Genomic DNA, 112,561 nt, shown 5'->3' with positions numbered 1-112,561 from the left:
TGAGCCAGGCTCAAGGTAGCCTGCCGCCACCGTCTGGCTGCCACCGCAATTCGACCCGCAAAAGTCGGTAGGATAGGAGCAGAATTATGTTCTTCCCGATAAAACCTATGGATTTGATTGCGCTCCAGGGCTGGCTCGACAACGCATCTTTTGCGGTGCTGTTTGTGGCGATGCTGCTCTACTGGTGTGGCGTGGCCTTTCCCCGAGCGACGCTGCTGCCGGCGCTGGGCACCGGGGCGATCGCCGTAGGCAATCTCACTATCGCCGCCCTGCTGGTCGCCCGCTGGATTGAGGGCGGCTACTTTCCCATGAGCAATCTCTACGAGTCGCTGTTTGCGCTGGCCTGGGGCATTACCGCCATGCACCTGGTAGCCGAGCGCATGAGCCGCAGCCCGCTGGTGGGGGCCGTTACTGCGCCCATTGCCATGGCAATTTCGGCCTTTGCCACCCTGTCGCTGCCGGGCACCATGCAGGGCTCAGAGCCGCTAGTGCCTGCCCTAAAGTCCAACTGGCTGATGATGCACGTCAGCGTCATGCTGCTCAGCTATGCGGCGCTGCTGGTGGGGGCGCTGCTGGCGATCGCCTTTCTGCTGGTCACTCGGGGCCAGGCCGTCGAGCTGAAGGGTAGCTCCGTCGGCACGGGCGGCTTTCGCAACGTCAAACTTCACCGGGCCGAAGCCGAAGCCGCAGCGACAGCCGACCGACCCCAGGCTATGTCTATCTCCGCTGGCGGTGCCGCCGTGCTCGAAAAATCTCCGGCGACTGCCGTTAAGCTCTCGCCCCAGCGGCTCACCCTGGCCGATACCCTCGACAACATCAGCTACCGCATGATTGGCCTGGGCTTTCCGCTGCTGACCATCGGCATCATCGCCGGAGCGGTGTGGGCCAACGAAGCCTGGGGCTCTTACTGGAGCTGGGACCCCAAAGAAACCTGGGCGCTGATTACTTGGCTGGTGTTTGCGGCCTACCTGCACGCTCGCATCACCAAGGGCTGGCAGGGACGTCGCCCGGCGATTCTGGCGGCGACCGGGTTTGTGGTGGTGTGGGTGTGCTATCTGGGCGTCAACATTCTCGGCAAGGGTTTGCACAGCTACGGCTGGTTTTTCTAAACAGATGCTTATGTCGTGTCGCTGTCCGGCTCACTGTTGCGATCGCGCCTAAGCCATGGTCACACAACAACCCGCATCGATCACCAAGAACCGTCGTCTGGGGGCCTGGGCGCGATCGCTCCTGGGGGTAGGGCTGGGGCTTTTGCTCGCCCTCGGCTGGAGCACCCTGGCAATGGCTCAGTTTTCTAATCCCTTCGGGCCGGGCAACAACAACTTACCCCCCGCTGGCGTCGAGCGAATTGGCCTCATCGAGGTCACCTCGGTTTCCCTCGACGGCGGTACTTTATTCGATATCGCCTCTCCAGTGGTGTTTAACCGCAACGAAGCGGGCGCTGAGGTGCCGGTTGAGGTGCGCGCCCGCCAAATCGAGACCAACCTCATTCAGGTCGTCGACCGGGCCTTAAATCTGATCGATACCGACGACACCCTCAGTAGCGCCTCCCTTGAGGTCACCATTGAGACCATCCGGGGCCAGCCAGTCCTGTTTGCGGTGGGAGCGGGTCTGGCCGAACCCAGGGTGTTGCTCACCGTCACCGACACCGACGCCCAGTACAACGGTGTGTCGCAAGCAGACCTGGCCGAGCGCTGGCAGGGGGTGCTGCGCGAGGCACTGCGCCAGGCGGTCAGCGGCCGTTTGCCAGCAGCTCGGCAGCGCCAGATTCGCAAAGCGCTCTGGATTCTGCTGGCCGTTATCTTGCTTACCCTGCTGCTAACAGCCACTTGGCAGGTGCTGGGCTGGCGCAAAAGCTCCCTAGAGCGCAAGCAAACCGCCCAGGCGGGCATGGCTGTGCCCCCCGACGACGAGTTTCCGGCCCAGCAGCTACAGTACCTATTTCGCTACCAGATCACCCTCGAACAGCGGCTTCAGGTGGTCGCCTTTCTGCGCTGGCTGATGTTTTGGGGCATTGCCTTTGTGTGGATTGCAGGCATTGCCAGCGGGCTCTATATTTTTCCTCAAACCCGGAGCTACGCCTTCGGGCTGTTCTCAATTCCGGTGCTGCTGCTGCTGACCTGGTTTTTTACCGGCCTGCTCAACCGACTCGCCAACCTGGCCATTGAGCGCGTGGCCCAGGCCTGGAGCAAAAATGAGCTGGGCGATCTCGACGAAATGCAGCGCAAGTCGATGCGCCTTTCTACCATTACTGGAGCACTCAAGGGCCTCAAAACCGCTGTCATCTACGCTCTGGCGACCCTGCTGGTGCTGCAAACGCTGCGGATTGCCCCGGCCTCTCTGCTGGCCTTTGGGGCAATCACCGCCCTGGCCATTTCCTTTGCGGCCCAAAGTCTGGTCAAAGACGTGGTCAACGGCTTCTTAATTTTGCTGGAGGACCAGTACGCGATTGGCGATCTGGTCACCACGGGCACCACCACGGGCATTGTCGAAAACCTGAACCTGCGGATTACCCAAATTCGCGGCGAAGACGGTCGCCTGGTTACCCTGCCCAACAGCCTGATCGCCCAGGTCGAAAACCTCAGCCGCAGCTGGTCACGGGCCAATATTCTCATTGACGTGGCCTACGGCACCAATGTCGATCAGGCCCTGTGGGTGGTGCACGAGACGGCCAACGCGATGGCAGAAGACCCCGAGTGGGGCTACGCCATTCTCAACCCGGTCGAAATGCTGGGGGTAGATGCCATGACCCACGCGGGCCTTACCATTCTGCTGTGGATTCGGACCCGACCCCTGAAGCAGTTTTTAGTAGCGCGTGAGTTTCGCCGTCGCCTGCGCATTGCCTTTGATCAAGCGGGCATTGCCATTGGGGTGCCGCAGCAGGCTTTCACCGGGCTGGCCAATGGTTCAGGCCAGCGAGAGGGGAGCGACGACGATGGCGCGAGCGATCGCGCTGCCCACTCCTCAACAAAAAGCGGGGCTGTTTAACCCCGCTAGTGATTCTATCGTGAGTACAATACGGTCCTTCGACCTATTTGAGCTTCTGCTTGATGAAAGCCAGCATCTTGCCGAGCTGTCCCTTGAGCAGGGCGACTTCGCCCTGAAGCTGCTTCACCTGGGCCTGAAGCGCCTGGAATTCGGCGGCGCTGACGTCGCCCCCCCCGGTGGCGGCGGGTGCTGCCGCTGTTGCTGCCGCAGCGGGCGCGGTGACAGGGGTACGGCGAGGCTTACGAGCCTTGACCATAGCGGCCTTGATCGCTTCGATCAGTTCTTTTTGCTCGAAGGGCTTTTGAATGAACTCGAAGTACTCAAAGGGTTCAGTAATTTTTTCGGTGACTTCTTCCTTGCGGCCCGACATCAGCACCAGCGGAATGTGCTGCAGGTCAGGATTGGCCTGAATTTCCTGAAACACTTCCCAGCCGCTCATCCGAGGCAGCAAAAAGTCGAGCATGATCAGGTTGGGGCGCTGGCTGCGAATAGCATCCATGCCTTCAACACCATCTTGGGCCTCAACGACTTCAAAGTTGCCCTGGGGCAGCATGTCGCGCACCCGCATGCGGATGACCCGGCTATCGTCGATGACCAAAATCTTATGATTTGTCACGGTTGACTCCTCTTGCGGTGTCGAAGGGCTTGGTAGACGTGAAATTAGTATAGTTCAGGTTTTTAGAAAGTCCGTGTCAGAAACGAGAATCTATCTCGACCTGGATTTTCTAGACGAATTAACTCGCCTAACCTGCCCTAAAGCTGGTTTAAGAGTTCCCCTAAACTGTCTATGAACTGACAGTAAACTCCAGATTCCTGCGGTCAAGGCCAAAGATATCTGGCGCTCAGAACATAGCGCTGGCCAGTTCACGTAGGCCAATGCTGACTACCTGTAGCCAGGTCTGGGACAGCGAGCTGGCGTATAGCTATCGCCCATAGGCTACCGACGAAAACGGCCTAACCGCTGTGGCGACGGCAATACTCAGTTGTCTAACGCTGAGGTCATTTAAAGCGGAGGCTGGGGTGGCGTTAGCAGCAGGTGGGCAGCCTGCTTGACCTGGTCAGAGGGCAGGGGGGCAGGGGGCAGGTCTGCCAGGCGCACTACGCACTGGTGCGGAAACAGCTCGGCGGGCAGGTCAAGCCCTGACTGGTAGCGGTTGTGAACGATGTAGCGCTGGGCAATGCCGCGATCGCTCAAGGTCTGATTCAGCCGTTTGGCCTCCGCCAGAATGGCCGACTGGTTTTGCACCACGCCAATGAATTCGGTGTGCTGGGGGTCTTTGAGCTTTTCCTGAGCGGCCAGCACCCGCTGGCGCAGGCTGCGCAGGCGACCCATAAACTCAACCCGGCCCACCACATCTCTGTACTTAATCCACAGCTTGAAAATCCAGCCCAGCCAGTCGCCCAGGGCGGTGGGCATCTCTAAAAACCGTAGCAGGTGGCCGGTGGGGGCGGTGTCGAGCACGATTAGCTGGTGCTCGCTGCGCTCCAGCAGATCCATTACTGTAATCAGCGAGAGCATTTCATCGATGCCGGGCAGGGCCTGAGCCACCACCTGCCGCCAGGCGTCGGGGCCGTAGGCGAGCTGAATGCCGCCGCCAATATCGCCGTCGCCCGCCATCATATCGGCTAGTTCCCACAGGTAGTCGGTGCGAAACTGATCGAGCACCACCTCGGCGCTGACCTCCTGAGCCTGCAGGTTGGGCCGTAGCCGGGTGGGTTCGTGGCCGAGGGGCTGGCCAAAGGCGTCGCCCAGGGAGTGGGCCGGGTCGATCGACATTACCCGCAGGCTCGCTTCAGGGTGGCGCTCGGCCAGGCCCCAGCCCAGGGCTGCCGAGACGGTGGTTTTGCCCACGCCGCCCTTGCCGCCCACGACAATCAGCCGCCGTCCCGCCGTCACCAAGTCTTCGATGCCGGGCGCAATGGGGGTAAGCCACTGATACACAGAGGATGCATCGCTCGCAGGTTCCCCTTCGGGTACGGCCAGGTTGACCAGCGGTTTGACCTGGGGCATGAGGGCATCGAGGGCGATCGCGCCGACCGGCTCGCTAGGTTGGGCAGGCACCCACAGCACCGGCTGCCCCTGGGCTATGGCCTCAAACTGGTTCAACACCTTACGGTGGGCGACCTGCGCCGGTACGACGCGGTTGATTACCAGGCCGCCGAGGGGAACACCCAATCGCCCTAAGGCGGTGATAAAGCGATCGCTCTCGGCTAAGCTCATCGGCTCCGGGATGCCCACGACCCAGCAGGCGGCGCGATGGTGGTCTTGAATCAGCGATCGCCCCTGCTCCAGATCGCGGCGCATATTGGTGATGAAGGCATCAGCCTCATCGGGGGTGTAGCGACCGGCCAGGGTTTCAGTCAGGGTGCGGTGCTTTTGCTGAAACTGCCCCAGGGCCGCCAGCAGCGTATCGAGAAAATCCATCAGGGCAAACAGGCTGAGGGTGTGGCCGCTGGGGGCCATATCGACCACCACGCGATCGGCCTCGCGATCGCGCAGTATCCGCTGAATCTCCAGGAGCGCCATCAGCTCATCGAGGCCGGGCCAGCCCATATCCCACACCGGGCTGAGGTCGTCGCCCTCGACAAAGCTGCCTCGCTCCACCAGTAGCTCAAGCACAGTGCCGTAGTCGGCCCGAAACTGCTCTAGCAACGCCGCAGCATCGAGCGCGCGCACCCGCAGGTTGGGCAGCTCGGGCAGAGAGACAGGCGTGTTATCAACAGTGACAAGCAGCACATCCCCCAGGGAGTGGGCCGGGTCGGTCGAGAGCAGCAGCACGGTTTCGTCGGGGTGCTGCCGGGCCAGCTGCCGGGCAAACCCACAGGAAAGCGTCGTTTTACCCACGCCGCCCTTGCCGCTAACCATGATTAGTTGATGGGGCGATGATGTCAGCACAGTTAAACCTTGCGCGATGCTGACCCTAGAGTGCCCGTCGCTTCGCCGAACGTCAGCCCTGGGACGAAACTTAATCGCCCAAGGCATATTTCTGGATATGGGCCTGGTGAAACCGCTTGATTAAAGACCTTTTGCCCAAGGTGATGGTGGGCAGTGCCCACCCGACGCTACTTCTTCCGGTTACGGTATAGAGTAAGCACCTGCGACACATCGCCCCATCCACCCACCTACCCATCCACTTTTTACCGCACCGGATTCTCAGGCCCGCGCCCCCGATAGGTATCGATAAAGGTGGCGGCGGCTTCGGGCTCAAACTGGGGCAAAATCAGTTTTTTCGTCCAGGCGGTCAGCACTACTTCCTCGCCCAGCCCCGGCTTAGGCACCACCACAAGGCCATCCCAAAGCCCCGGAAACTCTTCAGCCCAGGCGGTGAGGGTGTCCATGGCTGTCTGACCAGGCTGGTCAACGTAGATCACAATGTTGCCGTGCTCGATGGAGTGCACCAGCTGTTCTAGCCGCTGTTCTTGGGTGTAAACCCCCGGTAGCACTGGGTTGGGGTCGTGGGGACCAGAGGTGGGAAAGTCGCTGTCGTAGTTAACGGGCTGGCCGGGGGCAACGTGAGCTTGGCCCTGGTCGGGAAAGGTCTGAATAGCCGCCATAGCAGACTCACCCACGGTGGTATTGGGTTCAAAGGCGATCGACTGCGGACGATTGCGGTACCACAGTCCGCCCAGCAGAGCGACCATCAGGGCCGCAATCCCCAGGGGGCCAAAAATAACCGAAAGCGCCGTGGCTTTGGTAGACGTGCGGCGTTTAGAGCGTTTGGAGGATTCAGTTGGTGTCATGGCCCTATGGCAAAAACATTACGAGCGTTCCGTTGATCAGTCTAGCGGTGGTGTGAATGCCTAGGGGTAGTCTTTTCCACACCCTGGAAAAGGAGAACGACCGCAAAAGCCTTGACCCTTTAGCTTGCTAGAGAGTTTAGACTATACCTATCTCTGCCTGAGGATGTGGATATGGCTATTGCAACCCGGCTCAAAATCGGCGATGTGGCCAAGCAAACTGGCGTTGCTGTAGGGGCGCTGCGCTACTATGAAAGCCTTGGCCTGCTCAGCTCTGAGCGCGGTGATAACGGCTATCGCTACTACTCGCCTGAGGCTGTGCATCAGGTGCAGTTTATTAAGAAGGCTCAGGCCCTAGGCTTTTCGCTCGGAGATGTGGGGGATGTGCTCAACGTGCACCAGCGGGGCGATGTGCCCTGTGAGTTTGTGCAATCGCTGCTGCAAGCCAAAATTCAGCAGCTCGAAGCCCAAATTCAGCAGATGATGGCGTTTAAGGCTGATTTGGAAGATTATCGCGATCGCTGGGCCGAGTCTCACCCTCGACCGCAGCCGGGGGATATTTGCCCGCTGATCGAAACGGTGCCGCTGGGGGCCGCAGAGAGCAGCCTTTCAGTAGGGCTGGAACCCGTGAGCTAGAATGGGAAACTGGGTCAACGTTCACCTTTTATAGGGTGAGATTTCACCCGTGCACACTCATTAGCGGTTTGGGCGCAGCATTTCAGCCATGGAAAGAATTGTAGTCGGGCTCTCCGGCGGCGTAGACAGTTCGGTAGCGGCAGCCACCCTGCACCAACAGGGCTACGATGTGGTGGGCCTCACCCTGTGGTTGATGAAGGGCAAGGGCCAGTGCTGCTCCGAGGGCATGGTCGATGCCGCCAAACTCTGTGAAGACCTGGGCATCGACTACCACGTGGTCGATAGCCGCGAGGTATTTGAGCGCGAAATCATCAATTACTTAGTCGAAGGCTACGGCAGCGGCATTACGCCCCTGCCCTGCTCTCAGTGCAATCGGGCGGTCAAGTTTGGGCCTATGCTGCAGTACGCCCGCGAGGAACTGGACGCAGATCGCATCGCCACGGGCCACTACGCCCGCATTACCCAAAATCTAGAAACAGGCCGCTACGAGCTGCGCCGCGCCGTGGACCCGGCCAAAGATCAGTCCTACTTTCTCTACGACCTGACTCAAGATCTGCTGGCCGCCTGCGAGTTTCCGCTGGGCCACCAGACCAAAACCGAAACCCGCCGCATCGCCGCTGAGCTGGGCCTGCACACCGCCGCCAAGCCCGACAGCCAGGATCTGTGCTTGATCGAGCACCACGGCTCGATGCAGACTTTTTTAGATAAATACCTGGCCCCCAAACCCGGCGATATTGTCGATACTGAAGGCCGCATTCTGGGGCAGCACACCGGCATTCACCACTACACCATTGGCCAGCGCAAGGGCCTGGGCATTGCCGCGCCCAACCCGCTCTACGTGGTGGGCTTTGACATGGGCAAAAACCACGTAATTGTGGCCGATCGCAGCGATGCCCACTGGCCCGACTGCACGGTGCAGCGGGTGAACTGGGTGTCGATCGCCGCGCCCCAGGAGCCCATGCCGGTATCGGTGCAGATTCGCTACCGCAGCGAGGCGGTGGGGGCAACGCTGGTACCCCTACCCTCTGGAGAGGGTACAGGCGATCGCGTGCGAATTGTGTTTGACGAGCCGCAGTTTGGCGTTACTCCCGGCCAGGCCGCTGTCTGGTACGACGGCGACCGGGTGCTAGGCGGCGGGCTAATTGAAGCAGCGGCTGTGCCTGAGAAGGCGGCAACGACCTCTGATGCCCATGTTCTAAGTCATTAAAGCGATCGCTATGGCAGACATCACCAAAGACCAGCAGCACCCGCAGTACAAGACCGATCGCCAGGTGGTGAGCCAGCTTTTGGCGGGCGACGCCACCGACTTGAACCTGGTCGAACTGGCCCGACTGATGATTCGCTACGACGGGTTTCCTGGTGCCCGCGACATTCAGACCGATCTCAAAAAGGCTCTGAGTCGCTGGCAGCTCACTGAGGCCGAGCTGTTTGAAAAAACCCGCGCCATTCATCAGCAGGGCGAGGTCTACAAGGGCTTGGGCCGAGGCCGCGAAGACTGGAGCTAAGGCTATACTAGCCTGCTATGAGTAGTCTTAAAGCCAATCGGGGTGCGGTCGCAGCGGGCCACGCCCTCACCGCCGAAGCTGGGGCCGAGATGCTGCGCCAGGGGGGCAATGCCTTTGATGCCGCGATCGCCGCTGCCTTTGCCGCCTGCGTAGTAGAGTCGTCACTGACCTCGCTGGCGGGGGGCGGGTTTTTGCTGGCCCACCAGGCCACGGGCGAGAACCAGCTGTTCGACTTCTTTTGCCAAACGCCCAGGTCGAAGGACAGCGGGCGATTCCGGGACGGAGACTCGTTCCGAGTCGGTTCCCGAACGCTTCGCGAATCGCTCGACTTTTACCCCATCCACGCCAACTTTGGCGACACCGTGCAGGAGTTTCACATTGGCCTGGGGTCGATGGCGGTGCCGGGGGCGATCGCCGGGCTGCTGCACGTTCACCAAAAGCTGGGGCGGTTGCCCCTAGAACAGGTGGTGGCCCCGGCTCAGCACTGGGCCGTGCAGGGGGCCGAAGTCGATGCCTTTCGGGCCTACAGCTTTGAGATTCTAGCGCCGATTCTCACCGCTACCGCCGCCGCCAGGGCGATCTATGCGCCCCAGGGCGACTTGCTGAAGGCGGGCGATCGCCTCTATCTGCCAGACTTCGCGGCCTTTCTGCACGACCTGGTGCGCCACGGAGCCGACTGGTTTTACCAGGGCGATCTAGCCCATGCGATCGCCCAAGACTGCCAGGCCCACGGCGGCTACCTGAGCCTGGAAGATCTGCAAACCTACCGGGCGATCGAGCGCGAACCCCTGAGTGTGGCCTACGGCGACGACACCATTCTGACCAACCCACCCCCCAGTTCGGGCGGCACGCTAATTGCCTTTGCGCTGCACCTGCTGGCGCAGGCTTCGCCCGCCAGTACCGACCACAGCAGCCCCCGCCATGTGGCGGTTTTGCGAGAGGTGATGGGGTTGACCAACCTGGCCCGCCAGCGGGGCTACGACGACCACCTCTACCGCCCCGATATTGCTGAAGAATTCCTCGGTTCCACTCACCTGGCTCCCTACCTGAAGCAGCTCCGGGCCACCCTCAGCCAGGGCGGCAGCAAATGGGGCAGTACCACCCATATCAGCGTAGTTGATGGTGAGGGCAACGCCGCCAGCCTTACCACCTCCAACGGCGAAGGCTCGGCCTACATCATCCCCGGTACCGGCATCATGATGAACAACATGCTGGGCGAAGAAGACCTCAGCCCTCAAGGCTTTCACCAATGGCCGCCCAACCAGCGCATGTCGTCGATGATGGCCCCCACCATCGTGCTCAAAGACGGCAAGCCCCATGTGGTGCTGGGCTCGGGCGGCTCTAACCGCATTCGCACCGCCATTTTGCAGGTGATCTCCAACGTGCTCGACTTTGGCATGGATATCGAAACCGCCGTGAATGCCCCTCGCCTGCACTGGGAGCGCGGGGCGCTGCACCTGGAACCGGGCTACAACCGAGAAAAGATCCAAACCCTGGGCATTCCCTGCGACGACAACTGCACCTGGTGGCAGGCGCACAACATGTTCTTTGGCGGCGTCCATGCGGTAGCGGTTGGCCCCGATGGCGATTTGTCGGGAGTGGGCGACGCGCGGCGGGGTGGGGCCTGTGTGGTGGTGGATGGGTAGATGGGCGGGTGAGTGCAAAATTGAAAATTCAAAATTTTGCACTTTGCCCCCGGTTCTCTCAACTGGTTCACAATGAAGGGAGTATTGATTTGCTCCTAACCTATGGCCCCTTCGGCACCACCTAAAGCGCAACCCGCAGCAACACCTACGGCCCTGTGGGCTGCCGCGATCGCCCAACCCGCTACAGAATTTGCCGCCACTCCTTTGGCTGTCTTAGAAGGCGAATTGCCCACCGACCTGCGCGGCACCCTCTACCGCAACGGCCCGGCTCGCCTGGAGCGGGGGGGTGTTCAATTCGGCCACTGGTTTGATGGCGATGGGGCGGTGCTGCGGGTGCAGTTTGATGGGGCTACCGCCGTGGCTAACTATCGCTACGTGCGCTCTGCCGGGTTTGTGGATGAGGAAGAAGCTGAAGAGTGTCTGTATCGAGGCTACGGCACCCTGCCGCCGGTTTCGATCTGGCAGCGCTGGCAGACCCAAATGAAAAATGCTGCTAATACCTCAGTGCTGGCTCTGCCCGACCGACTGCTGGCGCTATGGGAAGGCGGCCTGCCCCACCGACTGGATCTCGAAACCCTCGAAACCCTGGGCCTAGATATTCTGGACGGGCTGAAGCCCAGCGACACGTTTACGGCTCACCCTAAGCGCCACCCCCGCACGGGCAAAATCTTCAGCTTTGGCCTGGTGCCGGGGGGCAACGCCACCCTCCAGCTTTACCGCCTCAGCGCGGCCGGAGTCGTGGAGAAAACTGGCACCATTCCCCTCAGCGGCATTCCGCTGATTCACGACTGTGTGCTGGCCGATCGCTACCTGGTGTTTTGCGTGTCGCCCGTGCGCCTTAGCCCGCTGCCAGCGCTGTTTGGCCTGTCGAGCTTTAGCGATGCGCTGCAGTGGCAGCCCCAGCAGGGCACCCAAATTATTGTGGTGGATGCGGATAGTCTGGAGGCGATCGCCCTGGAGGCCACCGACCCCTGGTATCAGTGGCACTTTGGCCACAGCTACCTCGATTTTGACGGCAGCGTTGTGTTCGACGTGGTGCGCTACCCCGACTTTGCCACCAACCAGTACCTCAAAGAAGTCGCTTCGGGCCACATGACCACGCCCGCCGATGCCCAGCTCTGGCAGTACCGCATCGACCCCAAAACCGCGAGAATTCTCGACCAGCACTGTTTGATCGATCGCCACTGCGAGTTTCCGATCGCGATCGGTCGGGATGAAGCGGCAGTCACCTACCTGAATGTGCACCGTGACGACTCGGTGCCGGTGAACGAGCTATTTGGCGCGATCGCCCGCTTTGACCCCAAAACTGGCCTTACCGTCGCCGATGCTGGCCCCGGCTGCTACCCCTCCGAACCAATCCCGGTAGAGAATGCCGCCAACCCTCAGCAGCCCTGGGTGCTAAGCGTGGTCTATAACGGGCAGCAGCACCGCAGCGAGGTGTGGGTTTACGAAGGCCACGACCTGGAGAAAGGGCCAGTCTGTCGCCTGGAGCTGCCTAGCGTTGTGCCGCCCAGTTTCCACGGCACCTGGGTGAATGGGTGAGTGTAATGTTGGCCAGGTTGCTTAGGTATCAGTAGCAGCCCTGGGGCAGCTAACGACCAAGTTCAGCGGCGACACATAGCTTTCCAAGCAACCATATTTATTCCGTCGCTGCAACGACTGGTTGGCTGGCGATCAACAATTTCAGCGTCTCTCGATATATTTATGAATGTTCACTTAGAGCTGATAGACGGGTTGACCGTTCATCCAGGTTGCTAATACTTTGATTTCACTAATTTGAGCGGGAGTCACGCGACGGGGATCGTTTTCGAGGATGACGAAATCGGCGAACTTTCCGGGTTCGAGACTGCCAACTTCATGATCCGAGTTCAGTTGCCAAGCCGCGTCCGAAGTGACCGCCCGAATCGCCGACTCAACGGTGACGGCTTCCCAGGGAGCAAGGGCGTAATCCGGTTCTTTTTGAGTGCGGCGGGTCACGGCAATCTCGATCATCTGCAGGGGGTTGGGATCGGTCACCATAAAGTCAGAATGGAGCGAGAAGCCCACGCCAGCGGTTTCGCAACTGCGAGCGCGATCGAGCAGTTCGGCTTTTTCTTCGCCAAAAATCTCATCCCGGAAGGCAACGCCCCAGTAATAGACATGGCCAATTAAGAAACTGGCCGAAACGCCCAACTTCTTCATACGGGCAATTTGTTCATCGTGAAGGATGGAACAATGCTCAATTCTGGGACGCAGCGATCGCAGATCAGTGCCTGTGGATTGCACGACTTCCAGGGTATCCAACACATTATCAATGGCGCGATCGCCGTTGGCATGAATTGCCAGTTGCCACCCCTGTTGCGATCGCTTGGTGGCTAACCGGGTGAGTTCTTCAGGCTCGGTGTAGGCCAGGCCATAGTTGTCGGTGTTGAGATAGGGTTCTCGTTGCAGCCCGGTGTAGCCCTGGTTGGAGCCATCTGAAACCAGCTTGTAGCCAGAGATTCGGGCGATCGCGTCCCCGGTGTGGGGCTGTAATTCGAGTTCGTCCCAGGTGGCATCATAGGTATAGAACGGATAGGCGCGAATGCGGGTTGTTAACTTGCCAGTGGCAGCGGTGGCGTTCATCATCTCCATGTCTGCTGGCCCCAGGCTAAATTCGCTGATCGTTGTTAGCCCCACCTGGTTAAACTGAGCAGCGAGGTTGAGTAACGCCGCCACCGGATCCGCCGTGGCGATCGCGGGATAGCGCAGCAACACCTGACCAAACGCCACGTTATTTTTCATCACCCCGTTCAAATTTCCGTTGGCATCGCGCACGAATTCTGCCCCTGGTGGATTTTCGATATCAGGGGGAATTTTCGCCGCCGCAAACGCCGCCGAGTTGGCATAGGCCAAATGTCCCGACGCATTGAGCACAAAAATCGGATGTTCTGTAGATACTGCATCCAGTTCCGCAAAGGTTAAAGCTTCGGGGCCAGCCTGCACCGACGGATCAAAATTACGCGCCGCAATCCACTCACCCGGTGGCGTGGCGGCGGCCCGCTCTCGGAGAAAATTCAACACGTCCTCAGTTGTGGTGAACCGAGCAATCCCCACATATTCCATCAAATTGGCAATTAAGGCTCCAGTCACGGCATGCACATGGGGATCGATAAAGCCCGGTAACACCGTTTTTCCGGCCAAATCAATCTGCGTGACACCATCACCAGCTAGTTGGACCACCTCCGCCTTTGACCCCACCACCAGGATTTGATTGCCCTGAATGGCCATCGCTTCGGCGACCGAGAATTCCGCGTCCACCGTGAGAATATTGCCATTCACAAAGACCGTGATGGCCGAGCTGTTGCTTGGAGCAACCAGGCCACTTGTGGGGGTTTCGTCGAGAGGGGATTGTGCCTGAGCCAGGGATTTTGAACCCAAGGTAGCCGCTGCACCGACCAAAAATGCTCCAGTACGGATGAAATTACGACGGCTGACGCAATCGCTCAGGGATGAGACATGGCCCAAAACCTCATTGGCAAGATCCGTCTCCCTGACATATTTCACTCAAGCATTCAGCGACAAACTGCAACATCCACAGTTCAATCCGGGACGGGGCTTGGGGTTAGATGAAGCGCTTGATCGATAACTAGATGGTCGATAACTAGACATACGTACAGGTACTTCTACTTTCGTGGCATAGCATTTGAACCAGGGGATACCGCCGAGGTTTTATGGCCTGTGAAGAAAACAGTGACACATCTGCCCTCAAAAATGACACCATATTTACGAATCTACCGATACAGGGAGGACTGAGGGGGCGCATCACAGTCTTGTAAGTCTAGAGGCGAGACGCTATTCAAAGCCCTTGATTCTCGTAGATTTGCCGACTACGCATTTGTACTTGTTGCAGAACTGGGATGTACCCGAACTGAGGTCCCTTCCCCTAGCTCTTTAGCAATCACTGAAGGTGCGATCGCCCGCCCAAATTTCAGATCAAACATGACCAGCGATCTCCATCCACCGATCACCCTCTAACCTCTTAACCTCTCGCTTTTACTAATCCGATAACATTGTGTCAACAGCAGGCTAACGTTGCCCATCACCCGCCGCAGATGACCTTTGACTCTCACAGATAACCTTGTGGCGGTCGGGTGCATGGGCGTTGTTGTACTGCGCCAAGATTGATCGCTCTTCTCGTCAACTAACTTTCGTTGACTATGTTCAAAATTTGATTGTACAGAGCTGAAGATACTCGAAACTCTGAGGTGGCGATCAAAGCATCCATCAAAGGTTTCACAGCCACAATGAGATTCTTCCGTTTTGCCTCAACCAAAATACCCAGTAATCCAGTAATTTTGATTCCCAAGCGATCAGCTTCCGCTCTGCCACGACGCTCATCAATTAGCAGTAGATCTGCTCCGATTTCCAAAGCTAACGCAATTGCTTCCGACTCTCCAGGATCTAATCTCACCTCGCTCTGAAGGCGTTCAACAACCTCACGTTTCGCAATTGATTTGACCTCTAACCAAGTAGCTGTTTGGACTTCGACACCGCCTGGAACGGGAGGCTCGATGTCTACAAGTTCACGATATACTGCCTCTGGAATTTTGACTTGCCGATACAGGAGGGGCAGGAGCTTTAACTGGTCTATTGCTGCCAAATTCGTGATTGCTGATGTGTCGCTAATGACAATCACAATCGCCCCAACTCCTGTAGGTTCTTCAAATCCAGCTCAAAATCTTCAACATCGTAGGAATACAGTGCGATTTTCCGCTGCTTTAAGAGTTGGCGAAAAGTACTAAGTGGCATATCTGCTAAACGACTAGCATAACCAAGCGTTAAACGACCAGTTTGAAACAGATATATGGCAATTTCCTGGCGAAACTCGCCTGGTGTAAGTTGAGAGGCTTGCAGAATTTCATCTGAGATGACAACACTCATAAGAGAGCAACCTTACCGACCACACCTTTAGAGTACCTAAAAAATCTTGATGCCGACAGACAACTCTGAGGTACTACCCCACCCAGGAACCAGCCGTACAACAACCTTATTAGAGAGAAGGTTTCGGCCTATCATCCCTGTTCGGGTAGATAGGCCGAAACCTTCTGCATATTTACTCAAAATCAACAGATCAGAGGAAACTTTCCGTATATTATGCCGATTCAGGGCGATCGCAAGAAACTTTCCCTATATCTTCAAACTGCCCACCAGCGGCGTCATTAATTCGCCCCGGCCCTGGCGAGGTGCTGCGCTACCTGCAGCGCGATGGTCGAAGACCGACCCCTTAGGGCCATCGCCCGTTTGGGTAGCATGAATTTGGGTAGGGGCAAACGGCCGTTTGCCCCTACGAGAAGCGTTGATCCCTCATAGGGGTTGATTAACGCAGCGGTACCCAGGTGCGCAAGACCCGACCGGGGATCTCTTTCCCCAGCCAGGGGGTATTTGCCGATAAAGAGCGCAGGGTTAAGTGCTCAACTGTCCAGGTCGTGCTGGTGTCAAACAGCACCATCTCGGCTGGCTGTTGGGGCTGAATAGTCGGCGGCGTCTGCCCCCAGCACCCCGCAGGGTTTGTGCTCATCGCCTGAATCAGCATCAGCGGCGACCAGTCGCCCTGGGCCACAAAGGTATCCCACAAGATCCCCAGGGCCAGTTCCAGGCCGATCGCACCAGAAGGTGCCGAGGGAAAGCCTACGGTTTTGTCTTCGTAGGTTTGGGGGGTATGGTCGATCGCGATCGCATCCACCACCCCATTCTTTACCCCCTCAATCAGCGCCGCCTGGTCTTCGGGGTTTCCCAGCGGCGGCGACAGGCGCAGGTTGGGGTCGTAGCCGCCCAGATCCTTGGCGCTAAACAGCAGGTGCATCCAGGTGGTGCTGGCGGTAATGGGCAAACCGCGATCTTTGGCCTGACGCACCAGCTCTACCCCCCGCGCTGTGGAAAGCCGCATCAGATGAACGGGGGTACCGACCTCGGCCACGCATTCTAGCAATGCTGCCAGGGCAGCAGTCTCAGAACTGGCCGGGTCGCCCACCAGGCCATAGATGAGTGAAAAGGGGCCTTCGCGGGCCACGCCGCTGTCGCGCAGGGTGCGATCGCAGCTGTACAGCGCCACGGGCTTACCCAGGGGTTTGAGGTACTGCAACAGCCGCTGCACTAGTAGTGGATTCTGAATCGCTCGACCGTCGGCAAAGCCTGCGATTTGGGCCTCCGCCAGCTCGGCCAGCTCAGTCATCTGCTGGCCCTGAGCACCCTGGGTTAGGGCACCCCAAGGGTATAGATGCGGCAGGCTGGAGTTTTCGCGCGCGATAGTCCGAGACTGTCCTGCAGCCAACGCATCTCGCCGGGCCAGCAGCTTCTCCACCATCGCTGGATGGTCAACCGCAGGTTCGGTATCGGGCAAAATGCCCAGCCGGGTAAAGCCCCCCGCCTGCCCCGCCGCCAGCAGCGACGCCAGGGTTTCGCGCGGCTCGTGGCCCGGCTCCCCTGAGTGGCTGTAGAGATCGACCAGGCCCGGCAGCAGAACTTTTCCCTGGCCGTCGAGCATTTCGGCCCTGGCCGGAATGACGGTGATTGACGGGGCGATCTCTATCACCACGCCGTCCTGCACCAGCACATCGGCGGTGCGATCGCTCTGCGTGACTGCATCCAGCACTCGCACCTGCTGAATCAGCTGCGTCCCGGTTGCCTGAACCTCCGTCACAGTGCCCCCGCAGCGGTCTTGTCGAGCACACTGCCCGACAGGTGAATGGTGATATTGGCCGTGGTCAGCACCGGGGCGCTATCGATGCCGTTGGGGTAGTCGATCACGCTGACGGCTCCGTTGCCCTGCTTAAATCGCCAGAACGACTCTGGCCCCAGCCCCAGCACATGGCAGAGCAGCGCTTTGTTCACCGCATCGTGAGCGACAACGAGAACGGTCTGCACCTCATCGCTGCCGCTGTGGGCGGCCACAATGTCTTTCCAGGCTGCGATCGATCGCAGCCACACCTGCTCCAGGTTTTCGCCCCCCGGCATCTGCACGGTTTCGGGCTGGCTCTGCCACTGCTCCAGCATGCCGGGGTAGTTGGTTTCAATCTCTGACTCGTACAGCCCCTCCCATTCGCCGTGGCTGATTTCTTGCAGCTCGTTGATCGAGTGCAGCGTCAGACCACCGTGGTGCTGAAGAATGATTTCCGCTGTTTCTTTGGGCCGGGCCATAAAGCTGGTGTAGGCCGCATCGATGGTTACGGGTTTGAGGAATTCTGCCGCCTTTTCGCCCTGGGCGCGGCCATTGTCGTTGAGCGGCACATCGATCTGGCCCTGAAATCGGCCCTGGCGGTTCCATTCGGTTTCGCCGTGGCGCACCAGCAGCAGGCGGGGGCCTCGGTGACCGCGCCGCATGTCGGGCAGCGGTGCGCCCATGTGGCTGGTCAGGTTCATGGCTTCGACCTGCACCGGGCTGCCCCAGCCCCCGGCAAAATTGAGCACGCTGATGTTGCAGTTGGCCTGGTTGAGGCTGTTAAAGCGCTCTGGCCCCAGCCCAATGGCGGTGCTAATTAGCGCCCGGTTGATAGCGCTGTGGGCCACGATCAGCACAGTCTGGCCCTGGTGCGCCGCCAACAGCTCCGGCCAGAACCGGGCGGCCTGCTGGTACAGCTCGCGAATGGGGAAAAACTCTACAGTCGTGCCATCGGGCTGAGGTACGGCCATAACAAAATTGGCCGGGTCGGTGCGCCACTGCTCAAAGGTCTCAGGGTACTGCGTCTCGGCCTCGACAAAGGGCATTCCCTCCCACAGGGGCAGGCTGATCTCTTTGAGGTTGTCGCTAAAGCTAGGGGTAGCCAGGGCTGGGGTGCCCTTTTGCAGCTCGGCGGTGATGATTTCGGCGGTTTTGCGGGCGCGCTTGAGAGGGCTGGCCCACACCGCATCAAAGGGAATGCCAACCAGCGCTTGCCCTACCTGCAGCGCCTGGGCCTCGCCTGCGGGGGTGAGTTCTGACTCGTCGCAGTGGCCTTGAATGCGCTTTTGCTGGTTGTAGGTGCTCTGCCCGTGGCGAACGATAATTACGCGGGTTTTCAGGGGTCTGTCCTCTCAGTTGCTCAACCAAGGTCAGATTTTACCCTGTTGGGGAGACGCACCGCAGCCTTGCCGGTCACCGGTTGGGCAAAGGAACCAGACTTTTAACCCAGCCTGCGGCGATTGGTCGAGCCTGGTATTGCGCTGACCACTCTGCTTAAAACAGCACTGGGTGTTTGTGTTTGTGACCCAGATCCGGATAGCGAAATGGCGTAGGTCCACTGCCTGCTGCCCGGAAAGACGTTTTAACCTTCGTGACGGTGCTGAAGCCTGGATCTCCGATTCCTCACCGTGGTTCAATAGAGAGTCGTAGCTGTTGTGGAGAGAGCGTTATGGGCGGTGTAGTTGCCTATGTGGTGTTTTTGTCGGTCATGGTGGGCACGGCCCTGGGGCTGTACTTTGGCCTGCGCGTCACTAAGCTGATTTAGACCCGGCTGAGTTGGCCACTAACTCTGGGATTAGGTAGGTAACAGCCTGCAGGCTGCCCAACAACAGCCAGCCCAGAATGTTGATGCGGCCATCGTAAAAGGCTAAATCAAAGAAGGCGAAGGCTGTAGTGCCGCCAAAGCCAGCCAGGTAGCCGCCGAGCAGAGCCAGGGTATCGGCTGGGAGTGGGGTGCGGGTCATCATGTAGGTGCTGCGCCCCACGACCCACCCTACTAAGCCGGTAAAGCCAAGGGCAACCGGCAGTCCGGCTTCGGCGGCGAGCATGAGCCAGAGATTGTGGGCGTGGGGTAAAAAATCGCCTGCCACTGGAAAATCGGCCGGGTCGTAGAGCAGCTTAAAGGTGCCCAGGCCGCTGCCAAACCAGGGATGGTGAGGAATCATTTCAAGGGCTAAACGCCAGACGCTAACCCGTAGCGTAGCGGTGGCAAAGGCCTCGGGTAGCGAGCGCCCGCCCACGCCCCACATTAGGGCGCTGACGAGCATGAGCGCGATCGCCCCCAGCCCGGCCCAGAGAATGTAGCGGTAAGGCTTCAGCAGCCCGCCAAACAGCAGCAGCTGCAGCCCGGCGATCAAAAGCCCATTGCGGGAGCCGGAGCAAAAAATGCCCACCAGCACCAGGGCGGTCGCGCCACAGACCCAGGGGCTCTTGGCCCTGAGTTCGCGGCGGCTGAGATAGTAGGCGCAAAGACCCAGCCCCAGACCAAACACAATCACCATATAGTTGGCGAAGGCATTGGGGTGGCCAAATACGGTGCTGGCCCGACCGCCGTAGTCGGTCTTGAGATATAGCCACTGCAGCCAGGGAGCGCTGCCCCAGCGGCTGAGGCCAGTGGGCGATCGCAGGTAGACCTCGATCACCGCCGCCAAATTGATCGGAATGGTGGCCACCAGCAGCGTTATACCCCAGCGGTGCAGGGTTTTGAGGGGCTGCCTGAAGGTGGGTAGGGCGATCGCGATCGCCGCGTAAAGCACAAAAAATGGAATAAAGTTTAGCGCCTGGAGGGCCGACTCGGCGGGGGCCTGCGATAGCGCAACGCTAACGCTGAGCCCAAGGGCCAGCCACACCCAGCCCTGGGTATACAGCAGCCGCCAAATCTGTCGGTGCCAGCGGCCCAGGCTGACAATCAAAAAGCTGCCCAGCGTGGCGATCGCCCCATAGACAACGTAGGGCAGCACCACCAAACTGGCCAGCACCAGCCGCTCTAGAGCTAGACTGCTAACCCCAAATCCCTCAACCTTAGTAGGCTCCATCGCCAATCAGAACCACCCAAATTGTTTTCAGTAAAATATAAATGTCTAGCCACACCGACCAGTTTCTGACGTAGTAGGCGTCGAGGTTAACCCGCTCCTCGTAGGAGACATCGTTGCGACCCGACACCTGCCACAGCCCCGTCAGGCCGGGCAGAACCTTAGTGTAGAGGCGATATTTGTCGGCGTAGCGAAAGATTTCTTCTTTAACGATGGGTCGAGGCCCCACCAGGCTCATGTCTCCCCGCAGCACATTCCACAGCTGGGGCAGTTCGTCTAGGCTGGTGCGCCGCAAAAAGCGCCCTACGCGGGTAATGCGAGGGTCGTAGCGGAGCTTGTGATCGCGCTGCCACTGCGATCGCAGGGCCGGATTGGCCTCAAAGTAGCGCTCCAGCACCTGGTCGGCATTAGACACCATCGAGCGAAACTTCCAGGCCATAAACGGCACGTTATTTTGGCCCAGACGCGGGTGGCCGTAGAAAATTGGCCCCGGTGAATCGAGCTTAACCAACACCGCAATTAAAATCAGCAGCGGCAAGACCGCAACGCCAATAACCAGCGTCAGGCTCACATCGAGCAGTGCTTTAATCAGACGCGGCCCCGGCAGCAGCAGCTGCTGGCGAATTTCTAAACCCAAAACTCCCCCCAGGTCCTTTGAGCTGACCCACAGGCTGGCCACCCCAAACAGATCGGGAATCATCATCAGGTGCGGAAAGGTGCGGCCATAGCGCTCTAAAATTCTCAGCAGTTTTTCCCGCTGCACCCCCGGCATGGCCACAATGGCGTAGTGGATGTCGTGCTTGCGGGCCAGGCGAGGCGCGATCGACAGCGGCCCCACCACCGGCACGCCGCAGATGGTATCGCTGCGATCGCGATCGTCGTCGAGCACCGCCACGGGCTTAAGGCCAAAGCTGGGCTGATTTTTTAGCGTTTGAATCACCAGCTCCCCCGTGCGCCCGCCGCCCAAAATGAGCACCTGATAGCCCCACCAGGGGTAGGGGGCAAACACCTGCCGCACCAGCAGCCGCCCCAGCAGCACCAGCAGCAGCGACAGCGCCCAGGCGAGCAAAAACACGCCCCGCGAGTAGGTTTCGCTCTCGCCGGTCAAAAATAGCCCCGCCCCCAGCACCAGATAGGTAAAGCTGGTCGACAGGCAAATGCGCCGCAGCTCATCGACCGGGCTGAGCCCCACCGCCGGGTAGAGCCCCGCTGCCGCATAGGCCAGCAAAAACACGCCTAAAATGGGCCACAGCTGCCCGTATAAAATAGGCAAGTACTCCCCTCCCAGCGCCAACCGCAGATAAACACCAGCGGCCCCGGCCAAAAATAAGGCCAGCAGATCAGACGCACCCAGCAGGCCAACCATCGGCAGCGATCGGGTTGACATCCTCAGCGACACCATGACGGGCTGAACCGTACGCTCCAGAGGAAACATAAATTTCCCCAATACTCCTGCAACACCGACACTACTCTAATTCATCGCCCTGCTCAAATTTCAGCCACTTCTGTAGCAAATAGGCGGCTATTTCCTGCTGAAACCGAGCTTCTGAGAATGTTTCGGCCTGATTACGAATGGTTTCGGCCTCAAACTGGCGACGGTGCCCGTCAAAGTACTGCACCGCCTGCACCAGATGATCAACGGTTTGCTGCTTAAACAGCACCCCGGTTTTACCATCGATCACCGTTTCGGCGCAGCCCCCTTTGCCATAGGCAATCACAGGTGCCCCCGCCGCCTGGGCCTCGACCACGGTAATGCCAAAATCCTCCTCGGCTGGAAACACAAACCCCCGACAGCGTTCCATATGATCAGACACCACAGCGTCGGGCGGGTTCCGCAAAAAGGTAATGTTTTGCTGAGCTGTTTTTTGCAGCGAGGCCAGGGCGGGGCCGTCGCCGATTACGACCAGGGGCAGCCCCAAACGGTTAAAGGCTTCGACGGTCAGGTCTACTCGCTTGTAGGGCACGCAGCGCGACACCGTCAGGTAAAAGTCTTCGCGGGGCTGCTGCCAGCGAAAGCGATCGATCGCCACTGGCGGATAGATCACCGTGGCCGGGCGACGGTAGGTTTTCCAAATTCGGCGGGCGACGTAGCGAGAATTGGCCACAAAACAGTCAACCCGGTGGGCGGCGGCTAAATCCCACAGCCGCAGGTAGTGCAAGATCATTCGGGTCAGGGCGCTTTTGGCCCCGCTGGTCAGGCCCGCCTGCTGAAGATACTGCTGCTGCAAGTCCCAGGCGTAGCGAATGGGGGTGTGCACATAGCTGACATGCAGCTGGTGGGGCCGGGTCAGCACCCCCTTGGCCACGGCGTGGTTGCTGGAGATCACCAGGTCGTAGGGGGAGAGGTCAAACTGCTCGATCGCCAGGGGCATCAGCGGCAGGTATTGGCGAAAATGCCGCCGCGCCCAGGGCAGGTTTTGCACAAAAGAAGTCTGCACCCTTGTGCCGGGAGGAATCAGCGAAACCGCCTCGGGTTGTAGAAACTCGACCAGGCTAAACACGTCGGCCTGGGGGCACACCCGCAGCAGCTGCTCAACCACCTTTTCTGACCCGGCGCGGCTGACCAGCCACTCGTGCACCACCGCTGTAGAGGTCGGCAACTGATACCTATTCACAGGTGGCGCTACCCTCAATACCGGCGTAGCTCAGGTTCACTTGCGAGCCGCTGCGCGGGGTGCCCCCAGACAGATCGACCAGCGTTACCGGATAGCTGCGATCGCTGGTGGGCGGGCTGGTGCTGCCCTGGTAGAGCGGCTGCCCCTGGTTGCTGCTGCCCTGGCGACTGAGCGCAGCGTCGAAGGTGTTGTTGGTTTCCATATTTACAAACCGCACCAGGTGAAAGCCGTTGCCGTCGTAGAAGGCGGTGACGGTCATGCCTTCCATCAGGCCTTCGCAGGTGCTGCTGGTGTCAGCCCGCTGCGACAGCGGCGTGGCTCGCCCTTCGGTGTTGATAAAGTCGCCGCGAATCCAGCCTTCGGCTCCCGATTTTTCAAACTTGACGAAGTACCAGGTGCCGTCGCTGGCCTGGGCCGATCGCAGCAGCTGCACCGGGTCGCCCACCAGACCATAGCCCCTGGCGTCGGAGTTGGTGGTGGGCTGCGATCGCAAATTGATCTGGGCCTCGGGCTGGGCCGCAATCAGCTGCGCCGCCTGGGGCGGGTTTACGGCTTCCCCGGTGCCACCAACCCCCGGCTCGGGCGGGTTTGGCGCTGGGGCAGGGGTCGATGCTGTATCAGATGGCGACTCAGGAGTCGGTTCAGTCGCATCGCCCGCTGGCTGCTCATCAGTGACGGGGGGAACCTCCACCACCGAATCGTTGCGGTCTCTACAGCCGATCGCAGTCAGACTCAGCACGCCGCACAGCGCCAGTGCCATCCATCCGTTGCCCCGTACCATGACGATCTCCCCAAAATTCAGAGATCTAGCATAACGCTCGGTATCGGGGGACTCTGCATTTTGAAGTGGAGATTTTAGATTGTCACACCGACCCCCCTCACCCCCATCCTCCCACGCTACCCCCCTTCGACTCCGCTCAGGGACCGTCACCCCCATCCACCCGCCTACTCACCTACTTCCCAAACCCCACCACAGCCCCCTCTGCAACCACGTAGGCGACCTCTCCCCGCGCCAGGGCAATTTCATAGCCGCCCGTAAACTCGCCAAACGCAGGTAGCGTCAGACGATGCTGCGGAGACTGCCAGTGAAAACAGGGCAATCGCAGGCGATCGCAGCCCATGTTTAGCCGCAGACAGGGGTGAATGTGGCCGCAAATATTCAGGCTATTTTCCCTTACCTCAGGCTCGTGGCTGAGTAAAATGCCCTCCACATCCACGGCTTCAACGAAGCACTCCACCGACAGCTGGCTGAGGATGTCTTGCAGACGGCGATCGTGGTTGCCGAGAATGAGGTGGGCAACCACCTGGGTCCGGTGCAAAAACTTCAGCCAGGCATCGATCACCTCATCGGCCATACCGTCACGCCCGTGGAACAGATCGCCCAAGATCCAGAGATGCTCGGGCTGGTATTGAGTACACAGCCCCTCTAGCCGCTGCAGCGTAGCCTGGTTAATCTGACTCGACACCGGCAGCCCGTAGTGCTGAAATGTCTCCGCCTTGCCCAGGTGTACGTCTGACACCAGCAGCGCCCTGAGCGCGTCGATGTAGACCGCCCGCTCAGGCAGCAGCTGTAGCTGAATCGAACCAGCGGTAAGGGTCTCTGTGGCCGTCGTTGAAGGCACCATTCACAGCATTTCTCGGAGGACTGTTTGCCACTGTAAGGGATTTAGCGAGCCGCTGCCCTAAAGTGCAACGCCGTTTTTTGTTTGCGGCTGGGATTGGGCGATCGCCTGACACAAAATCCGACTCACATAACCCGGATTACCGAAAGGCCAAACCGTAGGGGCGCATGGCGTGCGCCCAGAGGTACCGGAGGTTTCTCTAGCGGCATTAACCAGTCCAGATGCCTAAAGCAGGTTCATAATCTTGGCGACCATGGCCAGGCTCTCTTCGTAGAGAATGTCTTCGCCCCAGCGCTGCAGCTGCTGCCCGAGCATAAAGTCGGCCTTTTGGTCAGACAAAGCCGTCACCTGCTCCACCTGGCAGGCCTGGGCTCCGCCTCCGGCTTCCATGCGCATGCATCCAGTCGTTTCAGAACAGAGAATAGTGCAGCAGTTGGCATTCTTGTCGGTGGAGAGCACCCGTAGCCCGGTCAGGTCGCCAACCACCTCACCCAGGTCAGCCACCGGAATACCGGCTATCTCCGATTCAATGGCCAAGCCATTGGGGCCCTTAAAGTGGATTTTCTTGATGTTATAAATACCCCCTTCTTCTACGTAATCGACAGGTTCCCATCCCAGACGGCTGGCAAACCAGCCCAAATACAGCAGGGCCTGGGCGGCATTGCCCTGCTCGTAGTCAATGCTAATGCGGTCTACGTCCAGCAGCGATTCGCGCCGCTCCGGGGGGTCAAAGGCAGCGGCGGTCAGCTCTTGCCAGGGGGCTAGACGGTGCCAGTTGAGGTCGGCAATGTAGGTGCCTGACTCAATTAAATCCTGCATTTTTTGCAGCTCGGCCTCAGCATCGCTAAAGTAGCTGGAATCTACAATGATGCAGTTGCTCGATTTAGCCAAATTTTGGAAAATGAGCTGTTCAGGGCTTGGGGTTGCCTTCCACCAGACAAACTTAGGCAGCTCAGGCAGAGTCAACGAGGCAATCAAATCGCTAACCCGCCCCAGGGCAGCCTTGGTCCCCCGCAAATTGATGTATTCACAGCACACCAGGTTACCCGACCCTTTTTTCTGCACCGGGCAGTACACCGAAACCTGGGCCTTTACGCCAGTGTCTTCGCCAAAGGTGGGGCAAAGGCTGATAATGCGGCACGGGTTGTGGGCCGAAATCGACTCACTGAGGCTAAACCCGCGCTGGTCTAGGTTGGGGTAAAGCTTTTGGTCTTCAGAAAGCTGAGCGTATTCCTGGCGTAGACGAGCCAGAGTAGGCGGGTCTACGCGGCCCGTGACGCGCAGATCGTAGGCAATTTGAGCCTGACGAATGGCCTCGCGGGTCTGGGCTCCATGGTTGCTGTCAATAAAGCCGCTGTAGAAGCCCAGGGCAGCCAAAATCTGCTGCACTTCCTCTGGCTCGTAAATCACCATGGTGAAGGTGGTGGCGCGAGTGGCCGTGGGGGCCGTCGACCCCGAATCTTGCTGACGCCAGATGCTGTGTAGCTCTGACTCAATCTCATCGAGGGAGATATCCTTGGGCTTTTGTAGGGCAACGATAGGCGTAGTAATCATGGTGAGGTGAAATTAGGGGATTAAGACTTGAGACATGAGGCTCGGCTGGGGCGATCGCAATCTGAAAAATCTACAGCCGTCGCCAGCGCCGCCCGTCTTTATTCAGCAAAAACTCGGCCTCGACCGGCCCCCAGGTACCCGCCTCGTACATCGGAATCGCCTTAGGATCGGCTGGGGCATCCCAGGCTTCAAGCAGAGGCGTTAGCAGCCGCCACGAGGCCTCAACCTCGTCCCCGCGGGTAAACAGGGTTTGGTCAGCCAGCATGCAGTCAACGATTAAACGGGCGTAGGCATCGGTGTTGGCCTGGCCAAAGGCCGCATCGTAGCGAAAGTCCATATCGACCGATCGCGTCCTGAGCGAGTTACCCGGCGTTTTCACCTCAAAGCGCATCGAAATGCCCTCGTCAGGCTGAATCCGCAGGGCCAGCACGTTGTGGTTCATCTGCTGCGCCGCCGACTGAAACATCAGGTGGGGCACCTCTTTAAAGTGAATCGAAATCTCGCTCACCTTCTTGGGCATGCGCTTGCCGGTGCGCATGTAGAAGGGCACCCCCTTCCAGCGCCAGTTGTCGATCTCAAGCTTGATGGCGCTAAAGGTCTGCACCGTCGATTCGGGGTTGGCTCCTTCCTCTTCGCGGTAGCCCGGTACCGACTGGCCCTTCATCCAGCCGCCCGAATACTGCCCGCGCACCGCCGCCTGGCTAATGTCGTCAATGTCGCTGAGGCGAGTGGCCTGGAGTACCTTGGTCTTTTCGTTGCGAATGCTGTCGGCATCGAGGGAGTTGGGGGCCTCCATTGCCGTGAGGCAAAACAGCTGCATCAGATGGTTTTGCACCATGTCGCGCAGCGCCCCAGCAGTCTCGTAATAGCCCGCGCGGCCCTCCAGGCCCACGGTTTCGGCTACGGTAATCTGCACGTGGTCGACAAACTGCCGATTCCACAGGGGCTCAAAGATGGCGTTGGCAAACCGAAACACCATCAGGTTCTGAACCGTTTCTTTACCCAGATAATGGTCGATGCGGTAGATCTGCCGCTCCTTGCAGACATCCTGCACCACTCGGTTCAGCACTCGCGCCGAGGAAAGATCTTTGCCAAAGGGCTTTTCAATAATCAGCCGCTGCTTGTCGGGGTCTGCGAGCATGCCCGCTGCCCCTAGCTGCTGGGTGGCTTCGCCAAAAAAGCGCGGCGCGACCGACAGGTAAAACACCCGGTTGCCCTGGGTGCCCCGCGTTTGGTCAAGCTCGGCCAAAAAGGCCTTCAGCGACTGATAAAAGTCAGGGTTATCAATGTCGCCAGGGCAGTAGAACAGGCCACGGGCAAAGTCTTGCCAGATGGCCTCGAAGCCCAGCCCATTGCCAAACTCTTCTACCCCCTCCCGCAGATGCTCGCGAAAGAACTCGTGGCTCCACTCGCGCCGGGCCACACCCACAATAGTCAGCTCGGGGGGCAGCCGTCGCTCGCGCCGCATCTGATAAATGGCAGGCACAATTTTGCGCTGGGTAAGGTCGCCTGAGGCCCCAAAAATAACTAGAATCTGCGGCTCAGGAATGCGGTCTTGTTGAAGACCGACGCGCAGGGGATTTTCGAGCAGGGAAACCATAAGCGTGCGGGGTAAAAGGCAGGGGGTTAAGAGCTAAAACCAAACGCTGAGCTTGAGTTACGGAGCACCGCTAGGGCACCTTAAGCCGCGCCATGACTCTTTACAGGGAATAGAAAACAGGTAACAGAAACCGCCATCCATATTGACAGCAGATTTTACAAATCTAGTCAGACTACAGACCGTCTTAACTAACCAATCCTAAAAGGGTATTGAAAGTAACGAGTCAGGCGATCGACAGTAAATTTGATTACGTTTCAAGCTTGGAGCAAAAAGCTTAAGCCAGGTTTAACAGATCACCACTGGATCTAAGTGCTCAGCAGCGTGCTTTGGCGGCGGCTGTGGTCTTGAATGAACGACTCGACCAGGGCGACATCGTCGGTGCTGCCGACAATAAAGGGAGTGCGCTGGTGAATCTCGCCGGGCATCACATCCATGATGTCTTCGTGGCCGGTGCTGGCCCGTCCGCCCGCCTGCTCAATTAAAAAGGCTAGAGGTGCCGTTTCGTAGAGCAGCCGCAGTTTGCCCTCGGGCTTTTTAGTTGTGCCAGGGTAGAGAAACACGCCGCCCTGGGTCAAAATGCGGTGAAAGTCGGCCACCAGCGCTCCGGTGTAGCGGGCCGAGTAGCCGTCGTGGCGATGGACGTAGCGGGTAAAATCGCGAATGGCATCTTCCCACTGCCAGAAGTTGCCCTCGTTAACGCTGTAGGTAGGGCCGTGGGCTGGCACCCGAATGTCTTCGGTAGCCAGAATAAACTCGCCCAGGCTGGGGTCGAGCACAAAGGCGTGAACGCCGCGACCAATGGAGTATACAAGCACCGTGCTGGGGCCGTAGAGAATGTAGCCTGCCGCTAGCTGCTGATGGCCGTCCTGAAGCAGGTCTGCGCCGGTATGGTCGAGGTCATCGCCCTGCTGTCGCCGAATAGAGAAGATCGAGCCCACGTTGAGGTTGATGTCAACGTTGGAGGAGCCGTCAATGGGGTCGTAAAGCAGGGTATAGCGCCCAATGGGGCAGTTTTCAGGGATATAGTAGGGTTTGTCCATCTCTTCTGAAGCCAGGCGGCAGACCAGACCGCTCTGCTTGAATACGGAGATGAAAACATCGTTGGCGTAGATGTCCATTTTCTTGACGGCTTCACCCTGGACGTTGGTTTCGCCGGTAAAGCCCAGGGCCGACTCCATCAGCCCGGCGCGGCTGAGGTGGCGGGCAATTAGCTTGCCGGCCAGGGCAATGCGGTTCATCAGGGCGCTGAGGTCCTGGGCCTCGGGGCCAAAGCTGTGCAGCTGTTCGAGGACGTGGCGAGAAAGGGTTTTGCAGTCGCGATCGAGGGCAAAGCCAGAATCGGCGGGTTGGTAGTCGGCCATCGTAGGGGTCCTTTGTTGGGGTCAGGGTAGCGGCGGCCAGAGGGCGACAGTTCTTAGGTTGCGTCTGTGGGTTGCGTTTGTAATCTGTCTTTATGGTAAGAAGGTCGGCAGAGTTTGATGGCAACCTTTAGAGACACTTTAGAAATGAGGGACGGCTGAGAGCGCTGAGAGCGAGCTGAGGCGAGGGGTTAGGTGGGGCGCTAGAAGCGATCGCCCGATCTCTGATACCGAATCCGCCTTGGCACACTCCAGTGGCTGGGCAAACACCGTTTGCTCCTGCGTGAACCCCCTGTTGTGGGGTTGAGGCCTGCGGCAGCAGAAAGCGCGATCGCCACGCCACCGGCAAATCAGCGACCCTGCTGGTCAATGGTGAAGACAACTGGCGCAGAGCCAGCAGCTTTAATTGCGCGATCGCAGCAGCTCAAGCAGCCTCAGCCTCAGCCAACCACCCCAGCACTAGCGGATTGACCAGCTCTGGGGCTTCATCTTGAGGGCAGTGGCCCACGCCCGCCAGTTCTTCCATCGCTTTCACCGCCGGAAAGTCAGCCAGGGTGCGACCCAGAGCCACCGGTTCCCAGGGGTCATCCTGCCCCCAGATAATCCACACTGGGCAATGGACCTGGGGCAACAAATCTTCGGGTAGCGGCCCCTGGGAGTAGCGCACAAAGGCCAGAAATACGTCGGCGGCCCCGGTGGTGAGCGCGGGGGCTAGGATAGCTTCGACCAGCTCGTCGGTAATGGCTTCGGGGCGACAGTAGGCCTGGCCCAGCAGGTTGCGAATCACCTGGCGCTGGGCAATGCGGGAGAAGAAAAAGCGGCCCACTGGCGCGTAGCCCAGCAGATTTTGCACGATCGGGGTGCTGAGGCGCTGGTGCCAGGGAATCTCGCGGCGGCGACGCTCGTGCAGCAGCCGAATGGAGCAGTTGAGCATGACCACACCCTTGACCCACTCAGAGCCGTCTACGGCGGCCTGTAGGGCAACAATGCAGCCAATGGAGTTGGCCACCAGGTAGGCAGGCTGACCAACGACCTCGCGGCAGAAGTCGAGAATTTGCTGGCCCCAGGTCTCGAAGGTGTAGGGCAGGGGCCGGTTGGGGGCGGGCTTGTCGGAGAGGCCAAAGCCCAGCAGGTCGATCGCATAGGCCTGATACTGCTCGCCGTAGACCGGCAAATTTTTGCGCCAGTGATCGCTGGACGCGCCAAAACCGTGAATACAGAGCACCGGAGTACCCGTGGTACCGACTTGCTGGTAGCGAATGGACAGCCCCTGCCACGACCAGGTTTTGACAGCGGGGGCGGCTAGAACGGTAGACACGGGCGTTGCCTCTCAGACGACTCTGGCTTACTTTACACTCCTTAACCCTAGCGAAAAGGGTGGGTTTCAGCCAGCGCCATGTTGAGAGATAGCTACGAGCGGGCAGACTCGTTGATAACCGCGATCGCCCACAGGCAGCCCAGCAGCGCTAGCGATCGCGCCAAAACCTGCTCTAGAAAAAACGCGATCGCCCCAGCGACCACGGGTACATCAAGCACCAGGGCGGCCAGGTAAGCAATGGTGCAGCCCGCTAGCCCCAGCAAGAAGTACTTGATAAGAGTAAAGGTGATGCCGAGCAAGTGATTATGGCGGTGAGGGCGTCGCATAGTGAGTTCTCCAGGCTGACAGCATGACCATCGACAAAAACGCAGTTTCCACTCCCCATAGTTTCTAAAGATTAGGTGTGTTTTGCGGCCGCAGTGTGACGGGAAAGTGAACTGGATACGCGGGTCAGGGCTAGATAACAGGCGCTGGCGATCGCAGTTCTAAAGACATCCCAGACGCAGAAAGGTATTCAAAATTGCCCAGCCAAACTTTAGAATGGGCCTGGGTTAGCTCAACTCAGTGACAGCTCGCCAGGTGGATAACTCGCCATGCCTCCGTTAACCGACGATAACCTCTGGGCCATTCTCAACGACGAACTGGGGGATGATGCGGTGAATCGGCTAGTGTGGGATGGCCTGGGCTACCGGGAAACCCCGACTGGATGGGATATTTCAGCGGTAGATGCTGCCTGGGCTGAGAAGTACCCCGAACCGCCCAACTTCATCGAAAGTCGCCCGGCCACGGTGCAGCTGACGCGATCGATTCCGCCGGAATACAAGCAGTTGTTGAAGGAAGAACTGGGCTTTAAAGGCTATACCGTCGATCAGCTCATTCCCCGGCTAACGCGGCGAGCCACGATGGTGAGCTGGCTGCTCAGCTACCGCAAGCAACGAGCTACCGAGGGCTTTTCCGCGTAGGTGAGGTGATGCCGATTTTCGTGCAGCCTTCGGGGATTCAACCCTTGGCTTCGACTCCGCTCGGCTTCGACTCCGCTCAGCCTCCGGTTCCGCTCGGCCTCCGGTTGCTCACCCCAGGACCTGTTAAGAACTGAATCGTTGAAAAATTAGAAAAGGATGCGGAAAAATCCGCATCCCCGCTCTCAACCCACGGCGCTCTCTCCGTGGATACTTGCTCTGCTGCTGTCTTCGGCACCGGGCAGCCTGTGAAGAGGAGGCCCAACCCCGTGCCGGGACTCAGCAGAATAGTTGAAATTGCTAGAACTCCTGCACAGCCTTCGGTTCTTCGACCCTGGGCGATGTGTCCAGGAAGATATCGGTGGCTTTGAGCTGTAGCCCGGCCCGCGCCTGGGAGTCAGCCTTGCTGATGTAGGGAGAGGCGTCGATCGCGCCGCTGGCAATAATCAGCGAGCCTTTCTTGATGTGGGTAAGCTTGCGCCAGGCGGGGGAGCCTTCCCAAACGCTGATGTTGACGGTAAAGCTGTCGTTGTCTTTGCGGCTGGGAATGCGATCGACGTAGATGGTCAGCTCAGCAACCTGGGTATTGCCCCCGGCCTTGCGCTCGACATGGCGAACTTCAGGGTCGGCGGCCACGTTGCCGGACAGGGTACACAAATTTAATCCGCGGCTAGACATAGCGAGAGTTTCCTTAGGGTAGATGCACTAGACCCTGCTCAGCGCGGCAGATGTCCGTGGCTTTAATATGCACAAGCTTTATTAATAATTCGCTATGGAAAATCACGTAACTTTTTAGACTTGTGTCTACGTATTTGTAGCGATGCGACCAAATTTAGGCGTAAAAATTGGTCGCAATCATCGTCCGGCTAGGCGATATGCTAGGCCTGGAGTAATTGCAGTGCCATGACCACTCAATCGATAGACCCCGCTGCCCGTAAGCTCTGGCTGGCAGCTATAAAGCCCCCTATGTATAGCGTTGCCATTATGCCAATGGTGGTGGGTAGCGCGATCGCTTACGCCGAAACAGGCCAGTTCAACAGCGGTATTTTTGCGCTGTTTATGCTGGCGGCGGTGCTTATTTTGGCCTGGGAAAACCTCAGTAATGATGTGTTTGACTCAGACACCGGCATTGATGTTAACAAAGCGCATTCTGTTGTCAATCTGACCCGCAATCGGCGGCTGGTGTTTACGCTGGCTAATCTTTGTTTGGGGCTGGGCATTGCGGGAATTTTGGCGATCGCCCTGATTCAGCAAGACCCCACCGTGCTGGTGCTGATTCTGCTCTGCTGCGGTCTGGGCTACCTCTACCAGGGGCCACCCTTTCGCCTGGGCTACCAGGGGTTGGGTGAGGTGCTGTGCTTTTTTAGCTTTGGCCCGCTGGCGATGGGGGCGGCCTACTACAGTCAAACCCAGGGTTGGTCGTGGGCCAGTCAGCTGGCGGGGATCATCGTGGGGCTGACCACAACGCTGGTGCTGTTTTGCTCCCACTTTCACCAGGTAGAAGATGACCTGGCGGCGGGCAAGCGATCGCCCATCGTGCGCCTGGGCACCAAGCGGGGGGCAGCGCTGATTCCCTGGACCTGCGGGGTGGTGTTTGCAATCGCCATGCTGGCCTTAATTACCGGGGTCTTTCCCCTCTGGACGGCACTGGTCTTTGCCAGTCTGTCTTCGGCCTGGCGACTGAGCCGCCACGTCACCCGCTTTCACGATCAGCCTGCGAGGGTTTTTAACGCCAAGTTTTTTGCCATTGGCTTTCACTTTTGGAGCGGGGTGCTGTTGAGCCTGGGCTTTTGGCTGAGCACATGGGTGGGTGTTTGATGTGGGCCTGGAGGTAGCCAATTTTGGATTTTGGACTTGTAGTGAGCTGGTCGAACTATTGGCGATTTTGGCTAGGGCTCTTGGACTGCTGATGAAATCCTTGATCTTTAGCGCAGGGTGATGGGGATTGAGCTAGGGGTTCGGCCCTACCAGCGGCGGTTTGTGTCGCCTTTGCAGACCGCTCATGGGCTGTGGAGTTGGCGAGAGGGGCTGCTGGTGCGGCTGCGGGACAGTCTTGGCCGGGTAAGCTACGGCGAGATTGCCCCTATTCCCTGGTTTGGTAGCGAGTCGCTGGAGGAGGCGCTGCAGTTTTGCATAGCTCAGAACGGGGAGTGGCGGGGCGAGACTATACCTGAGCGGCTGTCGGCGACTCAGTTTGGGCTGGGGTGCGCGCTGGCTGAGCTAGCTGAGGCGGGGTGTCTAACGGGAAAAGAACCGGCGATTGTAGATGTCTGCGGCCTGCTGCCCGCTGGTGAAGCAGCGTTGGATTTGGCCTCTCAGCGGTTAGCCCAGGGGCACCGCACATTAAAGTGGAAGATCGCTGTGCAGGCGATCGCTGACGAAATTCGCTGGTTAGATCAGTTGGTGAAAGCCCTTCCCCCCGACGCTCACCTGCGGCTGGATGCCAATGGGGGGCTGAGTCTAGCCCAGGCCGAGCAATGGCTAATGGCCTGCGATCGCATCAATACAGACCCTCAAACAGCTGCGATCGAACACCTGGAGCAGCCGCTGCCGTCTGATCAACTACTGGCGATGCAGGATTTGGGCAGGCGTTATCAAACCGCGATCGCCCTGGATGAGTCGGTCGCTACCTTGGCTCAGCTAGAAAAATGCCGGGCTCAGGGCTGGCGGGGGGTAGTTGTGGTCAAGCCTGCGATCGCGGGTTCGCCCCAGCGGCTGCAAGCCTTCTGCCAGACCTATCGGCCCCGGCTGGTGTTTTCCTCTGCCTTTGAAACCGGGGTGGGGCGACGGGCGGCCCTAGCCGTCGCATCGCGCTGTTCCTCGGCATGCTCTGCGGCGCTGGGCTTTGGCACCCAGGGCTGGTTTACCGACGATTGGGACACCCTTACCCCCGCTGAGCTATGGGACAGACTCCAATAAAACCGACACTGAAGGAGGTGTTGCGCGATCGCTGGGGCGACGACTGGCTGATTGGTCCTAGTAGCAAGGGCTTCTGGCATCGGTTAGAACACCTAACGCCCGTTTTTGCGGCCTATCACGAGTCCTTTTCTGGCGCTGGCGTTTTGATTGCCGAGGCTGACCCGCTGCAATTCTTAGCCGCCTGCCTTGCCGCCTGGTCAGAAAGCTGCGTTGTCGTTTTGGCAAATCCTCGCTGGGGTCAGCAGGAGCGGCAGCAGGTCACAGAGTTGGTAGCTCCTGACTGGAATGCACCGCTTGCGCCGGGGCTAAGAGCCTATCCCTGCCAGACGTTCGGCACAGCACCAGGGCAAATTCTAATTCCGACAGGTGGCTCATCGGGGCAAATTAAGTTTGCGGTACACACCTGGAAGACCCTGTTGACCTCAGTAGAAGGCTTTTGCGCTCATTTTGAGGTTGATCAGGTCAATGCTTACTGCGTGCTGCCGCTGTTTCATGTCAGCGGGCTCATGCAGGTGCTGCGGGTACTGGCGTCGGGGGGATCCCTGGTGCTGCAACCCTACAGGGATCTTAAGGCGGGGGTACGGTTGCCCCTGCCAGGCGGCGGGTTTCTCTCGCTGGTGCCGACGCAGCTTCAGGATTTGCTGGGCCTGGGAGATGAATTTATTCTCTGGTTGCGGAGTTTTCGGGCGGTGCTGCTGGGGGGTGCGCCTGCGGGGCGATCGCTGCTCGACGGTGCCCAGACGGCCCAAATTCCGGTTGCCCTCACCTACGGCATGACCGAGACCGCTGCCCAGGTCGCCACCCTGCTGCCAGAGGAATTTTTGGCTGGGCACCGCAGCAGCGGCAGATCGCTGCCCCATGCCAGCATCACAATTCTTAGCGACCAGGGACAGCCTCAGTCACCGGAGCAGCCGGGGCAGGTGGTGATTCGAGCCAGTTCTCTAGCTCAGGGGTATTTGGGCGGCGGCAGCGAAATGGTGGTGGGCAGTGCCCACCCTACGGGGGTGAAGCCATTTGCTACCGATGACATTGGCTATTTCGACAATTTGGGATATCTGCACATCGTCGGGCGCAGCAGCACCAAGATCATCACGGGTGGCGAGAATATCTTTCCTGAAGACGTTGAGGCGGCGCTGCTGACCGTTGATGGCGTGAGGGATGTTTGCGTAGTGGGGCTGCCCTGCGATCGCTGGGGTCAGCAGCTTTGCGCCCTGGTGGTGATGGCCTCTCCGGCGCGACTGCAAGATCTGCCAGAGTTGCTGAATCCGCTGGTGGCGGCCTACAAACGGCCCAAGCGATGGATTCTCGTTGGCACTCTGCCCAGAACGCCCCAGGGTAAGCTGAGCCGTCCCCAGGCTCTAGTGCTGGCCCAGCAGATTCTGGGGACAGAGCCTTGAAACTGCAACTACTTGACGGATTTGACCCAGCCCTGGCGCTGAGCGGTCTCCAGCACGACGGCGGCAGCGGTGAAGATGAGCAGACTTTCGGCGATCGCCACCGTAAAGGGCCAGCCCCGCAGGCTGATCGCCGCCGCCACATTCACCAGGGCCAGCCCCCGCACCAGGCTAAAGGCCAGCACCACCCCCGCCTTGAGCTGAGAATTCTCGTCCTGGCGCACGGCGTAGCGATAGGTGATGCCAAACAGGCCGCCAGAGAGGCCCGCGATCGCCGCGCTGACCCAAAACGTGCTGCCGCTCAGGCCTGAAGCGACTGACGCTAAAGCGGCTCCCCACCCCAGGGATGGCACGCGATGGGCCAACAGCAGTGAAGCCGCTACTACCCCAGCGGCAGTTCCGGCGAGAATTGCCCCCTTTAGCGATTCAACGCGGTCTTCATCAGTAAACGGACGTTCAATGGCCACGATAGTCTCTAGCTCGATATCGATAGGGCTTCCATTCGCTCTAGCCAGCCGCGCATTTTGCCGGGGTTGAGCAGCCCGTGGGGGTCTACCTCCGCTTTGAATGCCACCTGCACCGCGTCCACCTTTTTCATGCCGCCGTCTTCGAGCAGGTGGGTGTGGGGGTTGGCGATCAGTGCGCCATTGGCTTCGTGGTAACGAATGATTTCGCCCAGCCGCTCGGGGGTCGAGTAGCGCACAATTTGCAGCGCCGCCGGAATCGTGTTGCCGCCCATGCGCAGGTACTCCAGGTGCATGATTACCTCGTCGCCAAAGTGCTCGTAGAAGTGCTGCACCCGCTCCAGCTTGGGGTCGTAGGGGAACAGGGTTTGCAGGTAGGTGAGCGATGGATCTACGCTGCGGGCATGGAGAGTAGTGTGGTTCCAGGTAAACTCGGCCAGGGGCGCACCTTTGCTGGCCTCCTGGGCTGATTTGTTGTAAGTGATGGTGCCGCCAAACTCCTTCACCAGCTCACCAAACAATTCTAAAGAAGGCTCAGCCACCATCAGCAGGGCGGCGGCCTGGCCCTCGGGCAGGTAGGGTTTCAGCGACGCAAAATAGCTGGGGATCGGCCAGGCATGAATGCTGATCAGCTTTTTGATCAGCCCGTCGGCGTCGCCCAGGGCCTGCCCAAAGCGGGCGGCGGTCATAAAGTCAGCAAAGGTCACAATCAGCTCCGCCCAGGGGTAGGCGGGGCCGAGGGGAATTTCTAGCTCGGTGATAATGCCGTTGGTGCCGTAGGCGTGGTTGACTTTCTGAACCTCATCGCCCCGCAGCTCAATCACGCGGGGATTGTCTTCAAAGGTAACGACCCGCACGGCATTGAGGTTGCCGCGATCGCGCAGCTGCCCGTAGGTAATCGAGCCAATGCCACCGCTGCCGCCGCCGATGAACCCACCAATGGTCGCCGTGCGATAGGTCGATGGGTACATCCGCAGTTCCCAACCAGTTTCGCGGGTGACTTTGTCAATCGCCGCCAGCTTGGCCCCCGGTTCCACCCAGGCCACCCCCGGCGCGACTCGCTTCACGGCGTTCATCTTGCTCAAATCGAGCACCACGCCGCCCTCTAGCGGAATACACTGGCCGTAGTTGCCGGTGCCCGCCCCCCGCACAGTGACGGGCACGCGGGCCTCCACACACACCTTCGCCACCGCCAGCACCTCTTCCTCGCTGGTGGGGCGCACGACTACATCGGCAACCAGGTGCCCCAGCTGCCCTTGCAGAATGGGGCTGAAGTAGTAGTAATCCTTGGAAAGCTTTTCGCGCTGGTTGGGGTCGCGGATGGTTTCGATAGGGCCAAAGGCTTGGGCCAGGGCATCCCAGTCAGTGGTGGAAGAGGCCAGGGTCATCGGTCGCCGGGGAGAGATTACCCCTGCTAGTGTAAAACGCTCTACGGCAAAGCGCTCTAGTGGCGATCGCGCTCATCCCCCATTAACTTATCCCGAACCGCCAGCGCCGTCGCCGGGGCCAGCAAAACCCCGTTGCGGTAGTGGCCGGTGGCCAGCCAAATATTGCGGTAGCCCGTCAGGGGCTGAATCACCGGAGCCGCCTGACCTTGGGGCCGAGGCCGCAGGCCAAACCAACGATCGGTAACCTTGCCTGCGGCCAGGGCCGGACAGTAGGCGATCGCGCCCGCCCGCACCTCCTCCAACCGCTCGGCCTCAGGCCGCATCGCCAGCGCCTCTTCCACAGAGGTTTCGGGCGGAAACTCAACTGTGGCCCCCACCCAGTAGTCGCCGTTGCCCAAAGGCACCAGATGAATGTCGTGGCCGTTGACCACGGGCTGAAAGTCGGGCTTGCCCAGCGGGGAATTCAGGTGAATTCGCAGGGCCTGACCCAGCACGGGACCAACGGCGGTCGGTTGAGCGAGGGTTTGAGTCAGCGGCAGGGTGCCCAGGCCCGCCGAGATCACGATCGCATCGGCGGCAATGGTTTGAGAAGCCGTGTGAACGGCGGTACAAACAGCGCCTTCCTCACCGGATTCATTAGTCTCAAACCCGACCACGGGCTGGTCGAAGTGAAACTCAACCCCGTTTGCTACGGCTCCAGCCACCAGCGCTCGGGTTAAATCCTTAGGGTTAATCTGAAAATCTTCAGGCGAGAAGATACCGGCGGCGACTCCATCGGTGCTGAGGTGGGGGCTGCGATCGCGCACCTGCTCCGGCTCCCACAGCTCTAGCCGGTATCCCTGGCCGTGGCGAATCTGCTGGAGCGATCGCCACCGGGGCAGTTCCTCCGCCTCAAAGCACAGGCTGAGAATGCCCTGGGTATTGCGCTGAATCGGTTGACCCGTCAGCGCTTCTAGCTCGGGAATTAACGTCTGATAGCGGTGCAGGCTCTGCTCTCGCAGTCGCCAGTTGCGGCCTTTCACCTTGTGGCTAATCACCGCCATCGCCACGCCAAGGGCGGCAGCCGTCGAACCCTGGCCCGAAGCCGCGCGATCGAGAACCGTCAGCTGAACCTCTGGGCAGAGGCTCAGCTCGTAGGCGATCGCGGCCCCCACCACGCCGCAGCCAATGATAGCGATTCGTTTCAAAGGTGGATGCTAGGAAAAGGTGTGCAGATCGCGCCCGGAACACGCATTCGAGAGCGTTGCGTCTCAAACATGACTCGACACGCTCGGGTTGAACCCTTTAGACCGTCGGCACCAGATTCAAGAACGAGTCGAAGTCATCTAGAGCGTTGCGATACTCCTGGCCAGCCGTTACCTGTTGCCCATTGGCAGCCGCTTCATCCAGCCGCTCCAGGTGAACGTATAGCTCTTTGGCTAGCGACTGGGCCTGGGGCTGATCCTTTTGTAGCAGCGTGGCTGCCAGACGATTCATCCGCGCCCGCAGTTCGCCCATCGGGCCGTGGATAAAGCTCTGCACGTTGACCCAGTCCTGGTTTTGAATGTAGCCCTCTAGCTCGGGGAAGCGATCGCGCAGGGAGACTACACCAGGGGTATATAGTTCTACCTGCTGCAAAATCTCGGGGGTGTAGGTGGTGGGTATTTTCGCTGACGGGCCACCACAGGCCACCAGGCAGGTCGCCACGATCGCCAGCAAAATTCCCAAAAGAGGTCTAAAGCGTCCCATAGTTAACCTTCTGCGCTCTCAACATTCGTCTGTATTCTACGCCTCTGCGGGGACGTATGAAGTGTCGGATACCGCCATCGGTGCATCTATGGCATGGTTCATGGTAGCTACACCGTGACCTTTGCATCCACATACAAGCTAAGACTCATAAAATTCAGTTTGGGAAAGCCTCTTTAAAATTACGCTATGCCCAGTAATGCTTTCATTGATAAGCCTCACGACGGTGCCTGATTCGGATTACCGTAACGGACTGTATATCATCGTCAATTTCGTAAATCACTCGATAGTCACCTACACGAATACGGTGAAGGTCGTCTTCACCGACCAGCTTTTTCATACCTGTAGGTCTTGGTTCGACCTTGAGCGCATTTATGGCCTTTTGTAGTCGAGTCTTGATCTCCAGGGGGAGCTTGCGAAACTCTTTGGCGGCAGATGCCTTGAACTGAATCTCATACTGCGCCATTGGTTGCGTTTTCCTGATCGAGTTCAGCTTCCAAGTCGCTCCAACTTACAGTGTCTTCTTCTGACCGGGAGCGAGCAACCAAAATATCGTAAAAGTCTTCCCACAGATCGCCCCATTCTTGCAGATCAAGGAGAACCGCTGTTTTTTCGCCGTCTTCATTGACTAAAAATTGAATTCCACGCATAACTTTTCTCTTTTGGTTATGATAGATGGTTTTTCAAATCCCAGGGCCTTGAAGAACCCTGGTTTTTTGTCGTTATAGGTTTGCTATCGCATCGGGGACTGGGTATTTTTCAATTTCGCTGAGGGGCAGCAACAGGGTATCTTCGATGTATTGCCGGGTAGCTTTAGCAACATAACAATCACTGTTGAGGCAATCGACCAGGACTTGGTTGGCATCGTAGTACTGGCGCAGCTTCCCTTTTTGAGTTTTAGTAAGTTGCCAGTTGTAGCCAATATTGCGGTACTCAATCATGATTTTTCTAAGCTTATCAGATGAGATAAAAGATTCATTCCTTAGTTTTTCGATTTCAAGATTTAGCTTGAAGTTACTTTCGTTCATTGATAAACTCACTGATTCATTGTTAAGATTATAAATTCGCTTAAGAATGCTATAAAGATCATGATCAAGCACACTAATATTTGGATTGGAGTTGAGAGCGCTAACCAGAGTATAGTCAAGAGCGAGGGCGTAGTCGAGAGTTCGAACACGGGAAAGATCAATATTAAGAGTGCGGTCGATAGAGCGAGCGAGTGTAAGATCAAATTTTTGATCGAAATTAAGGCCAAAATAAAAGGCTCGAATAGCAGTAGCTTTATAAGAAGCCTGTACAGCGGAGGTTTTTTGCTGTACCCAAGCTAAAACAGCTTGCAGTTTAGGTTCTTCTATAGAACTATCCACAATAAGCTGGTCAATTTGTCGCTTCAGCAGCAGCAGCAGTGTGTTGGCTTCAGGCAGCATACCCGCCGTGAGCAAAAAGATCTCGCGGTAGCGTTTTTGGGTAATGTGGGTTGTCAGATTTTGCAGTGCCTGGTTTAGCGACGCCGTAGGACTGATAATGTATTGGGCAGTAAAATATTCCTGAAACGTCAAATGGGAAAAGGAGTAAATGCCCTTAGCCCGTTCAACTAGTATCCCATGCTGAGCTTGGATGGATTTTAGCACCGCTTCGCTATCTAATTGCAGAACTTCATCATCGTCGCTAGCTCCAGGCAGGTTGCGAATGTAGCAAATGATGTGCTGCTCAGCGGTAGCTTGTCTGAAAAAATAATCGCCCCGCTCAAAGGTTTCAAAGGCAAGCTGGCTCAGCAAGTCTTCCTTGCGCTTGAGGGAGAGTTTTTTGTAGACCTGATCGCGCTCAATATTGCGCTTGCCGTCCCACTTCTTCAGCAGTACATCCAGTCCTTCTTTATAGAGTTCGGCGCGGTTCGCTGGAAAGTCTGCCGCTTCACCAAATATCAGACACAACAGCGTCAGCAGCAACGGGTTAGTTGCCAGTTCTTGAATAGGTTCGTTATCTTTCAACCGCTGGATAAAGATTGTAGCTTTTTGGGGATCGTGCTTGGCCGAGAACCACTTGGTTGCGAAATCTGCGATCTGCTTTTGGTCAAAGTCGGCCACCTCTACCTCAGTAAACTGCTCGAAAGTGTATTCTTGTGCAGCAATTCGGCAGGTGATTACGCACTGGCAGTCTCTAAACTGGTTGACAAATGTCTTAATGTCTTGTAGTACTCGGTCATGGTCAGTCGATTGAACTTCATCCAAGCCATCTAACAGCACCAACGCTTTTCCAGAGGTCAGGATAGTAGCAAGGGCATCAGCTTCTTTCACACCGCAGGATTGCCACTGGGTTTGCATATAAATCTGTAGCGTGGGCTTAACCGGAGCTTCAGCGTAGTCCTTTAGCGTTACAAATATAGGTACCCAATGGGGCTGAAATTTTCCCCGGTTACAAAGAATGGCCAGCCGTTTCATAAAAGTGGTTTTGCCTGCCCCTGGTTTACCCAAAATCATCAGTTGGCCATGTTCTTCAACCGCTTGCAAACCAGGAATTTTTGGATGGCGCACCCGACCTAGCAAAAAGCGATTAAAGTTATCTGGTTCAAAATTGTCAGTTTTAAAGTCCTTAAGAAATCGATCTGGATCTAGCCGCTGGTTGCCGGTGAGTTTTTCGAGAATATTGACATTGGTATAGATGTTGTCCAGGCCAATGGGCTGCTCCATATCTAGTACGCGCATGGTGCCGCAGCGGGCCTGGATGTCATCATGCACTTGGGCACGAACGGTTTTCACTAGGGCATCAATGTCTGTTTCGGGTTCTTTGACTTTGTCAGGAAGAGAGGCAGATTTTTGCCCAGCGATGTCTTCCCAATCTAAGTCTAAAGTTTTGCAAAAGGTGACAAAAAGCTTGTTGCTGACAGCTTTGCCAGAGCAAAACTTGATTGCTGGCTGGCGACTACAGCTACATTCCTTCATCAGGTCGTCTCGGCTCCAACCCCGTTCGGTCAGCGCCCGATTGATCTGCTGAATGCCGTTTGGAGTTGCAGTGAGCGATCGCCTTGCCATGCCGTTTTATCTCGCTTGACCACGATTTACCCAAGGGTAACGCAACTCATCCTCAACTCATCCTCAACTCAGCGTGACCGAATACCGTGCAGGGACTGAACTTTAGCGGTTTTTTGAAGACTATGGATTCATTAAACAAAAGCACGGAGTTCACCATGAAACCCGCTAAAACCCCGCCCACCTTCAACCTAATTTTCGCCACCGTTCTATCGCTTACCCTCGGCTCTGGCGGCGCGGCCCTACACCTGGCTAGCCAGCCCACCCTCAACGAGGCTCAAACCAAAGTGCTCAATAGCGCGATCGTCCTCTGGACCACCGGCACCACCACCCTCCTCGGCCTCCTCAGTACCAACAAACCCAATGATTAAACCTTATCCATCCACTGTTCCTCGGGGTCGTGGGTCTGGCAATCGGTGGGGGGCCGGATCTGGGGCTGCGGGGCTGACCCACGCTACGGCTTCACCCATCCACTCATCACCCATCCACCCGTCTACCCCCGCCAGATCGCATCCGCTACCCGGCACACATCATGCATCTCGGCCCCATCGTGGACGCGCAGAATATCCGCTCCGCCTGCGATCGCCGCGCAGCAGGTCGCAGCCGTACCCCACACCCGCTTTTGAGGGTCGGGCTGGTCGAGAATGTGACCGATAAAGCTCTTGCGGGAGGGGCCAACCAGCAGCGGGCGCTCCAGACCGCGAAAGCGGCTGAGCTGGCGCAGCAGCTCTAGGTTTTGGGCATAGGTTTTGGCAAAGCCCAGGCCGGGGTCAACGGCAATTTTGCTGGGTTTGACACCGACCGCGATCGCATCTTCGATCTGGTGGTGCAAAAAGTCGTAGATCTCGCCAATCAAATCGTGATAGTCGGTGTAGTTTTGCATGGTGGCGGGGGTGCCGCGCAGGTGCATGATCACGATGGGCACGCCCAGGTCGGCCACCGTCGAGAGCATGCCCTTGTCGTAGGTGCCAGCCGAGATGTCGTTCACAATGTCGGCCCCGGCTCGCACGGCCGCCCGCGCCACCGACGACCGGGTCGTATCCACCGAGATAATGGCCTGGGCCAAAATGTCGTCCTCGTCGGCCCGAATGGCGTTGATCACCGGAATCACCCGGCTGAGTTCTTCTTCGCGGGAGATCGACCCCGCCCCTGGCCGGGTTGACTGACCGCCAATATCGAGAATGTCGGTGCCGTGGTGCACCAGGTGGCGAGCCTGGGCCACCGCCCGCTCTAGCGTGTCAAACTGGCCGCCGTCGCTAAAGCTGTCGGGCGTCACATTCAGCACCCCCATCAGGTAGGTGCGGCTGCCCCAGTTCAAGGTGCGATCGCGAATTTTCCACGCAGGCGGCGCTGTCAGCACAGACATAGGGGTTGCCTCAGCTATAGTCTCTGCCTAGCTTAGACGAATTGCTTCAACCTCGCGCTAAAGCTGGTCAGACTTACAAAACCTTTTCCAAAAACTGCTGAGCGCGATCGCTCTTGGGGCTGCTAAAGAAGATGTCGGGCGGCGCGTCTTCCACTAGGTAGCCGCCGTCGAGAAACAGCACGCGATCGGCCACCTCGCGGGCAAAGCCCATTTCGTGGGTGACAATGCACATGGTAATGCCCGTTTCAACCAGCGCCTTCATCACCTCCAGCACCTCCTTCACCATTTCAGGGTCGAGGGCGCTAGTCGGTTCGTCAAACAGCATCACGGCGGGCTGCATGGCCAGAGCGCGGGCGATCGCCACCCGCTGCTTTTGACCGCCCGACAGCCGCGAGGGGTACTGGTTAGCCTTCTCAGAGAGGCCAATCTTTTCCAGCAAATCGAAGGCAATTTTGCTGGCGTCGGCCTTAGAGAGCCCCTTCACCTTCATGGGCGCGTAGGTCAGGTTGCCCATCACCGTTTTGTGCGGAAACAGGTTGAAGTGCTGAAACACCATGCCCACGTTCTGGCGCACTTTGAGAATGTCGCACTTGGGCGAGGTAATGTCGATATCGTCTACAAAGATGTGCCCGGCGGTGGGCACCTCCAGCAGGTTAATGCAGCGCAGCAGGGTCGATTTGCCCGACCCCGAGGGGCCGATAATGGCCACCACTTCGCCGGTATTGACCTGAGTCGAGATGTCCTTTAGCACCTCTAGCGGCCCAAACGATTTGACTAAATGCTCGATTCTAATCACTGCGGCGCATCCTCCGCTCAAGAACCTGGGCCGCCTGGGTCAGCCCCATCACCATGACGTAGTAAACCACCCCCACCACGATCAGCGGCTCAAAGTAGAGAAAGGTTTGCCCCGCCACTACCTGAGCCCGTCGCATCAGGTCTAGCACTCCGATGGTAGACACCAGCGCCGAGTCTTTGAGTAGCGCAATGGTTTCATTCACCAAAGCGGGCAGAATGTTTTTAAACGCCTGAGGCAGAATAATGTCGAGCATCATGGGTCGGTAGGCCACCCCCAGCGACATCGAGGCCTCCCGCTGCCCCTTATCCACCGCCATAATGCCCGCCCGAATCGTCTCCGAGCTGTAGGCCGCCGAGTTGAGCGAGAAGGTAAACACCCCCGCCTCGATCGGCGAAATTTTGTAGCCGATCAGCTGAGGGGTGGCAAAGTACACCAGCGCCAGCTGCAAAATCAGCGGCGTACCCCGAAAAATCGAGGTGTAGAACTCCGCAAACCACCGCAGCGGCTTGATGTTAGAGATCTTCAGCAGCGACAGCAGCGTGCCCAGGGTAAACCCCAGCAGCGCCGACAGAATCGTAAATCGGAGGGTAACTCCAATGCCCTCCAAGATGAAGCGCATGGAGGGGAGAATCTGGCCAAAGTCTAGGTTCATAGGGCTAGGTTCATCGATGCTGACTACTCGGCCGCATCGCCAAACCACTTGACGATCAGCTCTTCCATGAGGCCGCTCGACTCCATCTCGGCTAGCACCTGGTTAAAGTCGTCAACCAGCTCAGAGTCTTTTGGGAATGCGATCGCCGAACCCGCTGGCCCCTCCTCAGCAATCTCGACCGCCTCTAAGTCGGGGTTATTGGCTAAAAAGCCTTCCGCCACCGTGTCTTCAATAATGGCCGCATCGATGCGGCCCGACTTCAGCTCCTGCACAATCTCGTTAATGCGGTTGAGGGGTGCCAGTTCAATACTGGGGGTCGCTTCGGCCAACTCCTGGCCCAGTTTCTCTTGAATGGAGCCCAACTGCACGCCCACAGTTTTGTCGGCCAGGTCGTCGGGCGAGGTGATATTGCTCCCCGATGGAAACACGATCGTCTGCTTGGCGTCGTAGTAAATCTCAGAAAAATCGACGTTTTGCTTGCGCTCTTCGGTGGGGGTCATGCCCGCCATCACAAAATCGGCCCGACCCGCCTGTAGGGCTGGAATCAGGCCGTTAAAGTCAATGTTGGTAATCTCTAGCTCGTAGCCCAGCTCTTCGGCAATGTGGCGGGCAATATCGACATCAAACCCGACGATTTCTTCAGTGCCGCCAGCGGTTTCGACAAACTCGTAGGGGGGGTAGTCGGCGGAGGTCGCCATGGTCAAAACACCGCCCCCCGCCTCATCGCCCCCGGCGGCTGCGTCGTCTCCGGTGGGCTGGCCGCCTCCGCAAGCGGCGGTCAAGCCTACGGTAGCCAGAGCCACAGCGGTAGTGGATGCTAAAAACCAGCGTCGTTTCATGGGCTTTCCTCACAACGTATCGGGGAGGTGGGGCGATCGCGGCCCTACCGGAAGCCATAACCTTAGAGCAAGGTCGTTCCCTCTGGCTAGTACCTCAGTAGAGATGTACTGGCCCATCCTAAGGCTTAACCTATAGCCACTGCCGCTGGGTTAGCAGCACAACAGGAGCGGTAGGTGCAGAGTGGCGATCGCAGGCGGCCAGTGCCCCAGCCTCAGCTGAAATACCAGACTCTGGCCTGACCAGGCTGGCCAGCGCTACATATACAGCTTGCAGAGAAAAAAAGGCCCTGGAAGTAGCCAGGGCTACCGTTCGACTAAATTTCGGCTCTAGGGGCGACATCCTCAGGCAGAAAGCGATCGCCCAGCTGATTGGTCGACCACTGGTATTCGATATCGATTTTGACCTGTTTGCAGGTTTCTTCGAGCTGGCGCTGCTGCGACAGGGCCTTGCGCAGGGCAATGATCAGTTCCTGCACCTGCATGCGAATCTGGGGATTTTGGTAGGCCACCGACATCGTCTGCTGCTCAAGCAGGCGCAGCAGCAGCTCGTAGTGAATGTGGGAGGGTAGCGGGAGCGGTTTGCCTAAATTTGCCATTGCGGTGCCCCAGGGTGCGATCTATTGATTAAACAGGAAGTGCTTGAAGACTTCAGTATCTATACGGTGTTTTTTTGATAAAGCTGGTCAATGGCTAACCCCGGATCGGGCTGCCGAATCAGCGATTCGCCGATCAGCACCGCCGTTGCCCCTGCCGCCGTCACCGCCTGCAAATCGGCCGGGACGTGAATGCCTGACTCACTGACCACAACAGCGCCGCTGGCGGTTAGCTCATTTCGCCGAGCCGCAATCAGTTCGGCGGTGGTCTCTAAACGGGTCGTAAAGGTTTCGAGATCGCGATTGTTGATGCCGATCAGCGCCAGCCCCGGCACTGCCAGCACTCGGTCTAGCTCTTCAAGGGTGTGCACCTCCACCAGCACGGCCATACCCAGCGCCTTAGCAATCTGCACAAAATAGGTCAGATCCTGGTCGGTCAAGATGGCGGCAATCAGCAGCACTGCGTCGGCCCCCTTAGCGCGGGCCAGGTACATCTGGTAGGGGTAGATAATGAACTCTTTGCACAGCAGGGGCAAATCTACCGCCTGGCGAATTTGGGCCAGGTACTCAAAGTCGCCCTGAAAAAAGGCTTTGTCGGTCAGTACCGAGAGGCAGCTGGCTCCGTGGGCGGCATAGGTTTGGGCGATCGCCACCGGGTCAAAGTCGGCTCGCATCACCCCCTGGCTGGGCGAGGCTTTTTTAACCTCGGCAATCAGGGCTGGGGCGGTACGCCCGTCGCGCAGGGCGGCCACAAAATCGCGCGGCGGCGGCGCATCGAGCACCTGCCGCTGCAGGTCGGCCAGGGGCAGACGTTCTCGCAGGGCGGCCACCTCAGTTTCTTTGTGCCAGACAATCTTTTCGAGAATGTGCCTGGGCTCGGCGTCGTCGACTTTGATTTGGTACTGCAAGTTTTTGACCGCAACGGCGGGGTTGGGAGGGCGGCGACGAATCTTCATTGTTTTTGGATTTGGACTTGTAGTGAGCCTGTCGAACTATTGGCGATTTTGGATTGGGGCCGAGGGTAGGGTGGGCAGTGCCCACCATCAACCCTGGGTAAAGAGCAAAGTATCAGGACCGGGCATAACGCGATCGCAGCAGCGGGATTGGCCGGATCAGGACAGGGCGAGAAGGTGGCAATGCTCACCCCACAGGAATTACGCCGGGACGACCACCGCTCGCTTAAAGGCCTCGTCAAGCACCTCCGAGAGGGTGGGGTGGGTGTGCACGCAGAACGACAGGTCGGTAACGGTTTGGCCGTTGGCGATCGCATTGGCCGCCTCCTGAATCAAATCCGCCGCGTGCATACCGATGATGTGGGCTCCCAGAATTTCGCCCGTGTCTTTGCGGTAAATTACCTTAGCCAACCCGTCCGACTCGCCCTCGGCCAGGGCCTTAGAGTTGCCCTTAAAATAGGTGCGCACGGTGTCGATCATAAAGCCCTCGGCCTCGGCCATGAGTTTGGCGGCGGGCTCGGTCAGCCCCACAAAGCTGACTTCGGGGTGGGTGAAGGCCGCCGCCGGAATGCTCATGTAGTTGACGGTGCGAGGCTCACCGCAGATGGTCTCGACGGTGAGAATGCCCTGGGCTGAGGCCGCGTGGGCCAGCATCATTTTGCCGGTGGCGTCGCCGATCGCCCACAGGTGGGGCACCGGCTCGCCATTGCGCAGCACCTGCAAGTGGTCGTCCACCGGAATGAACCCGCGCCGATCGGCCTCCACGCCGACCCGCTCCAGGCCCAGATCTTTCGTCGCCGGAATGCGGCCCGTGGCCACCAGACAGGCGTCAACCTCCAGGGTTTCGACCACCTCGCGGGTCTCGCGATCGGCCAGCTCGATCACCACGGGCGATCCCGGCGTCACCTTCTGGGCAATCACCCCGGCACGGGTTTCGATATCGCGGGGGGCAATCAGCACCCGCTGGGCGATCTTGGCAATATCGGGGTCGAAGGTGGGCATCAGCTGATCCAGCGCTTCGATGATGGTGACTTCACAGCCCAGCGCGGTGTACACGTCTGAAAACTCCAGACCGATGTAGCCGCTGCCGATGATGGCGATCCAGTCGGGTAGCCAGTCGAGCTTGAGCGCCTCGTCACTGGTAAACACCGTTTTGCCGTCGGTTTCAATGCCGGGGGGCACAAAGGGGATCGAACCCGGCGACAGAATAATGTCTCGGGCGGTCACGACTTGCTCGCCATCGGGGGTGGCGATCGCCACTTTCTGCTCCCCCGCCAGCCTGGCCCAGCCCTTGATGATGTCTACGCCCAACCGGGTGAGGCTGTTAGTCATATCGCCCTGGATCTTGCCGACCAGATTTTTGGCGTGGTCGGCGATCGCCTCGCGATCGTAGGTAACGTTGCCGACCGAAATGCCCAGGGACTTGAGGTGGTGCTCATTGCGCAGTTCCCTCACCCGGCCTGAGGCCGCCAGCAGCGCCTTAGAGGGAATGCAGCCCCGATTCACGCAGGTGCCCCCCATCACATCGGCCTCAACAATGGCCGTCTTTAGCCCCCGCTTGACGGCGTGCAGGGCGGCTCCGTGGCCCCCCACCCCAGCACCAATAATCAGCAGGTCATAATCAAATGCGTCGCTCACAGCAGGCTCCTGAACAGGTAATCCAAAAGGGTGAATCAATTTGAGGTGGCGAAGGGCCGACAAACCCAGCTCACACGTACCTACCTTAACCAGTCGGCTAAAGAATTTGGGTCTGATATTTAGACGCCATCCAAGCACCAAGGCAGCTAGAGTTTCCTCTCATTCTTGACCACCGAGAGCAATCAGACAACTCCCAGGCCCGAAACCATACCTCAAAAGCAAGCCCCAAACGCCCCAAAATCAACCCTTTTTCGTCCAATTAGCTCCTCCACGCCTACATCCTCACCTAGCGGCAAGTGCAAAATTCAAAATTTTAATTTTGCACTCATCCCCTTCGAGTCCGCTCAGGGACCATCATCCACTCACCCACCCACCTACCCCTCACCCCACCGCTGCCGTCGCGCCTCATACAGCAGCAGGGCCGCCGCAACTCCCACATTCAGCGATTCCACCTCCCCCACCATAGGAATGCTCACCTGCACCGCAGCCCGGCGCTGCAGCTCTGCCGATAGCCCTGCTCCCTCGTTACCCAGCACAATCACGGTCGGCTGAGTAAAATCCACTGACCAGTAATCCGCTGTGGCGTAGGAACTGGTGGCCACCAGCTGCACGCCGCTCCGATCCCAAGCCGTCAGCAGAGCATCGAGATCATCGACCACCGCCAGAGGCAGCCGAAACCACTGACCCGCCGAGGCCCGCAGCACCTTGGGGTGGTCAGGGGCTACGCTGTCGGCGCTGAGCCACAGGCCCTCGGCTCCGGCAGCTACCGCCGTGCGAATAATCGTGCCCAGGTTGCCCGGGTCTTGCAGGGTTTCGACCACCAGCCCAATGCCCTCAATTTGGGGGTTGGGAGGGCGAAGATTGTGGGGGGCGATCGCCACCACCCCGTCGGGATGCTCGGTAGTCGCCATTGCCTCCAGCACCGCGTCAGACACCAGCTCGACCCGCTCGACCGACCGTTCTAGCGCCAGAGCTAAATCGGCCTGGGCCTCTGCCCAGGCAGGGGTATAGCAGGCGATCGCCAGGGGATAGCGGGTAGCGAGGGCTTCCTGAATGAGGTGGGTGCCTTCGAGCAAAAACTGGGCCTGCGATCGCCGCACTTTGGCCTGGTGCAGCTTACGAATAGATTTAACCAGGGGGTTTTGCAGGCTCGTAAGCATCGGCAGTACCCCCTGGTTATTTTCTCTGCTGCTTGTCTCTTAAAGATGCGGAACCCGGGACTTGAACCCGGATGTTATTGCTAACACTAGGACCTGAACCTAGCGCGTCTACCAATTCCGCCAGTTCCGCTGGCCGGGCGTTATGAGCGCCGCGATTTGTAATCATGCACTGAGTTTGCGCCGGAGTCAAGCATTTGAAAAAAGATTTCGTGATTTTAAGCGAATCGGCTATCCTGATGTGGCCAAGTTTGGCAAAAAAATCTGGATTGCTATGGCGAAATTGATGGTTTCGGGTAGAATCTAGACGAAAATTTGGGAAAAAGTGGAGTTATCAGTTGTGGAGGACACCGCCATCGTTACATCCATTGGTTTGCCCAACCCCTTGACCGCTGCCGAGGCGGATGGTGCTGTGCTTGAGATCACTGGCGGTACTTCCCTAACGGGCCAGGTTGCCATTAGCGGAGCCAAAAATTCTGCCCTCGTTGTGATGGCGGGCACCCTGCTCTGCTCTCAGCCCTGCCGCATTCGCAATATCCCCAACCTGATGGACATTGCTCGCATGGGCGAGGTGCTCACAGCCCTAGGCGTCAAGCTCAAGCGCGAGGGCGATGCCCTCACCGTCGATGCCAGCACCATTGCCCATACCAAAGCCCCCTACGACGTCGTCAGTCGGCTACGGGCCAGCTTTTTTGTCATTGGTCCACTGCTCGCCCGCATGGGGGTAGCGCGCATTCCCCTGCCCGGCGGCTGTGCGATTGGGGCGCGCCCGGTTGAGCTACACGTGCGCGGCTTGCAGGCCATGGGGGCCGACGTGCACATTGAGCACGGCACCGTTCACGCCTACGTACCGGGCAGCGGTGGTCGCCTCAAGGGAGCCAAAATTTACCTCGACTACCCCAGCGTTGGGGCCACCGAAACCCTGATGATGGCCGCGACGCTGGCGGATGGCGAAACCATTATTGAAAATGCGGCCCAGGAGCCTGAGGTGACCGACCTGGCCAACTTCTGTCGGGCAATGGGGGCGCGTATTCGTGGGGCGGGCACCAACACCATCACGATCGCGGGTGTGCCCAGTCTGCACAGCACCGACTACGGCATTATTCCAGACCGCATCGAGGCGGGCACATTTCTGGTAGCAGGGGCCATCACCCGCTCTGAAATCAGCCTGTCGCCCATTATTCCTGAGCATTTGACCGCTGTGATTGCCAAGCTCCACGAAATTGGCGGCCAGGTGGTCATAGACGGGCCAAATCGAGTGCGCTACGTGCCCTCTCACGCGATCGCGTCAACCGATATTCAAACCGGGCCGTTTCCCGGCTTTCCCACCGATATGCAGGCCCAGTTTATGGCCCTGATGGCGGTTTGCGAAGGCAGCAGCCTGATCACCGAAACCGTATTTGAAAATCGCCTGCGCCACGTGGCCGAACTCAACCGCATGGGGGCCGATATTCGCCTGAACGGCAACTGCGCCATCATTAAGGGGGTGCATCAGCTCTCTGGCGCGCCGGTGCTGGCCACCGACCTGCGGGCCTCGGCGGCGCTGGTGCTGGCGGGTTTGGCCGCCAAAGGCACAACTACCATTCAAGGGCTGCACCACCTCGATCGCGGCTACGACGATCTAGAGGGCAAGCTGCGCCTGCTGGGGGCCAACCTGCGCCGCTACACCGATGGAGCGACGGTGCCGGTCTAGGTGAGATCGCCTTCGGCTGGCCTCGGTCTACGGCCTAGCCGAAAGGGGATGTTACAGAGGCGATCGCCCGTCCAGACTGCCAAAATCAGCGTTCCATACGAATTGACCCTGCTGTTGCAACGGCGGGGTCAATTCGTATTGGTTAAGAAAAACATCAAAATTATCGAGCAGAATTCGCCGCTGGGAAGTCTGAGCATAAGCCACAGGATGGTTGATAGTTTCTCTTGCAGGAAGGTTTGCCATGACGTCTACAGACGAGTTTTCGGTTAAAGAAATTACGGTGAGTCGGCAGTCTCCGGGGGAAGAACGCCAGGCGGCTCTGCACCAGATCTATGCTCAGGTATTAGAGCGGCAGCCCTACGGGTTTGAGCGCAAACAGCTGGCTAAAATTGAGGCAGAATTTTTAAAGAATAAAATCGGCGTCAAGCGATTCTTGCGCGAGCTGGGTCATTCTGAGGTATATCTCAACGAGTTTTACTACAACTCCTCAAATCCTAAATTTATTGAGCTGTGCTTTAAGCACTTTATTGGCCGTGCCCCTGGTGATTCTACAGAAATGCACATTTACTGCGATATTCTGATGCGCCAGGGAGTCAAGGCTATGATTACTGCCCTACTCGATTCTGAAGACTACCTGCGCCATTTTGGCTGCTTTACTGTGCCCCACGCCTGGACTTGGGCCAACTATCCCTCACCCAAAACATTTTGGGAAACCGATGTGCTGCTCCATGAGCTACACGGGCGGCGGGGCTGGATTGTACCGACCATGACCTGGCACAACCTGCGCCTTGACTGCGATGGCGGTAGCTGCAGCCTGCCCGAACCCAATGCTCCCCAAAGGGCTGCGGCGACAACCTCAGGAAGCGATGCTTTGCACCAGGTGCTCAGCACAATGGGCCCCCAAGATTTAGAAAAGTTTGCCTCTACTCTCTCGGTCACCGAGCGCGACAAGCTGCGCCACCTGCTGATGCAGCCTGTCCGCTAGTACTTGAGCAATCTAATGATCTCAGGCTCTAACGGCTCAGGGTTCAAGGCTTGAGGTATTTAGTCCCAGCAAGCCTTGAACCGCATACCTTAAACCCTGAACCCCGCTAACCTGTCACCCCCGGCGGGGCCGACGACCAGGGTTTAAGGAACCAGGCGGGCAAACTTTTTCTTGCCTACCTGAACCACCTTGCCCACTAGCTCGTCGGCGCTGGCAAATTCCCGGTTGGGGTCGGTCAGCTTTTCGCCGTCGAGCTTGACGGCCCCCCCTTGAATTTGGCGACGGGCTTCGCTGCTGCTGGCGCACAGGTTGGTAGCCCCCACCAGGTAAAACAGCTTGGCCGGAAAGTTAACCCCGGCCAGCGAAAACTCGGGCACGCCTGCGGCTGGCTCGCCGGTACCCTGCACCAGGCTGATGGCGGCCTGCTGGGCCTGCTGCGCCGCTGCCTCGCCGTGGAACTGCCGAGTGACCTCTAGGGCCAGCAGCTTCTGGCGATCGCGCGGATTTTCGGGCAGTGTGCCCAGGGCCAAGGGCGTCAGCAGTTCAAAATAGTCGCCAATCAGGGCGTCGGGCACCTTTTCGAGCTTGGAGTACATGCTGAGCGGGTCTTCCTGTAGCCCTACGTAGTTGCCCAGCGACTTTGACATTTTTTGGCTGCCGTCGGTGCCCAGCAGCAGGGGCAGCAGGAGGCCAAACTGAGGTCTGAGGCCAAAGTGCCGCTGCAGGTCGCGCCCAACGGCAATGTTGAATTTTTGGTCGGTGCCGCCCAGCTCGACGTCAGACTCCACCGCCACCGAGTCGTAGCCCTGCATCAGAGGGTAGAGAAACTCGTGCAGAAAAACGGGATCGCCTTTGCCGTAGCGCTCAGAAAAGCCCTCTTTGGCCAACATTTGCCCCACGGTCATGGTGCTGAGCAGCGCCAAAATTTTGCCCAGATCGAGGCCAGACAGCCACTCCGAGTTGTAGCGCACCTCCAGCCGCCCCGGTGTATCAAAATCGAGAATGGGGCGCACCTGCTCCAGATAGGTTTTGGCATTGGCCTTGACGTCGGCCTCGGTAAGCTGGCGGCGCACCTCTGACTTGCCGGTGGGGTCGCCAATGCGGGCGGTAAAGTCGCCAATGATCAGTACAGCGGTATGGCCAGCGTCTTGAAAGGCGCGCAGCTTGCGTACCGGAATGCTGTGGCCCAGGTGAATTTCAGCCCCGGTAGGGTCGATCCCCAGCTTGACCCGCAGCGGGCGATCGCACTGAAGCAGCCGCTGCACCAGATTTTGCTCAGGGTCGCTGGAGTCGGGCTGGTCGGGAAAGACCTCGCTAATGCCCCGGTAAATGGTCTCAAACTGAGCTGGGGGAGCGCTGGAGTTGGCCTGGGGCATGGTGAATTAAAAACGGAGTTATGTAGGCAGATAGTGGGGAACCCAACCGGGACAGCAGCGGCACAGCCTGGGCGATCGCGGCCAAAAATTATAAATTTTGGCAAAACTGGCCCTTAGCTTCTCCTTATAACCGTCTGCGAGGCTAGGATAAGCGTGCTTGCGATCGCGCTTGAGCCGGTCTCTCAGCATCACTGCCGCGCAACGGTCTGAATCATCCCCTGAAGCTGGTTTTCGATCGGTTCGATTAACCTGTAACTAGCTGGGGTCGGTTCACTTATCTAGAGGGTCATTATAATGGCCTAACCGTCACCTACTGACGCGCAGCCCCATCAAAAGCAGCCCTGTTAAAAGCAGTCCTTAGCGTCTATCGTTATCTACCGCCAACATCTTTAGCAGCCTTTAATAGCCAACGTGTCATCCAACACCCTTCGCCACAAAAGTCGATCTCAGCCTCAGCCCCTGCGCCGAGCGCCCAACGTACTCAAGTATGTGCAAGACGTGGGCCAGGTAGCCGCAGCGGCGCTGCTGGGGACTACCATGATCGCCAGTTCTGTCATGGCTGGCGGGCTAGTGGGGTTAGCCATTAGCTTTCGCAACCTGCCCGACGTGCGGGTGCTGCGCAACTACGTGCCTAGCGAAACTAGCTACATCTACGACATCAATGGCACCCTGCTCTACAGCCTCCACGACGAGGCCAACCGCGAGGTTGTCGACCTCGATGACATGTCGCCCCACCTGAAGCGGGCCGTGTTGGCGATCGAAGACAGCTATTTTTACTCTCACAACGGCATCAACCCCAGCAGCGTAGGCCGAGCTATGGTGGCCAACCTAACGGCTGGATCTACCGTAGAGGGCGGTTCTACCGTCACCATGCAGCTGGTGAAGAACCTATTTTTGACCCCCGAGCGGGCCATTAGTCGCAAAGTGGCAGAGGCAGTGCTAGCCCTGCGCCTAGAGCAAATCTTCAGCAAAGACGAAATTCTGGAGATGTACCTCAACCAGGTGTACTGGGGGCACAACAACTACGGCGCTGAAACGGCATCGCAGAGCTACTTCAACAAATCGGCTAGAGACCTAACCCTGCCCGAAGCGGCGATGATAGCGGGGCTAATTCAGGCTCCAGAAAGCTATAGCCCCTTCCACGACTACCAGGCCACCAAGCAGCGCCAGGCAATTGTGCTCAACCGCATGCGCCAGCTGGGCTGGATTACACCCGAGGAAGAGGTGGCGGCCCGCGATACGCCCCTGCTTCTGGGTGAGGTGAAATCGTTTCGCAGCAGCATCTCCCCCTACGTGACCGAGGCAACGGTGCAGGAGCTGAAGCAGCGCTTTGGCAACGAGGCGGTGGTCAAGGGCGGCATGCGGGTGCAGACTACCGTCGATTTGGGCATGCAGCAAATGGCCGAGGCCACCGTGCAGCGGCACAACGCCCGCATTCGCCACATCGCTGACCAGATGGCATTGGTAGCCATTGACCCCCGCACTCACTTTGTTAAGGCCATGGTCGGCGGGGTTGACTATCAGCAGAGCCAGTTTAACCGAGCTACTCAGGCCTACCGGCAGCCGGGGTCGGCCTTTAAGCCGTTTGTTTACTACACAGCCTTTGCCACCGGCCGCTACACGCCAGACAGCTCCATTGCCGATACTCCTGTGAGCTATCCTGACGGCTATCGCTACTACAGCCCCAAAAACTACGACGGCAGTTTTATGGGCAATATCCCCATTCGTACCGCCCTGGAGATGTCGCGTAACGTGCCAGCCGTGAAGCTGGGTCAGGCGGTCGGAGTGAACCAAATTATCGAGCTGTGCCGCACTCTGGGCATCAATAGCCCAATGCAGCCAGTCACCTCGCTACCCTTAGGAGCGGTAGACCTGACCCCAATGGAAATGGCCGGAGCCTACGCCACCTTTGCCAGCAATGGCTGGTACTCTGAGCCGACCTTTATCTTGCAGGTAAGCGACAGCAGCGGTAACGTGCTGCTCGACAACACCCCTCAGCCCCAGCTGGTGCTCGACCCCTGGGCCGCCGCTGCCCTCACTGATGTATTGCAGGGGGTCATTGCCCGCGGCACGGGTACAGCGGCCCAAATTGGGCGACCCGCCGCCGGTAAAACCGGCACTACTGACTCCCAGCGCGACGTGTGGTTTGTGGGCTATGTGCCCCAACTCTCGGCGGCGGTGTGGATTGGTAACGACAACTACTCACCGATGCGATCGGGCACAACTGGGGGTACCTACGCCGCCCCGGTATGGAAAGACTTTATGCAGCAGGCTTTAGTCAATGTGCCGGTTGAAAACTTTAGGCGACCTTCAGAGTTTGTGCAGCCCTAGTACTGCCGTGCGGAGTGCAAAATTCAAAGTTCAAAATGAAAGATTGCCGTGCCTAAATGCCGTGCCTAAATGTTTTAAGCTGCCTGAACGGCAGGCTTATGACTAACTTGCTGTACCACAGCCTGTTATCAAGTCTCGGTTCAGTCCTGATCTCTGCTGCCACGCCTGGCCTAAAAACAGCTCTGGGTTAGGGCTCGGCTTCGTCGATCTGGGCCAGGACGCGATCGCGAAACTCCGGGTCGCTGTTGGCCAGCCCCAGCAGTTCCCAGTAGGCCGACAGGGTGAGCCCGTTGGCCTGAATTAAATCTAGAGCCGCCGCCTGAATCTCCTGCTGCATCTGGCGCGACTCGGTATCGGTTTCGGCCCGCTGCAGGCTCAGCTCGCGCGACTCGATCAGCTTCACCACGGCCATATAGGCCCTGACAAAGCGGCTGACGGTTTCGGAAGGAATGTCGCTGGCATCGGGGGCGGCGGGGGCGGCCAGAGGCGCAGCATCGGCGGGCGCGGGTGAGGCTGCGATCGCAGGCAGACCCCACCCCAGCAGCAGAATTGCAATCAGGCTCAGACTCACTAGGCTATTTATGCATCGCACCAGCAGGCAGCTGCCCCTTTTGACCTTGCGCCCAGGTCCATCGATAGCGGTCATTCTATACCAGTCATCCATCACAGCAATGCCGGAAACGCGTTCTAGAAGCCTACCCGAAACCAGATCGCCTATAGTGGTAGTGGACCTAAGCATAAATACATAATGACAAAGGGAACAGACCGCCATGGCAAGCGATGAGATGTCTCCGGTGCCCGGCCAGGGAAGCCTTTCTGACCGGGAGCTACAGATCGTAGAGCTAGTGGCATCGGGGCTAACCAATCAGGAAATTTCTGAGAAGCTTGAGATTAGCAAGCGCACCGTGGACAACCACATCAGCAATATTTTGACGAAAACGGCAACCGGCAACCGGGTGGCGCTGTTTCGCTGGGCACTGCAGTCGGGTAAGGTCTGTATCGACGAAGTCAACTGCTGCGTGCTGCCCGAGGTCAAACCCGAAAGCCAGGAGGCCTGAGCCGCTGGCTCCGAGTCCAACACGGGCTATGATGGGGATTCTGTATTGCCCTTCTGTATTGCCCCTGAGAGCGCCTGTTCAGCTATGGAGCCCATTCAATCCCTGCCCGGAACTGAAGATATTTTGCCGAAGGCGCAGTTTGTTGGCCAAGACCTCAAGGTAGCCGATATTCAAACCTGGCAGCGGGTGGAGGCGACGGCGCGCGATATTTTGGGTCGGGCCGTTTACCGCGAAATTCGCACCCCTACCTTTGAGGCCACGGCCCTGTTTGAGCGAGGCATCGGCGAAGCCACCGACGTGGTGGGCAAGGAGATGTACAGCTTTACAGATAAGGGCGATCGCAGCTGTACCCTACGCCCGGAAGGCACCGCCGGAGTAGTGCGAGCTTACGTGCAGCACAGCCTCTATGCCCAGGGGGGCGTGCAGCGACTCTGGTACAGCGGCCCCATGTTTCGCTACGAACGGCCCCAAAAAGGTCGCCAGCGGCAGTTTCACCAGGTTGGCGTCGAGGTGTTGGGCAGCGCCGACCCCCGCGCCGATGTCGAGGTGATTGCCCTGGCCACCGATATTTTGCAGGCCCTGGGCCTCAAGAATTTGACCTTTTACCTGAACTCGGTGGGCGATAAAAGCGATCGCGCCCGCTACCGCGAGGCCCTGGTTAACTACCTCAGCCCCTACACTGCCGATTTGGATGCCGATTCGCGCGATCGGCTCACCCGCAACCCCCTCCGCATTCTCGACAGCAAAGACGAAAAGACCCAGGCCATCACCGCCGATGCACCCAGCATTTTGGACTATCTCGGGCCTGACTCTAAACGCCACTTTGACCAGGTGCTGGCTCAGCTCACCGGCCTTGGCATCGCCTTTGAGCTCAACCCGCGCCTGGTGCGAGGGCTCGACTACTACACCCACACCGCCTTTGAGATTCAGTCTCAAGATTTGGGAGCCCAGGCAACCGTGTGCGGCGGCGGTCGCTACGACGGTTTGGTAGAAGAACTGGGCGGCCCGGCCACCCCTGCTGTCGGCTGGGCGATCGGCCTGGAGCGCCTCACCCTGCTGCTCGAAACCCTCCAGCAGGCCACCACCACCGCCCCTGACCTCTACCTGGTGTCGCGGGGCGAGCAGGCCGAGGCCAGCGCCCTGCAGCTAGCCCAAAAATTGCGGCATCGGGGTTTGGCCGTAGAGCTTGACCTCAGCGGCTCGGCCTTTGGCAAGCAGTTTAAGCGGGCCGATCGCAGCGGTGCAGCCGCCTGTCTGATCGTGGGCGACGACGAAGCCGCCCAGGGCACCGTGCAGATCAAGTGGCTGGGCTCCGGCGACCAAACCAGCCTCTCTCAGGCCGCGCTGCTCAGCGATATCGATGGGTTTTTACAGCAGATTCAGAGCGCTCGCGCTTAGCCCAGCGCCATCGAGCCGGTAGACATCGAGCAGACCAAAAACTCAGGTTCAGCCCTCGGCTCAATTCTGCTGGGCAGCTGACGGCGCGAATACGGTTCGTCTATCCCATCTCCGACCAGTGAGGTTGGGAGATGGGTATGCGATCGCAATCGGCATCACGCCTGAGACTCGGGATCCCACTCAGGGGGAGGAGCACATGCCTCCAAGATTTCGTTACAATCTTTTACACTGACAGAATATCCCTTGTTCAATAAATAATTTACCGCTGGTCGTATGCCTGACACCATCACAAAACTGGCTTACCAAGCCTTTCAACAGGGTAAGAGTTACTTTGGGCTGGCCCACAAAACCGTCACTACGCAGGTCATGCAGGCGGTCAACCCGCCCAAACACATTCAAACCAGGCCCCTGGATGTCAAAGACCTCCAACTGCTTCAGCAGCGTATGAATGCCCTGCTGGAGCGTGACTGGCAAGATGCCGAGGCCGGGGTTTACCCCAAAGAGCTGTTGTTCGACAACCCCTGGGACGATTTCTTCCGGTTCTACCCACTGGTATGCCTAGATCTGCCCAACATTTGGGAGCGGCTCAACAAGCGCGATTACCACACCTTTACCGACGACGTTGACACGCAAGGGTATCCCAAGTACTACCTGCAAAACTTCCACCACCAGACCAACGGCTACCTGAGCGACATGTCGGCAAACCTGTATGACCTGCAGGTGGAAATTCTCTTCAATGGCACCGCCGACCCCATGCGGCGACGCATTCTGGCCCCCCTCAAGCAGGGCCTAGCGGCGGCTGGTATCACCGAGGGGGCTAAGGTGCTGGATGTGGCCTGCGGCACCGGGCGCACGCTCAGCATGATTCGTGAGGCCCTGCCCAAGGCCTCGCTGTACGGGGTTGACCTATCGCCGACCTACCTGCGCAAGGCGAATGAAAACCTGACCGCCAAGCCCGGCGTGCTGCCGCAGCTCATTCAGGCTAACGGCGAGAGCCTGCCCTTTATCGACAACTATTTTGACGGCGTGGTGAGCGTTTTCTTGTTCCACGAGCTACCGGCTGTGGCTCGACAGAACGTGATTAACGAGATGTATCGGGTTGTGAAGCCCGGTGGCACCGTGGTGCTGTGCGACTCCATTCAGCGGCTCGATTCGCCTGAATTTGAGGCGGCGATGGAGAACTTCCCGGCGATGTTCCACGAGCCCTACTACCGCCACTACACCACCGACGACCTCAACCTGCGCCTGAGCGATGCGGGCTTTGAGGAGATTGGCAATCAGGTCCACTTCATGAGCAAATACTGGGTGGGCCGCAAACCAGCCGTCTAAGCGGCTAATGGCCTGTCCTCGTTCCAAGGCTCTGCGTTGGAATGCCTGCTGGAGGCTCCGCCTCCTCAACTGGGCGATAGAACCATACAACCAGGGTGCTCTAGCTACACGGCACCCAGAGTTAACCGCCCCTAGTCGTTGACTAGAGGCGGTTGTTTTGCACAAGCTCAGGGAATCTGCCATAGATAAAGCACCGAATCTTCCTCTGATGGTTCAAGGCGCAGGGTGAGGTTTGGTGGCCAGTCGCCCATATCGAACATGTGCGAGACAATGCGGCTACCCGATCGCAGCTGGGTTTGCAGGCGCGATCGCAGCCGCAGATTCAGGTGGGGTAGCAGGTAGATTAGCACCACCGTAGCGTTGTGCAGGTCGGTCTCAAACAGGTTGTCCTGGATGAATTCCAGACGATCGTCAACCTCGGCCAAGCGAGCGCTGACGCGGGCATGCTCTAAGAGAACTGGGTCAACGTCAATGCCTATCCCCCGCACGCCGTAGTCGAGGACTGCCTGAATCAGCAGCCGACCGTCGCCGCAGCCCAGGTCGTACACTACATCGTCAGCGGCTAGATCGGCCAGCTTGAGCATGGCGGCGGCGGCATCGGCGGGGGTGGGCACAAAGCCGATATCGGGGCGGGGCGGGGCTGACATTAGGCGGGGTTGAGCGCGGCCCAGTGAGCCTGGATATCTTGAATGGTAAACAGAGCCTTGAAGGGGAGGCTGTGGCTCTGGTAAAGCTCGGCCCCGCCCTGCTGGCGATCGACTAGGGCCAGAATTTGATTGACCTGGTACCCAGCGGACTGGAGGCGATCGACCGCCTTGAGGGCCGACTGGCCGGTGGTGACCACGTCTTCGAGCACCGTTACGGCACTGCCGGGCGGCAGCGTGAGGCCTTCGATGTAGGCTCGGGTACCGTGCCCTTTGGCCTCTTTGCGAATAATTAGCGGAAACAGATAGCGTTTACCGTAGAGGCCCACCAGGCTGACGGCGGTGACCAGCGGGTCGGCACCCAGCGTTAGCCCCGCCACGGCGGTCGTCTCGGCAGGCACTAAATCGAGCAGCAGGCGACCCACCAGCAGCGCCCCCTGGGGGTGGAGGGTAACCAGCTTACCGTTGATGTAGTAGGTGCTGCGCTGGCCCGAGGTGAGCACAAAGTCGCCTTCCTGGTAGGCTCCCCGGCAAAATAAATCGAGCAGGGGCGATCGCAGAGCGGCGGTTTCTAGACCCAGTAGATCAGAAGCTGAGATATTCAGCAGTAGCTCGTCCATGGAGGGGGAATTCCTTAAAAATGCTCCAGTTTTCTGCGATCGCGTTATAAAGGACATGCACGGGCGATCGGTTCGGCATGGTTTTGTGTAAACTAGGGGATTTTTACCCTAGGGCCAGCTTCAAAGCATGGGCCAAGAGGCCAGAATCGTAACCCCCAAAATCGCGACCTATTCCGGCACTACGTTATTGAGTTGAGGAGGCTTGGCCATGGGCATTCAATTAAATCATATTTCTGGTCTAACACTGGCGCTGCTGGCGGCGGCGGTGGTTGCGCCCGCTGCGATCGCTCAAGATCCAGCACCCGTCACCATTCCTGATGCCTTAGAAGACCTGGGCACCACCTACTCCGGCGACTACTTCAGAAACCGGGGCATTATTCGTCAGGGCAAGCGCATCATCGGCCTCGACTTCCCTGAGCGCGCTCTGGAGTGGGATGCCAACGCCACCTCCGCCGCCGTAAGAGATATCTTGCTGCTGCAGACGACCAGCGACCCCACCATTCGGGTGCCCGATCTGGCCAACCCCTACAGCAGCAGCCTGCTGACAAGCCCCAGCAGCAGCGTGCCCTACGTTGGCTCAGAGTTCATCTTTGAACAGTTCTAACCATCTACCGCCCGGGCGGGTTCGGCTCTAACCCTTTGGCCTGCTTACCCCATATAGGGCAAGCAGCGATCAAAAATCCAGGGTGCAGGAGTTGAACCTGCCTGGGGCGAATTATGAGTTCGCTGCCTAATCCGCTCGGCCAACCCTGGGATGCTACCTCAACGGTAAAGCACTTCCTATTGTACGCGCAGGTCTAAACCTTAATCTTAAATTTTGTTTGAGGCTTAAACTTTATAATTGGGGTAACGTTGAAGCCTGGGCGGTCAAAAGCTATTTTCAGACCCAGGCTGCCTCAGGTTATTTTATTGCTCAGGCCATTTCCGGTTATCCATTTTTGCCCCTGCCATGAACCCTGCCGTCGCGTTTACGTTAATTTTGCTCTCGCTGATGATTGGTTCAGGGGTAGTCAGCGCGTCGTGGGGGTTTACCCTGGGGCGACAGGCGCTGACCGGTGTGCGTCAGCCCGAAACTCGACCCACAAGCGGTTCTCCCGTGGCTCGTGAGGCGGGCGCAGCAGGCCATGGCGACGTGGTTTTAGTCAACGAAGCTGAAGTTTTGCAGCAGGTAAAAACTCGCACTAGCGGCGGCCAGTAGCTTTTAGGCACTGGATCATGGGCGTTCTCCCCTATGTATTATTAGCCGTCGTTATTCCCGAACAGCTGTCAGCAACCGCGATCGCATCCCGGTTGCTGGCGGTACTGCTGCTCATTGGCATCAACGCCTTTTTTGTAGCGGCTGAGTTTTCAATGGTGTCGGTGCGGCGATCGCGCATCAGCCAGCTGGTCTCCGAGGGCGATGTGCAGGCCAAAACGGTGCAGCAGCTCCAGCGCAGCCTCGATCGCCTGCTGTCTACCACCCAGCTGGGCATTACCCTATCCAGCCTGGCGCTGGGGTGGGTGGGCGAGGGCACAATGGCCGTCACCCTGGCCTTTTGGATTAGCCAAACGCCCCTCAGCCCCGCCCGCAGCGAAGCTCTGGCTCACGCCCTGGCGATTCCGGTCGCCTTTTTTCTCGTTGCATACTTGCAGATTGTGCTGGGGGAACTGTGTCCTAAATCGGTGGCGATGCTGTACCCCGAGCAGGTGGCCCGCTTTTTAGGCCCCCCCAGCCTGACCATTGCCCGTCTGTTTAACCCCTTTATCTGGATTTTGAATCAGTCGACCCGGCTGCTGCTGCGGCTGGTCAACATTCGCTACAGCGATCAGGTCAGCTACAGCCGCCTCACCCCCGAAGAACTGCAGCTGATCATTCGCACCACGACCGAAACTCCGGGTCTGGAGGCCGAAGAGCGCGAGCTGCTCAACAACGTGTTTGAGTTTCGCGACGTCACCGCCGGAGAGATCATGGTGCCCCGCACCCAGATCAACGCCATTCCCCTGATGGCCACCTTTGGAGAACTGATCGAGGTGGTGGCCACCACCGAGCACTCCCGCTACCCGGTGATGGGAGACTCCCTCGACGACATCCAGGGCATGGTCGAGCTGAAGCAGTTTTTGCAGCCCCTGGCCCGCCAGCAGATCAATGCCGATACTCCGCTTCGGGCCTGGGTGAAACCAGCTCGGTTTGTGCCCGAGCACACCCCTTTGCACGAGCTGCTGGCCACCATGCAGCGCACCGGCCAGGAACTCGTCATTGTCGTCGATGAGTTTGGCGGCACCGCCGGACTGCTCACCCTCCACGATTTAACGACCGAAATTATTGGCGATATTCACGAGCCCGATGACCAGGAACGGCTGGTGCAGCTGCTGGCCGATCAGTCATACCGAATCAAGGCTCATACCGATATCGAAGAGGTCAACGAACTGCTTAACCTGGCTCTGCCCTATGCCGATGACTACCAAACCCTGGGGGGTTTTTTGATCTACCAGATGCAGAAAATTCCGCGATCGGGCGATCGCCTGGTGTTTGCCGATCACGAGTGGGTGGTGCTCTCGACCGATGGCCCCCGGCTCAAAGACATTCTGGTGCGATCGCTAGATTCCCTGCCGCCGGAGCATGAGCCAGACGGACGCAGTACCGCCCCATCCCCCACCGACTCCGATCAAACCTTCACGCCCTAAAGCGCTCAGACGCTATCCCTTAGCCATCGGAGGCAGACGATCGCGATCGCTGAGAGATTCAGCTACCTGGCCACCTGTGCAACTGCCATAGGTGGCTCGACGGCACCCCTAAGCATCGGTAGCATAAAAAAGCAGGCAAATATTCGGAAAACGAGTACAGATCTGTGCCAGATTGCGAATCTGGTCGTAAATCTATGCTTCTCTGCCGAGGAATGTCGCTATTCTTTACAGAGTGAAGCATTGTGATACTATCTGAGTAATTTTACCTGGCCGTCCCAGTTCTTCATTGCTCTGACGTTCGCAACGGATTGCTGCCTAACTGTCGGCGTATCTTTGTCTCCCTAGGAAGGACAGGCGTGCAAAACCCCATGTTGTCATCTGCCTTAGACATGCACCTAACTCGCAACCTACCAGATCCTATTCGTGTCGGCGTTATTGGCGTGGGCAACATGGGCCAGCACCATACCCGCGTTCTCAGCCGGTTCAAAGACGTAGAGCTGGTCGGAGTATCAGATGTCAACGTAGAGCGGGGGCTAGACACCGCTGGCAAATACAGAATTCGGTTTTTTGAGGACTACCAAGAGCTGCTCAACCACGTCGACGCCGTGTGCGTAGCGGTGCCTACCCGACTCCACCACACCGTAGGCATGGCCTGCTTGCAGGCCGGCGTGCACATTTTGATTGAAAAGCCCATTGCCGCCAGCATTGCCGAGGCAGAGTCGCTGGTCAATGCAGCGGCGGCCGCCAACTGCATACTGCAGGTGGGTCATATTGAGCGGTTCAACCCCGCCTTCCAGGAGCTCCACAAGGTGCTTAAGACCGAAGAACTGCTGGCCCTCGAAGCTCGCCGCATGAGCCCCTATTCCCAGCGGGCTAACGACGTATCGGTGGTGCTCGACCTGATGATCCACGACATTGATCTCCTGCTGGAGCTAGCGGGGTCAACGGTTGCCACCCTCACCGCCAGCGGCAGCCGCGCCTCTAACTCTGGATACCTAGACTACGTCACCGCTACCCTGGGTTTTAGCAATGGCATTGTGGCTACCCTCACTTCCAGCAAAGTCACCCACCGCAAAATTCGCAGCATTACGGCCCACTGCAAAAACTCCCTCACCGACGCCGATTTTCTCAACAACGAGATTTTGATTCATCGGCAGACCACCGCCGACTGCTCCTCTGACTACGGCCAGGTGCTCTACCGCCAGGACGGCCTGATCGAAAAAGTCTACACCAGCAACATCGAGCCGCTCCACGCTGAGCTAGAGCACTTTATCAACTGCGTGCGCGGCGGCGAAAAGCCCTCTGTCGGCGGCGAGCAGGCGCTCAAAGCCCTCAGACTGGCCAGCCTGATTGAGCAAATGGCCCTAGACGGCAAGCCCTGGCACCACTTTGACCTGACCGCTGTGGGCGGCGAGCTACCTGTAGCCGTGCAGGTTTAGGGCACCACCTTAACAGGGGTGCCTATTTTGAGGTGGCTGTAGAGCGTGTGAATGTCTGCTTCCAGCATGCGTACGCAGCCGTGGGAAACGGCCTCGCCAATCAGGGTTTCCTGGTTGGTGCCGTGGATGCCAATGTGATACTGGCCCTGCAGCGCAAAGCCAATCCAGCGAGAGCCGAGGGGATTGCTGGGGCCAGGGCCGATCGCTTCCTTAGTAATGGGATGCTGCCACACCGGATCGGTACGCATGTCGCGGACGGCAAATTCCCCTGTGGGAGTTTCCCAGTCATCCTGACCAATGGCCACAGGAAACTCGTCGCGCACGACATCGTTTTGGTAGAGGGTGAGCCGTCGTCGACTCAGGCTGATTACCACGCGGGTGTTGGCGGTAATTAAGGTTTCGGGGGCCTGGGTAATGAGCGGCACCAGACGGGTCAGACGGGTGCGCTCAAAGGGAGCCTCAAACCGCCAGCGCGAGTTTACCTGGTCTTGCCAGGTGGCGGCAGCCAGCAGCCCGGCAGCGCCGTAGCACAGCACCATCAGACAGCGTTTTAGGGGAGCTGGCGCATCCATAGGCCGTTCTAATCGATCCCACCCAACTCCAGCATACTGCTATCCCCGGGTTCTAGCCCCTCTGCTGAGCAGCGCTCCAGGGCAAGTGCTGCAGGGGGTTGATATGATTGAGTCACAGACATAGTGTCGGGGTTGAAAACGGTGGCGGTAAAACCAGAGTGGTTACGGGTAAAAGCCCCTCAGTGGGAGCGGGTAGGCGAAGTCAAATCGATTCTGCAAGATCTGGGCCTCAACACCGTTTGTGAAGAGGCTTCGTGCCCTAACATTGGCGAGTGCTTTAAGGCAGGTACAGCCACGTTTTTAATCATGGGGCCAGCCTGTACTCGCGCCTGCCCCTACTGCGACATTGATTTTGAGAAGAAGCCCCAGGCGCTCGACCCTACCGAACCCCTGCGCCTGGCCGAGTCGGTACGGCGTATGCGCCTCAACCACGTGGTGATTACCTCGGTTAACCGCGACGACCTGACCGATGGTGGGGCTAGCCAGTTTGTGGCCTGCATTGAGGCGGTTAAAAAAACGACCCCCGACACCACCATTGAGGTGCTAATTCCTGACCTGTGCGGCAACTGGTCAGCGCTGGAGACCATTCTGGCGTCGCATCCCCACGTGCTCAACCACAACACTGAGACCGTGCCTCGCCTTTACCGCCGGGTACGGCCCCAGGGCGACTATGGCCGCTCCCTCGAACTCCTGCGGCGCAGCCGGGAGCTGGCTCCCTGGGTTTATACCAAGACAGGACTGATGATGGGACTGGGTGAAACCGATGCCGAAGTGCAGCAGGTGATGGATGACCTGCGGGCCGTAGACTGTGACATTTTGACCCTGGGTCAGTACCTCTCGCCGGGGCCAAAGCATTTGCCCGTGGCGGAGTTTGTTACCCCAGCTCAGTTTGACGCTTGGCGAGTAGCCGGGGAGGCCAAGGGATTTTTACAAGTCGTGTCGTCGCCGCTGACCCGCAGTTCGTACCACGCTGAGGCGGTGCGCCAGCTCATGACGCTGCATCCCCGCTAGAGTCTGATAGCGGTTAAAAGCATCCTGGCAATACGGCTGGGGCAATAGTCGGTGGGCTGTGGAACCGCCCCCTTTGAGCTGCGTCAAAGGGGAGGGCAGGGGCGTCTACAGCACCACCATCTTTAGGAGATAGTTATGCAGCCGTGGAAACACATGCTACGCCCTCGACCCAAGAGCGCTGTACTGCTGGCAGCACTTTTGGCGGGGCTGCTGCCGGGATTAGGGATGATATCCGCAGCGGTTCGCGCCGCGAGCCCCGCAGGGCTCGCCCCGGCATCTAGGGCAACACCTGGTGTAACGGTAGCCCAGGTCGAGGTCGCGATCGCCCAGGAACTGCTGCGACTGGTCAATGCTGAACGCCAGCGCGTCAATGCACCGCCCCTGGTGCTCAACGAAAAACTCACCGCTGCCGCCCAGCGCCACTCCCAGGATATGGCGACCAGCCGCCGCATGAGCCACACCGGCTCAGACGGTTCGACGATGCGATCGCGCATTGACGCCACCCAATACCGCTGGTCAACCATTGGCGAAAACGTCGCTATGGGCCAGCCCACCGCCGCCGCCGTCATAAGCGCCTGGATGAGCAGCCCCGGCCACCGCCAGAATATTCTCAACCCGGCCTTTACCGAGCTGGGAGTTGGCCAGGCCACCGGAGGCGGGCGGCTCTACTGGACCCAGGTATTTGCCAGACCCCTCTAGCCTGTTTTTGGGGAGCCTATTTTTGGAGAGTCTGGTTTTAGGGGCAAACGTTGCAACGCTGGTGGACTAAGGCTATGACCAGAATTGAGGACATGCCCTCCGTCGGCCCGGCAAAGCTTTAATCTCAAACCCTAGCGGGATCGCTATAGAAAGTGAGGGGCAAACGGTCGTTTGCCCCTCACTGTTGTTAAGGCATGCCCAAAACGGTGTAACAGACTACAATATTGCGCTTGGTAAACAAAGGTAAGGATACGCATCAACTGCTTTGATCGCCAAAGTTAGAGTCGCACTATGTATATGGGTAGTAAGTAAATGTCCCCATTGCCATCCCGTACAGGAGGGCTACAGCTATGACCACAACAACCACACGATCGCGGCTTGGTCGACACTACACCATCGATGTGATTCGCGACGAGGCCAAGCAGCTGGTAGACTGCGGCACCCTAGATCGCTGCCAGCCGATTTGTGCCCTCTGCGGCTACATTGCCGCCCGAGAGTGGCCCTTTATTGAGGCTGAGCTAGAGGAAAATGACTACGATCTGCGCGATCGCATTGGCGACTTGATCCCCCACGAAACCTGGAGCAACGACTAGCTACGGCGGCGAGGACCGTAGAGCGTAGTCGGGCGTTTTCCGGGGGCATCGCCGCGCGAATCGCTGGGGCTGTGCCTCAGCCAGTGCTGCCCCACCTGGTTGAGGGCAGCCATAATGGGCTGCACCTCCCGCCCCTTCGCCGTAAGCGAATACTCAACCCGCGGGGGCACCTCTGGAAAAACGGTGCGCTTTACCAGGCCGTAGCTTTCTAGCTCCCGCAGGCGAGCGGTCAGCGTCTTGGTACTAATACCAGGCAGCGCCGACAAAAACTCGTTTGTGCGGCGACTGCCCTGAAATAGCTCTTGCAAAATGAGGATGGCCCATTTGCTGCCAATGTACGACAACACCAGATGAACCGGACAATCGAGCTTCGTACCGTTGAATGGGTGAGGCATTGGCATCACTCCGGTATGGGCATGTTATTTTCCATTGTGAAGGATTATTTTGGGGATGTGGTTGATGTGTCAGCAGATGCTGAAGATTTAAGCTTTTTTTCAGTTGAGCCCAAATGCCCACAGCTCTACGGCCACGAGTTGCCCTAGGCCATGTCTAGCGGGTGGGGCTAGTTGTAGGCAGTAGACAGATAGGCAGCTGGCGTTTAGGTTACTAAAAACCCTACCCGCGACGGTTTAAAGGAAAGGATTTTGCCTGGCTCCTTAACATCAGGGCGATCGCGCCCCTGCTGCCGCCCTGCAACCCCGTAGCGCATCCCGATGCTGCTTTTGCAGAACCGGGCAGAGGCCGTAAAAACAGATTGCTAGGGTAAGGGGATAAGGCGTGCTAGCCTAGATTTTCTGCTTAATTTTGGTTTCCAACCCCGTATCAGGTGTGGCCATGTCGACCCCAAAGCCCTCTCGCAACCCCAACCGTCCCTCTGGGGCCAAGCCTCGCCAGCAGTCTGAAGGCTATCGGGGGGGGAAGCCCCGTCAGGGAGAAGGCAAACCCCGCTACGGCGACGACCGGCCCCGCCCTAGCGACAGCAAGCCTCGGCACCAGGGCGACAAGCCCCGCTACCAGGGTGATAAGCCCCGCTACGGCGACGATAAACCTCGCTACGCCGGTGCCAAGCCCCGCTACGGCGACGACAATAAGCCTCGCTTTAAAGACGATAAACCCCGCCAGCAGGGCGACAAACCCCGCTACGACAGCAGTTCGCGCCGAGACGAAAAACCCCGGTACAAAGACGATAAGCCTCGCTATCAGGGCGATAAACCTCGCTACGACGACGGTAAGCCCCGCTACCAGGGCGACAAACCTCGCTACCAGGGCGGCGATTCCTTCCGGCGCTCTACGTCTGCTCCGCCCCGCCAGGTAGCCAGTAGCCAAGGGCTCAGTGAAGGCGACGACAGGCAAGACGATACCGATCTTATCTACGGTCGTCACGCCGTGGAGGCTGCTTTGCAGGCGCAGCGCCCCCTCAACCGGGTATGGGTTAACGATCGCATTCGCTACGATCCCCGATTTTTGACGCTGATTGATGAAGCCAAGGCAAGCGGCGCTGTCATTGACGAAGTCGACACCAAGCGGCTTAACCAAATTACCGGCGGAGCCAACCACCAGGGGATCGCGGCCCAGGCGGCGGCTCACACCTACCACGACCTCGACGAAATGATCGAAGCCGCCCTGGGATCGGCTAAGGTGCCGGTCATTATTGCAGCCGATGGCATTACCGATCCCCACAATTTGGGGGCCATTATTCGCACCGCTGAAGCCCTGGGAGCCCAGGGTATGGTGATCCCCCAGCGGCGGGCCGTGGGGGTAACGGCCACGGTGGCCAAAGTTGCCGCTGGAGCTCTAGAGCACCTGCCTGTGGCGCGAGTGGTCAATCTCAAGCGCGCCCTCGACACCCTTAAAGAAAAGGGCTTCTGGATTTACGGGCTATCTTCAGAGGCTAGTCAGCCGGTGCACCGCACCACCTTCGATCGCCCAACGGTGATCGTAGTGGGGGCTGAGGGTAGCGGCCTGAGCCTCACCGTGCAGCAGAGCTGCGACACACTGGTATCGATTCCACTGCGCGGCACGGTTCCTAGCCTAAATGCATCGGTGGCTACAGGCATGGCGCTCTATGAGATCTATCGTCATCAATGGGTGGCGCAGCTGCAAATTTCCTCTTTGCAAAATCAAAAACAAGGCAGTATAACGAAACATGGGATAGCGTTGCCCCAGGACGGCTTGGAACCGTGATTACCCCATAAAAAATCTTTAGAACTCGGCAGATAGGCAGGATCTATGAAGCATCTTTTAGGTCGTTTTTTAGCGAGCATTTTAGGCCAAAACAAAGCCTGGTGGGTCGAGATCAAAACCAGCCAACCCGCCTGCACCTACTACTTTGGCCCCTTTGACAGTGAGCCTGAGGCCCACGCCGCCAAGGGCGGCTACGTCGAAGATCTGGAGCAGGAAGGGGCACAGAACATTCAAACGGTGGTGCAGCTGTGCAGCCATCCCGAACAGCTCACCATCACCGACGAATGGGATACCCCCGTGGGCGGATTTTCGACCCCGGCCTTCAGCGGTCAACCCTAGCCCCTTTGCTGTCGCTATTTTTGTCGTCGCCGTCAGCTAGGTTTGGCGCTCAAGCCTAGCTCTTGCCGTGCCAACCACTGATCAATATCGTGCAGCATCTGCTCCGGGATTTCCCAGGGCAGTAGGTGAGCGGTATCTGGGTAGCAGTGGCTCTCGGCGATGGGCAGACGAGCCGCCGTTTCTAGGCTGGCCCGGGCGGTAATGTGGCAGTCTTCGGCCCCGCAGAGCACCAGACAGGGAATTGCGATCGCCCCCAGGTCGCTCAGCCGGTCGTATCGCCGTCCCAGGGCGCGGTTGAGGGCGCGATTAGCCTGGGGTGAGGTGCCCAGGTAGGCCGCAAAGCCTTCTTTAGCCAGGCGGCGGTAGGCACCGGGCGTGTGCTGCCGCAGCAGGTATCGGTAGAGCGATCGCTTGCCCAACCCATCTATTACCCAGGGGTGAGCGGGGATCACAACATTAAGTAACGAGGCCAGCCCGGTATTCACGAGTTCTGGCCAGGCAACCGGTGGATGAGCCCCCACGGGCCGGGCCGCCGTCGCAATTAAAATTAGGCCAGCGACGCGATCGGGGTGGCGCAGGGCCAGCTCGATCGCCAGAATGCCGCCCAACGACCAGCCCAGCACCAGGCAGCGCTCGATCCGCTGGGCATCGAGCAGTTCAACCAGGTCGGTGAGGCTATCTTCTAGCTCAAAGGGCAACGATGTCCGGCTGTGACCGTAGCCGCGCAGATCGGGGGCCAGGGTTTGGTAGCAATCGCTCAAACTTTCGGTAAACACCGACATCGTTTTGGCCGATCCAGGGTGGCCATGCAAACACAAAATGGGAAAGCCAGTCCCCCGAATTTCGCAGTAAAGTCGCATCGTGTGGCAGATCTCGAACCCTGTGTAGCCGATTAAATATAGCGCTGACTTAGCTTATGCTCCCGGCTTTATTCTAAGGATTTGGCAATGGGGCTGTCGTCACCCGCTGAACCAGCGGCAGATTTCCCCTTGAGCGCATCGACAAAAACCGTTGGCTAACCGTTTCTGACGGTTCCAAACTCGCTGCATTAGCCGCAGCCAACGGTAGGGGATCAGGCAGGGAATCAGATCAACCAGCCCTAATGGTCCATCAGGCATAGAAACCGGAATTTTTGCCGGGTGCATAACGCTTAGTCCAGTCTCCGCCAAAGCGTTAGCCATACTCAAAAGGCCATTCACAAAGCAGTGCCCCATACAGTGCCCCACACGAAAGGCTATGCCTGAGCAGTCATGATTCCATTCTTGCCAAAGGACAACGAGTGTGTTCCGCCAGGGTTAAACCCAATGCTCAACGCTGATCCCAACCTCGGGCTGGCTCAGTTCAAGGGGATGGCAGGACTGGATTCAGCGGCAGCCGGGTCAGCGGCAGCCTCATTCACCTCCAGGCAGGCAACGGCAGGCTCAGCTTTGTTTAACCCTTCCCCCAGCACCAGGGCAGCATCAGCCGAGCCAGCGCGAACCAGCGTAGACAGCTGATCGAGGTGCCGCTCACTTCCCTGGGGCTCAGACTCTGCTTGGGCCTCGGGGTTGAGGGATAGCCCGTTTGCCTGGAGCCCGCTCGCACGAAGACAGTAGGCTGCGGGGAGGTCCTTGGTAGTGGCGGGGGGTTGAGGACTGAGGCTGAGAGATTCAGGCTGCGACTGGCCCTGGTGAGATGAGAATGCCGGGCTGGGTATTTGGGGCTCCAGAATTCGGGCTTCTGAAGTCCCGGTTTCTGAGGTTTGGGTCGCTGACGGCTGCGCCTCAGCCGCCTCAGGTAACGCCGCTTCAGGAACGGTCAAGGCGGCGGCTGAGCGCAAAGGGCTGAGGCGCGGCGTGCCCTGATTGAGGGGCAGGCTTTCCGGGGGGGCGGTGGTCGCAGACCAGCTTTGAGGGGCCGTTGCGGTGGTGGGGCGGGCGGCGCGTCCCAGACTGTGGTGGGTGAGTGAAGCAGGGGCCGCCGCCGATTGGGGCGTTAGCGTCAAGGCAAGCGTGGCACTCGACTGATGGGTGGTCGATGAATTGGCATCAGCGCTTTCTGGGGCAGAGCTAACCTCCGTACCTGCGGTGGCCAGAGGGGCAGTTTCAGGGATAGCCGCTTCGGCCAGGGCGGGGGCCGGGGCCGAAGCGGCAGGTAGCTCTGCCGGAGAGGACGGCTGAGCCGCCACCACCACTGTCGCATCGTCGGCTGGCGAGCTGGGCGTAGCCCCGTGTAGTCTGGCTGTTAACCCTGCCGATAACTGGGTGGAGGCGGTGGTAATCACCGGGGCGGGTTGCTGCGATCGCGCGCTGTAGCCCTGGTGCCGCGCAAGCGCAATAGAGTAGCTGTCGGTCGGTCGGGCCGAAGCGACCGGGCCGAGGGCAATGGCCGTGCTCGCGGTCGATGACAGCCCCAGCTCTGGAGCCGCCACGTTGGGCCGTGCCCCATTCGGCTGGGGTAGGGTGGGCAAAGCGGTGGCTTCCGCAGCACTGGGAGGGGCAGGCAGCGCTGCGGAACGCGCTTCTAGAATCGTTTCTGAGGGTGGCTCTACCGCCGCCTGGGGCACTGGACGCGGGGGAGTGGCGGTGAGGGCGGCAGGCAGTGGCGCTGTGGCTATAGGTGTGTTGGATGACAGCATTGCCCTGTTTTGGGTGCGCAGGCGCTGCAGTCGGGCGCGCAGCTGCTCGGCCTGGGGTACTGTTTGCCCAGCGCCGCCCGATCGACTGGCCAAGGGTGAGGCCTGAGTCGAGCGCGGGCTAAAGCGAGCCCGGTTGAGCCCATCCAGCCGCGCTCGCAGTTCGGGGCGGGCCACCGGGCTAGAGGAAGTGGCCCTCAACCCTGGCTGAGCTTTGACCTCAGCGGTGTCATCACCGTCGGGTGGGGTGGTGCCCAAATCTGGAGGGCTGGATTGTTCGGCGCTACAGGCCGCTAAAGCCAGTAGCCCGCTGCACGATGCTAGAGCCCAGACACGCATAACTCAAAATTCCTAGGATTGGTCTGATTGTCTTGGTTCTCTCTACGGCAGTCGCGCTGTTGATCAGCACAATCCTCGGGTAGAAGTGTAAAGATTCTGTTGCATTCCGCTATGGTGACAGTACCTAAGTTTCGCAAGACGTTTTGCAGGATGTTGGCCAACGCCGACCCAATAGCCTATGCGCGGTGAACTAGCGGCTCTGATGGCGGCCTGTCTGTGGGCGATCGCCACGGTTATGTTTGGGCGGTTGGGCAAGGCGCTGTCTCCCCTGGTACTCAACCTGGCCAAGGGGGCGATCGCCCTGGTGCTGCTGGCCCTTACCCTGCTGCTGCTGGGGCAGAGCACCGCTGGCCTAGACCGACAGGCGATCGGCTGGTTGGTGCTCAGCGGCGTGATTGGCATTGGCCTGGGCGACACGGCCTACTTTGCCGCCATCAACCGGCTTGGCCCCCGGCGAGCCCTGCTGCTCGAAACCCTGGCCCCACCCATCGCCGCGCTGATGGCGCTGGTGTTTTTGCAGGAGGCGCTGAGCACCCGGTCGTGGTTGGGAATTGCCCTCACCCTGGCGGGGGTAGTCTGGGTGATTGCCGAGCGGTTGCCCGAGGGCGCTACCCCTGGTCGGGTCGACTACCGAGGCGTGGTCTATGGGGTGCTGGCGGCCCTGGGCCAAGCGACGGGCGCGGTGATGTCGCGGGCGGTGCTGGCCGACACGGCTGTCGATCCCCTCTGGAGTTCGCTGCTGCGGCTGGCGGGGGGCGGCGTGATTATTCTGGGCATTTTGCGCTACCAGGGGCCAGTAAGCGGAGCGCTGCGACCGCTGCGATCGACCCGATTACTGGCAGGGGTGGCCCTGGCCGCCATCCTGGGCACCTACCTGGCCATTTACCTTCAGCAAATGGCCCTCAAGTATGCGGCGACCGGGGTGGCCCAGGCGCTGACCTCCACCAGCCCGCTGTTTGTGCTGCCGCTGGCCGCGGCCCTGGGCGATCGCGTCAGCCTGCGAGCGGTGGCCGGGGCGGCGGTGGCCCTGGCGGGCATTGCCATTCTGGTCAACGGCTAGCCTCTTATTATTGACCAGGCCCATTGTCTGGTCCGGTTTGGGGAGGGCCAACCAGCTGGTTCAGGTTTTGGGCATCGACGGCGTAGGCGGCCCCAAACCCCATTACAAAGCGCCCGCTCTGGGGACTGAGGCAAAAAATTTGGAAATCGTCCAGCGATCGCAGCATGGCAATAATCTCCCCAAAGCGCTGCTCAAAGCGATCGGCCACCGTCTCCCAGTCGGCGGTGCCCCGCGGCAGCAGCTGAGCCTGACAGTCGTAGGTAATGCGCTGGCGAGCAAACACCTGCCCCGCCTCGGCCTCATCCTCAATTAGCAGAACGCTGGCCAGGCCGGTGTTGTGCAGGTTTTGAGTGTGGGCCGATAGACCGCTGGTAAAGATATAGAGCCGATAGTCGTCGTCGATCACGTAGGGAGCATAGCTGGCCTGGGGTGCGCCCTCGCCGTTGACCGTGCTCAGCATCAGGCTGCGCACTCGGGTGGGTAGCCCCTGGTAAGCGGCTAAAACTGAATCAAAACTAGGCATGGCGATGGTTGATACGCTGCAAATACAACCGAGAATACTGTAGCGGCCGAGGCGGGTTGCGCTACAGTAATTGAAGTCTGGTTCTCTGGTATTATGTCGCGTTTATCCCGTCAGGTTCAGCCGGCTGAGGCCTATCTGGCCAAACTAACCGAGGCTGATTGGGCAACCCTGGCCAAGCGCGATGTGGTGGTCAAAGGTGGCCAGGGTCAGTACGGCCTCATGGTTGCAACCACCGTTTCCCATGCCGCCGCCTGGGCCGTGCTGACCGACTACAGCAGCTTTGAAACCTTCTTGCCGACGGTGGTCAAGAGTCGAGTAGTTGAAACCGAGGGCGATCGCACCATTGTCGAACAGATCGATCGGCGGCGCATCATGCTCCACACGATGGAATCTAAAGTACTGACTGAGAACCTGGAGCTAGACGGCCAGCAGATTAGCTTTCGACTGCTGGAAGGCAATCTCGAATATATGTACGGCCACTGGCGCATTGATGCCGCCCCGCCGTCCTTAGGGAATGGCCTGCCCTGCCTGCTGTCGCAGCAGGTGCGGGCCGAAGCCGATGTCGGCCCCTTTAAAGCCATGTTCTACAAGCTGTTTGAAGCCAGTTTGGTTGACACAATGAAAGCCCTGCGAGCAGAAATGGAGCGGCGAGCCGCTTCGTCTAATCTTTAGGGAACATGAACTTTTAGGCATTTTTACGGGGTTTAGCCGAAAAACCCCAGACAGAATCGCGTTTTACCAGATACTAAGGAGAAGTACAGCGGTCAATAGCTCAACCTATGGGCTTTTCCGGACGCTGTAAAGACTCGTAGAATAACGGTTAAGGGGCGTCCCCTCAGGTCGGATTTTGATCCCTGCTCGGTTTACGGTGTTCTCTCCCCCTTTATCAACCAAACATTCCGGCTGGGAATGTAAGGAAATCATAAAGGACTCATCAATTCCATCCCTTCGCCTGGGTAATCTCAAGGAAGGTGCTGATGGCATAGGTTGTTCGGTCGGTCGTTTGCTTTTGGTGTTTGGGACATGCACACTCCGTTTTCCGCCAGTTTTAGCGACTATGCCCCGGTCGTCGACCATCTACTGTTCTACAAAATCATCAACGACTCCGACGGCATTCGGCTGCGCATTTGGGAAAGCGCCACCGACCTCGATCAAAGCCCATCGCCCTATCTCTACATTCTCAATCTGCGGGTAGCCTCGATCGCCGAGGCCAAAAAACGCCTCAAGGCTCACCTCGCTCTCAACGGCGGCACCCTGGCCACCGGCCAAGCCCTACCCTTCAAGGGCAAAGTCAAGCTTATGCCCCACGCCACCTGGGACGGCACCCAGGGAGACGACGACTAGGCTTACTGCACCAGCTTCAGCCTCATTGGCCACGTTACAGCCTGGTCTCGAAAGGCCGTTCCCTGAGCGAAGTCGAAGGGAACCGTTCAGCGAATTGAAGTACCCGCTCCCTAAGCAAAACCGAAGGAAACCACTCCCTCAGCAGAAGTGCAGTACCCGTTCCCTGAGCGAAGTCGTTGGTGTTCGCGAAGCGAGTACTGGGTACTCAGCCGCTCCAAAGGGGCTGGGGGAACCGGCTACCACAGATCTACGCCTGCATTATTCTTGTTGTAGTTTAAAGGAACGCTTGCTCAACGCCGGGTAGTAGCTGGCCACGATCGCGATCGCCATCCACCACAGGGTGCTAATCTGGGGCCGATACATGACCGTGTCGGCAATGCCCTGGCCCAAAATGCCGACAATTGATGCGATCGCCCCCATCAGCCAATAGCCCTGGGCATCCTGGGTTTCCCGCAGCCGCTGGAGCTGCACCCAGCTCTGGTGAAACAGCAGCAGCAGCAGCCACAAAAACGCCAGGATGCCAAATAGGCCGCCCTCAACCAGCACCTCTAGAAACACCGAGTAGGCGCTCAAAGCCGTGTAGCGAGGCCGCTGAAACAGCGGGTACACGCTGTTAAACGCATCGTTGCCGGGGCCAATGCCCAGCACGGGGCGGGCGCGAATCATATCGATTACCCCGGCCCACACATTCATGCGGAAGTTGTTGCTGCTGTCGGCTCGCCCCACAAAGATGCTCAGCACCCGCGCCCGTAGCGCATCGACTGAAATTACCCCCAGCACCACCACAGCCGCCGCCCCGCCCAGCAGTACCGGCAGCGCCCAGCGCTTCCAGAAGGGCGAAAACCAGATGCTCCAGTACTGCACGACCAGTATCATCAGCACGAAACCGGCAATCAAAAAGCCGATCCAGCCGCCCCGGCTGAGGGTCAAAATCAGGCACAGAGTGTTGATCAGAGCGGCCAGCAGCGCCAGACCTTTGGGCACCCAGCGCGGCCAGGCGAACACCGCAACCGTGCTCATCATGATGCCTGGAATCAGATAGCCCGCCAGCAGGTTGGGGTTGCCCAAGAAACTGTAAACCCGCGTCACATCGGCCACCGCCGAGTTGGCATCGACCCAGGTGGCCAGGGCCGTGGCCCCAAAGAAGTACTGGCGCAGCCCGTATACCGCCACCGGCAGCGTCGTCAAAATGTAGGCCAGAATCAGCAGCCCCCTGGCCCTGGGCTGTCGCGCCACCCGCGCAATCAATAAAAACAGCAGAATATTGAGCGAGAGTTTGATCAACCCCGTCAGCGCTGCGCCCCGTACCGGCGACAGAGCCGTGGCCAGCACCATAATTCCCCAGTAGACCGCGACCGCGACGTGCACGGGCGACAGGCCCGGCCCCGCCTCGTCGGTCAGGGTTAGCAGAGCCCACAGGGCTGCCGCCGCCAGCAGCAGCACCCCAATCAGGGTGGTCGAAACGTAAGGGGCCAGGGCAAACAGCACCACCACAATGGCCAGCCCAATCCAGTCGCCCCAGGGCAGCAGCCAGCTGCCCTGCCGCCACCGCCGCAGCGGCGCTAGCACCTGATGCAGAAGGCTGGCCTCGCGCCATTGCTCAAGGGTAAAGGTTGACAGGGTGATCTGTTGCCAGACAGAGGTCAGCATAGGTACTGGTGTGATGAAATCTTTCCCATCATGCCAAGCTTTGGCTGAGTTGGAGTAGTCAATTGATTTCTTTCAGCCGCAAAAAATTGGGCCTAGCATTCTAGCCAAGGGTTGAGGATGCCTCTCAGGCGCTCGAACGCAATCGCCAAACCCTTAAGAAACCGTTAGGAATCGCGAGTTGTTCAGGGGGTACGCAATGTTTCGTAATGGCCCGGTAGCTTTAATTAAGGGTTAATCATGCCCTCAGACGCCCTGTTTAGAATGTGAGCAACAGAAGAAAGTCCCCTTGCTCCCTCAATTTCCAGGAGAAACCCATGGCCAGCCTTTTAGAGCAGCTCAGGCAAATGACCGTTGTTGTCGCCGACACTGGCGACATTCAAGCCATTGAGAAATTTACCCCCCGCGACGCCACCACCAACCCTTCACTGATTACGGCGGCGGCGCAAATGCCCCAGTATCAAACCATCATGGACGATACTCTGCTCAAGGCCAAAGCCGATGCGGGGTCGGGCGCTTCCGATAAAGACATTGCCAATCTGGCTTTTAAGCACCTGGCTGTGGCCTTTGGCCGCAAGATTCTCGATATTATTCCGGGTCGAGTGTCTACCGAAGTGGATGCTCGCCAAAGCTATGACACCGAGGCCACGGTAGCCACCGCGCGGGAGATCATTCAGCAGTACGATGACCTGGGCATTACCCCAGAGCGGGTGCTGATCAAGATTGCCTCTACCTGGGAGGGCATCAAAGCCGCTGAAATTTTGGAAAAAGAGGGCATTCACTGCAACCTGACGCTGCTGTTTGGGCTGCACCAGGCGATCGCCTGTGCCGATGCTGGGGTTACCCTGATCTCTCCCTTTGTGGGCCGCATTCTCGACTGGTACAAAAAAGACACGGGCCGCGACGATTACGCCCCCCACGAAGACCCCGGCGTGCTGTCGGTCACCGAGATCTACAACTACTACAAAAAGTTTGGTTACAAGACCGAGGTGATGGGGGCCAGCTTCCGCAACCTGGGCGAAATTACCGAACTGGCGGGCTGCGATTTGCTGACGATTTCGCCCCAGCTGCTGGCTCAGCTGGACAGCAACCAGGCCGACCTGCCCCGCAAGCTCGACCCCGACAAGGCCGCGAAGCTGGATATTGAAAAGCTGACCATTGACGAGGCCACCTTCCGGTCGATGCACGAGAGCGATCGCATGGCCAAAGAAAAGCTTGACGAAGGCATCAAGGGCTTTAGCAAGGCGCTGGAAACCCTGGAAGACCTGCTGGCCACCCGCCTGAGCCAGCTCTCCCAGGGCGAGCAGATGGTCGGCCACGCCCGCGACGATCTGTTTAAGGCCTACGATCTCGATGGCGACGGCTTCATTACCCGCGAAGAGTGGCTCGGCACCGATGCCGTGTTTGACGCCCTCGACCTCGACCACGACGGCAAGCTCTCTCCAGCCGAAATTGGGGCTGGGCTGGGGGCAGCCTTTCAGTTAGTCTAGGCACTTGGGTCAAGTTCGACTTCTAGAAACGTCTAGAACCGTCAATCTGGCGGGGGTGAACAGCTGTTTACCCCCGCCAGCGCTTTCTTAGGCAGTGGCTAGCGAGGGTTGCAGACCGATACCGGCGGGCGATCGCCGCACCGACTGGCCTGTAATCAGCTCCACCACATCCATGCCGTTGCTAATCACGCCCGGCACGCTGGGGTAGCCGGCGCTGGCTCCGACCAAAAACAGGTTGGGTAGCTCTGTCTGGTAGCCCAGGCGGTTTAGCCCCACCTGGCGAGGCACCAGCTTAGCGCCGTAGATATTGCCCTGGGGCTGGCCCAGGTAGTGCTCGCTGGTGGTGGGTGTGCCGTAGACCTTCATGCGGGCGTAGCGATCGACATCGGGAATCAGGTCGCGCACGCTGGCCATCACCGTCTGGTAGACCTCGCGCTTTTTCGCCTTATAGGCCTTGGGGTCGGTGTCGTGCAGCTGCTTAAAGGGCTCGTAGGGGCACACCGTCGCAATTTCGAGCACGTGGTGCCCAGCGGGGGCCATACCCGGCGCGCTCGATTTGAGCGTGGGGCAAGACAGAAAAATCCACGGATGCTCCAGGTTGCCCTGCAGCTGCCGCCGATACTCCTGATTGAGATCGCCCGTGGGGTAGTACCAGATATTCCCGTTGCCAATGCCGTAGTTGGCGGGGTCAAAGCGCTCATCCAGGCCCAGGTAGATGTTGAAGGCGCTGGCCGAATACTCATAGCCGGTCAGGCGCTGGCGTTCGGCCGAACTGAGCTCGGCCCCGTGCATCAGCTCTACCGTCAGCTTGGGGTCGAGATCGCTGATGTAGTGGTGGGTCGCGGCGTAGTCAGTGCCTCCCGCCGTCACCCACTGCACCTGGCCGTCGCGCACCTCAATGTGCTCGACTGGGGCCATATAGTGCACAGTGCCGCCCCCCTCCACGATCGCATCGACAATGGTGTCGACAAACCCCTTAAAGTGGTGCTTCGGGTAGTAGGCCCCCTCGGCGTAGTCCCAGACCAGGGCGGTGTGGGTGATCAGGGCAATCTCTTCGGGCGGTAGAGCGTAGTCACCGCTTTGCCCGGCCAGCAGGGCCTGGAGCTGGAGCGGCATACCCACCTGGTTGTAGAGGTCTTGCAGGGTCCAGGAGCGCTTGCTAAACAGGTTCAAATATTTGGGCAATTTGAGCCAGTCGTGCCATCGCTGGTCGTACCAGCGGATCTCCTGGTTGAGATCGTGCATTTCGCGGTGGAGGCGCTTAATTTCGTCGCAGTAGCGGTTGATTGGGCCTGCGGCCTCCGGAAACTGGTTGAGCAGGCGGTGCCGAAACGTTTCCCAGCCCAACGGAATGGCAAAGTCTACGACGGGGGTAATCACTCGATCGATGCAGTCGGGATCGAGGGGGTTGAAGGTGACCTCGCGATCGATGTAGTGCAGGAATTGATCGATCGCCTGCCCCGGCCCGCACTGAGAGATATAGTGCACATCGGCGCAGAAGCGGTAGTCACCGTAGTCGAAGGTGTGGCAGCAGCCCCCCGGCAGGTAGTGCTTTTCGAGCACAGCAACCCGATAACCCTGACGAGTCAGACAGGCGGCGGTCGAAAGACCTCCTAACCCTGCTCCTAAAACAACGTAGTCAAACTGTTCCATAGCGCAGTTTTCCCCGCAGATACAGCAAGCAGCAAGGACGTCAGAACCCGATGTCTAAACGGTTCAATGGTTCTGGTAAATCTACTTAAATGATCGCTCCTGCGTTAACTAACCTTGGAGAAACGATAAAAAACGATCGCATTAGACAGAAAATTAAATCTTCTGACCACAGAAAAGAGCTGGCCTGGCGGCGTTCAAGCCAGTGCGATCGCCTGCCATACACCCTTCAATTTGGTCAGCCCCGATTCGTCATCAGGCACCCCGCAGGGGCGCAGCATGCTGCGCCCCTACAACCGGGAGATACTCGTTCAAACCTTTGTATTAATCCCAATGGCTACGGTAGCAAAACGGCACGCTTGAGCCAGTAGGCACCCCAAATTCGTATCACAAACTACAGCTTTAGGGCGGCTCTCCCCGGTAATGATCAGCCTATGGCGCTCTCGCTGTAGCGTCGATACCGCAAGCCCTGTAGTTTGGGAGACCCCTGGTGCTATTTGACGCCTACGACCCCGGCGATTTTTTTGATGAACTATTTGTTGCTCCCGGCCAACCTCGCCCCGAAGCCGATTTGCTGATCCAGCGGGTCAACGCCCTGGCTCTGAGCGATCTACAGCAGCGGCAGCAAACTGCACAAAATGCCCTATTTAAGCTGGGGGTCACGTTTAACGTCTACAGCGACAATCAGGGCACCGAGCGAATCTTGCCCTTCGATGTCATTCCCCGCGTGGTGCCCGGCCACGAGTGGGAGTGGCTCGAAAAAGGCCTCAAGCAGCGCATCTATGCGCTCAACTGCTTCATCCACGATGTCTACAACGACCAAAAAATTCTCAACGATGGCGTCATTCCCCGCCACGTGGTGGAGTCGGCACCGGGCTTTCTGAAGCCCTGCATGGGGCTAAATCCGCCCAACAATATCTGGTGCCACATCACCGGCACCGACCTGGTGCGCGACAAAGACGGTCGCTGGTACGTGCTCGAAGACAACATGCGCTGCCCTTCCGGCGTCTCCTACGTACTGGAGAACCGGCGAGTGATGAAGAACACCTTCCCGCACCTGTTTGCGGCCATGGATATCGCGGCGGTAGACGACTACGCCAGCCAGCTGCTCGAAACCCTGCTCAACCTGGTGCCCGAAACCCTGATCAATCCTCGGGTGGCGGTGCTGACGCCCGGTATGTACAACTCGGCCTACTTCGAGCACTCGTTTTTGGCCCAGCAGATGGGGGCTGAACTAGTAGAAGGGCGCGATCTGGTGGTGTCAGATGGCTACCTCAAAATGCGCACCACCAAAGGTCTGGAGCGAGTCGATGTCGTGTATCGCCGCATCGATGACGACTTCATTGACCCGCTGGCCTTTCGGCCCGACTCGCTGCTGGGGGTGCCGGGGCTGATGGAGGTGTACCGGGCTGGACGGGTAGCGCTCGCCAATGCCCTCGGGACTGGCGTGGCTGACGACAAGCTGGTCTACGCCTACGTGCCGCAGATGATTCGCTACTACCTCGACGAAAACCAGATTATTCCCAACGTGCCCACCTACCTGTGCGAAGACGAGACCCAGCAGGCCCACGTGCTGACCAACCTTGACCAGCTCGTGGTGAAGGCCACCAACGCCTCGGGCGGCTACGGCATGCTGGTCGGCCCCCACGCCAGCGAAGATGAGAGGGCTGAATTTGGCGATCGCATTCGCGCCAACCCCAGGGGCTACATCGCCCAGCCCACCCTCTGTCTATCGCGAGTACCCACCCTGATCGACGATACCTTTGAGGGCTGCCACGTCGATCTCAGGCCCTACATCCTCTACGGCCAGGATATCTACGTCAACCCCGGTGGCCTCACCCGCGTCGCCCTCAAGCGCGGCTCGCTGGTGGTCAACTCATCCCAGGGCGGCGGCAGCAAAGACACCTGGGTGGTGAAATCGGTCAACCCAAATGCCCAGCTGCCGATTCAAAGCCAGACTCAAAGCCAATAGAACATTAGGCGCAAGCGCGCAGAGCAACAGTAGGTCCAAGAACTGATTAGGATATGAATAGCTCACCCCTGAGTTAACTAGTTGTAGGGCTTCAATGGTACAACTCACCTCTAAAACATTGACTCTGGAAGAGTTTCTGAAGCTGCCAGAAACTAAACCTGCCAATGAGTTTGTGGATGGACAAATCCTTCAAAAACCTATGCCTCAGGGAAAGCACAGTGCTATTCAGGGTGAATTTGTACCATTTGTTAACACTGCTTTAAAAGCAAAACGCATCGCTCGTGCTTTCCCAGAACTACGGTGCACCTTCGGGAGTCGTTCTGTAGTCCCCGATGTGGTGGTAATGATGTGGAGCCGCATCCCTCGTGACGAAAATGGTGAAGTCGCTAATACTTTTGTGGTTGCTCCAGACTGGACAGTTGAAATCCTCTCCCCAGACCAAAGCCAAACCAGGGTCACAAAAAATATTCTCCACTGCCTTAGGTACGGCACGCAAATGGGCTGGCTGATCGATCCTGATGAACAAACGGTCTTTGTCTATCGCCCCAAACAAGAAACCGAAGTTTTTGATCAACCCCAGGATGTCTTACCCGTCCCCCCATTCGCTAATGATTTAGCCCTCACAATTCAGGATTTGTTCAATTGGCTCCTGGAGTGAGCTGCAAGAACCCCTTCCTCTCTACCCACCTACTCTCCCACCCATCCACCCTCCCACTCTTTACCATCATGCTCAGTCGCGTTGCCGATTCGATCTACTGGCTCAACCGCTACGTTGAGCGGGCCGAGAACGTCGCCCGTTTTGTCGATGTCAACCTGAACCTGCTGCTCGATGCGCCCTCCGGTATGGAGCAGCAGTGGGAGCCGCTGGTTAGAACGACAGGCGATCAGGCGATGTTTCAGGCGCGCTATGACGAAGCGACAGCCGAAAACATTCTGCGGTTTTTGACCTTCGATCGCGAGTACCCGAACTCGATCATTTCCTGCCTGCGCTCGGCGCGGGAAAATGCGCGATCGGTGCGGGAAATTATCTCCTCAGAAATGTGGGAGCAGGTGAATTCGTTTTACCTGATGGTGAATGAGGCGGCAGACGTGGGGCTGCTGTCGGAGCTGCACAACTTTTTTCCAGACGTGAAGATGGCCAGCCACCTGTTTGCCGGGGTAATGGATGCCACCATGTCTCACAACGAGGGCTGGCACTTTGGCCAGCTAGGGCGGCTGCTGGAGCGAGCCGACAAAACCGCCCGCATTCTTGACGTGAAGTACTATATTTTGCTGCCCTCGGTCACCGACGTGGGCTCGCCCCTGGACGATTTGCAGTGGATTGCCCTGCTGAAGTCGGCCAGCGCCTACGAAATGTATCGCAAGTGCCAGTACCGCATTACCCCCAAAGGGGTGACCGAGTTTTTGATTTTGAACCGGGAGTTTCCGCGATCGATTCAGTTTTGTCTGCTGGAGGCGGAGCGATCGCTGCACTGCATTTCAGGCACCCCAGCGGGCACCTGGCGGACGGCCAGCGATCGCGCCCTCGGTCGGCTGCGCTCCGAACTCGACTACCTCACTATTGAAGAAATCACTCAGCAGGGGCTGCACGAGTTTCTCGACAACCTGCAAACTCGCCTCAATACCGTCAGCGAGAAGATTTTTGCGGACTTTTTTGCCCTGGAGCGAGCCTAGCCAGGCTACCGCACCAGCACGATCGCCAGGCTCAGCAGCAATAGCCCAATCAACCCAACTAGCCCCCGGTGATTGCGCAGCCAAAAACTCATCTGCTGCCCCGGCGACAGCGACGGCAGCGCCAAATCTCCATCCGCCTTCACCGATCGGTAGAGGGTGCAGGTTTCGGCGTGGGGGCGCTGGGGAAAGTTGCAGGTGTCGTCGGCGTCGTAGAGGCAGGTGGCGCACAGCGGCTCGTCGCCCTCGGTGCGGTGCAGCGGTATGCCCGGATGTCCGTGGGCCTTGAGCAGCAGGCCACAGCGGGGGCACTGGAGCGCAGCGGGTTCGAGAGTGGCCTGACAGCGGGGGCACGACAGCATAGCAGCGGCGGCATACATCAACAACTATGGCCGTATGCTAGCGCAGCCCGCCGCCGGTCAAACGGCGAAACAAACGGTACCCGGCCCGCACCCCGTTTAGCAGCGCATAGGGTATCGGCAGGCCCAGGGGCAGAAAAAAGGGGCGGTAGATCCACCAGTAGGCGCGTTTCACATCCTGCCAGGCCCGACAGGGCTGAGAATTTAAGAAGTCAGACACATCCACCACCAGGCCGCGCCCTTCGTACTGCATCACGTTGCGACCGTGCACGTCGTGGGGAAACATGCCCCGGCTGCGCACATAGTCGAGGGCAGCATCAATATCGCGAATCACCTGGGGCGGAATGGCCATGCCTCGGTGCAGACAGTCGTACAGCGTTACCCCGTGCAGGCGCTTGAGCACTAAAAACGACGCTTCGCTGAGGTAGCACCGCGAAAACGCCGGATGGTCGGCCAGTCGTCGGTAGACCTCAACCTCGGCTTCGATGCCGGGGCGACCGGGGGCATAGACCTTCACCACCTGCTCGGGATAGTCGGGGTGCAGAAACACAGCGGCGTAGTTGCCCGCCCCCAGGCAGCGCCAGGGCACCGGCACCCGATGAACCACCACAGGATTGTGAGGGTCAACGCTCTCGAGGTGCAGCTCTGGCAGCAATTCCTTGCGAACGCATTGCGCCAGCGCCTGAATGTGGTCAAGCATAAGGATAGGTGAAGTCGCTACGTCTTCTATGATTTGAGCAGAAAACGGCAAAGTGTGGCGGCAGATAACCCAGAACGAAATGCGATCGCCTCTCTAACCTCGCCTAGCAAATAGATTGATCAATGGCGTGCTTAGAAAACTCAAATTGGTCTTTGACCCCAATGCTAAAGTGCAGCGTTTACCCAGAGTTCATCACCAGGCCATACCATAGAGTTCTATGGCATATCGTCGGCAATATCGTAATGACCAGCAGCAATCTGCTCTTGCAGATAAGTGGCAAGGGCTTCGGGAAGCGAAACGGTTAAGTTGGTCATAGAGTTTTCCCTATGCAGGGTGAGAAATCACCTACGACAATCATAGCCATCCCCAAAGTACAATTTCTAACAATGCTTTAATGCGATAGATTGGGTAAAGCGCTGGCGAAACTAAACATATATAAGTTTGGGGTTGGGTTACACTTCGTTTCGCTCAACCTACTCATCAAATGTTATCAGGCTACCCTATATAACAGTGCTATTCAGCTCAAGATTAGCCATCGTCGAAACAGATCGAGAAAGTAGCTTGGACATCTGAAGAATGTTTTCTGGAATACAGCAAAGCAAAATTGAAGTTAGGCCCATGCCTTTGAGAGATTTACTGTCTCAAATGGCTCAAGGGTATCTCCAAATGCCCAGATTTCAACGTGAGTTTGTCTGGCCTGTCTCAAAAACGCGGGCTCTTCTTGATAGCATGTTCAAAGAGTTTCCAATAGGAACCCTGTTTTTCTGGCAAGCTCCCAGTGATCATTCGGATATCTTCAGAGAGCTTAGGGATCTAAAGATTCCACCGCCCCAAGTAAATCAATCAATTTCTTTTATTCTAGATGGCCAACAAAGATTGACATCTCTTTTTGCAGCTGGTAACGCATTAAAAATAGGATCCAGAGACTATGGTAATATATGTATTGATTTGGAATGTGCTCTCGAATACGAGTCAAGCCATGATGAAGGTTTTGAGAAGGAAATTTTCGTAAGTCGTCGGGTGCCAGACAATGTGCGATATGTTTCGTTTTATGACGTCATGGCATCAAACCTACAAGTATACGATGGCTTGTCTAGCAGCGCTAAATCGATATTTCAAGTTGCTAATAGTCGATTTACTAATTATCCCTTCTCAGTTGTTTGGGTTCGCGATCAACCGCTTGCAGAAGTGGTTGAAATTTTCCAGCGAATTAATCAGGGAGGAAAGCGACTAAGTAGCTATGATCTAGTATGCGCAAATTTGTGGACTGAAAACTTCAACTTCAGGAACAAAGTTTCCCTCGTAAACTCTCAACTAGTTGAGAATGGCTTTGAGGAAGTTGATGAGCAAATTATCCCACAGTCAATATCTCTTATTCTACGTGGTTCCGCCACACAATCTGTCCAACTAAGATTAAGGACTGAGGAGGTAGAAGAAATATGGGAGCGACTAGTGCAATCAATTTCTCGTTCTGTAGACTTTGTTCGCACAAATATGGGAGTTAAACGTGCTTCATTTCTTCCATACAGAGGCATTTTGCCAGTGCTTACTTACTATTTCTATAATCTTGATGGTACTGCTTTATCAGCAGATCATAGGAAGACTTTATGGAAATGGTTCTGGAGTGTTGCGCTATCTGAGCGTTACAGTGCTAATAGTCAAGCACGCATCGCCGAAGATGTCTCCAAACTAAGAGAGCTTTTGGATGGTAAGTCTGTCTCATTTGACTATGCATCAAAAGCTTCTTCTGATGTGTTGTCGAGAGTGAGTGTAAAATCAACAACGTCTGCATTAAGGAATACGGTTCTTTGCATGCTTGCTTTGCGTGTTCCACGCAACTTCAAAGATGGGAGCCAAGTTAATATTTCCGATAACTTTTTTGATACATTGGCAAGAGCAGAAAGACATCGGATCTTCAGCCCTACTGTCATTAGAAAGCAGGGCTTAGATCCAAATCTTGTTCATTCAATATGCAATTTTGCGTTTATACCAAGTGAACTTAATCGCGAGATTAGTGGGAGGAAACCATCCGAGTACTTCTCTCAATATCAGGCAGAAAACTCCGAATTTAAGCGCGATCTAAAATCTCATGTTATATCGCCTGATGAGAGTAGCTCTATATGGAGCGACGATTTTAGTTCGTTTATCCGAGAGCGCTCTGAACTTATAGCCGATTCATTAAAACAGTTGCTTGATGAAGACCCGTTTGATGATGAGCAGGATAGTTTTGAAGGTTATGAGCATGACATTGTCAAGTCTATCGAAATTCAGATTCGAGATTTAATTGATGAACGTCTTACGGCCTTCTTTGGAGAAAACTATTGGCATTCATCCGCTCCTCAGAATATCGCTAATAAAGTTAACAATAAAATAGGTCAACATATCATGGAGCATCCCTATTTGAATCCCGCGGATTATGCACTTGGACGCAAAAAGCTAGATTTTTGCGATGTATCTGACTATAAAGCGATAATGACTCGAAACTGGTCCCAGTTTGAGGAAATTTTCGGCAAACAAGATACGTTGATTAGTCATTTTGATAATTTTCGAACTTACCGGAATTTGGTAGCGCACAGCAATCATTCCGAGATCAATGATGTTCAGAAATTGTCTGCAAAGGCCGCTATTTCTTGGTTTCAGCAATCAATCGACAGTTTTTACATGCGAAATCAGCAGCAGGAGATTGACTCAGAGCCGTAGTCAATAGAGCTAATTCCTTAGAGTATTGGACTAAGCACCCAAGACTCTGAGGAATTCTAGAGCGGACGATAGACGCGGTAGTTGATGTTGGGGAAGATGTTGTCGACCACTTCGATTTTTTCTAGCCAGCCGGAGTCGATTTTGCCGCGCAGAATGTCATCCCAGAGTTTTTGGAAGCGCATCAGGTGCGACCTGGTTCGCCGCACCGCATAGGGCACCATCGTCCCCGTCCGCATAATGAAAGCCCAGTCCGACGACTGCGCCAGCAGCAGTTCTCGCGCCGCCTGGTTGAGGGCGCGCCACTCTAGCTCATCGGCGGGTTCGCGGCGGGCCAGGTCGATCATGCGCTCGGCGGCCTTGTGCAGGTGTGGGTAGATCCAGGAGTTAGTTTCGTTCAGCCAGTACTCGTGGAAGCCCTTGTAGCCCCAGCTCGACTGAGAGGGGCGGCAGACCTGCTGGGTGGGGTGCCCCTGGAGGTAGTCGCTCAGGTGGGTCATTTCGTAGGTGTTTTGGTCAAACCAGCTCTTGCGGAACAGGTAGTCGAGGAACCAGGGGCCTTCGTACCACCAGTGGCCAAACAGCTCGGCGTCGTAGGGCGAGACGATAATCGGCGGGCGCTGCATCAGGCCGTGGAGGTGGCCAATCTGCTGCTCGCGGTTGTACATAAAGTTGGCGGCGTGCTCGGCGGCTTTTTCGCGCGCCCAGTAGGGGTCGTAGAGCTGCTTATCAGAGAGGCCCAGGCCCTTGCCGGTAATTTTGTGATACTTGATGCCCACATTTTTGCGCTGGCCGTTAGGCATGATGTAGGGCTTGATGTATTCGTATTCGGCATCCCAGCCCAGGTCGCGGTAAAACTCGCGGTACTCGGGGGCACCGGGGTAGCCCACCTGCGACGACCACACCTGCTGCGACGACTCGTGATCGCGGCCAAAGGCGGCCACACCGCTTTCGGTAAAGATGGGGGCGTAGCTGCCAAAGCGGGGGCGAGGGCGGGCGTAGAGAATGCCGTGGCCATCGGTTAAAAAGTAGCGCAGGCCTGCATCGGCCACCATGCGCTCTAGCCCTTCGTAGTAGGCGCACTCGGGCAGCCAGATGCCCTTGGGGGCGCGGCCAAAGGTATCGGCATAGTGCTCGGCAGCGACCTGAATTTGCGCCCACACGGCTTCGGGGTACATTTTCATCAGCGGCAGGTAGCCGTGGGTGGCCCCGCAGGTGATGATGTCGAGGTTGTTGCTGTCTTGGTACTGCTTAAAGGCGGTGACCAGGTCGCCGCTGTAGCTCTCCCACACGTTGCGCACGTGGTTGAACTCTTTGGCGTAGGTTTCGGCTAAATATTGCAGGTGGCCGTTGTGGACGTGGCGCTCGACCTCTAGCTCGGTGAGTTCTTCGAGCATGGCCAGGTGGGCGTCGAAGCGCTCTTGCAGCAGCGGGTCGCGCAGCATGGAGACCAGGGGCGGGGTCATGCTCATAGTGAGCTTGAAGTCGACGCCGTCGCGCTTGAGCCCCTCAAACATGGTGAGCAGCGGCACGTAGGTCTCGATGATCGCCTCGTAGAGCCACTCTTCCTCTAAAACGTAGTCACTCTCGGGGTGACGCACGTAGGGCAAATGGGCGTGGAGTACAAGCGCGAGATATCCGGTAGCCATAGGGTGCCGTTAAAGGAAGTGAACTGAGAGCCGAGCTGTCGGGAGGGTAACCGCCGTTGACCAAATTCTAAGGCAAAAGGTAATCGCTAACGGCACTGTGGGCTGCATCCACCAGCCGGGGATACTCAAGGCGACTGCTAAAGATTCGCTTTATTTGCGGTTTGCCAGATCGGCACTGGTATGCCATGAAATAATCACCCCAGAAAGTTCGTAGAGAACTCTCTGGGGAAGGTTTATTGTGCGCCGGGGCTACCGGGCTGTCCCCACCGCTTTGGGCTCAGGCTCAGCCTTTACTTTGGCCGTGGCAGATGCGCTGGCTTCGGTGTCAGCCTCAGCGGGTTCATCGGCGGCGATCGCATCCGCTTCAGCCTCGATGGATTCTACTGCTTCGGTTTCAGCGGGTTCAGTGGATGCGATCGCATCCACTTCCGCCTCATCTACTTCTACCTCGTCCGCAGCAGCGGGAGTAGGGGTCGAAGCGGGAGCCTGGGGCGTAGCTACGACCACCGGAGTCGTCTTGGCGGGCTTAGTCGCGGCCTTTGTCACGGTGGGGATATCGCCGGTTAGCATCAGCTGGCGAACGATGCCGCCGTCCAGGTGAGCGAGTCCTTTGGCTTGGGAGATTGCAACAATCTTTTGGCCCAGAGCTTCGCCAGTCTGGGTGGCTGCTTTTAATGTGCTGTAGGGCTGCTGAGCGAGCCGCTGCACGGCCAGGGTAAGCTCTTTGTTGCCGCGCCGGGTGGAGGGTTCAATGCCGCCAGCCACCAGCACAGCTTTGGCCCCGCGCCGGAGGGCCTGCTGAATCTGGCGTTTGCCTAACGTGGTTGCCTGAGTCGATGCCATAGCGTTGTCCTCTATTACTGCGTTTGACGGGCCGGGGATGGCCCAGGGCCACGCTACAGCAGGGCTGGAGGTTTGCCGTGCTGCGTGGAATACATCGGAGAAGGGTAGATGGGTAGGCGGATGGGTGGGTGGGTGAGGCGATAGAGTGTTAGGCCAGGGGGATTTTGGTCGAAATCAGGACTTTGGAGTTCAAAATTCAAAGTTCAAAGTTCAAAGTTCAAAAGGTAAGTAGCAGACGAGATCTATGGGAAAAGTCTTTGGTTGGGTGCTTTGTACAGCTTTGGCTCTGGTGGGTTGCCAGCGAGAGGCGGCGGTGCCGTGGCAGAAGACGACGCTTTCTGTAGAGGCGTTAGAGAATCTGACTTACCCACCTTTTTTAGTCGATGCTCAAACAGCGGCTCGTTACCGGCAGGAGGGGCTGGCGTTTCGGCAGCAGGGCGATTTTGAGCGGGCGATCGCAACTTTAAAGATTGCCACCGCCCTCAACCCGCGCAATCCTGAAGGCCAGGTGCTGCTAGGCTGGACCCAGCACCTGGCGGGGTACCCTGCCCCCGCTATCGACGCGCTGCAAACGGCCCTCACCTACGACCCCGAGTATGGGCCTGCCCTCAATGCTCTGGGCATTGTCTACCTGGTAGACGGTCAGCTAGAGGCGGCGGTGGATACTCACACGCTGGCGGTATCGCTTGAAGCGGATAATGAAATTGCCCACTACAACCTCAGCCTGGCCTATCAGCGGCTGGGGCAAACCGAGCAGGCGATCGCCCAGGCCATCATTGCCACTGAGCTAGAGCCCAATAACCCCCATCCCTGGGTAGCGCTGGCTCTGGCCCACTGGTCGGCTAAAGACAGTGCTGAGGCGATCGCCAACTACCGCCAGGCCCTGGCCCTCGATGGCCGCTACACCAGCCGGGAGTATCTCAACCATCTAGAGCAGGCAGGGTTTAGCCCGGAGCAGATTGAGGCGACAGAGGAGATTCGCCAGGCAGCAGGGCTTTAGGACGTTTTGAATCTTGAACTTTGAACTTTGAATTTTGAACATTTCGACCTTGCCTTACCACCAAACCGCCCTTTCTCAGCGGCCTTGACATTCGCTTAATGCAGCTGTGGTAGTGCTACTAAAGGTGGCCTCTATCCTTAGATAGGCATGTCGCTGGTGCCGCCATGAGATCCTGCTGTAAACAACCCCGGTATTTGAGCTATGCCTACTGCAACTCTGCCTGAGCTATCGGCCCAAAACGTGCTCTACGCCCGTGCCCGACTGGGAGAAGGGCCGCTGTGGGATAGCGACCAGCAGGTGCTCTACTGGGTTGATATTCTCAACCACCGGGTTCATGTGTTTGAGCCCAGCAGCGGCGACGACTGCCACTGGGATGTAGATGGTGTGGGCAGCTCCATAGCTTTAATGAAGGGCAACCAGCTGCTGGTGGCGATGGGCAACCGTATCGCCAGCCTCGATCTCACCTCGGGCACCGTCGAAACTCTGCACACGGCTGAGTTTGAGGCCCCCGACACCCGCTTTAACGAAGGTAAATGCGACCCCCAGGGCCGCTTTTGGATTGGCTCAATGAGCCCAGACCATCCTGGCCGTGCCGCCCTCTACCGCTACGACCCCGATGGCTCAATACACACCATGGAAACTGGCCTGACTATTTCTAACGGGCTGGGCTGGAGCCCTGACGGCGGCACCTTTTATTTAACCGATTCGCCCCAGCGCAAAATTTTTGCCTACCGCTTTGAGAGCGAAACCGGGGAGATTAGCGATCGCAGCGTTATTGTCGACTTCGGCGACGAGCCCATAGAACCCGACGGCCTGACAATCGACAGCGACGGCAATCTCTGGACAGCGCTATGGGATGGCTGGTGCGTGGCCTGCTTTAGCCCTACAGGCGAGGCCCTGGGCCGGGTGAGACTGCCGGTGCAGCGGCCTACCAGTCTCACCTTTGGCGGCCCTAACCTGTCAACGCTCTATGTCACCACGGCCTCGGTGGGGCTGAGCCAAAAGGAGATTCAGCAGGGGTTTTACTCGGGCGATGTGTTTGCGATCGCAGCCCCTACACCAGGACTACCAACCCATCGATTTGGCAATTAAATTGAGCTTGCTAGCTGCTTGACAATGGGTATAGAGGCTAAATCTAGCGTCTGATACAGGCACTGTTTGGGAATGCAGGCTTAGATTAAGCGTCAGCAGTATCTGAGTTAAAGCCCAATGACCTCTCCCGCAGACCGCAACCTAGCCTCACAGCCCTCCTTGTTCGATCGCATCTTCCGCGATTCTGAAGGCAACATTGTTCTTGGGCAAGCGCCTAACCTACCGGCCATAGTGGCCGTGACAGCAACCCTCCTACAGGCAGTTCTCCCCACCAGCCGCCTACAGACCGTCGTAACGCTGATTGCCTTCGGCACCTGGTATACCTGGGCCTGGCAAGAGCTGTTTGCGGGGGTCAACTACTTCCGGCGATCGCTGGGTCTGCTGACCCTGGTCGGACTGATTGCCCTCACCCTCACTCTGATCACCCGCTATTAACGACAAGGTAGGTTAGGGACTCACCTCAAAAATAAGGTACCAGCTTGAATAGTTACTTCGTGTTGGATTCCCGCTTGTGCGGGAATGACGTTGGAACGTTATTAACTTGCGAGTCCCTTACTGCTGCTCGACTGGCTCCTGCTGCTGCTGCCGCACCAGATCGACCCCCCGCGAGGTGCCCAGCCGGGTGGCCCCTTCCTGCACCAGCGCCACCGCCTGGGCGGCGGTACCAATGCCGCCCGAGGCCTTGATGCCTACCCGGCCCTGGGTAATCTCCCACAGCTGGCGCACCACCTCAACGGTGGCCCCGCCCTGCCAGCCGGTGCTGGTTTTGAGAAAAGATGCCCCGGCATCCATACAGACTTCGGCAGCCAGGGCAATTTCAGCCGGGGTGAGCACGGCGGTTTCGAGAATGGCCTTGACCAGCAGCCCAGTTTCTTCGCAGATGGTGGCAATTTCTCTATGAATAGCATCGGTCTTGCCTTCTTTGAGCCAGCCCAGGTTGATCACCACATCTAGCTCATCAGCGCCGCGCTCGGCGGCCTCCTGGGCTTCGTAGAGCTTGGTGGCCGAGGTGGTCGCCCCGGTGGGAAAGCCAATCACTGTACAGACTTTGACCCTGCTGTTGTGCAGCAAATCGACCGCCTGCGCCACATGACAGGGCGCAATGCAGACAGCGGCGAACCCGTAGCGATCGGCCTCAGCGCACCACTGAGCCACCTGTTCTGACGTCGCAACGGGGTTGAGCAGCGAATGATCAATAAAGGGCGCGAGATCGATACCATCCTCTGTCGCTGGTCGTCGGGCCATGGTTTACTGCCTCTAGGTGCCAAGGTTATGTTGCCAGAAATTCAGGCCGTCTTCGGCGTTACTGAGCTTAGATAGGCAAGTTTACGGTGCCTTGCATTGTAAAACCACTGCCGATCGCATCCACCAGAGCCGCAGCTCACCGCAGAAAAGCCGCAGCTTACAAGGACATTTTACGGTTTAGCCTGCCGGAAGTTACTGAGTTTGCCCTGCCGTCACCCGACCAAGATGAAGAAATGTATTGCAAGGATCCGTAGGTCTACGCAGGTTTTGGTCAGGCCATACAGCCGATAGCTTTAGATAACTTCAAAGAAACTGGTTACTGGCCTCATGCTGGTGGGTAAATACAACCTGTTGAGCCTTAATTTAGAGCGGCTGAGGCTGAGAAAAAGCCATGCTTATTCATAAACATATTCTTGCCTTACCGCGATCCCGAAATAAACAAGTTAGGGATTGCTAAAGTGCGATCGCTCTAACGTGACTTTGGCATTCTTTGCACCGACATTAACACGCTCAAGATTGTTTAATTGGTTTACAATCCTTCATCTCAACAAGTGTGCTTTAGACAATTGTTTAAGAAATAACGCGCTCCCCGTTTTTATACATAACCGCCAAAACCGTTATCAAACTATAAAGATCGCCGTTCTTGGTCGGAAAAAGCAGCAAGATCTGCTATTGGCGAAACTTTAGGTATTACTTCGATGTTGACCCATGGGTCTCAACAGCTAAAACAAGGATGTTGATTCGAAGTCCCCTTTAAGGATTAGCCCAATGAGCCTTGAGCCAAACGAATTCATGTCTAAGATGGTGTCGCGTACTGGCTTCAGTGCCGACGATCAGAAAACACTTCAAGATGCCGCTGCCTGGGGTTTAGAAATTGCGCCTGAAATGGCCGACTATTTCTATGACTACATGGGTCGCGATGCTGAAATGAGCGTCATTCTAAATGAGTCCGAAGGTCGCATTCACCGACTGCGCGAAACCTTTGTCGCCTGGTTTCACGAAATGTTTACCGGCATGGACAACTGGGGCAGCGACTATGCCGACAGGCGCTGGCGCATTGGCCTGATTCACGTTCGCATTGGCATTGGCCCTCAGCATGTCGTACCGGCTATGGCCGTGGTTGTCCATGAAGCGGGCAAGCGCGCCAAGGCTGATGGCAAAAACGAGCAGCTCTGCGATGCCCTGAGCAAAATTTGCATGGTCGATCTGGCCTTTATTGAGCAGGCCTATATCGAAGTCTCGTCAGCGGCGGTACTCAAAGAAACAGGCTGGTCTGAAGGTCTCTTTAGACGACTGGTGGCAACTGGCGCAGCGGCCATGTAGCAGGCGCTGATTTACGTTTTAGCTGATTGAATCTCCTCCCTTTTTTCTCAAATTCCTTCTTAATCCAAGAGACTTACCATGGCTATTAGCACCGAAAAACTCACCCACATTCTACAGAGCTTTGTTACCTCTACTACCGATATTCAAGGGGCGGCGGTAGTCACCCCCGACGGTCTGCCCCTGGCCGCTAGCCTGCCCGGCGGCATGGATGAAGAGCGGGTTTCAGCGATGTCAGCCGCTATGCTTTCCCTGGGCGATCGCATTGGTAGCGAACTGGCTCGCGGCGGCATTGACCGTATTTTTGTAGAAGGCGATAAAGGCTACGGCATTCTCACCAGCTGCGGCGAAGATGCGGTGTTTCTGGTTCTGGCCGACAAAGCGGCTAAGCAGGGCCTGCTGATGCTTGAAATTAAGCGCACCCTGGGCGATCTGAAAGCCGTTTTAATGTAGCCCTTTGCCCCTGGCGGAGTGGGTTGCCCCCCCCGGTTTAGCAGTTTGCTCCGCCCTCACCTATTCCTTCATTGCCGCCTCCAGCCATGGAAATCATGCGTTTAGTGGTCACTGGCCCCGTGGGAGCCGGTAAATCGACCTTCATTCGATCGGTTAGCGAGATTGAGGTGGTGGATACCGATCGCCGCGCCACCGACGAGGCTCTTTTGATCAAAAAGCGCACCACCGTAGCCTTTGACTTTGGCCGTCTGCAGTTTGGCCCCGACATGGCCCTGCACCTCTACGGCACCCCCGGCCAGTCGCGCTTCGACTTCATGTGGGACATCTTGATTCAAAAGGCCCACGCCTACATTTTGCTGGTGGCGGCCCATCGGCCCCACGAGTTTCGCGAGGCCCGCCGCATCATGATGTTCATGAAGCAGCGATCGCCCGTGCCGATGATTATCGGCCTCACCCACACCGACTGCCCTGGTGCCTGGGATGCCGCCAACATTGCCCTGGCCCTGGGCTATCCCAACCCCAATCGCCGTCCGCCCCTGGTGACGGTCAACGCCAACGAAACGGCCTCGGTAGCCCAGGCGGTGATTGCCCTGGTGCAGCACACCTGGTCGGGCAGTCTAGCCACCACCTAGCCGCCCGCTGCCCGCCCGTCCGCTCAAAACCTCTCGCCCATGCGGGACTCATGCAGGCGGTGCTGAAGCTACCGAGACAGTGCACCTGGCACCCTCAAGCCTATCCATCCCCTCCCACCGTCCGTCCCTTCTCTCTGCTTTTCAAAAAGGAACAGCACCATGACTGTTACCGGATACCTGGCCGATTTCTCCCTACCCGAACTGTTTCAGCTGCTGGAACAGGGCAACAAAACGGGGTTGCTCACGATCTGCACCCTGGCTGACACCACAACCATCGAGCGCCACAACCACCACATCTGGTTTGGCCAGGGGCAAATTGTCGCCGCTGGCAATGCCCTCGACCAGCGCGGGCTGATGCGACTAATTGCCCAGCGCGGCTGGATGGGCGACAATGCCGTTTCCCGTCTGGCCCAGACCTGCCAGATCAACACTCCCCTGGGGCTATGCCTCAAAAATCAGGGGGTGCTGAGTGCCGAGCAGCTCAAACTGCTGTTTTATACCCAGGTCATGCGCCAGGTGTGCGCCCTGTTTGCCCTCCCCGACGGCTGGTTTCAGTTTGACCCCAAAGCGCCTACCCCACGGGCTGAAATGACCGGGCTAATTGCCACGGCCACCGATGTCACCCTGGCCGGGCTGCGGGCGCTCAAAGACTGGAACGCCCTGGCGGAGAAACTGCCGGATCCTTCTTCGGCCTTGATCAGCACTGTGGAAGGCAAGCCCAGCCTGCGCCTCAACCCCAACGAGTGGCAGGTGTGGGAATTTACCAACGGCACCATGGCCCTGGCCGACGTGGCCAAACAGCTCAACCTGCCCGTCGCCAAGGCCCAGCAAATTGCCTTTCGCCTGATTGTTACGGGCCTGGCCGAAGAAATGCCGCTCATGGCCGCACCGCCGACTTCGTCGGTTGATCTAGTCGACCCCGAAAGTCTCGAACCAGTCGCTGCTGGCGCAGTTGGCCATGGAGCCGCCCCGGTAAGCAACTCGTTTTTGCAAAATCTGGTCGGTTTTCTCAAAGGCAAGGTGTAGCTATGACTCAAAGCACACTGCGGCTACTGCAAGGCTTTTTAACCCTGCTCAAGCTGGCCGACCTGGTCACCAGCCTGCCCGGCCTCGCGATCGCTCTGTGGATCTGGCTCAACCTCGCCTTTCCCCACGACACCGCCCTGGCCCTCTGGCTCATCGCCCTGCTGCCCCTCGTCGCCCAAACCAGCACCGAAACCCCACCCCACCCTTTCTCCTAATCCCCACCTAACCCCACCCCACCCTTTCTCCTAACCCCCACCTAACGCACCACCCAATGAACCCCACCACCATCCAAACCTTCACCTGGGACGACTCCCTCAGCACAGGCGTACCGATGATCGACGCCCACCACAAGGAGCTGATTGCCGCTGTGAATGACCTGGGGCAGGCGATCGCCCACCACAAAGGCGCTACCGCGATCAAAAAGCTGTTTGCCTTTCTCAAGTTCTACGCCGAGTGGCACTTCGAGCACGAAGAAGCCTGCGCCGCCAAGCACCAGTGCCCGATCGCTGAGGTCAACCAGCAGGCCCACGCCCAGTTCATCGAAACCTTTGGCCACCTGCACGATCGCTACAAAGCCAGCGACGCCAGCGAGGCCGTAGCCGAAGAAATTTACCAAAAACTGGTGGACTGGTTAACCAGCCACATTCTTAAAATTGACACCAACATTGGCCGCTGCATTCGCAGTTCAGCCTCCGCGTAGGGTCAGACGGCATTTGCCCAACCAAGCTGGGGGCTAATCCAAAATTCGATTTACAAAACCCGATTCATCATCAGGAACTCCGCAGGGGCGTAGCATGCTACGCCCCTAAGCTAGCTAGACGCATCTCCAGCACCAGCACCGTTAGTCAGACGCTGGCTTTCGTTGAACTGAGTTTGATCAAACATGTGCACCGTGCGAATCGGGTAGGGAATGGAGATATCTGCTTCGTCACAGGCGGCCTTGAGAGCGATCGCCACCTGCGACTTAATCCGCCGCACCTCGGCAATCTGCGGCGTAGTCCAGTAGCGCACCTTAAAGTCAATCGAGCTGTCGCCAAAGCCCACCACATCGACCTCCGGTTCAGGCGATTTGAGCACCCCCTCGATGCGGTGCACCACATCGAGAAAGGTCTGCTTGGCTAGGGGCAGGGGCGTGGTGTAGTCAACGCCAATCTCCAGATCGGTGCGGCGGCTGCGATAGGCGGTCAGCACCCGCACCGGGTTGGTAAACACGATCGAATTGGGAATTTCGACCAGTTCCCCGGTGTAGGTGCGCAGTTGGGTCGAGCGAATTTTGATCGCCTCCACCGTGCCCTCGTAGTCGCTCATAATCACCTGATCGCCCAGGCGAAAAGGTTCTTCTACCAGCAGCAAAATACCGGCCAAAAAGTTCTTAAAAATATCCTGAAAGGCAAAGCCGATCGCTACCGAACCCAGGCCCAGCAGCCCAATAATGTCGCCCAGCCGCAGATCAGGGAAGGCCACCACCGCCGCAATTACGATTCCCAACACCCAGGTGCCAATGCGGGCAATTTGCACCGCCAGCAGCTGCAGCGATCGACTGGGCACCAGCCGCTGGATCATTTTGCCGACTACTCGCTGGGCCACCTTAGCGGCATACCAGGTTAGCAGTACCAGCACCAGCCCCAGAAACAGGCCGGGCAAAAGCTGGATAAACTGCCCAACCAAATCAAGCAGGCTGGTTTGAATGCGATCAAGCAGGGGATCCATAGGTTTGTATCAATTCATTTCATTGCGACGGGCCTCTCGCAGGGTAACACCGAGACGGCGAATCGTCATCTATCGCCGAGGCCCTGCCTACCAACACCGTTTATTCTGGCCAATGGGTCAACTCTTTGCTGGCCCAAAGTCGTGGGTGTCATCGCCCGATTTCTCTAAAGCGTACAGCCCAGAAACCGCTCGTACCCCTGTTTGAACTGCTCCCTGCCGCCCTGATCTACAATGCTGCCGTGGGCTACAATCACCCGCTCAAAATTCCAGCGCAAAACTTGCTCGACGGCAGCTTTGACCGTTTCTTTGTCTGTCGTCGCAACGCGCTCCAACAGCGACGGGCTCAGGCTTTTGTAGCCGCCGCCAATTTTCGTGACCAGCTGCGTTAGCCACGCCGAGTTTTCGTCAAAGCAAAAGGCCGTATCCGTCAAGATCAGCGTGCGGCTAGCAACATGAAAAAAGACCCATTCGTCTAGAGGATCAGGGCCGCTGGGGGCAAGGGTTTTGAACCCGTCGAAAAACAGGTACTCCAGGCCGGGCCAGGGATTGTCTGGGCTGGGTGCGTTGGCGAAGCCTTGCCTGTGGCCAATCGCCCGATCGATTGGCAGCTCTGGCTTTTTCACCCGCAACGCCGCTGTCGCCCAAAACGTCGCCGCTGGGTACGCTGCCTTAAAATCAGCCGCAAATAGATAGTGATACAGGTTGGGCGCGATGATATGCGCGACGGTTCCCAACTCACCTAGCTCACTCGCTAGCGCCTCACTCAGCTGAAGCGGCGAAATAATAACAAGTTCATCACCGGCCTGCCGAATCACCGTCATGTGAGTGCCAATGCTCAAGCCAAAATATCGCAGCGGCTGCTCGGCTACCCAAAGATCTCGATCAACTGCTCTGAGCATCATTCCACCTTTAAAAAGAATGCTTGCCGTACCTAGGTAGCGGGTTTGATAGTTCTTTTGGCCAATCTGGGTTCACGAAAATACGTTAGCCCAACCGTTGCCAAGGCTAGTAATGATACCGACAGGAAATGATTGTCAAATAACAATCGTTTACGGCGTAGACCAGACGGTGGGTGTCATCAATGCGACGCGACCAAAAGCCAGATAGATTCTCCTTGAGAGGTTCTGGTTTACCAATGCCTTCGAAAGGGAGAGCTTTAGTAGCTTGAATGAGCGAATTGATCCTTTTCAGCGTCTTTTTATCCTGGGTCTGCCAGTAGAGATAATCTTTCCAGGCGGCATCGGTCCATGCCAGCTGACGATCACTCATCGAGCAGATCGCGCTCTGTGGTTTGGCCCTGACGATACTGGGCGATCGATTGCTCTAAATGAGCCGCATTGGCGGGAGATTTGAGTAAATAAACCGTTTCCATCAGACTGTTGAAGTAGTCCAGCGACATCACAACAGCATCCTCTGCGTCTCGCCGCGTAATCACTGTGTAGTCGGCGTCATTCACCACCTGGTCAAGGATGGCTTTTAGCTTGTTTCTAGCTTCGCTGAAGGTAACAACTCGCATCGGAACCTGTCCATTTATTTGTACAAGTATAGCGCGAACTCCTCATCCACCCCTTCTCTCCTTTCTCCCTACGGGAGACGCTAGCACGTTGGCGAAGCCTGTCCACAGGACAAACGACTCCGCTCAGGAACCGACCGACCTCATCTCCCTATCTACCCAACCCCTACGGCAGCCAGGGATATTGACGAAAATCAGGCGATCGCTTCTCCAAAAACGCCTGCTTGCCCTCAGCCCCCTCTTCGGTCATGTAGTAGAGCAGAGTGGCGTTGCCCGCCAGCTCTTGCAGCCCCGCCTGACCGTCGCAGTCTGCATTGAAGGCTGCTTTGAGGCAGCGAATGGCGATCGGGCTTTTTTGCAGAATTTCCTGCGCCCACTGTACGCCCTCGGCCTCCAGCTGCTCCACCGGCACCACGCAGTTGACCATGCCCATATCCAGGGCATCCTGGGCGCTGTACTGGCGGCAGAGGTACCAAATTTCGCGGGCTTTCTTTTGGCCCACCATGCGAGATAGGTAGCTAGCGCCAAACCCACCGTCAAAACTGCCTACTTTGGGGCCAGTCTGGCCAAAGATGGCGTTGTCGGCGGCGATCGTGAGGTCGCACACCACGTGCAGCACGTGGCCACCGCCGATCGCATAGCCCGCTACCAGCGCAATCACCACCTTGGGCATCGATCGAATCAGCCGCTGCAAGTCGAGCACGTTCAGCCGGGGCACGCCACCCTCATCCACATAGCCGCCGTGGCCGCGCACGCTCTGGTCGCCGCCTGAGCAAAAGGCATACTTGCCGTCGGTGTGGGGGCCAGCCCCGGTCAGCAGCACTACACCAATGCGGCTGTCTTCACGGGCGTTGGAAAAGGCTTCGTACAGCTCGACAATGGTTTTGGGGCGAAAGGCATTGCGCTTGTGGGGCCGATTGATGGTGATTTTGGCGATGCCATCGGCCTTCTGGTAAATGATATCGTCGTAGGGCTTTACGTCTTGCCAGGCAACCTGCATAGGGGGCGAGTCCAGATAACACTGGCTTATAGCGTCTCACACCAACTGCGGATTTTGGATTGACGATTCTAGATGGCTCTCCTACATTTGCTTCAAGTGGTGGAGGCTGAAGAGCTGATCGGCATCAGTCCACACCTGCACGGGCTGAAACCCGGCCTCCATCGCCAGCAGCTGAAACTCATCTACGGTGTACTTATAGGAGTGCTCGGTGCGCAGGGTCTCGCCTGCTGCAAAGGAAATCTTGGCATCGCCCAGGTGCACGGTTTGGTCACACAGGCTGGCGATCGCCATCTCGATCCGCCCCGCCGCTTCGTTGTAGTGCGCTCGATACTCAAACTGGGTCAGGTCAAAATCGGCTCCCAGCTCGCGGTTAATGCGCGTCAGCACATTGAGCGCAAAGGCAGCTGACACCCCCTGAACATCGTCATAAGCCGGTTCGAGAATAGCGGCAGATTTTTTCAGGTCTACCCCGACAATCAGGTCGCCCAGCACCGCTACGGTTTTGAGAAAAGCAATCACCTCCGCAGGTTCCAGATTGCCAATCGAAGAGCCGGGGAAAAAGCCAATGGTGGGGCGATCGCGCAGTTCAGGAATCGTCGCCAGAGGCAGAGGTTTGGTGTAGTCGGCGCAGACGGCGATCGCCTCCAGTTCTGCAAAATCGGCCATCAGCGCCGCACAGGCCTCCTGCAAATGCTGCCGCGAGATATCCACCCCCACGTAGGTCGTCACCTGGGGTGCAGCCTTCAGCAAAATGCGAATTTTTTGGCTGCTGCCGCTGCCCAACTCCACCAAAACGCGATGACCTAACGCCGTCGCGATCGCCCCGGCATTGTCCCGCAAAATCGCCATCTCGGTGCGAGTCAGGTAGTACTCTGGCAGCTGACAGATAGCATCGAATAGCTCAGATCCCCGCTTGTCGTAGAGAAACTGCGGCGAAAACTGCTTTTGGGGCAAGCCCAGCCCCCGCAGCACCGCGCTGCGAAAATCCTCCATCGGCGGATGAAAGTCGTACAGCTTAACGGCAGGCTGCTGGGTCTGGGGAGAGGGGATGGGGGGCATGGGAGTGAATAGGTGGAGAGGATGGGGGAGATAGGGAGGATGAGGAGGATGGAGAGGACAAGGGAAATGAGGAGGATGGAGAGGATGAGGGAAATGGAAAGCCTTTAAACCTTCAAGATTGTTAGCTTCCTCACCTTCCTCATCCTCCTTACCTTCCTCACCTACTCACCTCTTCGCTAGCCGAAGGCCGCTAAACTGCCACCGGGCGCTGGGCGGGAAAAAGTTGCGGTAGCTGGGGCGGATGTGGCCAGGCGGGGTGACGCAGGAACCGCCTCGCAGCACCATCTGGTTGCACATAAACTTGCCGTTGTACTCGCCTACGGCACCGGGGGCGGGGCGAAAGCCGGGGTAGGGCAGGTAGGCGCTCTGGGTCCATTCCCAAACGTCGCCGTAGAGTTGCTGAAGCGTGGGCGTGCCATCGGCGGGTTGAGGATGGAGATGGTCTGCTTCCAGCAAATTTCCCTGTCTGGGGAACTGGGCCGCAGCCACTTCCCATTCGGCTTCGGTGGGCAGGCGGCAGCCGCGCCAGGTAGCAAAGGCATCGGCCTCAAAGTAGCTGAGGTGACACACGGGCTCCATCAGGTTCACAGGCTGTAGGCCGCCCAGGGTAAAGTTCCACCACTGGCCGTCGCGCTGCTCCCAGTAGAGGGGGGCCTGCCAGCCTTCGCTCTGCACCGTGGCCCAGCCCTCGGCTAGCCAGTGGGCGGCGGTCTGGTAGCCCTGGTCAGCCATAAACTCCAGGTACTCGCCGTTGGTAATCAGGCGGTTGGCCAGGGCAAAGTCTTGCAGATAGACCTGGTGGGTGGGGCCTTCATTGTCGAAGGCAAAGCCCTCGACCTGGTGGCCAATGGTGTACAGCCCGCCAGCAAAATCGACAAACTCCAGGGGCGTGGGGCAGACGCATTCGACCACGGCCACATCTTGACGGTAGGCGGGGCGCAGGGGGTTGATCGCTAAGTTGTACTTGAGGTCGGTGAGCAGCAGTTCCTGGTGCTGCTGCTCGTGGTGCAGGCCCAGGGTAATGAGTTCTCGAACGGCGGGATGATGGCTGAACTGCTGCAAAAGCGTTGCCATCGCTTCATCGACGTAGGCCCGGTACTGATAGACCTCAGCCACCGTGGGACGCGACAGCAAACCACGATCGGGGCGGGGATGGCGATCGCCCACGGCTTCATAGTAGGAATTGAACAAATATCCAAAACCTGGATGAAACTCCAGGTAATCTGACAGGTAAGGGCGCAGCAAAAAGGTCTCAAAAAACCAGGTCGTGTGGGCCAAATGCCACTTAGGCGGGCTAACATCGGCCATGGCCTGCACCCCGTAGTCTTCAATCTCAAGGGGTTGACAGAGCGTTTCACTGAGGCTGCGCACAGCCCGGTACTGAGAAATCAGGTTGTGACTGGCTAAATTGGCCGCTGAGGACGGGGCAACGGGGGAAGAAAGCGTCATTTAGTGGAGCTTTTGGGGACATTGCTGAAAATTTTGACAGATAGAGGCGATCGCTAGATGATGATTGCCTTAAATTGCCTAAGACCTTGCTAAGAAAGTCTCGCCTTAGCTTGACTGCTCCGTTTTGCACTGACATCTATCCACAGAACGGCATTCTAGTTAGGATTGCGGGGGCAAAACCTCTCCACAGCCAGTACGGTTCTACCTACCCAGCGGCTAAAGGGAGCCTGTTACCTTAGTTACATCGGTTTCAGGAACGGCTGCAATCCCCAATGTAGAAGTAAATAGTGATGTAGACAACAAATAGTAGCCTTCTACACGCGACGGGGAATACTAACCACATCCAGCTCAATCTGATAAACCCAGGCCGCACTTACTGCCAGCCAAGCGAGGTATCCACTGTGAGCAATTCTTCCAACAAAGCCCAAGACCTTTTTAACGGATTTAAAAATTCTGAGCAGGTCAACTCTCTCATGCAGTACGTCCACAGCATGAGCCCCGAAACTGTCTCTCAGCTCTCTAGCCCAGCCTCTACCGAGGTGCAGCAGATGATGGAGCACAACATCATTGGGCTACTGGGCGGGCTGCCCTCTCAGCACTTCGACGTTGAAATTACCACCAACCGCGAAAGCCTGGGCCGCCTGCTGGCCTCTGCTATGATGAGCGGGTATTTTCTGCGTGGTGCCGAGCAGCGGATGGCGTTTGAGCACTCGCTGATGTCAGCAGAATCGTCCTTTGAAGCTGAGTGAGCGATCGTCAGAGATTAACCCCAAAAGACCAATCCGGTCCCTATTCCTCCCCTGGCCTCGGTCGCCGTGATACCGCACGCGACACTGAAGCGAACTATAGGGCGAGTTATACAACGAGGGTTCTAAACCAGCACCCCCTTTCCCCCAATCCGGCCCAGGCGCATCAGCCCTGGCCGGATTTTCCTGTTGAGGGGCTGCGGCAGGCCCTGCTGACCTGGTACGGCGAGCAGGGCCGCACCCTACCCTGGCGCAACATCGACAACCCCTACGCCATCTGGGTATCGGAGATTATGCTGCAGCAGACCCAGGTCAAAACCGTGCTGCCCTACTACCAACGCTGGCTGGAGCAGTTTCCAACGGTAGGAGCCTTGGCCGCCGCCGACCTGCAAACCGTACTCAAAGCCTGGGAAGGGCTGGGCTACTACAGCCGCGCCCGCAACCTGCACCGGGCAGCCCAGCAAATTGTGGCCGACCACAGCGGCGAAATCCCACAGGATTTTGACGCCATTACCGCGCTGCCCGGCATTGGCAAAACCACCGCCGGGGGCATTCTCAGCTCGGCCTTTAACCTGCCCCACGCCATTCTCGACGGCAACGTGAAGCGGGTGCTGGCCCGCCTGGTGGCCCTGCCCGTGCCCCCGGCCCGTGCCCTCAACGACCTCTGGCGGCTGTCTGAGCACCTGCTCGACCCCAATCGCCCCCGCGACTTCAACCAGGCCATTATGGATCTGGGGGCAACGCTGTGCACCCGGCGCACCCCCGCCTGCGATCGCTGCCCCTGGCAACTCCACTGCCAGGCCTATAATCGCAATATTCAATCGGAGCTGCCCATGTCAGAACCCAAAGGCCCCCTGCCCCACAAGCAAATCGGCGTCGCCGTGATCTGGAACGACCAGCAGCAAATCTTGATCGATCGCCGCAAGCAGTCGGGCCTTCTGGGCGGCCTGTGGGAGTTCCCCGGCGGCAAAATTGAGCCCGGCGAAACCATCGAAGCCTGCATCGCCCGCGAGATTTTAGAAGAACTAGGCATTGAGATTGCGGTAGGCGATCGCCTCTGCACCGTCACCCACGCCTACTCCCACTTCAAAGTCACCCTCAACGTCCACCACTGCACCCACCTCAGCGGCGACCCCCAGCCCATCGAATGCGACGAAGTGCGCTGGGTGGGGTTGGATGCGATCGAAGAATACCCCTTCCCCAAAGCCAACATCCACATCATCAACGCCCTACGAGCCTACGCGGCGGGAGAGCCCGTTGAGGAGATGAGAGGATGAGGAAGGTGAGAAAGGTGAGGAAATGGGGAGATAAGGGATCGACATGAGGCCAATCGCAGCCGCTAAAAGGCCAGTTCGCAGGACAGGGGTTTAAACCGATGATCGATCAGTCCTTTCCGTGGGGTGAAGGGCGGCGGAACGCCCTTCTCGAAGGGGGTCTGGGGCCAGCGACATGGCCCCAGCAGTAGATCTGGCTTCCAATCACCCACCTCCGCCACCGCCAGCCCCGCGATCGTAAACAAAAACCTGCATCTTTACAAACTTAGCCCCAGTGCTCAGGTATTGATAGAAAAGCACTATGGAGCACAGGCCGCTATGGGCAGGCACAGGCAAACATGGAAACACCTTCTTCCAGGAAGTCTGATAGGAGCAGGGCTAATCCTAGCCGCCCCCACCACCCACGCCGACGAAGCAACCCCATGGCACCACCTGCCCGCCAACACCGCCCTGGTCATGCTGTTCGACACCACCGCCAATACCTGGAACCAGCTCAACCAGTTTCAGCTCTTTAACCTGCTGGCCACCGAGCAGGGGCTAACCCCCGGCCTGCCGGGACTCCCCTACCTCCCCTACGGGTTCAATTTTGAGAGCGACATTGCCCCCTGGGTAGGCGAAACAGCTGTCGTTGCCCTGCTGCCCGCCGCCCCCGAGAGCACAGCTGCGATCGCCGATTACACCGTCATGGTCGCCCCGATCGTCAACACTCAGGCATTCGAAAGCTTTCGCACCACCTTTTTTAAGCTCCAAGAGACGGCCCCCAAAATCACCTCTGCCCAGGGCACCGACATCTACTACTGGCCCGCCCCCGCCCCCGAGGAATGGCCCGAGAGCGAGACTGATCCAGCCTGTGGTTCCGCCGAGGTAGAGACAGAACCCTGCGTCGATGAAGCCCCAGCCGCTCCAACCCCTCTAGACGACGGAGAAGCCTACTTCCAGAGTGAAGAGTCGCCCAAAGAGCGCACTGAGATCTGGCGCTTTGGCGGCGGCAGGGTAGGTTTGCCGCTCACCGTCAGCCCACTGCACGACGAGGCCGAACTGGACGTAGAGGTACCGATGCCTCTGCCCAGCTTTGGCCCCAGCGGCCTCGCCGTCGCCTTTTTGCCCGACGAGCTAGTCACCGCCGAGAGCCCCGCTGCGATCGAGCAATACCTGCGTCTGCGCCAGACAAGCGACACCGCATCGCTCGCCGCCAGCCGCGAGTTTCAGCGCACCCTGACCAATCGTCAGCAGAGCCGCGCCCTGTTTGCCCTCTACGGCAACGCCCTCGAGCTGCTGAACTACGACCTGGCCCCGGCAGACTTGCCCGAACTGGGTCTGCCGCTGCCCCCCGCCCCCGAGATCGATGCCGACACCCTACAAACCCTGCGATCGCTCAACTTTGGCGGCACCCTAGAGGCCCTGGTCTATCCTCTGGCGACGGGAATGCAGTTCCGGGGTCGCTACTACTACGATGCCGTGCCCTTCACCTTTGGCCTTACCCCCAGCGTGGCCAACGCCGATAGCCCCCTGACGCTGCTGCCCGCCTCCACCTTTTTGCTGATCAGCGGTCGCGATGTGGCTGGGTTTTGGCGCGGCCTCACCCGCATTTTGGAGAACGCCAGCGACTTTACTCAGGAGGGGCTGGCCACAGCCAGGTCATTCTTTACCTTGGTTACCGGGCTTGACCTCGACCAGGATGTGTTTGGCTGGATGGACGGGGAAGTGGCGATCGCGGCCTTTCCCACCGAGGGCGGCCCTTTGCAATACATAGGACTGGGGCTGCTGCTGCAAACCAGCGATCGCCCCACCGCCGAGACCACCCTGGCCGCTGTCGATGAACTCCTGCCCGGCCTGGGCCTCGCTACCACCACCCGCGCCGTCAACCAGCAGCCCGCCGTCAGCTGGGAGCTGCCCTCTGGCAGAAATGGCGATGACTACATACCCGAACTCAGCGTCGGCAGCCACGGCTGGGTCACCGACGACACTCTAGCTATCACCTCCGGGGCCGTGCCGATGGCCAGCCTGTTGGCCCCCTCGCCCCACGATCCCCTGGCCGATTTTTTTCTGTTCGATCAGGCTACGGCGGCGTTTCCTGCCCCCAACAACGGCTACTTTTATCTCAACGTGGGGGCGACCCTGGCCCTGGCCTACCAGGTGTTTGACCTCCACAGCGACCCCAGCTTTGACGTCACCAAGCCCTACCTCGGCAGCGTGCGCAGCCTCAGCGCCACCACCGCTCAAACCCCCAACTATATGGAGCTACAGGGCCAGCTCGGCCTGGCCCCTCGCCGCGATTAAGCAACTGCTGCCGATCGCAAGGGTTTAGGGAAGGTGAGGTGATGAGGAAGGTGAGGATTTAATCTCCTCATCTCCTCATCCCCCTCATCCCCCTCATCTCCTCATCTCCTCATCCCCCCGTCCCCTATCCATAAGAAACCCTATTACGCAACGGCTGGGGCGACTCGACGGTGCTGGTAACAACGTTCGCAACCACGGCGTTCTGGGGCTGGTAGCTGCGGATAAAGGTCTCAAACTGGGCCATCAGGGCCGGGTCGCGCCAGCCTCGCTCCACCTCCTGCCACATAATCCCCAGCGACTCTTCTAGGGAAAAGGCGGGCTTGTAGGGGCGATCGTGGGTGAGGGCATCAAAAATATCAATCAGCTGAAAGAGCTGCGCCAGCCGGGGAATCGCGGCCCCGACCAGCCCGTCAGGATAGCCGCTGCCGTTCCAGCGCTCGTGATGGTGGCGGATGATGGGCAAGACCCCCTGCATGGTGCGCAGCGGTCGACAGATGGTTTCGCCAATGGCGACATGCTGTTCCATCGTGGCGCGCTCAACCTCGGTCAGGGGGCCAGTTTTAAGCAGCACCGCATCGGGAATACCCACCTTGCCGATGTCGTGCAGATAGCCTGCCCAGGCCAGATCGCGAATGTGGGCCGGGGCCAGACCCAGATATTCGCCAAAGCTGCGGGCCAAAATGACCAGGCGATCGCAGTGGTCGCCGGTATTGGGGTCGCGGCTCTCAATGGTGCGGGCGATCGAAAACAACACCTGTTCGGCGTGGTCGAGGTCTTCGTTGAGGCGCTTTTGGTGAATTAGCGATTTCACCCTGGCCGATAGCTCTAGCTGGTCAAAGGGTTTGGTCAAAAAGTCATCGCCGCCCGCCTCAATGCCGCGCAGGCGGGCCTCGCGATCGCCCAGAGCCGTCACAAACACCACCGGAATCAGCCGGGTATTTTCATTTTCTTTGAGCCGGCGGCACACCTCGTAGCCATCCAGGCCGGGCATCATCACATCCAGCAAAATCAGGTCGGGCTGGTGCTGAAAGACACGGCTAAGGGCGCTTTGGCCACAGTCGGCCTGCTCTACCTGGTAGCCCTCCACCGCCAGCAGCGCGACGGCGGCCATACGGCTGGGGGCGTGGTCGTCGACTACAAGCACACGGGGTGGCAAAGACGTTTGGTAAAGCACAGCAACAACCTGAAGGTGGCGACAAAAATGGCAACAAGCGGGCACAAAAGGCGGATCTTTAGCCTATCGAGCAAGGGGGTTTTTTTGATGCGGGGGCAGCCACCGCTTGCGCCAGCGCGACGTTGGTACTAGGTCTGAAGCCGTCTGTTCTTGCTGGCGACGTTGACGAATGACGGCGGCGCTGTCACTGAGGGTTGGGTCTCGGTAGGGCACTGCCGCCCGGGTCAATAAATGCTCCTGCTCTTGCTGCGACAGCGGAGCCAGCCCCAGTGCACTTACCTGAGCCAGGGTACCCGGCCAGCGACGGCCCGCAGCATTCACTGGGCCAATTGACAGCCCGGCGAGCCGAAACGCCGTTCGCACCGCCGCCGCACAGGAATAGGTAACCAGTTTTCCCTCAGGGTGCAGGCAGGCCGCGACCTGCCCAAGAAACTCAACCGTCCACAGTTCAGGGCAGTGGGGCGGCGAAAAAGGGTCAAAGAAGATGACATCAGCCTGAAATTTTAGCGCTTTTACGGTCTGAATGCGCTGCCGCGCATCGCCCCACAGCAGGGTAGCCTCCAGCCAGGGGCGCTGGGCCTGTCCGGTACTGGCTAAATCTTGCAAACAGGCCTGTACTGGGGCAGGCCAGCCGCCAATTAGGTCGCTCTCAACCGCCCGACGCGGCACCCGGGGGTCTAGCTCCAGGGCTACCAGCCGCACCTGACAGGCCGGGTTAACCCGCAGAATAGTGTCTAGGGCGGCGGCTGTGTTGTAGCCCAGGCCGTAGCACACATCTAGCAGAGTCAGATTAGGTGCCTGGGCTAGCCTGGCCAGGTCAGTGGCTTCAACGTAGGTGGCGTAGGCTTCGGCGTAGGCCCCCTGGCGGCTGTGAAACCACTCGCCAAAATCTTCCGAAAACAGCGTCATCGACCCATCGGCGGTGGGTTCTAAAACCAGGGCTCCGGTTGGGGCTGACATAGACGGTTTGGCGTTAAGGATTAGTGACGCAATAACTAGATTTGCACTTCATTCCCTCAGGATGACTTCCCTCGGGATGCCTTCAGTATGCCTTGGGGTCGCGAGATACTAACTGGCCCCTCTGACCTCGTGTTCTACACTGGTAGAACGGTCCTGGGGTGACTGACAATCTATCATTAACTATTTTCAATGGTTACCGATCGCAATCAAAGCGATAAGGGATTTTAACCCCCAGACATCGGGTTTAAAGCGAGAATACAGATATTAAGAAACGTTTTGGTTGCTAAACTCGGGCTTTAACATTTCGCCTTCGGTTAGCAGCGTCTAATTTTGCAGGAGGTTCTCCATGGTTGTAGCGACACCGGCACAAAAGCGCCTTACCATTCAGGTCGAAGCGGTGGCAGAAGATACCACCACCATTCGCTCCCTCGACTGGGATCGCGATCGCTTCGACATTGAGTTTGGCCTGCAAAACGGCACTACCTACAACTCGTTCATCATTCGCGGCGAAAAGGTGGCCCTGGTTGATACCTCCCACGCCAAGTTTCGCGAGCTGTACCTGAAGACGCTGACCGGCGAAATCGACCCCAAAACCATTGACTACCTGGTGATCAGCCACACCGAGCCCGACCACAGCGGCCTGGTGCGCGACGTGCTGGAGCTGGCCCCGCAGGCGGTGGTGGTGGGGGCTAAGGTGGCGATCGCCTTTCTCGAAGACCTGGTGCATCGCCCCTTTGAGCGCCTGATCGTCAAAAACGGCGATACCCTGGAGCTGGGCAACGGCCACACCCTGGAGTTTGTCAGCGCCCCCAACCTGCACTGGCCCGACACCATCTTTACCTACGACCACAAGACCGGCGTGCTGTTCACCTGCGACGCCTTTGGCCTGCACTTTTGCAGCGATGCCACCTACGACGAAAATTTAGAGCTGATTTCCCCTGATTTTCGCTTTTACTACGAGTGCCTGATGGC

111 protein-coding genes and 2 tRNA genes (1 of these 113 only partly in view) are annotated in these 112,561 nt (G+C 58.1%); 51 read left to right on the top strand and 62 right to left on the bottom strand.

What is annotated here, in order from left to right:
- Positions 1–107: 107 nt before the first annotated feature.
- A complete protein-coding gene (ccsB, locus tag ACQ4N7_RS01960) occupies positions 108–1,109 on the top strand; it encodes a c-type cytochrome biogenesis protein CcsB (RefSeq protein WP_430709933.1) in 1,002 nt (333 codons plus the stop codon).
- Between the two features lie 55 nt (positions 1,110–1,164).
- Positions 1,165–2,988: a mechanosensitive ion channel family protein gene (locus ACQ4N7_RS01955; protein WP_430709932.1), complete on the top strand. Its 1,824-nt coding sequence runs from the start codon at positions 1,165–1,167 to the stop codon at positions 2,986–2,988.
- 43 nt (positions 2,989–3,031) lie between these two features.
- Here the strand turns inward: ACQ4N7_RS01955 and ACQ4N7_RS01950 are convergent, their stop codons facing one another.
- From ACQ4N7_RS01950 to ACQ4N7_RS01940, 3 genes are all read right to left on the bottom strand, one after another.
- A complete protein-coding gene (locus ACQ4N7_RS01950; RefSeq protein ID WP_430709931.1) occupies positions 3,032–3,604 on the bottom strand; it encodes a response regulator in 573 nt (190 codons plus the stop codon).
- Positions 3,605–3,991: 387 nt separating this feature from the next.
- Positions 3,992–5,854, bottom strand: coding sequence for an ArsA family ATPase (locus ACQ4N7_RS01945; protein ID WP_430709930.1), 1,863 nt, complete (start codon positions 5,852–5,854; stop codon positions 3,992–3,994).
- A gap of 272 nt (positions 5,855–6,126) precedes the next feature.
- The gene (locus ACQ4N7_RS01940; protein ID WP_430709929.1) at positions 6,127–6,729 is read right to left on the bottom strand and encodes a DUF3105 domain-containing protein; all 603 of its coding nucleotides are present in this window, start codon (positions 6,727–6,729) and stop codon (positions 6,127–6,129) included.
- Between the two features lie 171 nt (positions 6,730–6,900).
- Between ACQ4N7_RS01940 and ACQ4N7_RS01935 the strand changes: the two genes are divergently transcribed.
- From ACQ4N7_RS01935 to ACQ4N7_RS01915, 5 genes are all read left to right on the top strand, one after another.
- Entirely contained in the window at positions 6,901–7,362 is a 462-nt protein-coding gene (locus ACQ4N7_RS01935; RefSeq protein ID WP_430709928.1) for a heavy metal-responsive transcriptional regulator, read from the top strand.
- Positions 7,363–7,450: 88 nt separating this feature from the next.
- On the top strand, positions 7,451–8,569 hold the full coding sequence (mnmA, locus tag ACQ4N7_RS01930) for a tRNA 2-thiouridine(34) synthase MnmA (protein WP_430709927.1): 1,119 nt from the start codon (positions 7,451–7,453) through the stop codon (positions 8,567–8,569).
- Between the two features lie 10 nt (positions 8,570–8,579).
- A complete protein-coding gene (locus ACQ4N7_RS01925; RefSeq protein ID WP_430709926.1) occupies positions 8,580–8,867 on the top strand; it encodes a DUF3288 family protein in 288 nt (95 codons plus the stop codon).
- Positions 8,868–8,884: 17 nt separating this feature from the next.
- Complete coding sequence (gene ggt, locus ACQ4N7_RS01920) at positions 8,885–10,513, top strand: gamma-glutamyltransferase (protein WP_430709925.1); 1,629 nt, start codon at positions 8,885–8,887, stop codon at positions 10,511–10,513.
- 102 nt (positions 10,514–10,615) lie between these two features.
- Complete coding sequence (locus tag ACQ4N7_RS01915; protein WP_430709924.1) at positions 10,616–12,055, top strand: carotenoid oxygenase family protein; 1,440 nt, start codon at positions 10,616–10,618, stop codon at positions 12,053–12,055.
- A gap of 174 nt (positions 12,056–12,229) precedes the next feature.
- Here ACQ4N7_RS01915 and ACQ4N7_RS01910 read toward each other — a convergent pair whose 3' ends face one another.
- The 5 genes from ACQ4N7_RS01910 to ACQ4N7_RS01890 all read right to left on the bottom strand — a co-directional run bounded on the left by ACQ4N7_RS01910 (position 12,230) and on the right by ACQ4N7_RS01890 (position 18,532).
- Positions 12,230–13,912 (bottom strand): amidohydrolase, encoded by a 1,683-nt coding sequence (locus ACQ4N7_RS01910; RefSeq protein ID WP_430709923.1) that lies wholly within the window; start codon positions 13,910–13,912, stop codon positions 12,230–12,232.
- Between the two features lie 763 nt (positions 13,913–14,675).
- Positions 14,676–15,170 (bottom strand): DUF3368 domain-containing protein, encoded by a 495-nt coding sequence (locus tag ACQ4N7_RS01905; RefSeq protein WP_430709922.1) that lies wholly within the window; start codon positions 15,168–15,170, stop codon positions 14,676–14,678.
- Complete coding sequence (locus ACQ4N7_RS01900; RefSeq protein ID WP_430709921.1) at positions 15,167–15,415, bottom strand: UPF0175 family protein; 249 nt, start codon at positions 15,413–15,415, stop codon at positions 15,167–15,169. Before ACQ4N7_RS01900 ends, ACQ4N7_RS01905 begins: the two co-directional genes overlap by 4 nt.
- A 436-nt stretch (positions 15,416–15,851) precedes the next feature.
- The gene (locus ACQ4N7_RS01895) at positions 15,852–17,174 is read right to left on the bottom strand and encodes a dihydroorotase (RefSeq protein ID WP_430709920.1); all 1,323 of its coding nucleotides are present in this window, start codon (positions 17,172–17,174) and stop codon (positions 15,852–15,854) included.
- Positions 17,171–18,532, bottom strand: a complete 1,362-nt coding sequence (locus tag ACQ4N7_RS01890; RefSeq protein WP_430710063.1) for a histidine phosphatase family protein — start codon at positions 18,530–18,532, stop codon at positions 17,171–17,173. Before ACQ4N7_RS01890 ends, ACQ4N7_RS01895 begins: the two co-directional genes overlap by 4 nt.
- A 329-nt stretch (positions 18,533–18,861) precedes the next feature.
- On the opposite strand from ACQ4N7_RS01890, the gene petL reads away from it, so the two are divergent.
- Positions 18,862–18,957: a cytochrome b6-f complex subunit PetL gene (gene petL / locus ACQ4N7_RS01885; protein ID WP_106869431.1), complete on the top strand. Its 96-nt coding sequence runs from the start codon at positions 18,862–18,864 to the stop codon at positions 18,955–18,957.
- Here petL and ACQ4N7_RS01880 read toward each other — a convergent pair.
- The 10 genes from ACQ4N7_RS01880 to ACQ4N7_RS01835 form a co-directional block, all read right to left on the bottom strand.
- Complete coding sequence (locus tag ACQ4N7_RS01880; RefSeq protein WP_430709919.1) at positions 18,944–20,227, bottom strand: O-antigen ligase family protein; 1,284 nt, start codon at positions 20,225–20,227, stop codon at positions 18,944–18,946. The two genes, petL and ACQ4N7_RS01880, sit on opposite strands and share 14 nt — an antisense overlap.
- Complete coding sequence (gene wbaP, locus ACQ4N7_RS01875; protein WP_430709918.1) at positions 20,214–21,659, bottom strand: undecaprenyl-phosphate galactose phosphotransferase WbaP; 1,446 nt, start codon at positions 21,657–21,659, stop codon at positions 20,214–20,216. Before wbaP ends, ACQ4N7_RS01880 begins: the two co-directional genes overlap by 14 nt.
- 31 nt (positions 21,660–21,690) lie before the next feature.
- Positions 21,691–22,824, bottom strand: coding sequence for a glycosyltransferase family 4 protein (locus ACQ4N7_RS01870; RefSeq protein WP_430709917.1), 1,134 nt, complete (start codon positions 22,822–22,824; stop codon positions 21,691–21,693).
- A 7-nt stretch (positions 22,825–22,831) separates the two neighbouring features.
- The gene (locus ACQ4N7_RS01865; protein WP_430709916.1) at positions 22,832–23,620 is read right to left on the bottom strand and encodes an SH3 domain-containing protein; all 789 of its coding nucleotides are present in this window, start codon (positions 23,618–23,620) and stop codon (positions 22,832–22,834) included.
- Positions 23,621–23,792: 172 nt separating this feature from the next.
- Complete coding sequence (gene pdeM, locus ACQ4N7_RS01860) at positions 23,793–24,464, bottom strand: ligase-associated DNA damage response endonuclease PdeM (RefSeq protein WP_430709915.1); 672 nt, start codon at positions 24,462–24,464, stop codon at positions 23,793–23,795.
- Positions 24,465–24,686: 222 nt separating this feature from the next.
- Positions 24,687–26,012: a glucose-6-phosphate dehydrogenase assembly protein OpcA gene (opcA, locus tag ACQ4N7_RS01855; protein WP_430710062.1), complete on the bottom strand. Its 1,326-nt coding sequence runs from the start codon at positions 26,010–26,012 to the stop codon at positions 24,687–24,689.
- A gap of 73 nt (positions 26,013–26,085) precedes the next feature.
- A complete protein-coding gene (gene zwf, locus ACQ4N7_RS01850) occupies positions 26,086–27,615 on the bottom strand; it encodes a glucose-6-phosphate dehydrogenase (RefSeq protein WP_430709914.1) in 1,530 nt (509 codons plus the stop codon).
- 305 nt (positions 27,616–27,920) lie between these two features.
- Complete coding sequence (gene fbp, locus ACQ4N7_RS01845; RefSeq protein WP_430709913.1) at positions 27,921–28,976, bottom strand: class 1 fructose-bisphosphatase; 1,056 nt, start codon at positions 28,974–28,976, stop codon at positions 27,921–27,923.
- A 421-nt stretch (positions 28,977–29,397) separates the two neighbouring features.
- Positions 29,398–30,291, bottom strand: coding sequence for an alpha/beta fold hydrolase (locus ACQ4N7_RS01840; protein ID WP_430709912.1), 894 nt, complete (start codon positions 30,289–30,291; stop codon positions 29,398–29,400).
- Between the two features lie 92 nt (positions 30,292–30,383).
- On the bottom strand, positions 30,384–30,617 hold the full coding sequence (locus tag ACQ4N7_RS01835; RefSeq protein ID WP_430709911.1) for a hypothetical protein: 234 nt from the start codon (positions 30,615–30,617) through the stop codon (positions 30,384–30,386).
- A 267-nt stretch (positions 30,618–30,884) separates the two neighbouring features.
- On the opposite strand from ACQ4N7_RS01835, the gene ACQ4N7_RS01830 reads away from it, so the two are divergent.
- On the top strand, positions 30,885–31,253 hold the full coding sequence (locus ACQ4N7_RS01830) for a DUF1823 family protein (protein ID WP_430709910.1): 369 nt from the start codon (positions 30,885–30,887) through the stop codon (positions 31,251–31,253).
- 297 nt (positions 31,254–31,550) lie between these two features.
- Here ACQ4N7_RS01830 and ACQ4N7_RS01825 read toward each other — a convergent pair whose 3' ends face one another.
- Positions 31,551–31,928 carry a single-stranded DNA-binding protein gene (locus tag ACQ4N7_RS01825; RefSeq protein WP_430709909.1) on the bottom strand — a complete coding sequence of 126 codons (378 nt, stop codon included), beginning with the start codon at positions 31,926–31,928 and terminating at the stop codon, positions 31,551–31,553.
- Positions 31,929–32,153: 225 nt separating this feature from the next.
- Here ACQ4N7_RS01825 and menA point away from each other — a divergent pair, with 225 nt between their 5' ends.
- From menA to ACQ4N7_RS01810, 3 genes are all read left to right on the top strand, one after another.
- Positions 32,154–33,068 (top strand): 2-carboxy-1,4-naphthoquinone phytyltransferase, encoded by a 915-nt coding sequence (gene menA, locus ACQ4N7_RS01820; protein WP_430709908.1) that lies wholly within the window; start codon positions 32,154–32,156, stop codon positions 33,066–33,068.
- A 120-nt stretch (positions 33,069–33,188) separates the two neighbouring features.
- On the top strand, positions 33,189–34,169 hold the full coding sequence (locus ACQ4N7_RS01815; RefSeq protein ID WP_430709907.1) for an o-succinylbenzoate synthase: 981 nt from the start codon (positions 33,189–33,191) through the stop codon (positions 34,167–34,169).
- On the top strand, positions 34,151–35,566 hold the full coding sequence (locus ACQ4N7_RS01810; RefSeq protein WP_430709906.1) for an AMP-binding protein: 1,416 nt from the start codon (positions 34,151–34,153) through the stop codon (positions 35,564–35,566). Before ACQ4N7_RS01815 ends, ACQ4N7_RS01810 begins: the two co-directional genes overlap by 19 nt.
- A gap of 8 nt (positions 35,567–35,574) precedes the next feature.
- On the opposite strand, the gene ACQ4N7_RS01805 is transcribed toward ACQ4N7_RS01810, so the two are convergent.
- From ACQ4N7_RS01805 to ACQ4N7_RS01775, 7 genes are all read right to left on the bottom strand, one after another.
- Entirely contained in the window at positions 35,575–36,030 is a 456-nt protein-coding gene (locus ACQ4N7_RS01805; protein WP_430709905.1) for a hypothetical protein, read from the bottom strand.
- Positions 36,031–36,038: 8 nt separating this feature from the next.
- The gene (locus tag ACQ4N7_RS01800; RefSeq protein WP_430709904.1) at positions 36,039–37,415 is read right to left on the bottom strand and encodes an FAD-binding oxidoreductase; all 1,377 of its coding nucleotides are present in this window, start codon (positions 37,413–37,415) and stop codon (positions 36,039–36,041) included.
- A 56-nt stretch (positions 37,416–37,471) separates the two neighbouring features.
- Positions 37,472–38,602: an NAD(P)/FAD-dependent oxidoreductase gene (locus ACQ4N7_RS01795; protein ID WP_430709903.1), complete on the bottom strand. Its 1,131-nt coding sequence runs from the start codon at positions 38,600–38,602 to the stop codon at positions 37,472–37,474.
- Between the two features lie 97 nt (positions 38,603–38,699).
- On the bottom strand, positions 38,700–39,143 hold the full coding sequence (gene psbQ / locus ACQ4N7_RS01790) for a photosystem II protein PsbQ (protein WP_430709902.1): 444 nt from the start codon (positions 39,141–39,143) through the stop codon (positions 38,700–38,702).
- Positions 39,144–39,345: 202 nt separating this feature from the next.
- Complete coding sequence (locus tag ACQ4N7_RS01785; RefSeq protein WP_430709901.1) at positions 39,346–39,606, bottom strand: type II toxin-antitoxin system RelE family toxin; 261 nt, start codon at positions 39,604–39,606, stop codon at positions 39,346–39,348.
- A complete protein-coding gene (locus tag ACQ4N7_RS01780) occupies positions 39,593–39,790 on the bottom strand; it encodes a hypothetical protein (protein ID WP_430709900.1) in 198 nt (65 codons plus the stop codon). The genes ACQ4N7_RS01785 and ACQ4N7_RS01780 overlap by 14 nt, the downstream gene beginning before the upstream one ends.
- Positions 39,791–39,862: 72 nt before the next feature.
- Complete coding sequence (locus tag ACQ4N7_RS01775) at positions 39,863–42,172, bottom strand: NACHT domain-containing protein (RefSeq protein ID WP_430709899.1); 2,310 nt, start codon at positions 42,170–42,172, stop codon at positions 39,863–39,865.
- Positions 42,173–42,327: 155 nt separating this feature from the next.
- On the opposite strand from ACQ4N7_RS01775, the gene ACQ4N7_RS01770 reads away from it, so the two are divergent.
- On the top strand, positions 42,328–42,540 hold the full coding sequence (locus ACQ4N7_RS01770) for a hypothetical protein (RefSeq protein ID WP_430709898.1): 213 nt from the start codon (positions 42,328–42,330) through the stop codon (positions 42,538–42,540).
- A gap of 122 nt (positions 42,541–42,662) precedes the next feature.
- Here the strand turns inward: ACQ4N7_RS01770 and folP are convergent, their stop codons facing one another.
- From folP to ACQ4N7_RS01725, 9 genes are all read right to left on the bottom strand, one after another.
- Positions 42,663–43,535, bottom strand: coding sequence for a dihydropteroate synthase (folP, locus tag ACQ4N7_RS01765; protein WP_430709897.1), 873 nt, complete (start codon positions 43,533–43,535; stop codon positions 42,663–42,665).
- Positions 43,536–43,608: 73 nt separating this feature from the next.
- The gene (locus ACQ4N7_RS01760) at positions 43,609–44,331 is read right to left on the bottom strand and encodes an amino acid ABC transporter ATP-binding protein (protein ID WP_430709896.1); all 723 of its coding nucleotides are present in this window, start codon (positions 44,329–44,331) and stop codon (positions 43,609–43,611) included.
- A complete protein-coding gene (locus tag ACQ4N7_RS01755) occupies positions 44,324–44,983 on the bottom strand; it encodes an amino acid ABC transporter permease (RefSeq protein WP_430709895.1) in 660 nt (219 codons plus the stop codon). Before ACQ4N7_RS01755 ends, ACQ4N7_RS01760 begins: the two co-directional genes overlap by 8 nt.
- Before the next feature lie 23 nt (positions 44,984–45,006).
- On the bottom strand, positions 45,007–45,822 hold the full coding sequence (locus ACQ4N7_RS01750; protein WP_430709894.1) for a transporter substrate-binding domain-containing protein: 816 nt from the start codon (positions 45,820–45,822) through the stop codon (positions 45,007–45,009).
- Between the two features lie 314 nt (positions 45,823–46,136).
- Positions 46,137–46,418 carry a DUF5340 domain-containing protein gene (locus ACQ4N7_RS01745; RefSeq protein WP_430709893.1) on the bottom strand — a complete coding sequence of 94 codons (282 nt, stop codon included), beginning with the start codon at positions 46,416–46,418 and terminating at the stop codon, positions 46,137–46,139.
- A 59-nt stretch (positions 46,419–46,477) separates the two neighbouring features.
- On the bottom strand, positions 46,478–47,371 hold the full coding sequence (gene trpC / locus ACQ4N7_RS01740; RefSeq protein ID WP_430709892.1) for an indole-3-glycerol phosphate synthase TrpC: 894 nt from the start codon (positions 47,369–47,371) through the stop codon (positions 46,478–46,480).
- A 198-nt stretch (positions 47,372–47,569) separates the two neighbouring features.
- Positions 47,570–49,006, bottom strand: coding sequence for a dihydrolipoyl dehydrogenase (gene lpdA, locus ACQ4N7_RS01735; RefSeq protein WP_430709891.1), 1,437 nt, complete (start codon positions 49,004–49,006; stop codon positions 47,570–47,572).
- 374 nt (positions 49,007–49,380) lie between these two features.
- Entirely contained in the window at positions 49,381–50,166 is a 786-nt protein-coding gene (locus ACQ4N7_RS01730) for a TrmH family RNA methyltransferase (RefSeq protein ID WP_430709890.1), read from the bottom strand.
- 46 nt (positions 50,167–50,212) lie between these two features.
- Positions 50,213–50,296: transfer RNA gene (locus tag ACQ4N7_RS01725), tRNA-Leu, on the bottom strand.
- Between the two features lie 12 nt (positions 50,297–50,308).
- Here ACQ4N7_RS01725 and ACQ4N7_RS01720 point away from each other — a divergent pair.
- Positions 50,309–50,470: a hypothetical protein gene (locus ACQ4N7_RS01720; protein WP_430709889.1), complete on the top strand. Its 162-nt coding sequence runs from the start codon at positions 50,309–50,311 to the stop codon at positions 50,468–50,470.
- Between the two features lie 18 nt (positions 50,471–50,488).
- Positions 50,489–51,856, top strand: a complete 1,368-nt coding sequence (gene murA, locus ACQ4N7_RS01715) for a UDP-N-acetylglucosamine 1-carboxyvinyltransferase (RefSeq protein ID WP_430709888.1) — start codon at positions 50,489–50,491, stop codon at positions 51,854–51,856.
- A 51-nt stretch (positions 51,857–51,907) separates the two neighbouring features.
- On the opposite strand, the gene ACQ4N7_RS01710 is transcribed toward murA, so the two are convergent.
- Positions 51,908–52,099: a hypothetical protein gene (locus ACQ4N7_RS01710; protein WP_430709887.1), complete on the bottom strand. Its 192-nt coding sequence runs from the start codon at positions 52,097–52,099 to the stop codon at positions 51,908–51,910.
- Between ACQ4N7_RS01710 and ACQ4N7_RS01705 the strand changes: the two genes are divergently transcribed.
- The gene (locus ACQ4N7_RS01705) at positions 52,098–52,841 is read left to right on the top strand and encodes a phycobilisome rod-core linker polypeptide (protein ID WP_430709886.1); all 744 of its coding nucleotides are present in this window, start codon (positions 52,098–52,100) and stop codon (positions 52,839–52,841) included. The genes ACQ4N7_RS01710 and ACQ4N7_RS01705 overlap by 2 nt on opposite strands.
- Before the next feature lie 143 nt (positions 52,842–52,984).
- On the opposite strand, the gene tyrS is transcribed toward ACQ4N7_RS01705, so the two are convergent.
- The gene (gene tyrS, locus ACQ4N7_RS01700; RefSeq protein WP_430709885.1) at positions 52,985–54,217 is read right to left on the bottom strand and encodes a tyrosine--tRNA ligase; all 1,233 of its coding nucleotides are present in this window, start codon (positions 54,215–54,217) and stop codon (positions 52,985–52,987) included.
- Positions 54,218–54,628: 411 nt separating this feature from the next.
- On the opposite strand from tyrS, the gene ACQ4N7_RS01695 reads away from it, so the two are divergent.
- A complete protein-coding gene (locus tag ACQ4N7_RS01695; protein WP_430709884.1) occupies positions 54,629–56,548 on the top strand; it encodes a transglycosylase domain-containing protein in 1,920 nt (639 codons plus the stop codon).
- Between the two features lie 187 nt (positions 56,549–56,735).
- Here the strand turns inward: ACQ4N7_RS01695 and ACQ4N7_RS01690 are convergent, their stop codons facing one another.
- Entirely contained in the window at positions 56,736–57,119 is a 384-nt protein-coding gene (locus ACQ4N7_RS01690; RefSeq protein ID WP_430709883.1) for a DUF4168 domain-containing protein, read from the bottom strand.
- Positions 57,120–57,318: 199 nt separating this feature from the next.
- Here ACQ4N7_RS01690 and ACQ4N7_RS01685 point away from each other — a divergent pair, with 199 nt between their 5' ends.
- The 3 genes from ACQ4N7_RS01685 to ACQ4N7_RS01675 all read left to right on the top strand — a co-directional run bounded on the left by ACQ4N7_RS01685 (position 57,319) and on the right by ACQ4N7_RS01675 (position 60,333).
- Positions 57,319–57,606, top strand: a complete 288-nt coding sequence (locus tag ACQ4N7_RS01685; RefSeq protein ID WP_430709882.1) for a helix-turn-helix domain-containing protein — start codon at positions 57,319–57,321, stop codon at positions 57,604–57,606.
- Positions 57,607–57,690: 84 nt separating this feature from the next.
- A complete protein-coding gene (hisS, locus tag ACQ4N7_RS01680; RefSeq protein ID WP_430709881.1) occupies positions 57,691–59,004 on the top strand; it encodes a histidine--tRNA ligase in 1,314 nt (437 codons plus the stop codon).
- Positions 59,005–59,277: 273 nt separating this feature from the next.
- Positions 59,278–60,333 (top strand): class I SAM-dependent methyltransferase, encoded by a 1,056-nt coding sequence (locus ACQ4N7_RS01675; RefSeq protein WP_430709880.1) that lies wholly within the window; start codon positions 59,278–59,280, stop codon positions 60,331–60,333.
- A 167-nt stretch (positions 60,334–60,500) separates the two neighbouring features.
- Here the strand turns inward: ACQ4N7_RS01675 and ACQ4N7_RS01670 are convergent, their stop codons facing one another.
- The gene (locus ACQ4N7_RS01670) at positions 60,501–60,980 is read right to left on the bottom strand and encodes a methyltransferase domain-containing protein (protein WP_430709879.1); all 480 of its coding nucleotides are present in this window, start codon (positions 60,978–60,980) and stop codon (positions 60,501–60,503) included.
- A complete protein-coding gene (pyrE, locus tag ACQ4N7_RS01665) occupies positions 60,980–61,597 on the bottom strand; it encodes an orotate phosphoribosyltransferase (protein WP_430709878.1) in 618 nt (205 codons plus the stop codon). The genes ACQ4N7_RS01670 and pyrE overlap by 1 nt, the downstream gene beginning before the upstream one ends.
- Positions 61,598–61,805: 208 nt before the next feature.
- On the opposite strand from pyrE, the gene ACQ4N7_RS01660 reads away from it, so the two are divergent.
- Positions 61,806–62,201, top strand: coding sequence for a hypothetical protein (locus ACQ4N7_RS01660; protein WP_430709877.1), 396 nt, complete (start codon positions 61,806–61,808; stop codon positions 62,199–62,201).
- A gap of 76 nt (positions 62,202–62,277) precedes the next feature.
- Here ACQ4N7_RS01660 and ACQ4N7_RS01655 read toward each other — a convergent pair.
- Positions 62,278–62,350: transfer RNA gene (locus tag ACQ4N7_RS01655), tRNA-Ile, on the bottom strand.
- A 196-nt stretch (positions 62,351–62,546) separates the two neighbouring features.
- Between ACQ4N7_RS01655 and ACQ4N7_RS01650 the strand changes: the two genes are divergently transcribed.
- The 3 genes from ACQ4N7_RS01650 (at position 62,547) to ACQ4N7_RS01640 (ending at position 65,700) form a co-directional block, all read left to right on the top strand.
- Positions 62,547–62,795: a hypothetical protein gene (locus ACQ4N7_RS01650; RefSeq protein ID WP_430709876.1), complete on the top strand. Its 249-nt coding sequence runs from the start codon at positions 62,547–62,549 to the stop codon at positions 62,793–62,795.
- A 17-nt stretch (positions 62,796–62,812) separates the two neighbouring features.
- Positions 62,813–64,261 carry a hemolysin family protein gene (locus ACQ4N7_RS01645; RefSeq protein ID WP_430709875.1) on the top strand — a complete coding sequence of 483 codons (1,449 nt, stop codon included), beginning with the start codon at positions 62,813–62,815 and terminating at the stop codon, positions 64,259–64,261.
- A gap of 368 nt (positions 64,262–64,629) precedes the next feature.
- Positions 64,630–65,700 (top strand): Gfo/Idh/MocA family oxidoreductase, encoded by a 1,071-nt coding sequence (locus tag ACQ4N7_RS01640; protein ID WP_430709874.1) that lies wholly within the window; start codon positions 64,630–64,632, stop codon positions 65,698–65,700.
- Here ACQ4N7_RS01640 and ACQ4N7_RS01635 read toward each other — a convergent pair.
- Entirely contained in the window at positions 65,697–66,272 is a 576-nt protein-coding gene (locus ACQ4N7_RS01635) for a L,D-transpeptidase (RefSeq protein WP_430709873.1), read from the bottom strand. The two genes, ACQ4N7_RS01640 and ACQ4N7_RS01635, sit on opposite strands and share 4 nt — an antisense overlap.
- Before the next feature lie 141 nt (positions 66,273–66,413).
- Here ACQ4N7_RS01635 and lipA point away from each other — a divergent pair, with 141 nt between their 5' ends.
- The 3 genes from lipA to ACQ4N7_RS01620 all read left to right on the top strand — a co-directional run bounded on the left by lipA (position 66,414) and on the right by ACQ4N7_RS01620 (position 68,575).
- Positions 66,414–67,283, top strand: a complete 870-nt coding sequence (lipA, locus tag ACQ4N7_RS01630) for a lipoyl synthase (RefSeq protein ID WP_430709872.1) — start codon at positions 66,414–66,416, stop codon at positions 67,281–67,283.
- A gap of 135 nt (positions 67,284–67,418) precedes the next feature.
- Positions 67,419–67,982 (top strand): CAP domain-containing protein, encoded by a 564-nt coding sequence (locus ACQ4N7_RS01625; protein WP_430709871.1) that lies wholly within the window; start codon positions 67,419–67,421, stop codon positions 67,980–67,982.
- A gap of 350 nt (positions 67,983–68,332) precedes the next feature.
- Positions 68,333–68,575, top strand: coding sequence for a DUF4327 family protein (locus ACQ4N7_RS01620; protein WP_430709870.1), 243 nt, complete (start codon positions 68,333–68,335; stop codon positions 68,573–68,575).
- On the opposite strand, the gene ACQ4N7_RS01615 is transcribed toward ACQ4N7_RS01620, so the two are convergent.
- The gene (locus ACQ4N7_RS01615) at positions 68,572–68,970 is read right to left on the bottom strand and encodes a winged helix-turn-helix transcriptional regulator (protein WP_430709869.1); all 399 of its coding nucleotides are present in this window, start codon (positions 68,968–68,970) and stop codon (positions 68,572–68,574) included. The genes ACQ4N7_RS01620 and ACQ4N7_RS01615 overlap by 4 nt on opposite strands.
- Before the next feature lie 21 nt (positions 68,971–68,991).
- Here ACQ4N7_RS01615 and ACQ4N7_RS01610 point away from each other — a divergent pair, with 21 nt between their 5' ends.
- The 3 genes from ACQ4N7_RS01610 to ACQ4N7_RS01600 all read left to right on the top strand — a co-directional run bounded on the left by ACQ4N7_RS01610 (position 68,992) and on the right by ACQ4N7_RS01600 (position 71,098).
- Positions 68,992–69,117, top strand: coding sequence for a hypothetical protein (locus ACQ4N7_RS01610; protein WP_430709868.1), 126 nt, complete (start codon positions 68,992–68,994; stop codon positions 69,115–69,117).
- Between the two features lie 292 nt (positions 69,118–69,409).
- Positions 69,410–70,759 carry a 23S rRNA (guanosine(2251)-2'-O)-methyltransferase RlmB gene (gene rlmB, locus ACQ4N7_RS01605; protein WP_430709867.1) on the top strand — a complete coding sequence of 450 codons (1,350 nt, stop codon included), beginning with the start codon at positions 69,410–69,412 and terminating at the stop codon, positions 70,757–70,759.
- A gap of 45 nt (positions 70,760–70,804) precedes the next feature.
- The gene (locus ACQ4N7_RS01600; protein ID WP_430709866.1) at positions 70,805–71,098 is read left to right on the top strand and encodes a DUF1816 domain-containing protein; all 294 of its coding nucleotides are present in this window, start codon (positions 70,805–70,807) and stop codon (positions 71,096–71,098) included.
- Positions 71,099–71,130: 32 nt separating this feature from the next.
- On the opposite strand, the gene ACQ4N7_RS01595 is transcribed toward ACQ4N7_RS01600, so the two are convergent.
- Positions 71,131–71,958, bottom strand: a complete 828-nt coding sequence (locus ACQ4N7_RS01595; protein ID WP_430709865.1) for an alpha/beta fold hydrolase — start codon at positions 71,956–71,958, stop codon at positions 71,131–71,133.
- Between the two features lie 476 nt (positions 71,959–72,434).
- Positions 72,435–74,051 (bottom strand): hypothetical protein, encoded by a 1,617-nt coding sequence (locus tag ACQ4N7_RS01590; RefSeq protein WP_430709864.1) that lies wholly within the window; start codon positions 74,049–74,051, stop codon positions 72,435–72,437.
- A 178-nt stretch (positions 74,052–74,229) separates the two neighbouring features.
- Between ACQ4N7_RS01590 and ACQ4N7_RS01585 the strand changes: the two genes are divergently transcribed.
- On the top strand, positions 74,230–75,111 hold the full coding sequence (locus ACQ4N7_RS01585) for a DMT family transporter (RefSeq protein ID WP_430709863.1): 882 nt from the start codon (positions 74,230–74,232) through the stop codon (positions 75,109–75,111).
- Between the two features lie 7 nt (positions 75,112–75,118).
- Here ACQ4N7_RS01585 and ACQ4N7_RS01580 read toward each other — a convergent pair whose 3' ends face one another.
- The gene (locus ACQ4N7_RS01580) at positions 75,119–75,634 is read right to left on the bottom strand and encodes a HugZ family protein (protein ID WP_430709862.1); all 516 of its coding nucleotides are present in this window, start codon (positions 75,632–75,634) and stop codon (positions 75,119–75,121) included.
- A gap of 93 nt (positions 75,635–75,727) precedes the next feature.
- Here ACQ4N7_RS01580 and ACQ4N7_RS01575 point away from each other — a divergent pair, with 93 nt between their 5' ends.
- Both ACQ4N7_RS01575 and ACQ4N7_RS01570 read left to right on the top strand, forming a co-directional pair.
- Entirely contained in the window at positions 75,728–76,306 is a 579-nt protein-coding gene (locus tag ACQ4N7_RS01575) for an SRPBCC family protein (protein WP_430709861.1), read from the top strand.
- A gap of 351 nt (positions 76,307–76,657) precedes the next feature.
- Positions 76,658–76,978, top strand: a complete 321-nt coding sequence (locus tag ACQ4N7_RS01570) for a hypothetical protein (protein WP_430709860.1) — start codon at positions 76,658–76,660, stop codon at positions 76,976–76,978.
- Positions 76,979–77,236: 258 nt separating this feature from the next.
- Here ACQ4N7_RS01570 and ACQ4N7_RS01565 read toward each other — a convergent pair whose 3' ends face one another.
- The gene (locus tag ACQ4N7_RS01565) at positions 77,237–78,628 is read right to left on the bottom strand and encodes an IctB family putative bicarbonate transporter (protein ID WP_430709859.1); all 1,392 of its coding nucleotides are present in this window, start codon (positions 78,626–78,628) and stop codon (positions 77,237–77,239) included.
- Positions 78,629–78,942: 314 nt separating this feature from the next.
- Between ACQ4N7_RS01565 and ACQ4N7_RS01560 the strand changes: the two genes are divergently transcribed.
- Positions 78,943–80,115, top strand: a complete 1,173-nt coding sequence (locus tag ACQ4N7_RS01560) for a transaldolase (RefSeq protein WP_430709858.1) — start codon at positions 78,943–78,945, stop codon at positions 80,113–80,115.
- An 87-nt stretch (positions 80,116–80,202) separates the two neighbouring features.
- Here ACQ4N7_RS01560 and ACQ4N7_RS01555 read toward each other — a convergent pair whose 3' ends face one another.
- Positions 80,203–81,768, bottom strand: a complete 1,566-nt coding sequence (locus ACQ4N7_RS01555) for a phytoene desaturase family protein (protein WP_430709857.1) — start codon at positions 81,766–81,768, stop codon at positions 80,203–80,205.
- A gap of 487 nt (positions 81,769–82,255) precedes the next feature.
- On the opposite strand from ACQ4N7_RS01555, the gene ACQ4N7_RS01550 reads away from it, so the two are divergent.
- From ACQ4N7_RS01550 to ACQ4N7_RS01540, 3 genes are all read left to right on the top strand, one after another.
- Entirely contained in the window at positions 82,256–83,737 is a 1,482-nt protein-coding gene (locus ACQ4N7_RS01550) for a circularly permuted type 2 ATP-grasp protein (protein ID WP_430709856.1), read from the top strand.
- Between the two features lie 94 nt (positions 83,738–83,831).
- Positions 83,832–84,395 (top strand): Uma2 family endonuclease, encoded by a 564-nt coding sequence (locus tag ACQ4N7_RS01545; RefSeq protein ID WP_430709855.1) that lies wholly within the window; start codon positions 83,832–83,834, stop codon positions 84,393–84,395.
- A gap of 68 nt (positions 84,396–84,463) precedes the next feature.
- A complete protein-coding gene (locus tag ACQ4N7_RS01540) occupies positions 84,464–85,411 on the top strand; it encodes an alpha-E domain-containing protein (protein ID WP_430709854.1) in 948 nt (315 codons plus the stop codon).
- A gap of 5 nt (positions 85,412–85,416) precedes the next feature.
- Here the strand turns inward: ACQ4N7_RS01540 and ACQ4N7_RS01535 are convergent, their stop codons facing one another.
- Both ACQ4N7_RS01535 and ACQ4N7_RS01530 read right to left on the bottom strand, forming a co-directional pair.
- Positions 85,417–85,770, bottom strand: coding sequence for a hypothetical protein (locus ACQ4N7_RS01535; RefSeq protein ID WP_430709853.1), 354 nt, complete (start codon positions 85,768–85,770; stop codon positions 85,417–85,419).
- A 37-nt stretch (positions 85,771–85,807) separates the two neighbouring features.
- Positions 85,808–86,467, bottom strand: a complete 660-nt coding sequence (locus ACQ4N7_RS01530) for a serine/threonine protein kinase (protein ID WP_430709852.1) — start codon at positions 86,465–86,467, stop codon at positions 85,808–85,810.
- A 576-nt stretch (positions 86,468–87,043) separates the two neighbouring features.
- Between ACQ4N7_RS01530 and ACQ4N7_RS01525 the strand changes: the two genes are divergently transcribed.
- On the top strand, positions 87,044–89,167 hold the full coding sequence (locus ACQ4N7_RS01525; RefSeq protein ID WP_430709851.1) for a GmrSD restriction endonuclease domain-containing protein: 2,124 nt from the start codon (positions 87,044–87,046) through the stop codon (positions 89,165–89,167).
- A 56-nt stretch (positions 89,168–89,223) separates the two neighbouring features.
- On the opposite strand, the gene ACQ4N7_RS01520 is transcribed toward ACQ4N7_RS01525, so the two are convergent.
- Both ACQ4N7_RS01520 and ACQ4N7_RS01515 read right to left on the bottom strand, forming a co-directional pair.
- Positions 89,224–90,813 (bottom strand): glycoside hydrolase family 57 protein, encoded by a 1,590-nt coding sequence (locus tag ACQ4N7_RS01520; RefSeq protein WP_430709850.1) that lies wholly within the window; start codon positions 90,811–90,813, stop codon positions 89,224–89,226.
- 249 nt (positions 90,814–91,062) lie between these two features.
- Positions 91,063–91,656 carry a hypothetical protein gene (locus ACQ4N7_RS01515; protein WP_430709849.1) on the bottom strand — a complete coding sequence of 198 codons (594 nt, stop codon included), beginning with the start codon at positions 91,654–91,656 and terminating at the stop codon, positions 91,063–91,065.
- A gap of 244 nt (positions 91,657–91,900) precedes the next feature.
- Between ACQ4N7_RS01515 and ACQ4N7_RS01510 the strand changes: the two genes are divergently transcribed.
- From ACQ4N7_RS01510 to ACQ4N7_RS01500, 3 genes are all read left to right on the top strand, one after another.
- A complete protein-coding gene (locus ACQ4N7_RS01510; RefSeq protein ID WP_430709848.1) occupies positions 91,901–92,656 on the top strand; it encodes a tetratricopeptide repeat protein in 756 nt (251 codons plus the stop codon).
- A gap of 201 nt (positions 92,657–92,857) precedes the next feature.
- Positions 92,858–93,748, top strand: a complete 891-nt coding sequence (locus ACQ4N7_RS01505; protein WP_430709847.1) for an SMP-30/gluconolactonase/LRE family protein — start codon at positions 92,858–92,860, stop codon at positions 93,746–93,748.
- Positions 93,749–93,865: 117 nt separating this feature from the next.
- Positions 93,866–94,183 carry a hypothetical protein gene (locus ACQ4N7_RS01500; protein ID WP_430709846.1) on the top strand — a complete coding sequence of 106 codons (318 nt, stop codon included), beginning with the start codon at positions 93,866–93,868 and terminating at the stop codon, positions 94,181–94,183.
- A 117-nt stretch (positions 94,184–94,300) separates the two neighbouring features.
- Here ACQ4N7_RS01500 and deoC read toward each other — a convergent pair whose 3' ends face one another.
- Positions 94,301–94,993 (bottom strand): deoxyribose-phosphate aldolase, encoded by a 693-nt coding sequence (gene deoC / locus ACQ4N7_RS01495; RefSeq protein ID WP_430709845.1) that lies wholly within the window; start codon positions 94,991–94,993, stop codon positions 94,301–94,303.
- Positions 94,994–95,761: 768 nt separating this feature from the next.
- Here deoC and ACQ4N7_RS01490 point away from each other — a divergent pair.
- From ACQ4N7_RS01490 to ACQ4N7_RS01465, 6 genes are all read left to right on the top strand, one after another.
- Positions 95,762–96,316 (top strand): protoglobin domain-containing protein, encoded by a 555-nt coding sequence (locus ACQ4N7_RS01490; protein ID WP_430709844.1) that lies wholly within the window; start codon positions 95,762–95,764, stop codon positions 96,314–96,316.
- Positions 96,317–96,394: 78 nt separating this feature from the next.
- A complete protein-coding gene (locus ACQ4N7_RS01485) occupies positions 96,395–96,766 on the top strand; it encodes a roadblock/LC7 domain-containing protein (RefSeq protein ID WP_035991000.1) in 372 nt (123 codons plus the stop codon).
- 86 nt (positions 96,767–96,852) lie between these two features.
- Positions 96,853–97,398, top strand: a complete 546-nt coding sequence (locus tag ACQ4N7_RS01480) for a GTP-binding protein (RefSeq protein WP_430709843.1) — start codon at positions 96,853–96,855, stop codon at positions 97,396–97,398.
- 159 nt (positions 97,399–97,557) lie between these two features.
- Positions 97,558–98,424, top strand: a complete 867-nt coding sequence (locus tag ACQ4N7_RS01475; RefSeq protein WP_430709842.1) for a DUF4388 domain-containing protein — start codon at positions 97,558–97,560, stop codon at positions 98,422–98,424.
- 2 nt (positions 98,425–98,426) lie between these two features.
- On the top strand, positions 98,427–98,639 hold the full coding sequence (locus ACQ4N7_RS01470; RefSeq protein ID WP_430709841.1) for a hypothetical protein: 213 nt from the start codon (positions 98,427–98,429) through the stop codon (positions 98,637–98,639).
- 56 nt (positions 98,640–98,695) lie between these two features.
- Positions 98,696–99,124 (top strand): bacteriohemerythrin, encoded by a 429-nt coding sequence (locus ACQ4N7_RS01465; RefSeq protein WP_430709840.1) that lies wholly within the window; start codon positions 98,696–98,698, stop codon positions 99,122–99,124.
- 110 nt (positions 99,125–99,234) lie between these two features.
- Here the strand turns inward: ACQ4N7_RS01465 and ACQ4N7_RS01460 are convergent, their stop codons facing one another.
- The 7 genes from ACQ4N7_RS01460 to egtB all read right to left on the bottom strand — a co-directional run bounded on the left by ACQ4N7_RS01460 (position 99,235) and on the right by egtB (position 105,155).
- The gene (locus ACQ4N7_RS01460) at positions 99,235–100,134 is read right to left on the bottom strand and encodes a mechanosensitive ion channel family protein (protein WP_430709839.1); all 900 of its coding nucleotides are present in this window, start codon (positions 100,132–100,134) and stop codon (positions 99,235–99,237) included.
- Between the two features lie 164 nt (positions 100,135–100,298).
- Entirely contained in the window at positions 100,299–101,033 is a 735-nt protein-coding gene (locus ACQ4N7_RS01455; RefSeq protein ID WP_430709838.1) for a DUF4336 domain-containing protein, read from the bottom strand.
- 106 nt (positions 101,034–101,139) lie between these two features.
- Positions 101,140–101,403: a Txe/YoeB family addiction module toxin gene (locus tag ACQ4N7_RS01450; protein WP_430709837.1), complete on the bottom strand. Its 264-nt coding sequence runs from the start codon at positions 101,401–101,403 to the stop codon at positions 101,140–101,142.
- Positions 101,396–101,650 (bottom strand): type II toxin-antitoxin system Phd/YefM family antitoxin, encoded by a 255-nt coding sequence (locus tag ACQ4N7_RS01445; protein ID WP_430709836.1) that lies wholly within the window; start codon positions 101,648–101,650, stop codon positions 101,396–101,398. The genes ACQ4N7_RS01450 and ACQ4N7_RS01445 overlap by 8 nt, the downstream gene beginning before the upstream one ends.
- Before the next feature lie 163 nt (positions 101,651–101,813).
- Positions 101,814–102,647 (bottom strand): 1,4-dihydroxy-2-naphthoyl-CoA synthase, encoded by an 834-nt coding sequence (menB, locus tag ACQ4N7_RS01440; RefSeq protein WP_430709835.1) that lies wholly within the window; start codon positions 102,645–102,647, stop codon positions 101,814–101,816.
- A gap of 81 nt (positions 102,648–102,728) precedes the next feature.
- On the bottom strand, positions 102,729–103,706 hold the full coding sequence (egtD, locus tag ACQ4N7_RS01435) for an L-histidine N(alpha)-methyltransferase (RefSeq protein ID WP_430709834.1): 978 nt from the start codon (positions 103,704–103,706) through the stop codon (positions 102,729–102,731).
- A 165-nt stretch (positions 103,707–103,871) separates the two neighbouring features.
- Entirely contained in the window at positions 103,872–105,155 is a 1,284-nt protein-coding gene (gene egtB / locus ACQ4N7_RS01430; RefSeq protein WP_430709833.1) for an ergothioneine biosynthesis protein EgtB, read from the bottom strand.
- Between the two features lie 401 nt (positions 105,156–105,556).
- Here egtB and ACQ4N7_RS01425 point away from each other — a divergent pair, with 401 nt between their 5' ends.
- The 3 genes from ACQ4N7_RS01425 to ACQ4N7_RS01415 all read left to right on the top strand — a co-directional run bounded on the left by ACQ4N7_RS01425 (position 105,557) and on the right by ACQ4N7_RS01415 (position 109,455).
- Positions 105,557–105,904: a DUF760 domain-containing protein gene (locus ACQ4N7_RS01425; protein ID WP_430709832.1), complete on the top strand. Its 348-nt coding sequence runs from the start codon at positions 105,557–105,559 to the stop codon at positions 105,902–105,904.
- Positions 105,905–106,098: 194 nt separating this feature from the next.
- Positions 106,099–107,178 carry an A/G-specific adenine glycosylase gene (gene mutY / locus ACQ4N7_RS01420; RefSeq protein WP_430710061.1) on the top strand — a complete coding sequence of 360 codons (1,080 nt, stop codon included), beginning with the start codon at positions 106,099–106,101 and terminating at the stop codon, positions 107,176–107,178.
- Positions 107,179–107,493: 315 nt separating this feature from the next.
- On the top strand, positions 107,494–109,455 hold the full coding sequence (locus tag ACQ4N7_RS01415) for a DUF3352 domain-containing protein (protein WP_430709831.1): 1,962 nt from the start codon (positions 107,494–107,496) through the stop codon (positions 109,453–109,455).
- A gap of 124 nt (positions 109,456–109,579) precedes the next feature.
- On the opposite strand, the gene ACQ4N7_RS01410 is transcribed toward ACQ4N7_RS01415, so the two are convergent.
- Entirely contained in the window at positions 109,580–110,629 is a 1,050-nt protein-coding gene (locus ACQ4N7_RS01410; protein ID WP_430709830.1) for an HD domain-containing phosphohydrolase, read from the bottom strand.
- Positions 110,630–110,692: 63 nt separating this feature from the next.
- Positions 110,693–111,589, bottom strand: a complete 897-nt coding sequence (locus tag ACQ4N7_RS01405) for a tRNA (5-methylaminomethyl-2-thiouridine)(34)-methyltransferase MnmD (protein ID WP_430709829.1) — start codon at positions 111,587–111,589, stop codon at positions 110,693–110,695.
- 346 nt (positions 111,590–111,935) lie between these two features.
- On the opposite strand from ACQ4N7_RS01405, the gene ACQ4N7_RS01400 reads away from it, so the two are divergent.
- Positions 111,936–112,561: the 5' portion of a diflavin flavoprotein gene (locus tag ACQ4N7_RS01400; protein ID WP_430709828.1), read on the top strand. Its footprint extends 1,099 nt past the window's final position; the window shows 626 of its 1,725 coding nt (coding positions 1–626); its start codon is at positions 111,936–111,938; its stop codon lies off the right edge, out of view.

This window comes from Nodosilinea sp. AN01ver1 (assembly GCF_050565655.1).
In the GTDB taxonomy this organism is placed as follows: Bacteria; Cyanobacteriota; Cyanobacteriia; order Phormidesmidales; family Phormidesmidaceae; genus Nodosilinea.
The sequence above is the reverse complement of the archived record's forward strand: the minus strand, read 5'-3'. Positions and strand labels throughout refer to the sequence as shown.

Coding starts and splice junctions, on each gene's coding strand:
- ACQ4N7_RS01525 (WP_430709851.1), top strand. CDS start 87,044: ATGTTTTCTGGAATACAGCAAAGCAAAATTGAAGTTAGGCCCATGCCT.
- ACQ4N7_RS01500 (WP_430709846.1), top strand. CDS start 93,866: ATGACCTCTCCCGCAGACCGCAACCTAGCCTCACAGCCCTCCTTGTTC.
- fbp (WP_430709913.1), bottom strand. CDS start 28,976: ATGGCCGACTACCAACCCGCCGATTCTGGCTTTGCCCTCGATCGCGAC.
- ACQ4N7_RS01675 (WP_430709880.1), top strand. CDS start 59,278: ATGCCTGACACCATCACAAAACTGGCTTACCAAGCCTTTCAACAGGGT.
- ACQ4N7_RS01800 (WP_430709904.1), bottom strand. CDS start 37,415: ATGACCCTGGCCTCTTCCACCACTGACTGGGATGCCCTGGCCCAAGCC.
- ACQ4N7_RS01515 (WP_430709849.1), bottom strand. CDS start 91,656: ATGGCATCGACTCAGGCAACCACGTTAGGCAAACGCCAGATTCAGCAG.
- ACQ4N7_RS01460 (WP_430709839.1), bottom strand. CDS start 100,134: ATGGATCCCCTGCTTGATCGCATTCAAACCAGCCTGCTTGATTTGGTT.
- ACQ4N7_RS01470 (WP_430709841.1), top strand. CDS start 98,427: ATGACTCAAAGCACACTGCGGCTACTGCAAGGCTTTTTAACCCTGCTC.
- wbaP (WP_430709918.1), bottom strand. CDS start 21,659: ATGTTTCCTCTGGAGCGTACGGTTCAGCCCGTCATGGTGTCGCTGAGG.
- egtB (WP_430709833.1), bottom strand. CDS start 105,155: ATGACGCTTTCTTCCCCCGTTGCCCCGTCCTCAGCGGCCAATTTAGCC.
- ACQ4N7_RS01590 (WP_430709864.1), bottom strand. CDS start 74,051: ATGCGTGTCTGGGCTCTAGCATCGTGCAGCGGGCTACTGGCTTTAGCG.
- ACQ4N7_RS01755 (WP_430709895.1), bottom strand. CDS start 44,983: ATGAACCTAGACTTTGGCCAGATTCTCCCCTCCATGCGCTTCATCTTG.
- ACQ4N7_RS01745 (WP_430709893.1), bottom strand. CDS start 46,418: ATGGCAAATTTAGGCAAACCGCTCCCGCTACCCTCCCACATTCACTAC.
- ACQ4N7_RS01535 (WP_430709853.1), bottom strand. CDS start 85,770: ATGCTGTCGTGCCCCCGCTGTCAGGCCACTCTCGAACCCGCTGCGCTC.
- ACQ4N7_RS01750 (WP_430709894.1), bottom strand. CDS start 45,822: ATGAAACGACGCTGGTTTTTAGCATCCACTACCGCTGTGGCTCTGGCT.
- ACQ4N7_RS01645 (WP_430709875.1), top strand. CDS start 62,813: ATGGGCGTTCTCCCCTATGTATTATTAGCCGTCGTTATTCCCGAACAG.
- ACQ4N7_RS01465 (WP_430709840.1), top strand. CDS start 98,696: ATGAACCCCACCACCATCCAAACCTTCACCTGGGACGACTCCCTCAGC.
- ACQ4N7_RS01485 (WP_035991000.1), top strand. CDS start 96,395: ATGGCTATTAGCACCGAAAAACTCACCCACATTCTACAGAGCTTTGTT.
- ACQ4N7_RS01880 (WP_430709919.1), bottom strand. CDS start 20,227: ATGGAGCCTACTAAGGTTGAGGGATTTGGGGTTAGCAGTCTAGCTCTA.
- ACQ4N7_RS01580 (WP_430709862.1), bottom strand. CDS start 75,634: ATGCCTAGTTTTGATTCAGTTTTAGCCGCTTACCAGGGGCTACCCACC.
- ACQ4N7_RS01785 (WP_430709901.1), bottom strand. CDS start 39,606: ATGGCGCAGTATGAGATTCAGTTCAAGGCATCTGCCGCCAAAGAGTTT.
- folP (WP_430709897.1), bottom strand. CDS start 43,535: ATGTCTGTGCTGACAGCGCCGCCTGCGTGGAAAATTCGCGATCGCACC.
- ACQ4N7_RS01520 (WP_430709850.1), bottom strand. CDS start 90,813: ATGGCTACCGGATATCTCGCGCTTGTACTCCACGCCCATTTGCCCTAC.
- ACQ4N7_RS01625 (WP_430709871.1), top strand. CDS start 67,419: ATGCAGCCGTGGAAACACATGCTACGCCCTCGACCCAAGAGCGCTGTA.
- ACQ4N7_RS01825 (WP_430709909.1), bottom strand. CDS start 31,928: ATGTCTAGCCGCGGATTAAATTTGTGTACCCTGTCCGGCAACGTGGCC.
- ACQ4N7_RS01555 (WP_430709857.1), bottom strand. CDS start 81,768: ATGGAACAGTTTGACTACGTTGTTTTAGGAGCAGGGTTAGGAGGTCTT.
- ACQ4N7_RS01935 (WP_430709928.1), top strand. CDS start 6,901: ATGGCTATTGCAACCCGGCTCAAAATCGGCGATGTGGCCAAGCAAACT.
- ACQ4N7_RS01635 (WP_430709873.1), bottom strand. CDS start 66,272: ATGGATGCGCCAGCTCCCCTAAAACGCTGTCTGATGGTGCTGTGCTAC.
- ACQ4N7_RS01810 (WP_430709906.1), top strand. CDS start 34,151: ATGGGACAGACTCCAATAAAACCGACACTGAAGGAGGTGTTGCGCGAT.
- ACQ4N7_RS01540 (WP_430709854.1), top strand. CDS start 84,464: ATGCTCAGTCGCGTTGCCGATTCGATCTACTGGCTCAACCGCTACGTT.
- ggt (WP_430709925.1), top strand. CDS start 8,885: ATGAGTAGTCTTAAAGCCAATCGGGGTGCGGTCGCAGCGGGCCACGCC.
- egtD (WP_430709834.1), bottom strand. CDS start 103,706: ATGCCCCCCATCCCCTCTCCCCAGACCCAGCAGCCTGCCGTTAAGCTG.
- ACQ4N7_RS01650 (WP_430709876.1), top strand. CDS start 62,547: ATGAACCCTGCCGTCGCGTTTACGTTAATTTTGCTCTCGCTGATGATT.
- ACQ4N7_RS01640 (WP_430709874.1), top strand. CDS start 64,630: ATGTTGTCATCTGCCTTAGACATGCACCTAACTCGCAACCTACCAGAT.
- ACQ4N7_RS01780 (WP_430709900.1), bottom strand. CDS start 39,790: ATGCGTGGAATTCAATTTTTAGTCAATGAAGACGGCGAAAAAACAGCG.
- ACQ4N7_RS01585 (WP_430709863.1), top strand. CDS start 74,230: ATGCGCGGTGAACTAGCGGCTCTGATGGCGGCCTGTCTGTGGGCGATC.
- ACQ4N7_RS01450 (WP_430709837.1), bottom strand. CDS start 101,403: ATGAGTGATCGTCAGCTGGCATGGACCGATGCCGCCTGGAAAGATTAT.
- ACQ4N7_RS01940 (WP_430709929.1), bottom strand. CDS start 6,729: ATGACACCAACTGAATCCTCCAAACGCTCTAAACGCCGCACGTCTACC.
- psbQ (WP_430709902.1), bottom strand. CDS start 39,143: ATGGGACGCTTTAGACCTCTTTTGGGAATTTTGCTGGCGATCGTGGCG.
- menB (WP_430709835.1), bottom strand. CDS start 102,647: ATGCAGGTTGCCTGGCAAGACGTAAAGCCCTACGACGATATCATTTAC.
- menA (WP_430709908.1), top strand. CDS start 32,154: ATGACCACTCAATCGATAGACCCCGCTGCCCGTAAGCTCTGGCTGGCA.
- ACQ4N7_RS01560 (WP_430709858.1), top strand. CDS start 78,943: ATGGCCAGCCTTTTAGAGCAGCTCAGGCAAATGACCGTTGTTGTCGCC.
- petL (WP_106869431.1), top strand. CDS start 18,862: ATGGGCGGTGTAGTTGCCTATGTGGTGTTTTTGTCGGTCATGGTGGGC.
- rlmB (WP_430709867.1), top strand. CDS start 69,410: ATGTCGACCCCAAAGCCCTCTCGCAACCCCAACCGTCCCTCTGGGGCC.
- ACQ4N7_RS01710 (WP_430709887.1), bottom strand. CDS start 52,099: ATGGCAAACCTTCCTGCAAGAGAAACTATCAACCATCCTGTGGCTTAT.
- trpC (WP_430709892.1), bottom strand. CDS start 47,371: ATGAAGATTCGTCGCCGCCCTCCCAACCCCGCCGTTGCGGTCAAAAAC.
- ACQ4N7_RS01565 (WP_430709859.1), bottom strand. CDS start 78,628: ATGCTGACCTCTGTCTGGCAACAGATCACCCTGTCAACCTTTACCCTT.
- ACQ4N7_RS01835 (WP_430709911.1), bottom strand. CDS start 30,617: ATGCGACGCCCTCACCGCCATAATCACTTGCTCGGCATCACCTTTACT.
- ACQ4N7_RS01775 (WP_430709899.1), bottom strand. CDS start 42,172: ATGGCAAGGCGATCGCTCACTGCAACTCCAAACGGCATTCAGCAGATC.
- ACQ4N7_RS01900 (WP_430709921.1), bottom strand. CDS start 15,415: ATGAGTGTTGTCATCTCAGATGAAATTCTGCAAGCCTCTCAACTTACA.
- ACQ4N7_RS01475 (WP_430709842.1), top strand. CDS start 97,558: ATGACTGTTACCGGATACCTGGCCGATTTCTCCCTACCCGAACTGTTT.
- ACQ4N7_RS01415 (WP_430709831.1), top strand. CDS start 107,494: ATGGGCAGGCACAGGCAAACATGGAAACACCTTCTTCCAGGAAGTCTG.
- ACQ4N7_RS01610 (WP_430709868.1), top strand. CDS start 68,992: ATGTTATTTTCCATTGTGAAGGATTATTTTGGGGATGTGGTTGATGTG.
- ACQ4N7_RS01575 (WP_430709861.1), top strand. CDS start 75,728: ATGTCGCGTTTATCCCGTCAGGTTCAGCCGGCTGAGGCCTATCTGGCC.
- ACQ4N7_RS01490 (WP_430709844.1), top strand. CDS start 95,762: ATGAGCCTTGAGCCAAACGAATTCATGTCTAAGATGGTGTCGCGTACT.
- mnmA (WP_430709927.1), top strand. CDS start 7,451: ATGGAAAGAATTGTAGTCGGGCTCTCCGGCGGCGTAGACAGTTCGGTA.
- ACQ4N7_RS01720 (WP_430709889.1), top strand. CDS start 50,309: ATGAGCGCCGCGATTTGTAATCATGCACTGAGTTTGCGCCGGAGTCAA.
- ACQ4N7_RS01670 (WP_430709879.1), bottom strand. CDS start 60,980: ATGTCAGCCCCGCCCCGCCCCGATATCGGCTTTGTGCCCACCCCCGCC.
- ACQ4N7_RS01405 (WP_430709829.1), bottom strand. CDS start 111,589: ATGTCAGCCCCAACCGGAGCCCTGGTTTTAGAACCCACCGCCGATGGG.
- ACQ4N7_RS01815 (WP_430709907.1), top strand. CDS start 33,189: ATGGGGATTGAGCTAGGGGTTCGGCCCTACCAGCGGCGGTTTGTGTCG.
- ACQ4N7_RS01545 (WP_430709855.1), top strand. CDS start 83,832: ATGGTACAACTCACCTCTAAAACATTGACTCTGGAAGAGTTTCTGAAG.
- ACQ4N7_RS01505 (WP_430709847.1), top strand. CDS start 92,858: ATGCCTACTGCAACTCTGCCTGAGCTATCGGCCCAAAACGTGCTCTAC.
- ACQ4N7_RS01595 (WP_430709865.1), bottom strand. CDS start 71,958: ATGCGACTTTACTGCGAAATTCGGGGGACTGGCTTTCCCATTTTGTGT.
- ACQ4N7_RS01925 (WP_430709926.1), top strand. CDS start 8,580: ATGGCAGACATCACCAAAGACCAGCAGCACCCGCAGTACAAGACCGAT.
- tyrS (WP_430709885.1), bottom strand. CDS start 54,217: ATGCCCCAGGCCAACTCCAGCGCTCCCCCAGCTCAGTTTGAGACCATT.
- ACQ4N7_RS01770 (WP_430709898.1), top strand. CDS start 42,328: ATGAAACCCGCTAAAACCCCGCCCACCTTCAACCTAATTTTCGCCACC.
- ACQ4N7_RS01455 (WP_430709838.1), bottom strand. CDS start 101,033: ATGCTCAGAGCAGTTGATCGAGATCTTTGGGTAGCCGAGCAGCCGCTG.
- ACQ4N7_RS01530 (WP_430709852.1), bottom strand. CDS start 86,467: ATGCTTGACCACATTCAGGCGCTGGCGCAATGCGTTCGCAAGGAATTG.
- ACQ4N7_RS01615 (WP_430709869.1), bottom strand. CDS start 68,970: ATGCCTCACCCATTCAACGGTACGAAGCTCGATTGTCCGGTTCATCTG.
- ccsB (WP_430709933.1), top strand. CDS start 108: ATGGATTTGATTGCGCTCCAGGGCTGGCTCGACAACGCATCTTTTGCG.
- ACQ4N7_RS01510 (WP_430709848.1), top strand. CDS start 91,901: ATGGGAAAAGTCTTTGGTTGGGTGCTTTGTACAGCTTTGGCTCTGGTG.
- ACQ4N7_RS01830 (WP_430709910.1), top strand. CDS start 30,885: ATGCCTCCGTTAACCGACGATAACCTCTGGGCCATTCTCAACGACGAA.
- ACQ4N7_RS01570 (WP_430709860.1), top strand. CDS start 76,658: ATGCACACTCCGTTTTCCGCCAGTTTTAGCGACTATGCCCCGGTCGTC.
- ACQ4N7_RS01955 (WP_430709932.1), top strand. CDS start 1,165: ATGGTCACACAACAACCCGCATCGATCACCAAGAACCGTCGTCTGGGG.
- ACQ4N7_RS01730 (WP_430709890.1), bottom strand. CDS start 50,166: ATGCTTACGAGCCTGCAAAACCCCCTGGTTAAATCTATTCGTAAGCTG.
- ACQ4N7_RS01600 (WP_430709866.1), top strand. CDS start 70,805: ATGAAGCATCTTTTAGGTCGTTTTTTAGCGAGCATTTTAGGCCAAAAC.
- ACQ4N7_RS01445 (WP_430709836.1), bottom strand. CDS start 101,650: ATGCGAGTTGTTACCTTCAGCGAAGCTAGAAACAAGCTAAAAGCCATC.
- ACQ4N7_RS01480 (WP_430709843.1), top strand. CDS start 96,853: ATGGAAATCATGCGTTTAGTGGTCACTGGCCCCGTGGGAGCCGGTAAA.
- deoC (WP_430709845.1), bottom strand. CDS start 94,993: ATGGCCCGACGACCAGCGACAGAGGATGGTATCGATCTCGCGCCCTTT.
- pyrE (WP_430709878.1), bottom strand. CDS start 61,597: ATGGACGAGCTACTGCTGAATATCTCAGCTTCTGATCTACTGGGTCTA.
- pdeM (WP_430709915.1), bottom strand. CDS start 24,464: ATGGTGCCTTCAACGACGGCCACAGAGACCCTTACCGCTGGTTCGATT.
- ACQ4N7_RS01915 (WP_430709924.1), top strand. CDS start 10,616: ATGGCCCCTTCGGCACCACCTAAAGCGCAACCCGCAGCAACACCTACG.
- hisS (WP_430709881.1), top strand. CDS start 57,691: ATGGAGCCCATTCAATCCCTGCCCGGAACTGAAGATATTTTGCCGAAG.
- ACQ4N7_RS01705 (WP_430709886.1), top strand. CDS start 52,098: ATGACGTCTACAGACGAGTTTTCGGTTAAAGAAATTACGGTGAGTCGG.
- zwf (WP_430709914.1), bottom strand. CDS start 27,615: ATGGTTTCCCTGCTCGAAAATCCCCTGCGCGTCGGTCTTCAACAAGAC.
- ACQ4N7_RS01660 (WP_430709877.1), top strand. CDS start 61,806: ATGGGCATTCAATTAAATCATATTTCTGGTCTAACACTGGCGCTGCTG.
- ACQ4N7_RS01865 (WP_430709916.1), bottom strand. CDS start 23,620: ATGGTACGGGGCAACGGATGGATGGCACTGGCGCTGTGCGGCGTGCTG.
- ACQ4N7_RS01945 (WP_430709930.1), bottom strand. CDS start 5,854: ATGGTTAGCGGCAAGGGCGGCGTGGGTAAAACGACGCTTTCCTGTGGG.
- ACQ4N7_RS01685 (WP_430709882.1), top strand. CDS start 57,319: ATGGCAAGCGATGAGATGTCTCCGGTGCCCGGCCAGGGAAGCCTTTCT.
- ACQ4N7_RS01620 (WP_430709870.1), top strand. CDS start 68,333: ATGACCACAACAACCACACGATCGCGGCTTGGTCGACACTACACCATC.